Here is a 114,147-nt window from a genome sequence, read left to right as displayed (position 1 = left end):
TCCAGTCCTTGTCATTTTTCGGGTCGATGATGATCAGCACGTCACCCATATGGATAACCTGGGTCGACAGTACCTCGTAGGTGCGCGTCTTGCCCGAGCCCGTGGTGCCCCCAACGGCGGTATGGCCGCCCATCGCCTTGTAGTGGAAAGGCACGAACCGCTTGTCGGGCTCCATCCCGTGTATCCAGGAAGCGCCCTGCGGCATGCGGTCCCGGATGCTGTCGGCTGGCGCGAAAATCTTTTCGATCGCCTCTTCGATCTGGCGTCCGCGCCGCGTCTTGCCGAGCCACTTTGGCAAGCCTGGAATGTCAGTCGTAGGCATGCGCAGGATGTCGTGCGCGATCTGGCAGTGCTTCTGGGTCCACTCGAAGCCCATGCCGAGGTACATCGAATCACTCTCTTCACGCATGCGCTTCTGGATGCGCAACAGGCGGGACACGGGCAGTGTCGTGAGCCACTTGGTCGAGATGGCCATGCGAAAGCGCAGCGCCTTCAATACCTGACGGCTGCGAAGGAGCAAAGGCAGAAGCGCCGCGAGGCCAAACGCCCAGCTATATGGCATGCCAGTGAACGGGAGGACCACGAACGCGAAGCACCAGAAAATCGTGGCACGAAACTCGTAGATCGGCCGAAAATGGTTGATGTAGCCCGTTGTCGCGTTCATTGTGCAGCTCGCTCGACGATCAGTTCCCCCGCACGCGGCGCGAGCACAATTTCCGCCTGCACGTTCGAGACGAGCAGGCCGCGCTTGCGAAGATGCTCAACGAGCGTGTCGCTTGCCACGCCATAACTTCCGACCAGGCGTTTTGGCAGCGCGAGCCCGTTGTCTGTCCAGTTCACCTTCGCCTTGCCTCCGGCCACGTCTTCGGCGAGCGCGCGGAAGAACTCACGGATCATGTTCGGTTGTCCCTCCAGAACCTCGTCGAAACCTGACGATACGGCGGCGCGGGCCGGCCGTCCTGCGGGCCGCATGGCCGCCGGATCGACGGACGCCGGCGGCGGCCCCTCTCCTGAAAACGGTAGTCCGAGCTGCGAATCGTCTTTCGCGCGCAAGGGCGACGCGGTTTGGTCCTGTGGCGGTGTATCGGTAGGGCCGCTCGAGGACCAAGGCGGCGGCGCGGAAACGGCGACATCGGCCTCGCGCGCCGTTGCCGGCTTTGGATCGACGACCGGATCGCCGGCCTGCGCCGCGGGCGCGGCCTCTGCCGCGGCGCCTGACGCGGTTGATGCTGCTGGTCGGGGCGCAGGCGGCTCGGCGGGCGCGGCAGCGGGTGCTGGCGTCGCTGCGGGTGGCTGCGTCACGACTGGCTGAACGGCGGCCGCGACGTGAACGGCAAGCGGCACCGGGTACTGCACCGCCTCATAGACAGCGTGCTGCGCCTTGCGGTCAAAATCGGCCGCCACGGCCACAGCCTGACGTACGACCTTGTGCACAAGCGATTCGCCGCCCTGCGGTTGCGCCACTGGGTTGATCGCGCCGAAGAGCTGTGCGAGCACCTCGGCCTCGTAACCGGCCAGCAGATCGTGGCCAATCAGGTTCTGCGCGAACAGTGCCGTGCGCATGCGTTCGACCGGCAGCGGTGCCGGCCTGCGCTGCAGCGCGTAAGCGTCGCCGGCAAGCCACGGCCCAAGCGCGCCGTGCGCCGCCGGATTCCATTGCGCGCGGTCCCGGTCGCGAAGCACCACGAAGTGCCGGTACGGTTCGTCAAGGCCCGAACACACCGCCGCAAGGAACACGGCGTGGTTATATTGCGGTTCAACGTCGCGGCGTTTCTCCGACGGCAGGTTGGTGCCGAACTTCTGGCCGCCAGCGAGCCGCATCGCATAGAACGCGGTCTCGATCGTGCAGCGAAACGCGCCACCGGGTTCACGGTAAAGCTCAGGCGAATAAGGCAGGCTCGAAAACCACGCCGCACAGCGTGCGAGCAGATCGTTCCAGCGCAGGCGGTAATCGTCCTCGCTCGCCTCGTTGGCGGCCTGCCGGATAAGTGCCACCCGTCGGTCGTGCACGGTGAGAAGCGCTACGGCCTCCATCGGCTGATGCATGAGTGCGCCGCTCACAGGATCCCTCCCGTTGCGACGCTGGCTGCCTTCTTCATAAACGAGCCAGACGCGTTAGCGCCACCGCCAAACATTCCCGCCATCTTCGGAATCTCGAACGAGAGCAGGAAGACGAAGAGCGAGAGATCGAACACGTACGACGCACCTTCTGCAGTCGAGAGCCCCATCGACGTGGCATCGGCAATCGCAGTATTGAGGGACGCCGCAACGAGTTTCAGGAGGATTGCCGAGACAACGCAGTACATGCCCGCGCTGACCATATAGTCGAGCCACGACTTGAAATACCCTCGCGTGTAGGACGAAAACCCGAGTGCCACGGCAATCTGGCCCATCACGATGCCAGCGGCCGCCTGGATCAAGCCGAGGTTGTTCATGAAAGCAAAGACGATGCTGGTAATCACCAGAACGAGGTACGCGAGCAGCATCGGGACCATCGAGATCGTAAGCGCAACGTAGTTGGTCCACGACGTGCCCTCGTACGCCTTCACTACCGCCTCCATGACAGCGCCGCCGGCGGCCGCCATGGACGCTGAGACGCCCTGCCCCGCACCCGCCTGGATCAGGTTCGCGAGCGTCTGGAACCAGTTGTAAAAGCCGGGCGCGAAGGTCTGGTAACTGACGTAGACCGAGGCGAAGAGGCCAAGCATGCCGACCTCCTCGAACACCGTGACCCATGCTGACACGGGGTCGCGGGTGGCGGAGTAGCGTACATACGCCAGAATGAGCGTGATGACGCCGAGACCGGCGGCGAACTTGTCGGCCTCGCTCTTTATGCTCTGGCTGACGGTGACCGCTGCCGGGATAACCGACGCAAAAAGCGAGGATGCCTTGGCTGCTGCCCTGGAAGCACCCGCGGCAATTTCGCCCTGCTTCATCGTTGAGCCGAACGTGTCATTGCCCGACGACGGTTGCGTGACGACCGTACTGCTCGTTGACGGCGTGATCTGCTGCCCCCCGGCCTGTGTATCGTCAGCCGAGGCACAAGGTGCGAGGAAGCCAAACAACGCGAAGCCCAGCATCACGGCAGCGAGGAACTGTCGAAAGCGCATCTTGTTTCCTCAATTGCCGGTGGGCAGCGCATCGAATTTCGCGCGCTCGCTATCCTGCTGTGACGTGTAGGCCTGTGCAGCCGTCAACCGGTTCTTCGCCGATTCATTGGTGATCGCCTGGGTTTGCGCGTCACTCTGCGTTTTTGCCGACATCATCTGCAGGAGGTCATTGTTCTGACTGCTGACGATATCGAGATAGTGCGTCGTTAGGCTCGCGGTGGCCTGCTGGGTTGGCGACAGCGACAGCTGCGACTGCAGATCCGCGCGGCGTTGCGCGAGTGTCTGGATATGCTGGTTCACCGTATTGCCCGTCTGGAACAGGTTCGTCGCAATCGCGTCGCCCTGCTTGTAGAGCGAGTTCATGTCCGAAAGCCATTGTGTCGGCGACTTGCCGGAAGTGGCAATCAGGTTCTGGACGCGCGAGATGTACTGGCCGCCCTGCTGAAGGCTGCCATACAGGTTGGTTAGCGTGCCTGTGTACTGCGTGGCCGTCTTGATGTCGGACTGGATTTGGTCATACTGCGCCTTCATCGCCACCGGGTTGAGGCCAGTCGCCTGGAGCAGCTGATTTGCCATCATCTGGTACTGATAGACGATGTTCGTGTTCTGGTAGATCTCGCCCTGCACCGCTTTCGCCGCCGTGATGATGTTCTGGCCGAAGTTGGTCGGATCAAACACAATCCATTGGGCTCGAGCGGCCGGGGACATGCATAGCAGCGTCACCGCCGTGAGAGCAGCACGGAATACGGTCTTTTTCATGGTGTGTCACCTGTCAATCGAAGGTAAGCATTTCGCGCATGTAGTTTTCGCGCCAGTTCTCGCCGCCTGCTGTGTAATGCCGGTCCAGCACACTCTGAGCACGGCCATCGGCGCGCAGCGCCGCGAGCGTTTCCTTGTCGAAGCTCGCCTGCAACATGCGTGTCTGCGTGGGCGTGACCCACAGGTAGTCGCGATTCGGCACGGCGTCGACGATCATGTCGATCTGACCTTCGCTCAGTCCGAACACGTCGCCATAGAGCTTCATATTGCTGCGCGCGTCGGGATTGGCCAGATAGAAGATGTTCTGCAACTGCTCCTTGAGCACCTCGAAGTTCGCGACGCGCTCAAGCTGCTTGAGCGACTGGGTGGCGAGTGCGAGTGTCGCGTTCAGACGCCGGATCGTGACTGCCCACAGTTCCAGGCGTGCGTAGAAGCGCGGATACAGGAAGAAGAAGCCACATTCCTCAACCTCGATGACCGTGAAGCGCTTGCCATCCAGCCACTGCGAGATGCGATAGAAGGCGTAGTCGGTGAAAAGGAGCGCGGCTTCCGGGTTGTTCTGGAAGAGGTCGCCGCATTCGATCGAGAGGTTGTCCGACAGCGAGAACGCGTCGTCGACGTGGTCGAAGAATTTCCCGTTCTTCTCCCCCTTCGTCCAGATACGCAGACGCTCACGCAATTCTGCCGACAGTAGCGTGGTCAGGAACGAGAGGGTCCAGTACTCAGGCCCGTAGCCGGTTGCAAGCAACGTCACGCGCTCGAATATCTCGCGCTCCTGCGTCGGCGTGCACTGGAAGGCATCGTCCTCGATCGCCATCTGGACCCAGGTTGCGACATAGGCATAGTGCTGCTCGTCGGAGAGCAACGAGAGTGGGTTGATCGGCGTCGCCGCCTCGTAGCGCCCCGTGACGTCGATGAATCGGCCGCCCGAGAGAACCGTCGGGATGCGCGTGGAGCGCTCCTTGTCGAAGCGGATGCGCCGCGCGTCGTGCCGTCCCATCTGGGATAGCAGGAAGTTCAGCAGCATCGTCTTGCCCGCGCCGTTGGGGCCGACGACCAGCAGGTGCGAGCGCCCACCCGGATGGTGGAGCACGACGCGCTGCAGGGTCCGGTGACGTGTGGGCAGAATCGTGGTCGGGCCAGTCCTGCGACCGAATTGCTGCGTCAGCCACTCGTTGACCTCCTGCCCTTCTGGCACGCCGCGCACCGGCGCCACGTCCGATACGGCGGCGGTCTCCACGAACTGCAGGCGTTTTTGCTGGTCCCAGCGGCCGGGCAGCGTCGACGCCCAAGCGGCACCCAGGTTGTCATTTTCCAGCACGAGCCCAAAGCCCGCGTTGCTCAGCCGGCCGACCACGTCAGAGGTAGCCTGATCGCACTGCTCGGCGGTGTCGCCGTAGACAATCACCGAGATATTCGCGTAGCCGAACTGCGCGCCGTCGACAGTCAGCCTCGTGAGCGCGTCTTCAGCTTCGTCGGCGAGCGACTCGCGCCCCTTGTCGTTCTTCTGTTCCTCCTTGGCGACAACCTGTTTCAGGATCGACCAGGGGTTGAATGCCGCCGCCTTGAAGAACTTGCGCACCGACTTGATGAACGCTTCCGCGCGGCTCGTGCTCAGGAAGCGGAACATCACGCAGATGTCGAGTTCCGCATCCACGTCGCAAAGCACATCGAGCGCCGCCTCCTGGAATCCGAGCCATTCCTTGACGGCGATGATCTTCGCGAACCGCTTGCCGTGTGCTGACTCAAACAGCAGGTGCTCGGCGCCGTAGGTCACAATGGATTCGGTCAGGTGCGTGTCTAGCATCGTAACCGGATAACGGACGCGCCGCGGCGGCACGGAGGGGTTAGCGCTCTGGTGCAGATGGGCGAGCGCATGCTGCAGTTCCAGGCGCTTCATCTTCAGTCGCCCCATACCGCCCCGGAACGCGTCGAGCAGGCCTTCGAAGCGGCGGATATCAGCAGTGAGCTGATCGACGTCGAACGCGAACGCGTTGCGGGTCAACACCTGGTCGCGGATGGCCTCGAAGACGGCGAACGGCATGGACTTGCCGCCGACCTTCAGGTGATAGCCCACCTTCTCGAAGAACTTGTTGAAGCCCGTCTCGGGCGTAAACGCAAGCGACAACGAGTGGGAGTTGCGAAAGAATTTTCCGCTGCCGACGTGCTCGCGGTTGATCTCGTCCAGACGCGTGTCGAGCCGGGAAGCGAATTCGCCGTCGATCTCCCCCTTCACCCGGCGGTGCGAGAGCCGCCACCATGCGGTAACGCGATGGTCGAAGTTCTTGCAGGCGTTGTCGAGGTTGTTCCGCGCCGCGGCGATGTCGCTGGTGTTGGGCGTGTCGGCGTCAACGCCCTCGAACGTGAAGGAAGTGAGTAGCGACCCGTCCTTGTCGAGGACGAGGCCGGGCGTCACCATCGTCGCCCATGGGGCGATTTCCTGGACAGGGCGCCGCGCGAGCGCGCGCAGCTTTGCTGGCTTCAGCATGGCAGATCCTGATCGAAACCGTAGGGGCGCCGAAAGCGCGCGGACCACTTCCCGCCCGGCGTCGGCTCGTGAACGTCCGGGTAGCGGTTGTAGACGACCATGACGAAGCGCCACCACGGATCGCGTGAAGTCATCCACCTCAGAAAAAAGTGGATACCCATTCCGAGCGCGATGAAGCCGAGAGAGCTCACGAGGTCAAAACCACACGCATAACAGAGCAGCAGCGTGACGAACGAATTGGCCAACGCCAGCAGCCGGTCGGCCCCGCCGACCTGCCGGGGCAGCGACAGCCCCCGGCTGACCTTGACACGCTCACGTACAGACATAGCTGATCTTGAAGTGGTCCTTGAGCACCGGAATCGCGCAGGCGGCAAGACCGATACCGACGAACACGCTGCCGAGTACCTTGCCGATCGTGCTCTCGGAGTTCGCGATGGCGATAAAGGCCACGATCGAGACGACAAGACCGATACAGAAGAGCCAGGGGCCGCTGATGTAGTTCGAGATCAGGCAGATCGCATCCGTTGCGGGGCCCAGGTCGCTCAGGTCCGTCGAGGTTGCAGACGCCATGGGTGCGATCGCGCTGAGCGCGGCCGCAATCAGCGTGGTGCGCAACTCGCGCCGGCTGAACAGGCGCGCGCACGCCGCGCGCGCGGTGTGCGCGGCGCGTTGAAGGAAGGGTGCGAAGTACTGCTTCATCGTTGGTCGACTCCAGTGGTTTAGAAAACACGTTTGAGGATGTAATCGCCGTTGTCATAGCCCCGGATTTCGAGGATTTCGGAGAGATGGCGCATTTCGCCGGTGCGCTTCATGTGCACGACGTAGTGAAAGCAACTGGCGATGTTCTGGCGCAGGTCGGAGATGTCCCAGCGCGTGCCGGACGGGACGCCGAGCATGGCGAGGCTTTCGAGCCTGCGCAAGCCTCCGCGTGCGTCGCTTGAGTGGACGGAACCGAGGCCACCGTCGTGACCGGTGTTCAGCGCCTGGATGAAGTCATAGGCCTCGCCGCCGCGCACCTCGCCGACGATGATCCGGTCGGGACGAAAGCGCAGGCACAGCGCCACGAGCATCTGGGTCGTGACGCCAGTATCGGTGTTGGAGAGAAGCCGCAGCTTGTTGGGCACCGGCAGCTTCAACTCCATCGTGTCCTCGATGCTGATCACGCGGTCTTCGTCCGGGATCTCAGCGCCCACTGCATTGAGGAACGTCGTCTTGCCCGAGGAAGTCCCACCGGCAACGAGGATGTTCTTTTTGGCGCGCACGATTTCGCCCAGCGCCAGGCGCAGGTCGTGATCCTCGATACCCGGGCGAAAGAACTCGACATCGCGCTCTTCCCGTGCGCGAGCGCGCGAAAACGCACCGGCCTGCACATAGTCATTGAGCGACAGGTGCTTGTCCCGGTGTTTGCGGATGGCGAGTGCGTCGCCGTCAATCGCGGTAGGCCGCATGACCGCCGCGATACGCAGGTTGCCGTGACCCGCATTCAGGATGCCCTGGGCCGTGCCTGCCTTCGCCGACTTCTCGACCGACGAGGCCAGCGCGTGAATCGCGCCGGAGAGCGTGGACGGCTTCAGCTCGATCGGCACGCGGGTGAGCACCCCGCGACGCTCAATCCAGACGTCCCTGGGGTTGTTCACCATCACTTCCGCAATGTCCGGCGCGTCGAGGAATTCGCGCAGCGGCGCGAGCGACGCGAAGAACATGCGCACCGCACTCTCTTCGAGGCGGTTGAACTTCAGCAGCGGGTTTTCGGCGGCATCGGACATGCTGGTATTGTTCCGATCTGCCCCACCCGGCAACGGAGCAAAAGGGTGGCGATATTCGGCAGCTTTCAGCGAGTCGGTCGCCCGCGATACCAGCATGCACATCCGGCCAGCGCCCGTTTAGGCGCCTAAACGCTTAAAGGCGGAATGGTGCAGTTTTTGTGAAGCTTTTCACCGGCCGCGTCCGGTCCGGTCGTGCTGCTCAACATCGTCCGGACGAAAAAAAACCCGACTCAAATGAGTCGGGCTGGTTGCAGGAAATCGGGCAATCAGATGATCACCTCCACCATTTCGCCAAACGGCGCCTGACGCGCCCGGCGAAGGGGCGTCGTGGACGCCCACAGCACCGGGTACGACGGCGGCACTTCGGGGAAGCACCCATCCATGTCCGTGAGGTAGACGAGGAAGACCGGATTGATACCCTCCTTTTCAAGGCGGTGGAACGGATCGGTGAATGCCGTGCCGCCCCCGCCCTTCACCTGCGCAAGCTCGATCGGGTCGCCCCGCTCGAAGACCTGCACCTGCGTGACACGTGTGTCGCAGTCCATCACGATGAGCCGCGCAGGACGAACGACCTCGGCCACGTGGATGATCTCGGCCGCGAACTGCGCCTGTGTCTCGTCGAAGACCGAACCGCTGCTGTCGCGCACGAACACCGCGTCACCGACCGCCGGAGAATGCAGCGGCGGCAGGTAAAACCCGAGATGCAGATAACGGCGGTTGGGCATGGCGAAACTGTAGTCGTCGTTGGTCACCTGCTGCGCGAAGCGCATCAGGATCGAACGCCAGTCCACCGACGGGTCGGCCGCCACCTCCACCATCGACGCCATGCTGCCGGGAACCTTGCCGCGCATCTTCGCCGCTTTTGCGGCCTGAAGCGTGGCCACCTTCCACTCCGCTTCCTTGACGGGCTTGTCCGGTCCCGGATAGGGGCGGACCTCGCCGCAGGACGGCGGTGCATCGGGATCAGGAGCCGCTGACGGTGTGTTCGCGCCGTTCGCGTCGGGCTGGCCGCCAGACTTCTCCTTTTCCTTTTGCCTCGCCTCCTGCGTGAGGACCGCGTAGATCTCCTCGGCCGACTTGCCATGAAAGCGCGCGTCGTCGAGGCTCCCCTTCACGAGGACGAAGCCAGCCTGCTTCAGGATCGGATTGATCGCGTAGTCGCACGCTTCGTTCCATCGATCTGCGTCACGCGGGCCCTGCCGGAAGCAGTGGCCGTTGGCGACGTGCAGAATCTCGTGCGCGAGCACGCCGCGGCACTCAAGATCGTTCAGGGTACCGAGATACGCCGGGCTGTAGCCCAGCGTCTCCCCGTCCACCCAGAACGTCTTGCATGCCGGATCCTCAAGTACCTTCAGACGCAACGCCAGCGCGCCGAAAAACGGCTGGTCGAGCACGAGCGCCGAACGCTGCTTCGAGATGCGTGGATCCATGCTCACCTCACGCCGCGATGCGAAGTTGCGGTGCCGGGCCAGCCTTGGGCATCGCGGCCTGCGGCTTACCGCCCATGAAGGCTTCCATCAGTTCCTCGATCTCGGTTGCCTTGGCGGCGACCTGCGAACGAAGCACCTCGGATTCCTTCAGGTCGTTGCCGTTGTGCACGGCAAGATGGCGCTTCGCCTGCTCGAGGATGTGGTTCAACTGCGGATCGTTGCTGAAATTCAGCTTCGGCAGCAGTCCGCACAGTTCGCGCACGTTGTCGGCAACATCGATACGCACGCCACCGGCCGCATACAGCCGGTTGGCCATTGCGGAGACGGCATCGTAGAGACGGTGAACGATGTCCTGGTTCGCGTGCTCGATCGAGCGCATCACATGCTGGTCGATTTCCGAGCGCAGGCTCGTGAGCACGTCCTCGGGAAGATGCACGCCGAACTGGCTGGCGTCCGGGAACGGCAGGACCGCCATGCGCACGCCAAACTTCTCGCCAAGCTGCACGAGTGTCGGATAGTCCGCCTCGTTGAACAGGCCATTCATCTCCTGCCGGGCCTGTTCCTTGAGGTCCAGGTAGTCGGTGAGAAAGACCTGCACGGCTAGATCGAACTCGTCCTTCATCTTTCGCATCTGTGCCGAGAACTCCATGTAGATGTCGGTCGGCAGCAGACGCACAGAGAGCTGGTTGTACTCCAGCGTGTGGTCGTAGAAGTAGCGGCGAATGCGGCCGCCGAGCGACACGACCTCCTTGAAGCTGGGGGCGTTCTCGGGCAGCAGGCGCTTGTTGAAGCGACCGATGCCCTTGGTGTCGTGACGGCTCTCGACCTCCTCGGTGACCTTCAGGTCAAAGCGCCGTGCGACCCACGACGAGATGGTGACCGAGCAGAGCATGACGCGCGATTGAATGTCAGTGATGTTCATAGAGAGACCCCGGAAAAGATATGAAATGGAATGAAGCGGGAAAGGGAACAGCGATGGGGGCGCGTGCGATCCGGATGGAGTGAGCGGCCCGATACAACGAGGGAAGGCGGAACTACGAAGCGCCGAGCTCTGCGTAGAATCAGAGGACGGGTTAGAGCGCCGTTGGCCAGCGGGCTGCCGGGGACGCCCGCAAAGGCGTACGCGGACAGGCGTTGACGAACGGGAAAGTCAATCCCGGACGGCGGGCAGGCTCCCGGATGGAAAGCTCACCGGCGCGCGGCGGAAGTTGATGCGAATGCCGGCCGACCTGGAGGAGTTCCAGTATTCCGGCGGATGGAGCGTCTTGCGTCGCGAATGGAAGATCAGTGGCCTGACGGACCAGAAGTGGCGCCGCCTGCGGCTGGGTCGATGCGTCAGAAACGCGAGTTACAGGAGCATCGTAGCCTGCCGTGTGCCGGGAGTCAGCGGGAATCGTCGCCAGATAGGCGCGGCTTTCGTCGTGCGCGCCACAGACGAAAAAGGGGACGCCGGTTACCCGACGCCCCCTTTCCTCTTCATCGTCAGTTCGTCGCCGGCGCCACGGGCCGCGAAAGCAGCGTCGTGACGGCACCACGCACCGACCAGCCAACGAAACTGTCCTCGAAAGGCTCGTGAACGAGCCGGTCCAGGCAGATCGTTTCAACACCATCGCGCTCGATCCTGCCGAGTATGTGGGCCACTGTCGTCGCGCTCGAACCCTCGCGCTTGACGGACACCACACTGTCGCCGACCGAGACCATCACTGTGCCAGTAAGTTTCATGCCGCCTCCTTGAGCAGCTTTCGCATGTCAAATGTCGTGGAGCCCTGCAGGCGCGCCACGTCCTCAACGAACTGGTCGAGCAGCGTGTCCATGTGCAGGAACGCTTCGTCTTCCAGTTCGGGCGTCGCCCAGTCGAGCCCCGCCTGCATCGCATCGCGCTTGTGGGCCACCATCTGGTCCTGGTAGATGTCGATGCTCCCGGGCAGATGGAAATACTCAAGCTGCAGCGTCCCCTTTCGGTTCCACCTCAGCGCGCGACGCATCGCCTGATACTCGGCGCGCCACGTCCACGAGCGGTCATAGAACAGCACATGGTCGGCGTTGGGCAGGTTGTAACCTGCCCGGCCTGACTCCTTCGTGGAGAGCAGCCCCATCGCAATGCCCGTGAGAAAGCGCGAATCCTTCGCCTTCACCCGTTTCTGGATCGAGATGCCGCCGTGGAACAGAACTGTCTCCACGCCATTGGCGTCAAGCTCGCGGGCGATCAGGTTGAGCACGCCGGGATTCTCCGCGAAGAGAATCGCCTGCTTGCCCTCTGCCGCGATTTCACGCATGCGTCCGATCACCGCGCGTTGCTTGCTGGTAAGGCCACCGACCTTCCCGACGCCCTCCATCCCGTACTGCGGATAGTTGGCGGCAAAATGTACAGCACGAATACGCGCGAGCACGGTGACCAGATTGCACGGTCCTCCATCCTTGCGCCGGTCGCGGTACCAGTCGGCAAACTCATCGGCTGCACGCAGGTACACAGCGAGGTGACCGCTGTCCCACTCAACAGTATGTATTCGCGACTCGGGCGGATCGATCTGGATGTACTTCGCCACGTCGGGCTCGCACACCAGACGACGCTTCAAGTGCGGCGCGAGCATGGCGCGATAGCCCGGCAGGTTCCCGATCTTCGGCACTTCGCGCTTTGCTCCATCCTGCAGGCTCTCCGCGAATTGCCATGTCACCCACTCCGTCACCACGAAGTCATCGCGGAAGCGGTCGATACCGCGCACCGCGTAACCGACGGAAGCCAGCCAGTTCGCCTCAAGGAAGCCACGGCGATACCCATAGGGTTGCGCGGCCGTACCGTCACCACCCGTGAACGCGATGAGTCCGAACGCGTCGCGCGGGTAGTTGGGGATCGGGCTGCCCGTCAGGACATAGCGCCGACGAGCCGAGAGTCGCCAGAGCGCACGGCTCTGGTCGCTGCCCGGATTCGCCAGCCGCTCACCTTCGTCGGCCACCAGCAGACCGATGCGCCGGCGCAGCCGGTGCGCGTAGGTTGCCCTTCGCGAAGTCGATAGATCAACCACCATGCGCAACCGCTCGTAGGAGATGAGATTGAATCTCCGCAGATCGTCCAGGTCGGCGGGCGACTCAATCACCTTCACCTCCGACGTGTCGATCGGCGTAAGCGCCGCTTCGGCCAGCATCTCGGCGATGAGCCGAGCCTCGACAACGATGAGGCCATGTTTCGCGCCCGAAGCGAGAATCATGGCAAGCGCGAGGCGTGACTTGCCGCATCCCTGCTCCCATGCGATCACGGTCCCCGACGGCTTCATCAGCGTCTCGACCAGATCATCCACCTGGAAGTCCCAGTCCAGCCAAACTGGAATCCCGAGTGCCTCGACACGCCGCCGCAATCCAGCCGCGTGCTCCGGGAAACGATGCGCCAGTCCCTCGTGCACAACCTCCCAGCCTTCGGACACGTTCTCGACGGCAAAACGCGCATTGAGTTCATCGACCGCGAGCCAGTGGGTGACGCCGTGCAACGAATACCGGTAGCGTCCATCGTCCTCACGCTCGAACGCAACCGCGTCGCCAACCTTGATAAGCGGACTTGCCCACCGGCTACCGTCGACCTTGTGGGTCGCCTTCGCCGTGCCGGTCACCAACTTCGCGGAGCCCGCCCCAGTTGTGTACACAACATGCCGCAACGGGATCGCCTGACGCTGCGACCGGCGGATACGGGCGCGCAGATGCTCGCGAAGCCCTTCGGCCACAACCGGCTCGCCGCCCGCGTCACGAATGCACGCGAGAAGCTGGTCGAACGCCGTGAACGGGTCTTCCTGAACCAGATATGCCTCTAGGTCCAGCTTCCCTTGGCCGGCGTAACGGAACCCCTGCGGAAGCCGATGTCCGTCCCGCGAAAAAATCCGGTGATCGTAGACCGCGTTCAGGACCATGGCCTCAATGAAGCCACATGCGAACCCGAGGCGGATGCGGCGCCCGTCGTGCCCGACCCGCACGAGTCGATCGCCGGTCACCGCGCGGGTGATCGCAGGTACCGAGTCATCGAGTGTCTGCAGGTTCAGTCGAGGCTTGGCGACGTAGTGGTCTTCCCAGTGAAGAGCCAATGCTGGAATCGGCCCACTGAGATTCGCCAGCACGCGCACAAAATCGCCCGGCTTCATCCGGTAGCGATCGAACACGAGCACGGCGGTACGGACCTTCGCCCCTTCTGCATCAAACGCATCGTCAGGCAGCTCGAAGTAGCCCGCCAGACGCCTCGCCGCTTCGCAATAGTGCGCCGCCTTGCCGAAGACTGCACCCGCAATTGCCTCCGCCATCGTGGCCGGAAGCAACGCGACGACGATGTTCGCCGCCTTGAGGGCCTGCGCGAGCGCATAGTCGTGGGAGAGCGCGCTCGTATTGGGTCCATAGCGCCCGGCAGTCGTACATGCGAACGGCTGCAGGTGCGGTGATTCCAGGTGAAGCGAGAACGGGGGGTTGATGACCGCCACGTCGAAGTTCGATGGCCGGATATCCTCCATGCCTGCTCGCCGGATATTGACCTTGAATCCGGCCGCCTCGAATGCGGACTGGCATGCCGAGGCGACCGGCTCGTGAACATCGACTCCAGCGAGCGAGTGGCGCTCAGGGTCTGCGTACTGCAAAAGGCGCCCGGAACCAAGCGAATTGTCGAGCACGTAGACCTTGCGCTTGGGGCTGAAGCGCTCGACAAATCCCCACATGTACCGTGCCACTGCGTCAGGCGTGAAAAACTGTCCGAGGTGACGGCGGCGTGCGGCGGCCAGTTCGCCCTGGTGCGCAACGCCCTCGTCCTGGGAGCCTAGGCTCAGGATCCGGCGCAACGGCGCGTACCAGTCCCTAGCTTCGAAATCGAAACCGAGTTGCATGAAAAACTCCGTGGAAAAGGAAACGGCCCGCCGAAGCGGGGCGTGAATGAAGGAAAGACTGGGCTCAGTTGCCGCGGCTTGCGAGGTGCTGCGCGCCGAACTCGCTGATGAACAGCGAGAGCGCCTCCCCCACACCGAAGGCGAAGCGGCATTGCCACTTGTCGTTGTAGCGCGTGACGTCGAGTCCGCTGAAGGTCAGCTTGTCTCGCGACTTAAAGTCTTCGCGAAGATAGCGTCCATCCTGAAGCTCGTTCGCCAGCGCTGCGAAGCCGGACTTTCGGGCGAAAGTTGCAATTCCCCTGAAACATGCTCCGACCCGTTCCGTCGAATAAACGCCGATCGAGCGCTGACCGTTGCCACTCCAACGCGCTTCACTCTGCACCGACATGTCGATGACCACGCCGCTGCTGGTGCGCTTCATCTCCGAGGTCGGCTTCAGATAGAACCCGTCGATAATGGCGCGCGCCGCCTGTTCGTATGCGACGGCGGCGCCGCCCGCGAACTTGCGTTCGAGGTGCGCCCAGAACGCGTCTAGATCAGGGATTCTGCAGCCTTCGAGCGCCTTCCCGATGTCGACGTTGCACGCGTGCAGTTCGTCGCCGCGATTGATGCGGAGGCTCCCGCCAGGAGGCGCAAACGCGCGGCTCGCGCGATGAACAAGGGCGTCGGCCAGGTTCGAGCAGAACGCGCCCAACTCCCGTTCCGTCTTGTAGCTGTGACGGGACTTCGTCGCGCGCATATAGTCCTCAAGGCCCGGAAGGGCCTCTGCCTCAGCGCGGGCCACCGCGTCGTAGGCCTCGGCTGCGGACACCTGCGCTGCCTTGAACTGCTCGATAAGGGTATTGAACATGGGTTGCTCCATCAATCTGGTTGAACGGAGCGCGCCTCTCCCGGGGCGTGCCCCGGATGGGAAAAGGTCTGTCAGAATGAAAGCAGCCCGCCAAAGCGGGCCTTAGCGGTGAAACCGGAATCAAACGTCGTGGTGACGTCGCGCGAGGCGACGCGCATGGTGGAACGTGATGCTATCCTCCATCGTGCCGTTCAGCCATGAATCAGCTTGCCAACCGGGCCGCCCTGCGCCTTGATGAAGGCGTGCGTGTTCGCGATCGCAGGTGTTTTGCGCAGCGCATCCGTCACTAGCAACGCTGCAAACTCGCTCAGGCCTTCACCGATCAAACGCTCGGTGTAGATGATGACGCGTTCGAAATTGCTTTCGTTCGCGTACATCGCGAGCGCTGCGCTGATCGCGTAAAGTGCAGACGGCGCGTCCGGAATCGGCGCAACATCGGGCGTGGCGAGAATGGCCGCGGGCGATGGCAACTGCCGGTAGATCTGGATGAACGACAGCAACTCGGTCGCTGCACCCTCACCCACCGAACCGGCGTGGGAGATGAGTTCCAGATCCTTTGGCACAACGCCCATCGTTTTGGCAACGAAGCCCCAGCTGCGCGGGCTCGGCGTCGCCTCGATGTCACGCGAGGCTTTCTGGACCGACAGCAGGTCTGGCCTGAAGCGCAGGAAGGCAATGAGTTCCGGCGCGACGTCGTTGGCCACGGCCCACGCTGTCCACTCCTCGATCGTCGCCTCGAGCTCCACTACGGTGGCGAAGCGCGAGATCAACGGGTCGAGGAAGCCGCTCACACCCGCATTGTCGTTACGACGGTTGGTGGCCGCGAGAAACGTGACGTTGTCCGGCAGCTTGTGCTCGCCGATGCGACGCGCCAGCAACAACTGCATCTTCGCGGCCTGGACCGCCGGCGAGGCCTGCCCGAGATCGTCGAGGAACCAGATCAACGGGCGTTTGCGAGGTTGCAGCGCGCGCTCGAGATCGCCAAACGGCAGGAAGCGTGCGGACTGCCCGTCGGCCGCCGCGAACGGCAAGCCCTTCGAGTCGGTCGGATCTTCGACGACCGGATGGCTGATCATGAGATCGTGGTCGACCTGGTCCGCGACCTGGGCCACGATGTCGCTCTTGCCGATGCCCGGACGCCCCGTGATCAGCACCGGAAGGCGCTTCGGAACGTAGGCGGTGAGCAGTGCATTGAGCTGGGAAGCGTTAACTTGCATTTGAGTTTCCTTGAAAGAAGAAAACCCTGTGCAGACAACGTCCCCGGTCGGGAACGCTGTCCCGACAGGGTGATTTGGATTGCCGCGTGCGCGGCGGACGATGCGCCGAGAGCGCGAAAAAGCGGTTAGCGCAGCACGGCCGTGAGGGCGTCGCGCTGCACGCCGTTGAGCGTCGAATACTCGACGCTCGTCGCGCCGCTGAAAATGAGAAGGCCGTAGACATCAGCCAGCGCGCGAGCCTCCGCGCAAAGCATGGAATGCTCAGCGTCGGTGGTCGGACGGCGCTCGCGCCAGTGATTGATCGCGCCTTCGATCTGCGCGATCGTCACGGCAAGAGGTTGCTGATACATGGGCGGTTCCTTGTGCGGAAGGCCCGGTAGACGCCGCGCCCGAACCGGGACGGTATCCCTTCCAGGCGGGTTGTATTGCCGGCTGCGCCGGCGGATCGATGCGTCAGGGACGCGGGTGACAGGAGTCAGTGTAGGCGCGCGTGGCCCTTCCCAGCCGCGCAATGCTTGTCAATTCGAGGTAGCTTTCGCGCGTGGACGCGCAGTATGCGGGCAAAAAAAACCGGCGCCAAAAGGCGCCGGTCGATTCAAGGACTCAGGTGAGTTGCAGGGGTGACTGCGCGGTTTCACGCGCCCGGATCCGGGCGAGCATCGCGGCGTCACTTGCGCGTAGCCTGCGGGACCGCTCTTCGCCTACGCCGTTGTGTTTCTCGACAATGTAGGTGAAATACAGCGGCCGGAGAGGCCCACGCCACTGGTTCCACTCGGCGATGATGGCGGCACGCATGACGGGCTCGCACGCGAAATACTCGTGCCGCGACTGCCGCCAGAAGCGCGCCTGCAGGTCACGCCAGCGCTGGTCGCTTTCCGCCAGCATGCGCTCGCGACGTTTGCGCTCCTCATCGACTGGCAACGTCGGACATGGCTGGAACTCATCAATGAACAACGGATAGTCGCGCGCTATCTTCTCCGCCTCGCGGGCTCCACGACGCAGGTAAAGCGCTTCCTTGCGGGCCGTCCAGCAATAACCTTCCGGTCGCGGTTCACGTTCGAAACGCATGGTCGCCTCCTATGCTGCAAGGCGACCGAGGATCGCCCGCGCGTAAGCGAGCGTGCCGTCTTTCGCGCTCAGTCTTCGAGCGGTACGCTCGTTGCCACGCACCAGTGCATAAGTGAAGGAGGCGCCACGTCGAAACCGCTCGATCGTCGAGTACCCTTCGCGTATGGCCCGATCGACATGCTCGACGCCTGTGATCTGTACGTTTTCAGGACCCATGTAACGGGCCCGGGCTGCGACTTCGCGTGCATCCTGCAGATCACGTTCGGCATCGACCTCGACCTTCTGCTTCGCGGCCGCCGCCTCCCATTGCGCCTGCTGTGCCTCGTTGTAGCCGCACAGCAGGAATACCGCGCGACGACGGGCCTCCAGGCGCAGGCCCAGCAACTTCACGCCGAGCACATCCTGGAATGCCGTCTTGCTGGCCCGATTGTGCTCGTCCGAAGTATCGAGCACCTTGAGGAGCGCCTGCACATCGCGATTCGCAAGAGACCGGGACATCCGGTTGCCGTAGTCGAAGGTGTGGCGACCTTGCTCCAGAAGCGCGATGTTGCAGCGGTGGCGATGCATGCGCTGGCTGATGCGACCTGCCTTCAGTTCGTCGTCTGCGTAGCCGATCGAGCGTCTGCAGACGCTCGCCGCGACCAGTTCGCGCACGCGGTCGGCGAGCGGCGAGACCGGTTGCCCCACGTCCACCGCCTTGCTGAACGTCTCAGGAAGCGGCAGGTCATCGATGAGACCATGCGCGTGCAGGACGTCCTCGACTTGCGGATACGCCGGATCGTCGGGCAGCAGATGCGCGAGCATCGTGAGGATGTCCGCGTTCTGTGCGTCGACAGGCTTGCCGTTGTGGCGCATCACGGAAGCCATGGCGCGAAGCTTTGCACCGGGGATGGCTCCGCGCAGGCTGGGAACCTGCAGGAGCACTTCGGCCCACTCCGAGTAACGGAAGGCCTGGGGATCGCCGCGGTACGACGCCAGCACCGTCTCCGGCACCGGAAGGTTGGCGAGAAGCGCATACGCAACATGCAGCGAATGGCGGCTGTTCACCTCGCGCGAACCCGCAAGCTGTGGCCCGCAATAGCCGAAGCCAAAGAGCTGCTGCATCGTCCCGATGCACACATCTGAAAGCACGAAGTGCTTGCCAGCCGCGCGTGCCTCAACGGTTGCAACTTCGATCTGATCCGACGACAGCAGTAGATTGGCGTTGCGGCAAAGCTCCACAAAGTCGAACAGTCCATCCCAGTCGCGCGCCAGAATTTCCCACGGCTCGCGATGCGAGCCATCGGAGCGGACGAACGAACCGGCACGCCGGATCTCGTGAAGCATCTCGGTCACGATACTGCGCGCGGTGCCAGGCATGCGCAGCGCCAGCGCGCCGTTATAGCGCGTGATGCGCTCGCCCGCTTCGGCACCGGCCAGCCGGATAAAGCAGGTGCCGGTCTCGCGCACACGATCGTCCCTGAACAACGGAAAGAGACCGGCGAGCGTCGGCGACGTGAGAACTGCGTCGGGTACGGAAAGCGTATACATGGGTCAAGCTCCTGTGAGCAGGGGCCAGCACCCATCGGGGCGAAGGCCCCGCGAGGGAAAGGGAAAGTGGTGATGAACCGGTCAGTCGATATCAAGCAGTCGCGAAACGACTGCGGCAATGGCCCAGGCCTGCGACCGGCTCAGCACCTTGATGCGTACAAGCGGCTGACTCAGCCAGTGGCCACCGTCAGCTTCCTCAACGAAACGAACGTGGTCGATCTGGACGAGCCATCCTTCCGAATTGCCGATCGAAACAGAAAGGCTAAAGCGGTCCAGTCGATCCGCGATCTGCGGCCACGGCGAGTCAGGTTTCAGGCCGTACCGGGATTCGTTCGCGTCTTCGATGAAATTCGCCGCAACGACCCACTCCGGCTCCAGTTCGCTCTTCCGCAGCTTTCGGCAGATCTGGTCTACGACTTGCCCTACGGTCTTGCCGATGGTTTCAAACGGTTTGGCATCCAGCACGCCGGGCGCGTCCAGACGTTCAAGGGTTGATGGCATGGAAATGTGTCCAGAAAAACAAAAGGCCGCACCATTGGTGCGGCCCTTGATTGGGATTGCCAGCGAAAGCTGGCTTACAGTGACTATTCAGTGTGAATGCGAGCGGCGCTCACGATCCGCGGCGCGGCCCTTGTTCGTCATGTAGCCACCGTAAAAATAGATGGCCAACGTGACGACCAGAGTAAAAAGTGCGAAACCCATGCTCATTCTCCGTTCATGGAATCCATGCCTCTCAAAAAGAGTACCACAAAGGCGAAAACCAGAACCGCCTCGCTCAGCACGGCGGCCAGGGTCCAGTCCGTCGTTGAGTGCCAGTAACCTACAGCGCCCACGATCGAGGCGGCCGACAGCGTGTGAACGAACCGCCCGAACTGCTGACGCTGTTCCTTGTTCCACGCGTGCCCAAAGCGGCTGAATGGGATGGGCGTGCGCGCGGTGGCGTCGCCCCGCTTGAACTGCGCCCCCTCACGAATCAGCGTGAAGCTTGAATTGCCTGCGAGCAGGGTGAGTCGCGGCGGGGATTCTGTCACATCGCATTCGCGGATTAACTGCTGCAGCCGCTCGGACGTGTGCACGATTCCGCTCTCCGGATCAAACGACGCGCCCTCAGACATCTTCAGTCCGCCCGCATACTGGACGACCACGGTAACGATCTCCATGGGCGTCTCCTACCGGCGATCCGAGCCGAGCCCGTTGGTAAGACGTAACGCGCAGAGAAAAGCATCGTAGCCTGAGTGCGATTCGAGCTGCTCCTGGCTGACGGCATTATCCCCGCCGCCCGACAGGTCCTTGCGGCCTCGGCGGGTGCGAAACGAGACCGCCACGGTGCTGCGCTCGGGTGCATCGGCTACCTCGAGCATGAGCCGGTTGGTGCGGAGCGTGACACGGCAGCCGCGGCCGCGTTCGGCCCGCTCGGTCACGATTTCGTGTTCGCCAGTGCGCAGACGCAGGTCGCCTGCAACACGGCGCAGGAAGCGCTCGGCGTGATGCGTAATACCTGTCTCCCGCGCGGTACCCGCGCTACTGCGCGACGCATGGAAGACCTTGCTGGTGTGGTTCATAAACACCTCGGAAAAAGAAACGGCGAGGTGCTCCGTGTGGAGTCACCTCGCCTTGCAGGAAAGGAGCCTACTGCTGTCGGCAAATGGAGAGCGTCAGTGGGTGACGCGAATGCCCGAGCTCGTGTCCATGAGGAGCACGCGATCGCCGGGCGAAAACAACTGGTCGTCGGGTTGGCTGATGACGCGAAGCGAGCCATCCGCCTTACGCACGATGATCTCGAGACCTGCGGTGCGCGAGAGCGCATCGCTCACGCGCTGGGCCACGTAGCCCGTCACGGCCCCCGACATGGCAGCAGCGACGTAGCGGCCGCTGCCGTTACCGATGGTTTTGGAGCCGAGAAAGGCACCGAGGCTTGCGCTCACGAGGCCGGTGATACCCGAGTTGTTGCCCGGGACCTGGATCGTGATACGGCGAACGCGAACGACGGTGGCCTGTTCGAGCGTACCGGCGCGCTGGACATCCGAACGCTGATAGACATCGGGCGAGCCAAAGTCAGGGCTTGCGCAGGCGGAAAGCACGGAAAGAACAACGAGAGCGATGAGAATGCGGATCATGGTGGTTGCCTCAAGGTGATGAGGGCAACCGGAGCCCGTTCGGGCAGAAGTTGCCCGAACGGGTATGGGATTTGGCTTAGCGCGCCACTATGCTGACGGCAAGCGAGACAGCGGGCAGGAACGTGAAGAACGCAAGCGCCGTCACGGGGAGGTCGCCCTGCGAGACTTCACGAGCTTGCGAACGGATGCTGCGGATAGCGCGGTTAAGCATGTACGGCTCCAGGAAAGAAAAAGGGGAGCCGTTTCCCGAATGGGAGCGGGCTCCCAACGGGGGTAAGAAGTGGCGGCGGAACGAAAGTCCGGCCGGCGAGAAAGGGGAAAGCACAGCAGCAAGCCGCTGTGGTCAGGTCGATGCGCGGAAAGCGCAGGGGATAGGGACAGTCTACGGCGCGTGGGGTGCATGCCGGACCGGAATGCTCGCTGAAACAGCGTACGTTTTAGCGGGCGGCTCCGTGCGCCGCGCGCGCACGATGATCGGTGCACCGGATCCCCGTCTCGAGACATTTGCCAGCGCAACCTTCGCAGAAGTACCGGTCAGCGACTGACCTCGCGTCCCAGTTCGATCCGGTGGGCAGCTTCGTTCCGAATTCGATCTCGCGCTCACGCGCGTAGAAGACCGGCTCGCCCGCACGCCCTCGCCGCACGCTCGCGTTAATTTCGTCGGCGCCGAACGCGACACGCAGCGCGTCGACAAAGCGCGCGATCTCGTGCATCGGTCAGTCGGTTCGTTTAACCACGCTAAAGCTCCTGTTCGTATGCACAGCATAGCCGCAACTCTCGTCCCTCCTGGCGCTCCGCATGTCGGTACCCTCCTTCACGCCAATCCCGACGCCGTCCCGCTCGCAGGCGCGTTCGCCGTTGGCGCCATTATCGGGATGCTCCTGCCTGCCATTGCGGAGTCGGTCGCAATCGCCGTCCTGCGTTCGCTGGGTGAACACGCGCCCAGCGCGGTGGCACGCACCCGGTTCCATCTCCCAGTCATTGCCCTTGCGAGCGCCGTCCTCTGCGCGCTATGCGCCGCGACGTTCGGCATTTCGCCAGCAGGTCTCGCCGCCTGGTTTCTTTGCTGCTCGTTGCTCATTGCCGCCGACATCGACCGCCGGCACCACCTCCTGCCCGACGCCGTTACCGGGCCGTTGCTGTGGATCGGGTTACTGTCCAACGTCGCGCGCCTCTTCGCCGCGCTTCCGGACGCTGTTCTTGGCGCGGTGGTGGGCTATCTCGCACTGCGGGCCCTATCGTGGGCGGCAACCGCCGTCATCCACGCGGAAGGCATCGGGCACGGAGATTTCAAACTGTTCGCTGCGCTTGGCGGCTGGCTCGGCTGGCAGGCGCTGTTGCCGATCGCGATCGCGGCGGCCGCGACAGCCGTCACCATCGGCCTCCTCTCAATCGCATTCACCCGGCGCCATGCGCGTAAGCCCCTCGCCTTCGGGCCGTACCTCGCTCTGGCGGCGATAGCCGTCCTCTTTGTGAGCGGCTAACGCCCGCGCTGCGCGACATCGACGCGAAAAAAAGCGCCGCCCGCTTTCACGGGACGGCGCTCGCTTCAAAACTATCCGGCTGCTCAGCCGCGAAGGCCAGGCGTCGGGACGTACTGCAACGACGACGTGCGTCGCTCCGGCCAGATGCACCAGAGAAGCGCGAGTGCCAGGCCAGTCACGTCGGCCGCCATCTGCGCCGGCTGGTTGACGTCGCCGGTCGCAAGGTACTCGCGTCCGTCGTACATGCAGGTCGACGTCACGCCGTACAGCACCGCGAACACGAGCCCCAAAAGGGCCCGGTTGCGCGTGGCCGGCGACACAAAGCTCGACCACAGCATGACGAACAGCACGCATGCGGCGAACGCCGCCGCGAGATGTTCGATGCTGCTGAGCGCCCAGTGACCGAGCCACCACACCTCTTGCACGCGCAGCCACGCGTGGTGGGGCTGAGCAAAGCCCCACAGCCGATGAAGCCCGGTTGCGCCGAGCAACGCCACCGCGAACAGGATGGCCTGGATGCGTTGTGCCGCGATGCGGCCAGAACGCGCCTGAACAGTTGTTGAGAAAAACATCTTCATGCAAAGCTCCTCGTTGAAGAAGAGCAATGGTCGGCCCCCGGGATGAGGGCCGAAATCATTGCGATGGGATATGAGTCACACAGATGCGTATAGCGCTGCGCGAGCCTGATGGCCCGTGACCCGGAGAGGCAGGCCCTCAAGCCGCCTTACGGCGACGTGCGGGTTTCTTCGCGGGCGGCGCTTCGTAACCGAAGCGCGCCCACGCGGCGGGGTCAATCGGAATCGGGTTCGTGCGTCCCGTTGCGAGACTCACGAACACACCCGAGAACGACAGGCCACCATTCCGAAACAGCGACCAGAGCAGGTTGAACGCCTGCACCGAAATCGCCTGATTGATGACGAGCGACTGCTTGCGCAGCGCGTCCGCCATCGAGCACGACGGGGTATCGTCGCCCTTGTCATTCTTCGCGTTCAGCAGGTCCGGAAACAGGTCACCCACATGGGGCAACCGGTCGTGCCGGGGCTTGCCGAACTCGCCGAGAATGACCTGACCACGGTCCGTCTCATTGCCGCAATCGAGGTAGTAACGACACCCGCCCCGGTTCGCCGCCTGCACGATTGCGTGACGGGCTCGCCGCGAATCGACGCAGCCGATCACGATGTCGGTACGCAGATTCACCTTCGAATCAACGCGCCGTGGTTCAGCAAGCCAGTTCGTTCCCATCAGCAGGTTCAGGCGATTCACCAGCAACGTCGCCTTGTACTGGCCGACGTCATTCGGATAGAACCCCTGCCTGCCGACGTTGAACTCGCTTACCGTGTCATCGTCGTACACCGTGCACTCGATACCGCCGGGGTGTCCCAGCTCGATCATCGCGTGGTGCAGTCGCGCGAGCGACGGGAGCAGCGCGCTGCCTGTCCCGCCTGCGCCAACCACAACAACCTTCCACGGCCCGTTGAGCATGTGGGACGGCGTGGTGTGAAGGGTCGGTCCGTTCATGCGATCTCTCCTTCCAGCGCCGTCATCCACTTCTGCGGGACAGCCTGAGCGGGTTCGAACCGCCCTTTCGCGCAAAGACGCAGCGCGACGGACGGTCTGCGATGGCAATGCCCCAGCACGAGCGCAAACTTAACGTCGTGCTGATCGTCGCGATCGTCCGTCGTCGAGAAGTACGCATCTCCGCTGCCATGCGAATGGCAATCGACGACCAGCCATTCCCCACTGCGCAGTTCCGGACGTTCATAGCTCAGGTGAGCAGGGCTGTGAGACAACGAGGGAAGCGGTACGAGGCGAAAGCACCCGGAAGCCGCATCCCACACAATCCAGGCACCCACCTCGTTGGGCATAGCTGCACGCGCCATGCGTGCAAACTCCGCGACCAGTTCGGCCGGCACGGCGCCGCACGGCAACCCGGTCAACTCGGTTGCCTCACCATAAGGCACCGGCGTGCGCCATTCGAACGAGGCCAGCCGACGAACCAGACGGATCCACGGTCGATTGATCTCCAGGAACACGCCGTTTGATGCGATGAGCAGACGCTCGCCCGGGCCGGCCATCGGCGCCACCGGTTCACGCGTGGGCACCATCACGGAGGGAAACGAGCCTTGCAGAGCGAAATCGACGGGATTCATGCTGCACCTCCCCCGTTGATCAGCTTGAGCACGGTTCCTTTCGTCGGCACGAGAGTCTCGAGCGGAAATGAACTGAATTTCCCGTCGACCATGTCGCGCCAGAACGCAAATTCTCCGTTCTTGTATGCGACGCGCTTTCCGCCGTGGTTTGGGTGGGTAAATGCCGACTCGAAAAAGCCGGACTCCCACCCGGCTATCGCGTCAACCTCAATGCGCGTCGGCACACGTGCGGTCCCGACGCAGATCAGGCCATCGTCCCAGGTGTTGAAGTAAGGCGGCTCGAACAACGGCGTATCCGGACCCGGACGCTCCGCAGCCTTGACCGAGAACACGCGAAAGCCATCGTGCGAAGCCTGAAAGACCAGACCAGGGTGAGGCACGATCGCTGTGCGCTTGCCCAGTTCCTTGTTCTCGAAGAACACGCGGCGAGCCGCCGACGGGCACCACCAGGTGACCGAACGGTTCGACAAACCCAGCACCGTCGCGGGAAGAAACGCCGACTTCGATGCCCCGTTTTGCTCGAGCTCACGAAGTGACGTGACAAGCGCTTCGCGCGTTACGGGGCGCCCCGCACCGATCACGGCGCGTTCGCTACGTGGATCGCGATCGACAGCATGGGCCGTCGCGTAGCAGGCGCCATTGCTCCCTTCGTACAGCAGGATCGCGGATGTCAGGCGCACAGCACTGCCGACCTTGCCGGTAATGACATTGTTCATGGCAAAACTCCTAAGAGGTCACCAGCGACAGCAGCGTGTCGAGGTGATTCATGATCTGAAAGGCGAGCGACCAGTCCGCGTACTGCCTGCGGATATCGGCTGCCTTGATGGATAAAGGGGAAAGTGCGGCGAACTCGGTGTGGTCCCCGCTCTGGTACGCGGATTCCATCGTGCCGTCGATGATCTGGCCGATGCGCTCCTCGTCGCCTGACATGACGAACGAGCACGCCGAGAACATCGGCATGAGCGCCGGTTCGCCCCGAAGCAGATCGTTGGTGCGACTCTTGCGCATCAACGCGTTGAGCATCAGCAACTCGGTGCAAACCTTTCGCACCCTGCCGCGCAGACGTGGGCGGAGCGCCCGCAACTGCGTTGGCGAAAGTGTCTGCATGCGCCGCCACCGGTCCTTGCGCCAGCTGACCGTGAGTGCATCGTCGGGGCATAGCTGGGGCCTGGCGACAGAGGGCAAATACGCTGCCATGTCCTCCTCGTCGTCGCCGAAGCGCTCCTTGAGATGCTCCAGAGCATCCTCGTCGGAAGACTCGGGGTCACCATCCCAGAACCAGCTCGCGAACTCGTTGAGAAACCACTCGGGCGAACGGATCATTACCGTGCGGTACGAAGCCCGGTCGATCGTCCTGAGAAGCGTGCGCAGCAACAACGGGTGCGCCGTGCGTAGTGCCTCGACGTGATGCTTCAGTTCGAAGACGTTCTCATCCGGCAGATGAAAGCCCAGATACAACGGCGAAGCAGCGACGAAATCGCTGTCCAGGCACACGTGCTCAAGCGTGGTATCAACCGCGTGCGCGTCCAGAATCAATGGTCGGACGGTGAGGCGAGCGTACGGTTTCTTCTGCCGCCCCACCCAGGCAAAGAATGCCTGCGCGAACGCGTCGAGCTCGTCTCTCGGGTCGCGCACGTCAGAAGCGCGCAACGGACCGTAGCGAAAGTGCGCAAAGATCAGCGCAGATGATTCCTTGCCGGTCCGCCACTTCGTCGTGCCCGTAAGCGGCACCTGCGCACAAACCTGCGGCAGGCTCAGAAGATCATCGGCAGATCGACGTCGGGTAGCGGCAGCGCGTGGCGGTTGCCAGCACGCGGCCGAGCCTCCCGCGACGACTTGATCAGTTGTCGAAGGGTCGAAGAACATAGTGCTGTTTCCTCGTCGGAAAGAAAAACCGCCCTTTCGGGCGGTTCCTGTGCATTGGAAAGGCTCCCCTCGCGGAGAGCGCGTAATAACATGTCCTTACGCATGGGTGCCTTTGGCACCGGCTGCGCGGACGAACTTGTAGCTGGCGACCTCGCCCTTGACTTCCGGGCCGTCGACCGTGGCAGTCGTGAGCTCGGGGTACTGGGCCGCGTAGAGATCGCGAACCTGGTCGGGCGAAAACGCCGGACCCGGATCCACGAAATGCATGCCGTTGTAGATAAATTCGCGAACGAGCGTGGCGATGGTGATTGCCATGGTGGGAGCCCTCACAGAAGTCCGAAAAGATCGGTCTTGCCGTCAGCAGGTGCTGCCGGCGCCGACGTGGAGACGCCCGTGGACGGCTGCGCCGCAGCGGCGTTGTCGTCATCGGACAATGCGTCATCGTCGTTGCCGTCCTCCCCCGATGCGGGCGCGGGAAGCGCCGGCTTCGAGCCCTTCGACAACGCCTTCTGCGCCTTGCCTGCCTGCGACTTTTCGGCCGCCTGCAGGATCTCGTTCGTTGCGCTTACCTGCTCCGCGAGGGAACGGTGCACGCCGTGGAACGATTGCAGGGCCGCGACAAAACCCTCATCGAGATCTGCCGGCGACGCCGTGAGCACCAGGGGTTGCCGCAACGCCGACTCTTTCGAGTCGCCGCCCGGCATGACCACCACTGCCATCTGGTCGCCTGCCATCTTCATCGTGAGTGTGACCTTGCCGGTCTCGCGCACGAACGCTTCGAGTTGCTGGAACATGAAAAGCCTCTAGAAAAAAGAACGCCGCGGCAAGCGCGGCATGTAAAAGGGAATGCGCGGGGCAAGCCCGCGGGATTTTCAGAACTTGAGGACCGTCAGCACCTTGCCGTCGTAGTCGAAACCATCGACGCTCACCAGCGCCTCGATCACCTCGGGCTTCGATTTCGCGAAGACCTTTTTGAAGTGATCCGCACCCATCGCAGCACGGATGCCGAGTTCGTCGGCCACGACCTTCATCTCCGATTTGGTGATGAGTTCGAGGAACGCCTTGTCGAGCTTCCAGTACTTCGTCAGGTCCAGCTTGTGGTGCCTGCACATCTCGGTGAGATACGGGACGTCGACACCCTCGATCGCGGAAGCCAGAATCGCGACGATGAGATTCTCCTGCGCGAGCGGTGTTGCGGCCTTTGCAGCGTCCGCCGCCTTGCCGAAACCGGAAGCGGGCGCCTTGTCGTCAAGCAGTCGCTCCCACAACGCGCGAAAGGCCGTCTCGCTGATGCTGCGAGCCTGCCCCGTTGCGACGATCGCGATCAGATACTGGCGAACCAGTTCGTGATTCATGCCGATGTCGCGACGCAGCGCCTTGCGCCAGAGCGCGACGCGGTACGTCTTGACCCGGTCGGATTCGGCAACCGTTGTCGCCTCCGGTGTCAGCGCAGCGGGCTTGTCGCCCTTTGCGCCGCCCGTGGCCTTCGAGGCACCGGCTGCCGTCGCGGCTTTCGCCGTTGTCGTTGCCGATGCCGGCGCCGATGGCTTTTCGCTCTTGATGCGCGCTGCAACCTTCTTCATGTTGCAGACCGTATCGAAGCACTGGCCCTTGTAGACGTTGCCCAGCGAGTCGGGCAGACCGCTCACCGCCGCGCCAAAGTTCTGGCACGCGTAGCACGCCTTCGCCTGCTCGGCGCCAACGCCTTTCGGACCATCCGCCACGAGCTGGATGCGCGTGTGGTTATCGCCGGGACGCACGATGCGGACGGTCTGGTACTCGTCGCGCAGGCCGGCGGCCGTTGCGTCGAGCTGCTTTTCCGTCCTCTCGCTGTAGCAGGTTCGATTCGTACAGTTGCCGGTGGCGATCGACTCGCCGAACATCTCGGCCTGGGCGGCAGAGTTGTGCTGGCAACCCGCACAGTCCACCTTGTCGAAGATCGCAGCTGACAGCGAGCAGGATGCACGCTCCAGCACTTTCTTCAGGTCGGCAACGCTGTGCCCTTCTTTCACAACAACAGGCAGAAGCTTGTCCTGCTGCTCCTTTGTGAACGCAGCGAAAAGTTCAGCATGGCCGAGCTTGATGCTCCGGGTGTTGAGCGCTTCCAGAACGGACGCACTGCAGTTCATGAGCGCGAGGCGGCCGTTGAGGGTCTGGACGCTCCAGCCGAGACGGCGTGCCGCCTCCTCCCGATCACCCTGACAGCGACCGACGAGCTTCGCTGCGTCGACTGCCTCCTCGCCTGGCGACATATCAGAACGCTGGATGTTCTCGATGAGCGCCATTTCCTCGGCTTCGAACTCGTCGACGTATTTGACCGCGACGGGCATCTCGTAGCTCTCGCCACGTTCTTCCATTGCAGCCTTGTAACGACGCCCCCCAGCGATGAGTTCGTAGAACCCATCGTCGATCGGACGAACGAGAATCGGCGTGTCAACACCGCGAACACGCACAGACGCACGCATCTCGTGCATCTCGGCGTCGTCAAAGTACGTTCTCGGGTTACGACCCAGCTTGATGCGGGACAGCGGAAGTGTGGGTTGCTGAATGAGATCTTGCATGGCGGGTCTCCTGGGAGGGAACCCGCCCCTATCGGGAACAGGATTCCCGAAGGGTAAAAAAAGAAAGGCCGCAAGGGCCGGGGTCGATGCGCCTGAAGCGCAAGAGGTACTGAAACAATAGCCCGGCCAACTGCCGCGCGCAGCCGGAAAGCTCGCGGATACGTGATGGCTTTTATCGTTCGCGCGTTATCCACAGATTCCGTGGACAAGCCTGTGGAGAACGACCCGGGCAAACCCGCGACCAGCGGCTTTGAACGCTGTATCGACACACATTCGGCGAGATTCGCGCCGCGCGTGCGCCGGAGAATGAACAACCGCGGGCATGCATGACGTCGGTTCGTCGTGCAGGTCCGGATCAGATTCGCCCCGTCGCATCGCGGCGGCCGTTTAGGCGCCTAAACGCTTAAACCCGGAATGGTGCAGTTTTTGTGCAGCTTTCCAGCGATCGGCCGGTCGAAACCAGCCTCAGAATCATCAGGCTTTTACCCGTCCATCTCTCCCGCATCGCGCGAAGATGGACGCATGTCCCCCACTGCATCCCATTCCGGTGTCGTTTCGCTTCGCCTGCGCCGCGTCCGCTACCTGATGGACGCGACCAATCCGCGCGAAGGCGTTGTCACCCAGCACGACGCGAACAAACAGACGGTGACCGTGCTCAATACAGAGGATGGCTCTTTCTGGCACGGTCCCGAAGGGATCGTCGAAGTCATTGCCTGACTCGCACGCTGCTCCCCAACAGGAGATTCCTCTCATGAGCGAAGTTTCGTTCGACGGGGCACGCGTGCCTCTCACCGAAGTGCAGGAGTATCCAGCACGGTTTGCCCGCCGCCTCGAGCGCGCAAAGGTCACCCCCGGGTTCGCGCAATGCCACTGCCGTACTGACGCGCCCCGCAAGCTCGTGATCCGCCGTTACGGATCGCTCTTCCATCTCGCCGGCTGGCCGGATGACGGTATGTACCACGCCGAGGAATGCGACTTCCGCAAAAAGCCGGGGGCCGCTACAGGCACAGGCAGCGACAGCAGTGCGGCCATCGTTGCAGGTGCGGATGGTCTCGATGTCCGACTCGATGCGTCGATGGTCCAGCGAGAGGTCGCGCCCGACTCCCGAACCCGCTCCGACACGATCTCTGGCGGCACGTCGCGGCGCGCCGCTCCGCTGCTGGCATTCGTGCAGGCGCTCTGGTCGAACGCTGGCCTGACGTCGTGGTCCGGCGCGATCAGCACCCGAGGCTGGGGTGCGGTCAACTCGATGCTGCTAGGCGGCCTTGGCGAGAACGCGCGGATCAATGGAGCATCGGCTCAAGACGTCCTCCATGTCATGCGACGGTATGAGGAGAGCGAGCGCGACGCGATCAACGAAGAATTCGACAGGTTTCTCGCCGCGATCACCAACGACGGGAAACTATCGCGTCGCGCCCTGATCCTTGGCGAGATCGGTGAAATTGCCGACACGCAGTTCGGGAAATCGGTGACGCTTCGCCAACGCAAGCAAAAGTACTTCACCACGCTCACGCTCATCGATCAGGCCGCAAGGAAGTATGCGCACGCCTGGCGTGCAATCGGCGAGGGTGCCGCCCGCGTGGTCGCGCTCCTGCTGGTCGAACGCACGACAAAGGGGCATCTGCGAATCCTGGATCTCGCCGCGCTGCTGTGCTCGTCGGCCTTCCTGCCGTGCGACTCCATCCACGAGGTCGCTATGGCGAACCGTCTTGTAGCAGAGCGCCGCGTTTTCGAAAAGCCGATTCGCATGACCGAGGGCGATGAGATGCTGCCCGACTTCGTGCTCCTGGATACACGCCCGGCAACGCACGTCGAGGTCTACGGCATGAACGCGCTCGAAAGTTACGAACGACGCAAGGTGCAGAAGCAGACACTGCGGCATGCCCAGGGGATCCCTGCGATCGAATGGAATGTCGATCGCGAGAGCCTGAGCCAGATCTCCCTTCCGCTGCCGAGCCGGCGCACTTGATTCCGTACGTAGCGCGCGACGCCGGGAGTAACTTCCCACGAAGAACGGCGGCTTCTCCGGCGCCGGCGCTTCGCGGACAAGCCTGCTCCCCGGAGTAGCGGCCCTGGAACCGTGCTGCTTGCGGGTTTGGAAACAGGCGGTGCGTGGATAATGGCGACCTACCTTCTACTCACCCCTCGCCATGTACGAGCAGCTGATTCCCTGTGAGCACTGCGGCGGCCGACCCACTGTCGGTCGCTCGCAACGCTTGCTGTCCGAACGCCCTAACCCTCAATACGACTTCACCGAATGGGGCCGTATGGCTGGACCGCCCCGCATTGGTGATCGCCTGCCGAGGCCTCCTGAGGCACCAAAGACCGAACCCCTTGTCTGCATCTACTGCTCGGAATGCGGCATGTCCACGCCGTGGCAAGGGATCGGACGCGACGAGAAGGCGGCGCTCGATCAATGTGGCGCAATATGGAATCGCAGGCTCAGCCGTCCGGAGGCCAAAAAATCAGACATTCAACGTCTGGTCGAACGCGAGGTCGGCACGGCCGATATTCCTGCCGTTCTCGAACTGCTGTCGCGAACCGACGGTAACTGGGATGAGTTGGGCCCGATGTTCGCGATGATCGCCCGTCGCCTCGTCGATGCCACGATCGTGACTTTTGATTCATGGCCAATCGACCCTGTGCTGAATGACGCGGCACGCTGGCGAAAGCTGGTCCAGCTCGCAAAATGGGGCGAAATGGAGGGGGAGACCTACGTCCAGTTCCCGAAGATCTATTCACCCGCCGAACACGGCGAGATGCTTTTCGAAGATCGCATCGCGGCAGCCGTCGACTCCATGCCGGACCGGGATCGCTGGTAGCACACGCCGGAGACAAAAAAACCGGCCACGCGGGCCGGTCGAAGGGGTTCTGGGTGTTTGCTTCGGGGGCCCAAAACCTGAGAGACACGCCTTCATTGTGCCTCGCGGCCGTACCCTCTTTTGCCCCGTATCGTTCGTTCTTGAGTGCTCATTCGGCGCCCCCCGGATCGCGTCGAGGCTCTGCCATCATAGCCACGCCGTGTTGGCTATCCGTGCGCGGCCGGACGTTTCTCCAGACAAATAGCGTTCAAGCCGCTTCGAGTAGCCGGTACAGTGCCTGCCGCGAAATTCCGAGCGCGGCCGCCGCGTGCGTCTTGTTGCCTCCTGCCGCCTCCAGCGCCTTTGCCGCCTCATCGATCGTCGGGGACGGTTTCGCCAGCCGTTCCTGGCGCGCGAACGTCGAAAGATAGGCGTTGGCCTTCGTCACCCGGCTGTGGCCGGCCGCCTCCACCACCCGACGCATCGCCTCCTTATGCAATTCGGGATCGGGCCGCGTGTCGGCAAGCTTGATCGGTGCAGGAACACCGCTCACCTTCTCGTAGAGCTCCTGCAGATATTGATGCCGCAGTCCGTGGCTTGTGATGCCCAACCCTTTCTTGACGATGCCGTGCTTTCGAAGCACCGCCTTATACCGGTTCAGCCATTGCTTGAGCGTGCGGTCCGCCGGGATCGTCGAGCCGGTCAACGGATTTGCGAGCCTAGCGGCTTCCTCGAGCACCGCGATCTTTACCTCTATCGGCACCTCGCGCTTGCGCCCTCCCTTCGTGCCGCGCGTCACATCCAGCATGCCGGTATCCTTTACCGCCTCGAGCGGCCTGAGCAGGAAACTCTCCTCGATTCGCAAACCGAACGCCACCTGGAGCTTCAACTGGACGGCCACGCGCGGACACGTCACCGCAATCTCCGCGATCTTCTCCGCCGCGTTGATGCCGTTACCAGACCATGACCTGTCCACCTCAGCGACATACGAACGCACCAACCCGCTGGCCTCTCGGTCTACGTAGTCCGAGAGCGTGCCTACCATGTTGTCCTTTCCCATCCACCCGGCGAGTGCTCGCAGATACGTGAGCTTGTTCTCGATCGTGCCCCCGCTTTGCTTCGCGTCGACCCAGTGCCGCACCAGCCACTCGATGTGCTTGCGCCGCAGGTTCCACGGGCTCTCGAGTGCGAAGCCTCCCTGCCGCAGCTCGACGAGCGCACCGCATATCGCGCGCACCCTGTATTCCTGGGTCTTGATCGACAGGGCCTTACCGCTAATGCGCGTGCGGCTGTGTATCGACGCCACGTGATCGTCCAGCAGGCGGGTCAGCGCCTCCGCAACCGTGGGCGTCAGCCGGTAACCGCGCAACACCGCCCGCACGTTCAGTATCGCCGCCATCTTTTCTCCATAGCCGTTGCGCTCCGCGCGAAGCCGCACAGACCGTGTCTGCCAGCGCGCGATGCCCGATGTCCCTGCCTGACACCGTTGCGGCCGCACCCGCCGGTCCGTTGTTCCGTGCCGCCCGTGCGGCTTCGCCGATTCCCCCTGAGCGGGGTTCCTGCCTTCCTTGCCTTTAGCGATTCCATCCGATCAGCCCGACGCACGGAAGAGATGCGTTCCGACTGTCCACCTTCCTGCGGCACGGGCCGGATTGCGTTGCGCGCAAACCCGCTCCCGCAATTGACGCTGTGCTGCCTTGCCGCCTGGTGTAGCTACCCGACCGACCCCGGACGCTTTCGAGCGTCTGGACACCACACAGCACCTTGCGGCATGCGGGTGCCCGGGCCAACTGCCGGGTAATTCCTGTTGCGCATTTCTGGTGACGGCTGCGCGGACCGTTCTATCTTCCGTACAGGGAGGCGCGAAACACTGGCGTGGCCAGCGCGCAGGCTCTCCCCCGTTCCGAAGCACGTTCATCTCCGCCGCGGTGTGTCGGGCTTTGTGAACGCACCCAGCACTGTGGGCTGGAGGAACGTGTGTATGACGCATGACACCGGCTCGCGAACTGTCCAACTGTCCGCGTCACCTTTGTCTCATTGCGCCGCATTCCGGCGGACACCCGCCGATCGTATGGATATCGCACTGTCCAGTGGTCCTCAAAGGTGACCATTGGAGAGTTGATCTGATTGAAAAAAAAGCCGCGTCACAAGGGAGCTCGGACAGTCGGGGGAAGGTTGCCCTCGCGGGCGGGGGAATGTTGGGCGGTTCGGCCAGAAACAGGACGCACGAAGTGCCATGCACTTCAGGTCGATGCGCCATCGGCGCGACAGGTACTGACAAGAATAGACACTCGATGCAATAGCGCGCGAGCAAAAGATGACCTGTTCCCGCGCGCTTTCGGAAACTTGACTTCCCGCTGCGCTCGATAGACTGGACACAGCAATGCCGGAGTTCATCTCCGGGTTTGCAATGCATTGCGAAGCAATCCCCGAGATTAAACCGGGGTTCGCGTGAAGTGCAAAAGCAATCTCCGGGTTTATCTCCGGCTTTGTCCCGAACCTACCAATTTCACCCAGTCTGAGGGATCCACAGCATGAAAACTCCCGTCTTCGCCATCGACGTCGGCTACGGCAACACCAAGTACGCATACCGCGCGGCGAGCGGCACAGTCGCGACCGGCATGTTTCCTTCGCTGGCTCCCCTTGCCGCAAGCCGCTCGCTCTCAGGATACGGCGAGAGTGTGCTCGCCTCACGCAAGGTGGCGACCATTACGATCGACCGGATCGAATATGAAGTCGGTCCCGATGTCTCCCTCACGGCAGCCTACGGCAAAACGGGGCGTGCGCTTGCGGACGACTACGTGCTGACCGACAACTACGCCGCGCTGCTCTTCGGCGCACTCCACTTCTCCGGTGCGACGCACGTCGAACGCCTGGTTCTCGGGCTGCCCGTTCACAACATGAAGAAGTACTCGGCGACGCTGAAGGAGCGCTTCGCGGGCGAGATCGACTTCGGCCATGGTCGCATCACCGTCGACAAGGTCGTTGTGCTCCCGCAGCCCCTGGGCTCGCTCGTGCTTGCGGCCAACGCACGCAATGGCGGCTTCGCACGCGACGACGCGCATCTGGTTGTCGACGTCGGCTACTTCACGACCGATTGGGTGTACGCAAACGGCTTCACGATGGACGACAGCCGCAGTGGCGGCATGCCGGGCGGCGCATCGCAGATCTATCAGCGCATCGCCAGCCTCATCTCCAGGGATGAAGACGAGGAGGTGGAGGACATCGAACTCGTCGACAAGGCACTGCGCGAGCACACCCCGTTCTTCTTCTACAACAAGCAGATCGACCTCGCGCCCTACGTTGAGCAGGCTGATCCGATCATCAGTGGTGTCGTAAAGGAAATGCAGAACAACGTCGGCCGGTTGCCGAATGTGCGTTCGGTCATCCTGTCGGGGGGCGGCGCAGCGCTCTACGCTTCGGCAATCCGCCGCGCATTCCCCCGGGTCGTCATTGAACTGATCGACTCGCCTTGCCTCGCAAACGCACGCGGCTTTCTCATCGTTGGCGAAGCCGGACTGACGCGTGAGCGCCGCGCGGCATGAGTGACAAGTTCGAGATGGAGGTGACGATTAATCCCCTCCTTTTCCCGCTGTTGCACGAACGACTTCGACGCTGCGCATCGGCACGCGAGCGCGCGGCGGTACTGAAGTCGCTCGCGGAAGGGATGCTTCGTCAGGAGTCCATGCGGGACGCGGCTCCAGTACGCGTTGACGCGGGCGTTCCTTCGCCCGCGCCGCTAGCGGCGGCGGCGCGCACGCCGCCGCCCCAGCGTGCGCAAGGCGTAGGACCGGCAAGGAACGCGGCGAATGTCCCAGAAGGCATCCAGGCACTGCGTGTCGGCGAGGCAGCGGATGACGCTCCCTCGTTCGATGACGCGCTGGGTGGCGATCTCGCGAATCTCGTCGACTTTTCCTTCTGACTTGACTTTCGCCCGCTTCTGTCAAGATGAAATCAGGCATCCGGTGACACAGCGCGCCGCGCTGTGCACCGGTGCATAAACCTCAAAGGAGAACCCGACATGGAATACGAACGCCTCCTGGCCATCGTCCACGGTCAGCGTCTGGAGGAGCCGCTCACGTGGGTGTACCTCGCCGCGCTGGTTGCAGTTGCCATCGCCGGCTGGAAGTTCGGCGGCGTCCTGTTCGACGGTGCGCAAAATACAGGAGAAGAATAATGAGCAGGTTCGAAAGCGCCTGGGCGAAATTCACGCAGTGGCACTGGCTCGCGCGCCGCGCTGCTGTTGCACTCGCCTGCTATGTCGTCGCAATGCTCGGCGTGGCGCTGTACGCCAGGGGACTGCAGGACACCGGCAGGCTGTTCTTCACCGCGGGCAGCATTGGCGTCGGCTGGGCCGTTGGCTTCTTCTACGCCGCGCGCACGGCCATCTCCCTGATTTTTCGGTGCCGGCGCATGTTTCTCTAGTCATCACGGTGGTTCCTATGGACGAAAAAAAACGGCGGCTCCCGATTGGGGGCCGCCGTCGCTTCTAGGGTTGGAATCATTGCCTGGTATTCGCTGGCACGAGTGCGAGACGCCTCGTGCAGAAGTCGAATGCCGCGTCGAAGGGCTCATCGCGACGAACCGTTCTGCAACTACTGCGATCGAAAACATCGAAGCCTGTTGCGTCCGACTTGAGCACCGGCTGGTTGCCGTTCGCCGCGCCGTTGGTCGCGATGATCGTGAACTTGTTACCAACCTTCATCTGGAAGTAGCTCATCTTCTGCCTCAAAAAAAAGAGCCCGACGGTCCATCCCCGGCGGGGACGAATCCCCACCGGGCAGGTTCAAGAAAAAAGCCGGACGAACCGGCGTCAATCAGATAGCCTGCGGCACGCGCAATGCGTGAGACGCCGGACGCGCCAGAGGGGCAGTTGCATGCGCCGCGATCCACCGCGACTTCCATTGATCCGCGAAGTCCGTGCCGCGCAACTTCGGTCGATGCGGCACGACCGTATAGCCTTCGATCCGCAACCGTTTCGCGAGGACGATGCCCGCACTCACGCCCGGTGACTGCCGCGTCTTCGGATCCACGTCATCAAAGTCCATGAAGATATGGACGACCTTGATGCCGAGCCCTTCCGGGACGACGAACTTCGAAAGAAGGATCCGGTTCAGGCAATTCCAGACCGGTACGCCAAACTCCATATGCGCGCCATAGACCGTTTCCAGTCCCTCGCCCACACCGATCTCTCCGTCAACGGGAGCCATCAGACGCACCGCGCCACCCGCAAGTGGATTGAGCGTCATGTCGTTCAACTTCGAATCAAGGATTTCGCCATCCGGCGACACGATCACAGCCTTCGCAGGCTTGAGCGGATCGAGGAGGGTGCGATGCAGTGTGCCAAGGCGCCCATCGGGCAATTCGAAACGCGCCACGATCCCCGGCCACTCGCCGAGCACCTTCTTTTCATGCCGATACTCGAGCATGCCAAGACGCAGCACCGGCGACGGTCCGACCGTGAGGCCGGGCACGCGCTCCTGCAGATACCGCATCGACAGATCGCCCACCGCCTGCGGCCGCGCGCTTGCCCACATGCCATCCAGCCGTCGTGCCACAAATGCCGGATCGGCCTTGCGCTTCGGGGCCGGTGCTGATTGATTCAGTGACACGCGTGAAGACGGCGGTTTCCCGCCATCGAGCTCGCACATCAACCGATACAGCCCCATGCGATTCGCACGGGCGATCAACTGAAGACCATCGCCAGCCATCGGGTAGCCGTCGTTGCACTTGCGGCAAACCCAGTCACCGCGGCCGTTCTTGTTGTCATAGGTAAAGCGGTCATCGCCACCACATACCGGACAGGCACATGCGTTGCCCGTCAGGTAATCGGCGGATATGCCGTAGCTCATCAAGGTCGAAATCCACGCTTCCGGAGAGAGCGCGAATTCCTTCAGCTTGCGTTGCAGCCACTCGTACCTCTCGGGTGACAGCCCGCGTCCAGACGTACTCATTGATCACTCTCCTGTCGGAAGTGGGTTGGGTCGGTGCCTTAGACAGGCGCGAAAACGCTCGCTCAAAGGAGCAGCCTGCGCGACGCAAGCGACTCTTTTGAACACATTTCAGGTTTTCGACAGAACGGGTCCGCGAGGCGCGGACGATGCAAACGAGAGGTGTTATGCGGCGCACCCGAAGGTGCGCCACGAAACGTCAGGTGAGGATTTGCGGGATTCGCAACGACGTATGGTGAGCCCTTACGGGATCAGATAGCGGCCCAGGCCGCACGTGTGTACTGGCCGAGAAATGGGATATCGTCGTCGTCCGAATCGAAGCCACCGCCCGCCGGCGCGCGCATACCAGCACCGCCACCGGCCGAGGACTGCGGAGGCAGTGCCCGGGGTGGGACGCTGGAGGCCGCACGCGGCGAGCCGGAGCCAGAGCCGGCAGCACGTTGCGCTCGCGCCGCTTCACGCGATTCGAACCCTTCGTCATCGCCGACAGGCTCACGACGCCCGCCGCCACTGCGACCACCGAGCATCTGCATCTGGTCTGCAACGATCTCGGTCGAGTATCGATCTGTGCCGTCCTGCGCCTGCCACTTGCGTGTACGGATACGCCCTTCGATGTACACCGACGAGCCCTTCTTCAGATGCTCGCTGACGATCTCGGCAAGGCGCCCGAAGAACGAAACACGATGCCACTCAGTCGTCTCCTTGAACTCGCCCGATGCCTTGTCCTTGTAACGGTCGGTGGTTGCGAGACGGATGTTCGCCACAGTGTCGCCGCTGGGCAGATAACGCACCTCAGGATCCGCGCCGAGATTGCCAACGAGGATGGCCTTGTTTACTGATGCCATGGAGTAACGCTCCTATTTACGTGTGATTGACCAGAGCCACTTGTCCCAAAGGACCGGCTGGCCGTTTTTCATGATCGGGCGTCCACCATCGGTGAACGCCGGTACCTTGACCTTCTCGAGTCGACAAACCGAAACGCTGTCGCCTACGCGGCAGCCCCTTTCGGCGATCGCATCCTTCAGGCCTTCGCCCTGCACCGTGCGCTCGCCTCGTGCTGTTTCGATATGCATGGCAAACGACGTGTAGAACGGTTTGCCGCCTGGCTTGCGATTCGGAAACTTCTCCTCGCCCCAGCTAAGCACCTTGCCGACCGTTGCCGCGTAGTAATCGTCTGAGCGCGGCGCATGCTCGCGCGACGCGCGACGACGAGCTGGCATCGGCTGTGCCTCACCTTCGTCGTGTGCGTCCACAACAGCTGGCATCGAAGCATCGTGACCAGCTGGCTCGTGCTGTACCTGCACGTTCGCCGCCGGCGCGCCCGTTGAACGGATCGCAGCTTTGATTGCGTCCTTGAGCGGGACACGATGCTCACGCAGAAGTGACCAGTGAGGCACGAGCTCCGGCAGGATCTTCGTGCCGAACGGCGTGTCGCTCGGCGTCTCCTCGAACGCAGGACGAAACTGGGCGATGCAGTCGCCCTCGTCAACGAAGAGATGGAGCACTCCATTGATCGTGACGAACGTCTCGTTGGGTGCACCGTGGCCGATCTCGCGCGGCTGCGACGAAGATTGAGGCTCACCTCGCGTGGCCGGCGCAGGCGGTACGTGTGCTGTCTGCATGTCGCACGGCCGGCTGGGGAAGAGGTCCGCGAAGGCGCGGAACAGATAGTTTGCGACCATCAGTTCGCCTCTTCCATTGGTTTTCCAAAGTACTTGAGACGCACCTGCTTCAGATCGTGAGCGAGAAGCGGTCTCTCGAGGATCACATCCTGCAGCGTCTCGGGATCGATGCCGTTCACGCGGCAAACGTCCCTGTACGAGAGCGCACCGTCCCAGAAGCCCATGATCCAGCCGAGCGTCGCTTCGTAGTCGCCCACGTCGATTCGGACATTGCGCAGGCGCTCGCTCAGCAGCGTCGCACAGTCCATCAGCGACTCGGGCATGCGGTCACCGCGTCGGCTGTCGCGGGCAAGGGAGATCAGCGCATCGATCATCGCGGCGCGCACGGATGCGCTCCAGAGGCTCGGATGCGGAAGGGGGTCGGGTTTCGGGGGAACGACGAGTACCGGAGAGGCCTCGCCGAAGATGTCGAGCTGCCAGGCAGCGACTTCTGCTTTCATGGGATTGCTCCGGTGAAGCCGGGCAATCGCATACCCATGTCCGGGAATGGATTCCCGGCTTGGGCAAGGGGCCGTCGCGGCCAGGCCGCGACGGATGGACAGGACAGGAACCTAGTCGCGGGTTCCGGTCTTCTTCAGGGGGATAACGACAGCCGATTTGGCGTATTGCCGTTTCGGCGCCGTGTCGGCAGTGACGCCGGCGGACACAGGCGAAACCGTTGCAGCACTCTTCTGTGCTTCGGGCTGTGCCTGCTCGCGTGCCTTGTCGGCGCGCACGCTTGCAGCTTCACGCTCGGCCGCTTCGAGGGCCTTCGCCTTCTTGTACAGCCAGCGTGCGCCAAGGGCTCCGAGAAAGAGGCAGACAAAGAACGACAACGTCGCCAGATACACGACGAGGCACAAGGCGAGCACTTTGCCCGGGGACTTGAGCACATCCTTGATCAAAAGATCCAGCATCTTTCTCTCCAGAAAAATTAACGCACTAGGGAATGTCCAGGCAGTGCCTGAGATTTCGATGCTCGTGGTCGAGCAGGGAAAACCGACGCGTAGCGCGTTCGCCGTGACCCATGAACGGATCACCGCGAACGGACTCGCGAACCGGCAGGGAAGAGGTAGAGGCGGCACGAGGACCGTGCTGCGATTCGATGCGTGCGGGACGCGGGGATATGTTCAGGCTAGCGGATCAGCACCACGCTCGCACGCCCGAATGCTCGCAAATTCGTGCGGGCTTACGTTCGGGTGGCCCGTTCCTTTAGGCGCTTAAACGCTTAAACCCGGAATGGTGCAGTTTTTGTGGAGCTTTTCGGGCTTAAGTCGCCATGCGATTGCGGCCCGTCGCCGAAACTTGACTTCGCAGCGAGCTAGGCGGACTGGAACCGTCATCGTTCACTGGAGCCAACATGTCCGGCTTCTTCGCTTACCTCGCAATCGGCTATCTCGGCTGGCGACTCATCGGGCGAGCCTGTCATAACCGGCCGGTCCGCGGCACGCGCGGTTTCGCGCGACCCTCGGATCACGTCGAGCAAACACCCACGACTCGCGCCCATGCATGTGGGGAAGCCAGCGAAGTAGCCGTTCGCGCCGAGTTGCGCCGCGTGCTCACAGGCCTATGTGGCGACGACTTCTACCTGCACGATGGCGCGGTGCTTCTTCATCATGCCCCAGGCACGGCGCTTCCGACTGCGGAGATCGATCATCTTGCGGTGACCCCGTTCGGCCTTTTCGTCATCGAGACAAAGAACTGGGGGCGGTTCCATCGATCCCGGTGCGAATCGCAACGAACTGGTGCGCGTCAGCAGCAACGGCTCGCGCGAGACACGTCGCTCGCCCCTCGCACAAAACCACACGAAGGTTGCGTTTCTGATCGCGAAGCTGCCGCGTGTGTGGACCATCGAGGGACTGGGTGTGTTTGCCGCGCCCGATTACACTCTCCACCCCCATCTGCCGCCCGCGCTCATCAATATCAGCGAACTGGCTCACTGCCGGCGTCTGCGTGAGCACGCATTCAGGGTTTGCGGGCAGAAGCCGGTCAACGTAAGTACTGCCTGGAAAGCAATTATGCTCAATACATCAATTGCTAAAAACGAAATAGATTCTCACCGAAAACGTGCACGAGAAGGCCCTAAAGAAACAGCAAACGTTGCCGTTTGCATAACTTCGCGGATGTAATAACCGAAAGCTACATGTTTTTCATCACCTTTCGCGGAGTCACGTTCGGAAAGGGCGCGTACGCTAGGCCTGACACTCGTGACGGAAATGGAATGCGCCGACGCCGCGATTCCAGGGACGCGTAGTCAAACGCTCCCGCAAACAGACACTGGAAATAGAAGATGAGCAACAAGAAAAAGCCACTCGACGACGCCAATTTCGATCCGAGCATCCCGGAAGACGGCCTCGCACTGCCTGACGACGACGGCCAGATTCGCGACCTCTATAGCAGCCATCTGCCGTCAGCCGCCGACATCACGGTCACGGCGCGCGAAGCATTCGGCGACAAACTTCCCGAAGAGATGCTTCAGAACCTGATGCACTGCAGTACCGAGATTAACGAGTCGGTACGCCGCATCATGCACGCACACATGGAGCTCGGCTTTCAGTTCGGCGCCATTCTTCGCACCATCCACACGGCATATATCGGTGCTTTCGGTGACAGCAAGCAAACGCAGAAGCGCGCGACCGATGATATGTACGCGTACATCGAGAAGCTTCATCGCATCTCAAGTGCGAAAATCCGCCTCCACCTGAAGGCGTACGCGCGATTCAACGACAATTCTGACGCGGTCGAATTCCTGCGCCTCACCGATATGCAGTACCTGGTCGGCACGGACATCAGTGATGACATCGTCGAAGAGATCATCGCAAGGAAGAAGGATGACCCGGAGATGTCCACCCGGACCGTTCGCGAATTGATCTCTATCTTGCGCCAACAGAAGGATCACATCACCGCGGACAAGGAGCAACTGGACTCCGTAAATGCCGAGTACGCTGGCCTGCTGGAGCAATTCAACTCAGCCAGCAGCGAAGCCAACCGACTCCGGCAAGAGATCGAACAGCTGCGCGCGCAACAATCCGACGCACAGGAATCGACTGACCGGCTGCGTAACGAACTCGCGTTGAGCAGCCAGAGTTCGAGCGCCCTTCACCAGCAGCTTCACGACACGCAGCAAGCGCTCGCGACGGCCAGGCGCGAACTCAACGATGCGAATGCGCGGCCCCCAGCAAAAGAGGACCCGCAGGTGAAGGAAGAGATCAGGCGCCTTGAGGTCCAATACGACGAGCTGTACGCGAAATCGAAGAGCCTGAGAGAAGACATCGAGCAAAAAGAGCAGAAGCACGCCGAGATCGCGGCACAACTCGCAGAAGATGCCGCGGCGCTCGAAGCGGCTCGCCGTCTGGACGAAGAAATGAACGCGCTCGTGAAGGACTTCAGCGCTTTCGCACAGCGATACAACAGCGCTCAGCTGCTGTGCACCGCCGACGGCAACCCGGCACGCTTCGGGGCCGTCTTCCAGGCGCTTGGCGACCTGGTCGGAAAGTTCCATGTGGAAATCAACGCGGCATTGAAAAAGGCGGCGTAGACCGCTCAGGATTCCACAGGGGTGGCCGCGCCGCACGGCCACGCGAGAGACACCGCTAAAAGAATAGAAGTGAATAATGAACATTGAACCGAAGCACGTCAGATCCGCAGATGACTACAAGGCCATCGACCGCCTTCACCTTCCACGATGGATCGCCGAACGCATCCGCTTTATCAACTATGATCTGGTGAGCCATATCAAGCAGGTCCTGGTCGACAACCCGGCGTTCAACGCGATCTATCGGGTAGAGGTCAAGGAAATCGACCATCTCCGTCACAACGAAAATTCGCTTCGTAGCCTGCTCAACGCGCCCTTTCTCATGCTGTCGCCGTCCCTGCCGACCATCGAGGACTGGCGCTGCTTCATCGATGCGACGCCCACGACACGCGCCGTCGACGAACTGCGTCGCAAGATGCCGCGCGTTCGCAAGGGACTGACCACGCAGTCGATACAGCATCACAACAGGCAATTCCTCGACATCATCCAGTCGGTTGCAAACACGAGCATCCTGAGTGCGCCAGTGCTGGGCATGACGCCGGACCTCGCGCGTTACCTCGGCGAACTGCCAGGATACAAGCTGCTCACCGCGCTCGAACGTATCGGTGACCTCCCCCTCTTTCAGTGGCGCTTCGTAAGCCCCGCGTTCTGGTTCGAGTTCACTGCGAACGACCTCAATCTCGAGCAGATCACCCATCACATCATGTCGACGACGCCGTTCCGCGCAGGGGAACTGCCTCACACAGCAAACTGGGCTGAAATGCGCCTTGGACGCGAGACGCACGAGATGTACGCCGAGGCCCTGATGGCGCACGGGTGCCGCGCCAGTACGGCTGCGACGCTTTTCCGTTTGCCGCAGAGCAAGGCTCGCCAGATGTACATGGCAATCCATGGCAAGCGCTCACCGTGCGGCAACCTGCCGAACTCGCTTCAGTGGTTTGTCGAAAAGCCGCAACAGCGTCTGCATTCAACGGCCTTTATCTGGCTGTACCGCTCGGCCCTGAACATGGGTGCCAATACCCCGCAGGCGCTGATCGCCGCCGCCGACCTCTACAACCAGCTCTTCCGCAACGGGCAGCGGCTGCTCGCCACCGATCGCGGCTACAACCTGACGCGAGCGATGGCGGCGGACGCACGGCTGTCGATCGCACCGTGCCGGGAGTGCCATACGCACTACATCGTCTCAAACAACGAGTCAAAAATCGAAATGCGCAACAGCTTCACCTGCCCGGCTTGCAGCAACAGCCTCGTACCGCGCGAGCGAAGCGGCAAGGGAGCCAACTAATTGCAAACGAGCCAATCCGTCGAATTACGCCCCGGCCTCGTCGTGTTCAGCGCCGATGGCACGGCACAGTTTGGATGGCAAAACCCGGAAACCGGCGCGCTTTACGCCGAGGACGACGGCCACTGCATCGTTGGCGCCGTGGCTGGCGTGCCCTGGCACGCCGGGTCGATGCACTGATGAGTGAACCTGCACTCGCGATGAAAGATCTTGCCTGGATGGTTCGCGATAGCGCGTCGGCCTGGCTTCGCGGCTACGGCGACCTGCGTTTCGACGAGTACGAAAGCTTCTACCGCAAGGCGCGCGCAACGTCCGAATCTAATAGCGACCTTGAGCAGATCAACGAAGACTATGCCTTGTGGATAGCAGAACGCCCAGGCAAGTTAATCTCTCTGCTTAACCGGCCAGTCTTTGCACACGCACTGATCGCCTTCACCGCGGTCTGGATCGCTGGGCAAGCTGTTCCCCGCCTGGCAGGCATCGCGCCAAAGTCGACGGCTGGACTTCTGGTTGCAGCCTTAATTGGCCTGCGCATTTTCCATCGCAAGCGCCGGAAACACGCCTGAATCGATTCGTTTTGCATCAAAACCCCGTGCGCTCATGGGCCTTCTCAGCATTCGCTTAAAGATATTTCCAGATTTTTCCGTTAGCGATAGAGCACGCCCCCGTCTGGCGACGCAACTTGACTTCGTCACAGGCCCGGCAAAGTGATATCAGGCTGGTGCGATGGGCGCAGCTACAAACCAAATAGGAACTAAAAAATGAACCAGAAGAGAATCACCGCGCTCACCGCGATCTCGGTCGCCGTTGCACTCGCGCTTACCGCCTGTGGTGGCGGCGGCGGTGGAAGCGGCGGCTCCGGTAGCAACAATTCTGCGTCGAACTCCGGCAATGGCAATTCCGCCGGCGGTACGACGACTTCGCCGACCGTCACAGGCACCGTGACCACGCCCCAGTTCGCAGCAAACAGCGCTCAGATGGCCGCGTTCACCCTGCTGAACCAGTACCGACAGCAGTGCGGCTTTCCGGTGCTGCAAGAGAACACCGTTCTCGATGCGGCCGCGCAGAATCACTCGAAGTACATGGGCCTGAACAACGCTTTCACAGATGCGGAAGTATCGACAAACGCTGGCTATAGCGGCAGCAGCTACACGGATCGCGCGGTCTATGCGGGCTTTCCGCAGGGCGTTTCAGTTGGCGGTGCGAGCGGTGGCGGGAATGCCGTTTTCCCGCAAGACTTCTCGGCATCTGTAGCGGGGCAACAGTTCGTTTACGGGCTGGTCGGCGGGGTGTACCACTCTGTCATCGCGAACTTCCCGGCAAACATCGCGGGCCTTGGAGAGTACGAAACTCAAGCAACCGTGGGCTCATACACATACACGGATACGTTTGAATCATTGAGCATCACGAGCACGCAAGCGCAGACGCTTAGCAACGCCCCGCTGACCTTCCCCTGCCAAGGCGTAACGGGAGTGCCCTACAAGGAGGTCGCTGAAAGCCCGACCCCGCCGAACGTCTCGGCATCCGGATCGGGGACGCCTGTCGTCGTGATCGGAAACAGTACGGATTCGGTTTTTCTGCAATCGGCTACGATGACCGACACATCTGGCAACGTCATCACGCTGCAATTGCTGAATTCGACGAACGATCCGAACAAGCTCATCTCGGCTTCTGAGGCTGTGGCCTATCCGACGTCGCCGCTGTTGCCAAACGTGACGTACACAGTGTCGATTACCGGCATCGTCAACGGTGCTGCATTCAGCCGAAACTTCACTTTCACGACGGGCAACGTGACCGGCTAAAACTGTAGGGTCAACAAGGGAAAAGCCGTTCGGCCTCGAAACCGAACGGCTTTTTTCATTCCGTGTACTACCGGCATCCTATGCTTAGTCAGCCGTATGAAGCGATGACCGAAAAGAGCTTCAACCGTTCAACGCGCCTAGGGTTTTCCGCTTTCCTGCTCAGTTGGCGTCATCCACTTGCGGAAACATGGGCGATAACGCCACTCCTGCAAAATTTCCACTCGGGTCAATCGAACAAATCGCCATGTACCCGTTGTACATGGTTATACCATTCTGGCCAGGGTAAGACGGCCCTGTATAGGTCGCCCCATACCAAGTGTTCGTTGTCTGCGTCGACTGGGGCAATCCCATGAGGATCCGTCCGTTGGATATTTCGATCTGCGGAAAGGCGTCCCCCATGGTATAGGCTGGGAACTGCCACTGGACCGTATACGAGGCCCACGGCATCGAGAAAAAAGCCATATATTGCGTAAAGGAGTTGCTAGGGAGTCGCCGCGTACTCGTACCATTCCCACCAACAATTACGGTCGCTCCCATGACGGCATTCGTGCAAGCCTGCTGAGGCGCTTGTGTCGGTGGGGACGGCTGGGTAGGCGGCTGGCAAACCGGTGCACTCCAACTCGAACCGTTCCAAACGGGCGCACTTATCTGCGTGTACCCGACTTGGCATGGTGGCGGCGCATCGTAATGGCATTGCGGCGCAGAGAATTTCGACCCTTGCCACACGGCAACGGCGAGCGCTGTCCAACCCGGGTCCATCGAACACGTCGTCGGCAGCTGCTTAGCCCGATATACGGGCGTGACGCAGCTGGAGTCCTGCCAGCCGTAAGAACAGTGCGCGCGTTGCGCGTGTGCCTGACTTACCATCAAGGCCGCGGCCAGACCTGCGAGCGCGCGGAGTCTCCATCCCAATCGAGACCGCATCTTTTCCTTCCCTTATCAGTAGGCGCAGTACGTTTCAACGACTGCGGATGCACCAATGTCCGCTCCCAGGCCATCGGTCAGCGCTATCGACCAGGGACCGGCGCCAGAGGCAGTCATGTTCACCTGTGCGGATTCGTCGACATAGAAGGTCTGCGGCGCAAGCATGATCTGCGGCGAGCCCCCGTTAAAGCACGATGGAGCCGGAACGACCGAGCCGTTGCCGACCGTGTAGTAGTTGTATCGCGCCGCCGGGCCACCCACGGGCATCCAGACATTGTCCTGACACGACAGCCACTGGCCGCGACCGTCGCTGTTCGTCGCCGCCGCTCCGTTTGTCGGGCAGTACGTCCGCGGCGTCGCGATCGCGCCCGGGGTGATCGTCTGCGTGACGCTGAGCGTCCCATTCACCGTCGAATTGCCCGTGTTAATCGGAGCGGGCGCGGTGCCGGTCGCGTTATGCACATACAGCGTGTCAGGCGTACGAATGGCGTTTGTCACCGCCACGTTCGACGCGGAAACCAGCGGCCCGGCGACCGTGCCCGTCGCGTCGACGCTGTTGACGTTGTGCAGGCTCACGCCATTCACGTTCTGGTCGCCGGTCCAGGTCAGGCTACCATCACGCCGGATGTACACCGCGTTGCCATCGGAGTTAGCGCCATTGGTCGCCATAATGGCGGCCGCCGGTGCGCCCGACAGCGGGTTGCTCGCCGTCCACGCCGCGTTGATGCCGGTGATCGTTCCCGGGTTGGTCGAGTTTGAGTAGCCGAACTGTCCACCCTTGTTCGCTCCAAGCGCAATCTGGGCCGCGCCCGACACGTCCGCGATGCCATTGCGGGTGTACGACAGGGACGGAAAGAACTGGAACGCGACATGGCAGTTGCCAGCCGACGGAGAGCATCCCGCAGGCTGCATCGCGAGCTGGATCGTGTAAGCGCCGCCCCAGAACGGCCCAGCCCTGTGCACCTGTTTCAGGTTCCCCGCCGTGTGAAGCTGGGTGATCGTTGGCGCAGTGAGTGTGGCACTTCCAGACTGCGTGTACTGTGCGAGCAAGGTCTGATAGTTGTCGGTGATCCAGCTTCCGAGCGCATCGACAATCACCGCCTCGTTCTGACCTTCGGTCGCGAGCAGTGCCGAGCGGTGCTTCTCGATGTCCTCGCGGATCGACTGTACCGACAGCACCGCCATCGCCGCGAGGACGAGCACCAACTCAATGAAGCTGGTCATCTGCTTCCCCGTTTAGCTGCGCGTCGTGTACAACTGGATCGTGGCCACGGCACCGCTTGAGGTACACGCGGTTCCCGCCGCCGAGCTGCTGTAGGTGGTTGTCGGGCTGAAGATCGTGGTGCTATTCACAACGACCTGCGGGAAGGTGTTGACGAGCGCGCTGGTCGCCATCGAGCAGACGGCCGCAGGTACGGGATAGCTCACGACCATGGCATCGTTGGCATTCGTCACCTTGCCCACCGACGCCGTCACCGAACCGCCGAACATACCCGTCACCGACGAATAGTCGCTTGCCATGCGTGCGCCAGCCGCATCAAACGCATGGTTCTTCGCCAGCGTCGAAAGGCTCTCGGCAGAAAAATCCGCATCGTTGAGCGTGGCGTTCTGGATGCCCGTGTGGAACATCGACGCCTCACTCTTGAACTGGTGCGCGGCGACCATGTTGCGCACGAACGGCACAGCCATATAGACGACGAGTGCGACCAGCGCACCCGCCCCGAGCACCGCACCCGATTCGATCAGCGACAGTTCCCCTTTCTGCTTCTTCAGGCGAGCAACACGACGGAAGCGTTCGTTCTGAATTTCTTTGCGTTGTTCGATTTTCATTTCTTTTCCTGCCCTCAGTTGGTAGTGGTGTTTGCGCTAAAGGCGCTTTGCATGCTGACAATGCCCGTTGCAACGTAGGAGCCGACGCCCAGGGCGAGAAACAGGCCGGCGGCGAAACCAAGCAGCACGTAGTGCGTGATCCGCGCGTTGCGCCGGACCGCCTCAACCACGCGATCGAGCGAGCTCCGGCCGAGTGACTTGATGGCGTCGACGAAGTTGTCACGCCGCTCCGCGTCCGCGATCCTGTCTACGACCAGTTCCGAAAAGATCCCGGTCTCAAGCGCCCGCATCGGCTCTTCCGGCTTCGCTTCGAGGCGTCGCATCATCCGCGTGACGTGCCAGCGCAGCCAGGGGTCGGCGTGCTGCCGCACCCGCGCGAGCGCCCCGCTGAGCGTCAGGCCAGAATCGAAGAGACCTGACAACGAGACAATCAGGAGCGCTGCGCGCAGGTCCCGGCGGTTACGCCACATGAGAGGCGCTGCGTCGAGCCGGTTGCGCAACGTGCCGGTCCAACGCTTGAGCGTGTGGAAGTAGGCGACCACCGCGGCAACCACAACCGTTCCTGAAAGCCACCAGTAGTTGAAGCAGAACGTGTCGATCGCATAGAGCACGCGACCCACTGCCGTCCATTGTTCAAGCGGCCGCACTTCGAGCGCTTCCGGAAAGACCATGCCGCCAAAGAGCATGCAAAGGCCGTACATGTAGACGAGCAGGAATGCCGGATAGGCCATCTGCATCGACGTCGTCGACGAGAGGATCCGTTTCGCGGACGCCGCCATTTCGCAAAGCTCGAAGCCACGGCGCGCCGCATCCTCCTGGGTGGACGTGCTCGCCAGATCGAGCAGCGCGAATTCCTCCAGTGGGATGAACGCCTTCATTGCGACCGGCAAACCGTCGCCCTGCCCCATGCGCTCGCCGATCTCCCGATATGCCAGCCACACGATCTGTTTGCGCCTGCGCGCGCGCTCTTCGAGTACCGCAAGACGTTCCATGAGCGTTTCGCGGTTGCGCAGACTATGTGTGGCCTCAATGTCCAGGCGGGACTCGCGATAGAATGACTCGCGCACCTTCTGGAAGCGGCGCTTAGCGAGGGTCATGCGTTCCTTGCGGGGCAGACGCATCAGAAACGGGTAGAAGAGATGGCCGATCATGACGGCATCCTTCCGTCACGGTCCGGCATGACGCGATACACGTCGAACGGCCTCATGGAGAGATCGATGAAGCGCGGATCGATGAGTCCCTGGGATGCCTTGTAAAGTGCGTGCTCGTAGATCGTCTTGCCAGTCATATCCGCGTCGCCGAACCCGGTTGCGCGCTCGCTGCGCCACGCGGTCTCAGCGCCACGCCAGTCGCGCATCGCAATGCGATCGAGAAACGCCGGCGTTGGACGATACAGCTCCATCGCGAGCGTCTGCCCCTTCGTGCCTCCTGCGACCTTCCCGTCACGCGCTAACAGCCCTTTTTTGCGGCAATGTTCGCAGCCGTTGTCATCGCGACAGGCCATCTGCGATACGTCCATGCCGAATTTCGTGCGCAGCAGGTCGAGCTTCGCAGCAGGCATGACGTCGGCAGCCGGACGCTTGCAATGCGGGCAGAGCAACGGGATGAGCTTCTGGTTTCCCACTGCGTTGACGAACTTCTCCGATGCCACCTCGTCGGCAGTCAGTTGCAGGCGGTCGCCCATGAGACGCATGAACACACCGATGATGCTGTCCGCGTGAATTGTCGTGCGAACCGGGTGACCAGTCAGTGCGAGTTCAACGACCAGACCCGCAACAGCCGAGTCCAGAATTTCCGCCACGGTCAGATCGTCCGGGTCCATCCGCATGAGGGTGCGGATAACCGTAACGACCTTGCGCCGAAATTCCTCTTCTGTTTCGTCGAGGCCACGTGTGATCGACTGGTCCGAGAGCCACGGCATCGGATATTCGGACGGCAGACTCACCGCATACTGCTTCTTGAGTTCGCGCCCATCGACCATGTATGCAAGCGCGCGCAGCAACGTAGTCTTGGCCGAGCCGGTTTCACCCGAGAGCAGCACAGCCCCGCCACTCGCGTGACCAAGCGAATCGACAATGCGCAACTGGCTTGCCTCCAGCCCCATCGTCTGCGGCATGCGCACCGTATAGTTGCGGAAGTTGCCATCGAGCAGGCGCAGCGCGACATCAAACCCGTTGACCTGAGGCGCGCTTTGCCAGCGCAGATTCACCGTATCGGTGGCAAGCGCGAGCGGGATCATCGCTGACTGCGGTGCCGTCGGCTGGAACGCGTTGCCGCTGTTGGTATTACGCTGGACGAGATCCTGATAGGCAGCAGAGAGGGCGCGCAGCACCGTTTCCTTTCGCATGCGCCGGAAGGTATAGAGGTCGCCGTCGACGCGAAAGCGCAACTCTGCGTCGGACTGGTACTCGCGCGATTCCCAGTGCGCGTCGCTCGCGTCATAGCCCCGTGCGGCTTCCATGACATCGCGAAAGAGCGCGATGGCGCGGGAACCCTCGGACACGTTCTTCGACAGCCGGATGCGGGCGCGTTCGTAGATCCCTGCGATGACATCTTCGGCCGCGATCATCTCTTCGCGCACCGCAACGTGTGCGCGCTCGAGGTCCTGCAGATACGTCGAGTAGAGCGCGCTCTGATGGAACTCGCACGTGGCAATCACGACTGCCATACCGGCCTGCATGTCTACCGCGACAAATCTGAGACGCGCCTCCGCGCTGATGCGCAGGGTCACGTCCGGCGTCGTGTCGCACAAGATCCGCTTGAAATCGACCAAAGCCTCTGCCGACAACAGGCGAGGTATGCCAACCGGGGTGTATTCCACGTCGGAGACCGCGAGCGCTGTGCCTGCGCTATCGTCATCCTGTGTGCGACTCAGGTGCGGCGAGCTATCACCGACTTCGCGCGACGTTGCGGGGCCCGCATCCGGCTCGCAGTCACGGCGCGTACGTACATCGAAGGCCTCGCCGTTCGACGACACAACGAAGTCCGCATCGGCAGGCGACGCCTTCTCCCGCATGGCATCCGTATCGCGAGACGCAGGTACCTCATCGTCTAGCGGGCCAACATGTTCGGAAGGCGTAGCGGCAGCCGTCTCCGGCTCGGCCCTGTCAGCGCTCGCGAAATCCGGGCTGCCACCAACGGGCGTTTGAAGTTCGTCGCGCTCCACTTGCGACGTCCTAGGTGGAATCGCGTCCGGACTCTCACGCGCCTCGACATCCATCACCTCCGCATCCCGCAGACGTGCGCCCAGCGAACCCGGCGGCGCGCCCGGCCCTTTCTTCGCCTCGCGATGCCGCGTGAACGCCGGTTCGACCGGCGCACTATCGGACTCCTCGACGAAGCCACCACGCCAGCCACGCAGTCGGGCGAGTACACCGGCGCGCGGCTTTTCATTGCTATCAGCGCTTCCGAACAACGACATCATTACCTCCCCAGCGGTATGGTCTGAGCCCCAGGGGCGAATCCCGGCGGCAGTGGTGAAGCAAGATCTGCAAGCGGCCCGGCCATGGTGCTGCCCGTCGACTGGCTCTCCTGCGCACCCGGACTCATCGACTCAGTCCACGTCCGGCCTCCCTGCGAAACCGTGACAAAGAGTCGGTCCACCTTGCGCGCCACCGCACCGTTTAGAAGCTTTTCGCCGAGGCGCGCGGGATAGACCGCGCCCTTGTATTCGTAGAGGACGTGCTGCCCCATTGCGTCGCTAAAGCCGCCGACGAAGGTGACAGTCTGTATGTGGGCTCGCGGCTGGCTGAGCGTGGGCGTGAACGTCGCGGTCTGCCTGGCAACGGGGGCAGGCGTCGAGCGCGAAACACCGGCTTTCGGCGCAGATGCCGGTGCTTCGCTACCGCGCAAGTACTGGGCGACCTTGCCACGCGCCATCTGGTCGATGTCACGAAGGCTCAGGCTGGCGTCATCGTGCGCCGCGCTGGCTACAACGCCGCTCCCCGGTTCCGGTGCCGCCGGCGCCGCCGACGACGTCGCCCCGCTCGGGCCACTGGCGCCAGTCACATTCGCAACGGGGCCGGCTGCTGCAGCGTGACTCGCAGCGACACCAAGTCTGGCCGAAGTGCCTGCGAGGGCCGCAGTCATCGATGGCGTAGCGGCTTGCGCGACCTGTAGCACGCTGCCAGTCGAGATGCCGAAGGCGACGGCGAGGAAAAGAGATTTACTGCACGACATAGTATTTGCCCTTCGCAACGAATTGGATGCCGACCTTTCCGGCTTCCTCAGGCGCCGAGGTATTGAGCTTCACACTCAACGTCTCCAGCGTCATGTTTGACGGCAACCTGGCGAGCAGCGGTGCCTGCCACAGATAGCCATCGATCTCCCACGTGCCTTCGCGGATTAGCGGGCCGTGAGGTTCGTTCGCCGGCGGCGGTGTTGCGAGCAACGGCGCCGCTGGCTCGATATGCACCACGTACCCGAAGCTCTTCAGGTCGGTGGGCACCGTGGACAGGCGCTGCGGGGGGGTCTGCAGGAGCTTGACAAGCTGCTGCTCGCCTGGCCACACCCCCTGCCACGTTGGCGACACCGCGTCCACTTTCGGGACCGCCGGGCCGCCTGCGGTGAGCGACAGCCCGTTCGCAGCGAACGTGACCGGCTGCATCGCCGGTGTCGCCGCCCACGCAAAATCCTCGAAAGATCCGCCCATACGCGTGTAGGTGATCGCGCAGACGCCGTGCGCCTGGCACATGGCCTGATCAAACTGCCACCCGGCCCGGTTGGTCTGCACTGCGCTCACGCTTGAGAGCAGAAGCGGTGCAAGCGCCGAAGCGAGTGGCGGGTCGCCCGCGAAGGTCTGCCTGACGGCCTCGTTGTAGCTCTGGGTCCACGTAGGACCTTTCTGCACTTCAAGCTCCGGCGGATTGAAGGCGTTATATATCTGCTTGACTGCGAAACCACCGATGCCGATGAGCAGCGGCACCACGACTGCATTGGGCACGCCCATCGGCACGCGACGCAGTTTCCCCACTTTCTTCTGCTGCAGCAGCTCGGCGGGGCGGAATGGTTCATCACCTGCCTCGATCGATTCCCCGGAGGAAAGCAACGTCAGGTGCAGGCCTGCGCGCTGGCATTGCTGCGCGATGTCCGTCTGGCGCTTGCGGGCCTGCTCGAGCGTAACGACCTCATCGTTGCGCACCGCGCCTCGCACCACATGGACCAGATGCACACGCTGCCCGTCCTGCATCAGCACGAGCACCGCGGGCCTCGCCCGCACGCGCTCAAGCGATGCAATGCGTGCCGCGCCCGAATACAGCGACACGCGGCGCAACTCTGCCGGGTCCGGAGCGCAGAAGCCGCCGATCATCTCATCGCCGAGCTTCATTTCGACGTAGTGCGACGCGCCGAAATCGTCCGCATACCGGCTTCGGCCATCCTTCGCGCCCTTCGCAGGCCAGGCACGCCAGTCGAGGCCAAACACCAGCCTCGCGCGCTTCTCTCCCGGTAGCGGTTCTGTGATGTGCATGCCCATGCTTACATCGAGGGGACAACGGTTGCGGTCAGCATCACCACCTGGAACGTGCGTGACTTGTTCCAGGTACCGGTGATACCGGCAAGGCCACCGTTTGTCGTGCTGTCCGCGGTGTCGGTCACTGCGCCATAGAGCACGATGGTCTGTCCGTCAGAAAGCGCAATGGTCTCGTCGTCTTTGCTGCCGATCGTGTGTGCAAGCTGGATCGCCTGCTGTGTTTGACCGGAACCAGCGCCGGCCGACGTGAACGGTCCGTTCTGCTTCGAACTGTCACGCCAGTAAGCGAGCAGGATCTGGTTGTGGTCGTTGACCGCCGGCAAGATGTGCAGGAAGTCACCCGTCGTAAGCGTGCCGGGCGTCAGGCCCACCACGCCGCTCGAGGTCCCGGTAAGGCTTCCTGAAGAAGGCGTGGTCGTGCGCAGGTAGTCGTCCGACTGGAAGTTCGCCACCGACACAGGAAGGCCGTTCAGCGTGAGCTTCGAGATCGTGTTGTCGGAGATCGTGCGGCCGTACTGGTTCAGGCCGTTGATGACGGCGTTCGTGCCTGAGAAGGGCGCGTTCGCCTGCAGGACGGAGAGGCCAACCGTGCCCCCGCCCGATGAGAGCGACGTCGGCGAGGCAAAGCTGACCGCCCATTGCGCAAGACCGCCCTGGATCTTGTTGTAGACGACATCGGCATTTACACCCGCCTGACTGCCACGGTTCAGAGCAATCTGGATCGTGCGCACGCGCAGCATCACCTGGCGCGTGGAAATTGCATTCTCGCGCTTGAGCATGTCGCCCATGCGGTCAGCCGCTTCCTTCGTGTCGTACACGATCACCAGACGGCTTTGCGGATTCACGGTGATCCGGCCCATCGGCGACTTCAGCTTGTTCAGCGTGTCCTCAATCGCCGCAATCTGGTCGAAGTCCCCCTTGCGTCCGCTCGAAGTCATCGCCGAGAAAGAGCCAGTATCCGTGCTCGCACCACCCGTCGAACCGCTCGACTGGTTCCCCATCGATGTATCGGTACCCTTTGACATGCGCGATTCGATCGACACCTTGCCCGGGATCGCCGCGATCTGATACATGCGCGTGACAAACCGGCTGATATTGATGGTCGATCCGTCGAACGACCAGTCAAGTCCCAGGTTCTCTGTCACGTCGTGCAGATACCGGCCAATGCCACACGACTCGCACGGTTGATCGTAGAGCGGGTTGTCGGAGCCTTTCACGCCATTGAAGGTCTGCGTACTCTTGCCGTCGCTCGACGCACGGGGAATCAGGCTGTCACGCGGAACGAAGACATCGGGGCTGACGCGCACCGGATAACCCGAAGCGTTCGACACGAGTGTGGCGAGCGTCTTCATGTCGAGCTTCGGCGGGAAGGTGACTTTCTTGTCACGGAACACCGCGGGCAGCGTCGCCTCGTAGGCAAGCGGCACCGGACGATCACCGAGGAACGCGGTAGGCACATCCTCAACGAGCGGAATGCCATTGGCCGCACCATCGAGCGCTGCGCTCGCAGTGGCGTTTGCCTGGTCGTAGACGCCGTTGACGTCGCTTTGCATGACGGCGCAGCCTGCGAGTGATGCTGCCGTCGCGGCCGCGATCAGGGTGCGGATAGGATGGAGGCGCATTTCGGTCAGTCCTTGCAGTTGGCAGCGCGCGCAATGACGCGAATGACGTTGTTGGTGTGCTTGCAGACGCGCGCAGGCGTTCGCATGTGGTCGGTCGCCTGCATGACCTGCATGAGCACCGAGCGGAAATCGCCCGAGAACGTCGCGTTGAATTCAACCGGCAGGTCGTCGTCGATTTTCCAGGCGAGTTGCCAGCCCTGCGTCTGCAGCCAGCGATCAAGTGCGTTGCGAAGATTCGTGTCCTGCGGCGTGATCGAGAACGAGACCGTGCCCGTCGGGTCACCGGTTGCCGCACCAGGCAGCACGACAGACTTAACTTCCGTCGAAATCGCGACCGCGCCCGGCGGCGTGATCTGTGCGGCCGAGGCGAGAGGCGGCGGCGTGGACGGTGCCGCAGTTGCGGGAGCCAGTGCCGGTGTTAGCGCAGTCGCAGCAAGTTGCGCGGCCGGCGCGACCGCACCACCGAGCAGTTGCCATCCGTCGCCCGAGGGCGGGGGCACCTTCGACTGGTCAGGTTGCATCGCGGCGACCGCCATCGTAAGGGCGCTACCGAGCGCAAGTGCAAGCATGGCCTGCGCAATCTCCCGGACACGAAACCGGGAATCCTTCTGGAAGTGTTTGCTCATGCTTTTCAGTGACCCTGCAGGCGTCGGTAGATGGAATTGGCGTAGACGAGCTGGCGTGCGCTCGACGTCGCGTTGTACGCGCCGACGGCTTTCCAGGTTGGCCCGAACTGGCGGAAGTTCGAGGCAAGAATCCAGGTGCCCACGTACGCGTTCACACAGGCGTCAAAGAGGTGCTCCCGGCGAATGCCGAAACGCGAAAGCTTTGGCAGCCACGAGGAATTGATCTGCATGAGTCCGAGGTCTTCGCTGCCGTTCGCATTAACGTTGATCGCGTTCGCGCGAAAGCCGGACTCCTGCTGCGCGATCGCGCGCACAAGACGCGGGCTGATATGCTGGTACGCGGCAGCGTCGTCGATACAGTCGGCGCGCGTCGCCATCGGCGCGACAAGCAGCGCGAGCACAGGAAGGAACGCATGGCGCATCACGAGGTCGCCCCCGCGCGCTCGAAGTACTTCACATCATGGCGGCGCAGCACGCTTACCGTCTGGCCGTCGGCCGTCACGATGAACTGCTCGGACGTACCGTTGAACTTGTAGAAGCGACCCTTCTGTTCGCCCGAACCCAGGTGACGCACGTCTGCGACGGTGATGTTGATGACCGTGGGCGCAAACTTGAAGTAGGTCTGCCCAGCCTCATCGAAAACGGCTTCAAGGTGCGCGCCATTGCCGACCGGGAAGTCGTAGACGGTGCCCGCGCTGCGGGCGACCTCGACTCGGTTCGTGGCGTCCGACACCGTAAAGCGCTCGACGCGGTCGATCGTCATGACGCCGGTATCCGCGTTCCAATTTGGATGCAGCGATACCCCATCGCTCGACACGACTTTCAGGTCCTTAGGCCTCTCAGCGAAACGGATCTGCGTATGTGTGTCGTCGCCGTCCCGGATGGCGTTTGCACCAAAGAATTTTGCAAGCAGCGACCCCGGTGGCGGCACAGCCGCAGGCGTGTCCGACGCTGCGCCCACCGGGTCGGAATGCGTCACCCTTGCAACCGCGTAGGCGAGCGCGCCGGACTTCGCGACATCGCGACGCAGCCTCACATGGCGCGTCTCGAAATCGACATCTGCGTAGAGTCCGGTTTGCGTCATGAGGCGATCGAGCGCCTGCATCCAGTTCTCACCCGGGCGCGTTTCGAAGCTATCGGCATTCGTGAGATCCACGTCCTTTCGCGCGGACCCGCTCCATCCCTGCGGCACCAGCGCCTTGACGATGGAGGCAACCGGCATGGTGGCATTGAGGCTGCGCACCGGTTCGAGCGAGCCGCGCTCACCGATCAGCGAGAGGCGCCCGCTGAAGCCGGAGAACGAAACAGGCTGGTCATCGCCGACACCCGGCACGACGCCATGTCCACCAATGAACGTATTCGCGCGGTTCCAGGTTGCGACGGCCGTGTGCCCCGCAACGGTGAACTGGATCATTGCTGGTGTGCCGTCCACCACAACGTACGGTCCTTCCTGATGGCTGCCCACCACAGAGATCACCTGTCCGGCACGAGGCTGGATAAACGTCTTCGATCCGTCGTTGAAGACGAGCGCGGGGCGCTCGGCGATGCCACCCGCTATCTCGTAGTCGAAATCGAAGGGATCAGTGTTCGCCGCTGATGCAAGGTGCGCCACACTGAGGGCGCACAGGGTCGCAAGAGTAAGGAGCCTGCGCGTCATAGCCCTGCCTGAATCTGATTGAGGTTGCGCACGAAGCGCGCGAGATACGCGCCGCCGGGTACCGGGTTGGCGGTGTGGTAGTACGAGATCGCCTTCGCGATGGAATGCGTGCGGCTGTAGTTCTCGTTGAGGATCGCTTCGGCCACGCGAATGTTCGTTGCGGGCGCAAGCGCATCCCACGGCGACGCAAAGCGCTGCCGGTGGTAGCACCAGTTCACCTGCATAAGGCCTACGTCAAAGTCGCAACGGCCTGCCGAAATGAGCGCGCGGATAGCCCCATAGGCGTCCTCGCGCGAGCGAAAGAAGAAGCCCCGGCCTGCAACGTTCAGCGTCCACGGCCACGCACGCCCCTTGTAGGCCGATTCGTTCAGCGCGATACCCGCGAGAACCTTGGGATCCACGCTCGTATGCATGAGCGCGAACGGCGTCTCGGCCTTCGCACACGCCCATCCGCCGCGCCCCTCTGAGATCGCGGCTTGCGCGTCGTCATCGAGGTCGAGGGGTTGCAGCCAGCCGCTGCGGACCATGAGCCTGGTGAGCGATACATCGCGTGCATCGACAGTGACCGTCATGCCCTGCGACGGCGTGCTACGCACGGCCTGCCCAACGAGAGGCGAAGCCCATGCGTTGAACGGCGCGAGCCCGCAGTAAAGCACTGGCTTGCCGTCGAGTGATGCCAGCTCGCGCGTTCCCTGCGAGGCGAGCACAAGCGAACCCGGGCTGATGAACTGGGCGATCGAGGCCGCGTGCGCCGCTCCGGCGGCGAGTGCGGACACTGCGAGAAAAGTGAGCGCGCGCCTAGCCACGGTACGGCTCCAGATGGATATCGCGGTTCACCTTGATCATGAAACGCTGACCCGGCTTGATCGTGATCGTCGGCGGAATGTTCTGGTAGCGGTTCAGGATCGACTGCGACGTTTGCGCCGCGACCTGCCCCGCCGTGTTGCCTACCTGCGTGACGCCGAGCGGGCCGGTCGTTGTCGAAGTCGTGTCGCTGCTGCTGAAGTGGTTCAACAGAACGGCGGTCAGGAACGATGCACCGAAGATCTTCCAGAAGTGATTGTTGACGTCGACCGAGAAGCCCACGTAGCCGTTCTGGTCCGCGCCCTGCGCGCCATAGAGCGGCACCTGCTTGCCGTTGGGCAAACGCATCTCCGTCGCGGCGACGAGAATGCTTTCCTGACCCACCTTGATATCGCTCTGGTAGGGCGCGGTAATCATCGTGCCCTTCGGAATCATGAGACACGTGTCCGTCACGCTGTCATAGATGTCCTGTTCGACCACGAGGGCAGCCGTGCCCGGACGGTCCGAGTTCTCTCCCTCCATGACCAGCACGCCAATGTGATGCGGGGGCGAGAGCGTGCAGGTACCCGCCTGGCCCACAAAGCCAGTGCTCAGGAAGCCCTCACCCGATGCGGACTGGGCTTTCGCGTCCTTGATGAACTCAAGATCGCGCTCCGCCGACGACGAGCCACTGCCGCCGCTGCGGCCCATCGCGGCGGCAATCGCCTTGGCCTGTGCGTCCGCATTGCCCGCAGCGGCCTGCTGGGCGGCGAGCTGCTGCAATGCCATCTGCTGGGGCGTCACTACGCCGTTCATGCCACCGGCAGTCTGCGCGTCAGCCTGTTCCTTGACCTTGTGACCTGGAATGAAGATGGGCGAGGCGTAAGCATTGTCCTGGTTTGCACTCGTGGACAGGTCTGACCGGCGCGACTCACTCTCGAACTGGTCCAGCGACAAAGCCGGCTTCGATGTACCGGACTGCTGGTCGGGCGTCGCTGCGGCAGCCTTGCGCACCCGCTCTTCTTCGCGGCGGGCGGCGGCCTGCTGATCCTGGATGATCCGGTCGATGTCGTTTCCGCTGGGTGCACGGTCGACCGCGGCAGCTGTCTTGGCAGCCTTGTCCTCCTTTGCCTGCTGGTCAGCCCTGTCGCTCGCCTTCGACTGATAGTAGTAGCCCATCGCGCCGATGATGACGGCGAAAATCACGCCGACACCGACCAGCGCGTTGCGCGGGGACTTGCCCTTGACGACGCGGTCCTGGTCCGAGAGGGGTGCGGAGTTCTGGCTGGACATGTGCTCAGAACCCGAAGATGCCTGGGCGACGACGCGTGATCGTCACCTCGTCGCTAGCCGCGCGCAATACGATCTTGTCTGCCATCTGCTGGACAACGATGTACTGGCCGCGACGGACGAAGTTCGGGCTCACGTCATCGCCGTGATCCTTCACGATGGGCACTGCGAACGGCGCATCGGCCGGCAAACGCAGCCACACGGCCCTGCCGTCGTCGAACACGGTCTCAGGCTTGAACGGCGCCGATCCATCGACCTTGTAGTCGAAGTTGAGCTTGTCCGGCGAGACGCCGAGCGGGCCTGAGTCGTTCGGACCACCAGCACCACCCGCTGCGTTGGACCCATCCGCGTTGTCGCGGGCCCTGACCTTCGCCATGAGCGACGACGCATAGTGAAAACGCACGCTCTGATAGAACAAGCCACCCACCGGCGACGAGACGAGCGTCATGTCGTACTCACGCATGTTCGTCGTGAGGTGCAAGGTGTTCACCAGGCGCGGCTTCACTGGCTTGATGTATACGTGGTTTGCTCCGTCCGTATCGATGAGCCACGACACCGAATCGCCCATGGCCGGATCGGTGATGAGCTTCTCGCCCGGCGCGAACTCAACGGTCGTGAGCTTCAGCGGCGCAGCCATGACACGGAAGATCTGGTCACGGCTGTAGTTGAAGACGACGATGCGCGCGTCATTGGGCATCGTGATGGGATCGGTGCCGGTGTTGTACGGATTCACCGGACTCATGGGGTCACCGAGGATTGCGCCCACGTCAAGCGAACCAGTGACCGCTGCCGACTTTCGGGCGGCGAGCGCGGGGTGCAAGAGCGTCAGCGCGCAGACGAGCGCGGCAAGCGGCAGCACGGAACGGGATGCCAGGATCGTCATACGGTTTTCTGGAGCGTGAAGAACGGGAAGTAGATCCCGAAGGGGTTCGTACCGACCGCATCATCAGAACTGGCGGGGACGATCTGGTACCGCAGCGTGAGCGCGTAGCGTTGAACGACTGGCCTATCGGCGGGAAACTGCGTGGTCGAGGTTGTGAACTCGACCACGATGGTCGAATCGTCCAGCACGGAGACGTTGACGACCTGTACCTCGCGAACGAGCTTCGGGTTGCTGGTGATGGCCTGGAATGGCGCGTCATCCTTGAGCCACGACGCGAACTGGTTCTTGCCGTTATTGACCATCTGTGCCTTGACCGCATTGATGTTGCGGGCGAGGCGCGACGTTTCGATGGTCGGCGTGAGGACCGGTTCGATAATGAACCAGCGCTGCACTGACTCGGCGATAGACGAACGCAGCGCCTGGTCGTCCGGCTTGTACGCCGCGAGTTGCCGGATGAGCGGACGGCCGCCTGCATCTGCCGAGATGCCGTATGACTTCACGACTGACGGCGGCGGCTGGCGTGTCCACACCGCGCCGGCCGCGATGACGGCCAGAACGAAGCTGAACAGCTTCCAGTGATTGGCCTCGACGCGCAGGCGCGTGCCTCGATCAAAGACGATCTTTTCGGGATCTTCTTCGGAGTACCCTCCCGGTGCGGTGGAGAGGGCGACATCTTTTCGGGAACGGCGAAGGAAGGGCATGACGCGCGCAAACTGTGGGCTCGCGTCAATTGAATCAGTCTGGGGTAGGCGTCCTCAGGGCAAAAGAGAACCTATTTTGCATACGATTGCGGATGCAACGTTTTGGAAGATCTTCCGTTTAGGCGCCTAAACGCTTAATCCCGGAATGGTGCAGTTTTTGTACAGCTTTTGGTCGGAGCTCGGTTGCGCGGTGGTGGTAGCCTGCGGTTCAAACGGTTCACACTTTCGCACTCAGACAGAATCCTTTAAAAACATAGATCTAGCATCACAGACTGTGCGTTTTCGTTTAGGCGCCTAAATGATACTATTGCAAAGTGAGAATTAATTTTGCGATTCGTTAGTGAAAAATCTTCTATTGCTCGAATTTTCGCGGCCAATCCACCCCAGAAGGTAGCTTCCGGGCTACCGCACTTGACATCAACTCAGGGCAATTAGGCTTCAGAGGTACGGCAACATTGATGATCACGGATCCGAAAATCAATCCCAAACCGATCCCCAACAGAGTAACGGCCAAAGCTGTCCATGCACGAATGCGCGCTAACGGCACCTCGCATTACGAGCTTGGTTTGTTTTACCAAGCGATGCTTAAGCGACGCCTATGGTCTTCGCACCGTGACCTGGCCGAATCACTTGGCGTTTCTAGACCTAACATTTCGAAAGCGATCGCGGTTGCGCGCATTCCAATAGCAGTCGTCGAAGTTATCGGTGGTGCGGAACACATTAGCTTCCGCATTGGCGCGCTACTGTTGGACGCGATCGATAAGATTGGCGAAGCCCTGTTCATGCGAAGAGCGCGCGAGGCCGTACGCGTAGGTTATGTCACTGTGGATGACATCCTGGAGTTCGCCGTGTTCGATCGAATCCCGCAGCGCACGCCGAACAAGATTCAAGTTCGCCTGGCACGCGACAAAAAATCACTTCGTGTAGAGATTCCGGACCTCGACGATCTGCTACCGCATCTTCCAAAAGTGGAGAGGTTTATTTCAACGGCCTTCGTTATGTTCAAGGCGGCACTCGCAGAGGACATAACTGCTGCAGCCGAGAAAACTCAGCGACGGCTAAGAACGAAAGCGCCGGGCCTCGAAGACGGGACCGGAGGAGACGTCAAGCCGCGTCGCCAAGGTCAAGACGGCTCTGCGAATGCTGGACGAACTGAAAGTCCAGATAATTTACTGCATGGCCGAGCTTTACGGCTCTCCAACTGGCCACTGCCCCACCCATCGGTCCAACGAGGCGAGGCATAAAAGCGGAATGAGTAAAAAATATTACGCATTACGTAGCGCCCGTTACGATGATTGCTTAGTCGGCAGTCGGGCGGGAGATTGGCAGGTATCACTACGATTTATACGGCTGTGCAAATATTTATTCGTGAAACAATTACCCTCAATTCTTTCGAATATCCCGCTGCATAAGGATTTGATCCGATTCTGTTTTCTTTCATTGATGTTTCACGCGCGTGGCCAAGCGGGACGTATCATGCGGAGCGACCGCAACCTTCTCAAGTGCCTCAGTGCCTAAACCTTCGTCGCTTCTCAGTGCTCACTGGATGGCCATTGCGCTTGGATGCCGTCGATTTCTTTGTCGTTGATTCTTCAACGTGTCAGGGGAACCGCCGATGCTGGACTCGGACCGTTTGATCATGATCATCACGAGCCCAGTGAAGTTGGTTGCTTCATGCCCTATAATTAGGGGCATATCATCTGGGGGGGGGATGAATATGACGGCGATGCTCGGCTGGTCGCCGTTCCCGGTGTAGTCACAGTGCGAACGCAGCGGCACCTGTGGGGCGGGTGCCATAGAAAAGTGGCTGAAGGCCGATGCTGCGACACTCGGCCCGATCAAGCTCTAACCGGGAAACGCAGTGCGTATACCTAGCGCTCGTCGGCTCTGGTAAGCGAGATATCTGGGTGCCCTTTGAGACGGTTTCAAAGAGGCTGTTAAGTTCGCTGGCAAGTGTTCCAGTAGATCAAGCGACAGCCGAGTTTGGGGAAAGCTTCGTGAAGGTCCGCACGACGTTCAAAGCGAATGCGTAGACGGTGGAAGTTATGCGACCAGGCACGCGGACGTTTCTACGACCCAACGGACTTTTCCAAGGCCGCTCCCGGGCGGGTGACCACGCCGTGCAATGGCGGTGGGGATCGTGAAGAAGGTGTCGGTACTTGTCATGATCGTTACCACGGTCGGCGTAGACACAGCCGTAACGACTCAGCGTCCGGCGACGCGCGCCGGCAATCCTCACGATGCCCTCGATCACTGGATCAGTTGGGTGACATCTTGACGGTCGGCACCGGTCAGGATTCCCTCGATCGGCGTGCCATTTGCGTCGATGGCGACGTGGCGTTTGGAACCGGGGCGCACTCGATCGGGGGGTTGAGTCCAGTTACTCGCCCGCCCCAACCGCTGGAATCGACGATGAGTCGACACCGGCGCGGGAGGAGCTGATCTTCTCGGCCGCGCGTAGTTTCGCAAGCATCAGTGCCTGCAGTCGATCCCACACGCAGGCTTGCTGACAATCGAGTAGCCTGCGCCAGCAGCTGACGGCCAGATCCGCAGCCCATCTCCGCTGGCAGGTCTCGCCACCTGATGCGGGTCTTCAGCACGAACAAGATACCGGTCAGCTCAGCCGGATCCAGTACCAGCTTGAGGTCCGGAAACTTGAAACGGCGCGGCTCCACTGGTGGTAACAGCCGCCCGATCAGTGCCCACAGTTCGTCGTCGATGATAGGTTTGCCCGTCTCCTCGATCCTGTTGTCACAACGATCGCTGTCAACAGGTCGCGCTGCAGATGAACAGCTCCTACGAGCTCTTCTTGAAGCCATTTCTTAGTGCGCAGACGCGGTACCGTGAAAGCCTGAACGCCCGTGAGTGACTCAACCGCGCAAACTCCCTACTCATCGCGTTCTGGCATGACCTCATGCCATCCGGGCCGGCCTGCCTCGCTTTAGCGACTGCGAGCGGCCGAAGGCCGCTATTAGAGAGAACAGGAACTTCCTCACATGACACGGACGAGGTGCGAACGCAAAAAGGATTTTCTCCACACCCCGTAGTTGGACTGGGTGGGCATGCCCAAAGCGCGCCGGTTCTCCTCGCGCTAACGACCGTTTGCCGGCCTGCTTCCGCCTGACTCCCAACAAAATTTAGCTCGTTGGCTGAGCGCCACGGCTCGAAGCTGCGCGGGGGGCTGGCAGTCCTAGGCGAGGGGAATAAGTGGCGCAAAGTATTCTTTCCGGAGCGAGTGATTCGCGCCTTGCTCGGCCACTGGGCCGCCGACAAGAACAAGCATCTGGGCAACGGTGGCAACCGCACAAGCAATGGCTTCGCGCCCGAGGCCCTGCACCCGCCTCTGACGTCGACGCTGCTCAGTCTCGCCTAAGGCGAGAGCCTGCCACTCGATCAGGTTGATCAGGCACTGCTGAGTGAGGTGGCTCCGCACACCGTTTGCCCCACGTAGGCAAGGGACGCGGTCACGCGCAAAATGCCGTTCGACGGCGTCCAGCGCTCGCCGGGTCACGTGTCTCTCGATTCCACTGACATCTGCACTCGCGCCGAGCACACACGTGGCATCGAGGAAGTGGCAAAGCTCCTTGGCGACGCATCGTGATTCTCCCTTTGGTAGCGCCCCGAACCGTAGCCGTGCTGTCTTGCAGTCATGCAAGTCGGCCCTCGGACCGAGCTTTTACCTTGTCACGAAAAATCACGGCCAAAACAAACAAAAACGAGGCGAGCGCTCGCTTTAACAATGGAGCATGAGGTTCCCTCGAAGACGTTGAGGAACAATTGATGGAGCTGGCTGAAATGCTCGCTGCCTTAGGCTGTTCAATCGTTCTCTTCATCGTGATTGAGCGCATGCTTTAGAGCTTCAGCTCGCCAATGAATTCGTCCAGATCCATTGGCACTGGGTGGACGGCTACAAGCTTGAGGTACAGAACTTTCTCGAGAGCGTGGCACGCTCGAGTGATTGCGTCAGCTTCGGGCGTGTCGTGCGTGCCACCTAGGACATGAAATCAAACGCCGCCGCAGCAGGAAGCGGCAAGTCGGGAAGCTCGCTCAAGTGAGCAATCAGCGCATATGTTATGTTTGACAGGACTACTGGCGTCTATGGACCTTCTCTTTCGAGCAATTTCAGCGGTTCCGCTGGCGCAGTGTCCATCAACAGATGGAATGTCTCTCCCGAACAGTCAGACCTCCGGTCTGGTCGCTCTCTTTTTTGACAGGCGTGTTTGACTCCGAACACCTTGCCGCCCGGAAGCCCTCGCCCATTCAATGCGGAGCCCACCCCATGATGCTCGCCGTACAAAAGTGTCCGGATCCGAACACCTGCGTCAGGGCGAGGTCGATGAGTCTCAGCGGCCAAGAAGTGTTCGGATTCGAACACTTGTGGGATCACGTTGAAATCGGCGTCGCAATAAAAAAGCCTCGCAAATTGCGAGGCTTTTTCCTTCGTCTTACAAATCTACTCCGGTTGAACCGAGAACATCTTCGCGACTGTCTCTCTGAGCGCGCGCTCCTGCTCCTCGGAAATCACACCTGCCTTGAACCTGAAGGTCAGCCCCGAGACATCTTTGGTGATGCTCCCCGCCTGGACATTTCCAGAGAAGATCTTGAGGATGCTCCGGCCCGCAGCATCACGCGTCGACACTCCGCGGGTCGCTGCAGCGAGAATCGCTGGGGCGACCTTAGACTCAAGAAGGTCGCCCGCGACTACCTGCGGCCACAACTCAGTTAGCGCCTTCAGGCCCGCATCACTGGTCTTCTTCAATGCGCTCACAATCTCCTGTGCCTGATTTGATTGCAAGAGCGTTGGCCTCAGGTCCAGGTCACGCTTAACGAACGCAGGAAGCTCGTCGAACGCAAGGTATCGATAGAGTTCGTTTCTGGAAATCCCCATCGTCTTGGCAAGACGTGTCTTATTCGGAAACTCACTTTCCGCGCGACGGACCGATAGCGCAATCTCGTAATCAGATAGGTCGTCACGTGTCACATTCTCGACAAGCGCGAGCGCGGCCATGTCTTGGTCTGTGCAGTCAATGACGACACTCTTGATGGTCTCCCGATTCAGGAGCTTATGCGCGCGCCAACGCCTCTCACCGGCTACCAGTTGGTAGGAGTCATCGCTCACTCGACGCACTAACACCGATTGAAGTAGTCCGGTCTCTTCAATCGAGCGAGCCAATTCGTGCAGCTTCGTCTCGTTGAATTCGCGACGGGGTTGCCATGGGTTCGGCGAAATTTCGTTGACCGGCAAATCGGTCCCTACGCCCTTGTCTTCAAGCTCCTGGATTCGGATTTGCGCAGCGGTCAACGCGCTGGTAAGTCCCGGCATGGTTTGCGGGCCGCGAGTACCCTTATCAGCCTCTTTCCTTACTGGCGTCATCTCTGCTGGCGACGCCAGGCCTGCGGTCTTGGCCAACAGCTGCGCGCGAATATTGCTCATGCCTCCTCCTTCCAATTCTTGACGAACATGTCGTCAAGCCAACGCGCGTACTGCATCAACGGTTGCTTCACCCGTTGAAGCGACTTAGCGGTCGAATGCGTACTAGTGACATCCAGTGCCGTGGAGAATGAGAGGGCACCACCACTCATCACTGAGCTTGCTGGAATTTCGAACGGGTCCAACCATTTCCCGTAAGCTGTCTGAGCCCATTGCCGAACCACCGGAGCCGATGAAGTCTTGCCGTAATCCACCTTGGAAAGAAGGATGGAGATGAACTCGTAAGCCTTGTCTTCCTCGTACGTGAGAAAGTCGCCAGCGACTTCTGAAAAGAGACGCCAGAACGCCATCGAGCTGATGAAGTCCAGGTTCTCCGGGACCATCGGCATAACGAGTGCATCTGCGGCGAGCAATGCGTTGAGGTTCATGTACGACAGCGACGGCGAGGTATCCATCAGGATGTAGTCGTATTGCGAGCGCAGCGGCTCGAGGCCTTCACGAAGTACAGACCAGAACCGAAAACCCTTCATTGTCTTCTGCCGGGCTGGCAACAGAAACTCAGCGCCATACAAAAACGTGTGCCCTGGAATGATGTCGATGCCATCCCAATAGGTACTTTGCACCTTCGAACTTAGCCCGCCTTCGATAGACTGGTCATAGATGTAGGGGAGAACGGTGTCCTCCCCACTGATTTCCTTCTCTGCATACAGCCCGCACAATTCCGAAGCAGAAGCCTGTGGGTCCAGGTCAATGATGAGCACTTTGCGTCCGAGCAGCGACAAGGCTTGTCCAAGGCAGACGGTCGTAGTTGTTTTCGCAGAACCTCCCTTCAACTGAGCCGTAGTCAGTACCCGCCCTCGAAAATTACTGTCCGGCTCGGCAAGTCGAGTTTGATAGATGTCCGAGGCCATCTTCACCCACGTGCGCACTTCGGGAAGCGTGAACGTCCGGCTGCGACCGCTGCCGTTGAGCGTGCCCGATGGAAGTCCCTGGTCCGCCTTCGTCACGAGATATTGAATCTGCTGGCGCGACAGATTGCACATGTCGGCCAGTTCGCTGATAGTAAATATGGGGGCAGTCTTGCGCGGTCGCGGCGCGAGAATCTGCTCGCGCAGGTTGTCCGCGAATGGAGCGAGCTTATCGGCAAACTCTGCAACCTCGCGAAGCGTAGTGCGACGGCTTTCAATAGGGAGGGCGGTAGCCACTGCATCCATTCTGCACTTCTCCGTGTTTTTGACGATGAAGCGCAGAATACACCATTATGTGTAAACAGGGTTGTATTGAGCCCAATTTTCTAGCTAAAACATCACGATTCTGCGCCAGTCGATTGATTTCGCGTCTAAATCGCGTGCTCGCAATGAGACTTGCAGCGTGTCCGGGGAGGTAGACCCTTGGCGAACCCACTGGGCTCGGCGACCCATTCACGTTTCGCCGAGCCCGCGCGATAAAGCAGTGCGCACAAAAACCACCCCAGAGATGGTTTTTGTGCGCGGATCTCATCGGTCGAAATTATCGATTAAAATCAACTGGTTACGACCCATCAACAGGTCATTTCAGGGTACTTTCTCGCATTCACGTGAGCCTCTGTTTGTTTGCTTTTTGTAAACATAAACCAACAAGCTAACAAACAGGAACTCGAAAATCCTTTTTTATCAACGCAACCGCCTGTGGATAGAGACGGTTTTTGTGAACACCGGTACGCTTTTTGTGATGCAGTGGGCAGAAATTGGGTTTCAATGAATGGAAATTGTGAAGACGTGGGGCGGTTTTTGGGCGCGAGCTAGACGGAGAGGGGTGGTTTTTGTGCGGGAAAAGGGCCCAGTATCGGGGGTGGTTTTTGTGTTGACAGCCGCAGCTTGGCTGATAGAGTGCGGGCATTGAGCCAAAAGAACGAATGGAAAACCCACCGCTTCCCGCCACTCCGCATCAACTTGCCTTGGACATCTACGACGACATGTCCGGGAAAGACGCGCGGATAGACCAAGCAGACAGGGACATCGGGTATCTCCGGAACAATATCTTCACCCGTGTCGGCGGACTCGGAATTGCCGCGCGCCGCGTGCTCGACGCGGCTTACTTCATCGTTGCATCGAAGGCGCCTGACGAACTCATCGACGACAAGGTCTACACGTTTTCCGAGGACATCAATTACTTTAAGTGGTTGATGCGCTACGACAGTCGCAACCACAGCCATCTCGTCACCCAGATGCGGGCCGCCGCGAAGGCCCGGGTTGAAGTCATGACAGCGCCCTCAATCGAGGAGCTTACTGAGAAGGACTCGTGGGGCACGATAAGTCTGCTTGGCGATTGCTACATCGATAGAAACGTGGTGTGCATCCTGCTCTCAGGGCGGGTGATTCGATATCTCATCAGCCCGTATAAGGCCCATTGGCTCAGCCTTCGTGATGCCGCGAAGTTTACGCTATCGCTCGCACGCGCAGTCTATGACCGCCTCATCCCATGCGAGGGCCATGGTGTGACCGAGTGGTTCGCGTACGAGGACGTCCTCGAATGGCCAGGGAAGGTCGGCGTGTCGCGCAGGGTCTTCAAGGAGTTCCGCAAGCATTTCCTTGAGCCTGCTGTGCAGCAGCTCAACGAAGAGTCGGATTTTGAGGTCAGCTGGGAAGCGAACGCGGCGCGTGTGTCCGCGGACAAGATGAAACTGCGCTTCCGGTTCAAGAAGAAGCAGGGCGCGGATGCGGCGCGCGCAGGTATTCCGGATGAAATGTACCTCGTGCTTAATAACGAGTTCGCGTTCGATGAGCTGGATTTCCTGCGCCTCGCAAATAATCGGCACACCTGGACAGATGAACGCCTCGTGCAGGCCATCGAATACACGCAGACGAGGTTGACGCAGGGCAAGGTCACCATCAGCCCCAAGGGTTATCTCTTCAAGTCGCTCGAAGGGAACTACCGTATTGGTGGCGCCGAAAAGAAGATGCTGGCTGTTCAGTCGCAGCAGTCGCAACATTCGCAGGAGGAGGCACGCGCTCGTCAAAGCGCCGAGTCGCAGCGACGAGACGCCGAGAAAGCCCAAGCCGAAATTGCGGCCGCCAAGGTCCGTTCGGAGGCTGACGCTGGCAGGGAGTTCTATGAGGCGGCGGATGCCCATATCCGAAGAGAATTACTGCACACGTTTGTGACTGGGCTGCTACACCAGCGGCAAATGGCCAGGGTTGGCGTCTCGCGTGAGTCGCTCACTACCGAAAACATCCTCACGGCAAACCGGCAGCTCGCTGAGACTTTCTGCACCCACGTGTGTTCACGCATGAAGAAGGTAATCGAAGCGCGCCCGAAGTAAGCAAGCCTTCGACCGACCACCGGTTACGTCTTCACCTTGTAGAGCTGTTTTAGCATCCCCCGGCCAGCATTTGCCGTCGTCGCGGTAATCCAGACTGTCTCTTCAACAAGCATATCGTGGAGCCGGCGCGGGTTCCCACGTCGAAGGTGTACGTCCAGTGACTCGTGCGTGTCACCGCCATCGCCCAATGAGCGTTGGCCCAACTGGAGCAGGTTGAGTATCTTGTGGGGGTCGCGGCGGGCCTTGACGATGGAACAGTCCCCCCACGAAGCTGTCCTGCGGGGGCTTTGGGGTGGAACGTACCGACAGGGGAGGTTGCGGCTTCGCGGTGAACGCTGCATGTGCTTCTGGCTCGTTACCGGCTTAGTAGGGAGTCGCTGTCTTGACCTGCCTGAACCCCACGAGAACGTGGTAGGGGTCGACGACTGCGCTCGAAGTCATCGGTTAGCGGGTTTGTGACGCTCGCAATGATCTCACTGAGTGAGGACTCCTTAGGAATCCGACCTCGCGCTCGGTTAAACGTGCCTGCTTCGGACCACGCAGTCGGCATCTTGCGTCATCGACCGGCAGACGCAAAAGAGAGCCCATGATCGGGCGTGTTTTTTGACATTACCCGGCCAACTGTCAAACGGCCGTCCACTGCCGCATGCGGTGGCTATCGGGCCGGGAAACGCGACTAACTGTCTTCGGCAATTCCGCGCCCGGTGGATATCGCGCCCGTGGCGCACTGCTGGCGCAGCCGAAGTTGTATGGCTGCGACGTCTTGATTGAGCGCAGCGAGGATGAACCATTCGCAAGTCGGCTCGCCAGCCAGAACGTTCGTCGCGTGTCGATCCGGCGTCGGGATTGCGCATCACGCCTCGGGTAAAATGCCGGCACTGTGCGGTTGGCCGGGAATGCCTCCTGGAACCGCGGCGTTGCGCCGAACGTCGGCGGCAATGGCAGCGCGGGCGGACAGCCTCGCGGTTGCCGCATCCCGCATGGAAATACCATGAAATTCGATCATCCCGATCCCGAACTCAACGATCCGCTGACTGACGAAGAGCTGGATTTTCTCGAACGCTTTCTTTCGGGCAATGCCGTTTGCAGCGATGCGATGGATGCGGTCATGTTGCATGGTTTTCTGACTGCCGTCATTTCCGGACCGAACGTGATCTTGCCGGGCGCGATTCTTCCGTGGATCTGGGATGCCAGGCACGCAACCCGTCAACCCGGATTCCTGTCAGCAGGTCGCGCTCGCAAGGTCACCGGACTGATCTTTCAGTACTGGAACGACATCAACGACACCCTGAATCAATGCCCCGACCTGTTCGAACTCCCGCTGCACACGAGCGTATACAAGGGCGAAGAGGTTCCCGTCCTCGACGAATGGTGCGAAGGGTATTGCAAGGGCATCGACATCGACCGGGAGGCCTGGGAGCCGCTGATCGAACGACACCCCTGGTGGTTCAATATCATCCTGCTGTTCGGCACAGCCTCCGGATACCAGGAACTGGCGCGCCGTGACTACACGGTTGAGCAACGCCGGTCGTTCGTACTCCAGCTTGCGGCCTCGGCACTCAATATCCATCGCCACGGGTGTGAAGAACGTCGCAGATTGATGGAGCAGGGAGAGCACCCCGGCACGATCCCGGCGGGTTCATCGCTGAAAGCCAGGACGGCGACGCAAACCACGCCGGGGAATCTGGACGCCCGGAACGGGAGCGTGTGCAAAGATGTGTTCCTTGTCGATTCGCTTGGCCGGGTGACGGACGAAGCGTTTCATCCGCTGGCATTGTCCCCGCTGGCTACGCGCATCACGCGTGGTGGCACGTCTGTCGACGTGCACATCTATCGCGCCGACGATGATGGCCGCGACGGATGGATACTGGAAATCATCGACGCGTCTGGAACGTCCACGGTCTGGGACGAGCCGTTCCCGACCGATGGGGCTGCGCTGGCCGAAGCATGGAGCACGATCAGCACGCACGGCATTGCGCCGGTAACCGGAGACGGGCCGGCACCCGCGCCGAAACACTGAGCGCGCCCGGTGCCAGAATCCGCCCGGCGCTCCCGGAAGGGCCGGCCCTTGCGCGGCGTGGGCAGACTCCCCACGGCGCAGGCGATACGTGATCTCCTTGCGGGTCTGTCTCCCGCCTGCATTCGAACCCGCGACTTCCCCATCAACTGTCCATGTCCTTGACCGATACCGATCGCCTCTCGCCAAGAATCACACCGGCGGGCCACCTGCTTGCCGCGCCGGACGTCGAGGCGCCGGCCTTGCCCGATGACGTCGCGCTGGGCGCGGCCTTCACGCGCGGCCCAGGTCATGGGCTGCTCTATCTGGGCAGCGCGACCATCGGGCGAGCATTGCCGCCCGCCTGGGCGTGGTGGCGCGACCTGGGGGCCCGCTATGTCACGGCCCTGTGCACTACGGCGGAAGGCGGGGAAATTGCAGTCGTCCAGCCAGACCCGGCGGAGCTCGGCGCACTGATCGAAGACGCGCCGCCCATGACGGGCGCTGAATATCTCACGCCGGATGTTCTGGCGGCACTGTGGGGCGAAATCGATGGCGCCTTGCGTGACGAGCTGGCAGGTTCGGGAGCGTCGCTTCAGGCATTCCTGAGGTCGCGTCATCCTGCCTGGAATCTGGTGGGCCGTGTTCATTTCAACCTTGCCGAAAACCGCAAGGACCCCGAAGCACCATTCGCGTTCCTGGCTACGTACGCGGCGCGCCTGTCGGCCCATGGCAAGACACAGCATCAACCGCTTTCGCGGGCGCTCGAAGAGTTTTCCGGGGCGCGCAACAAGGCGCAGCTGCTCTCGCTCCTGATGCCGGTTCAGCGCGCCGCTGAACGCTGTGAGTGGCTGCGCGCGATGCTCGAGTCGCGCGAAATCTACCACCCGTTGCGCTGGATGCCGACTGACGCCTGGCGTCTTCTCTCCGATCTGCCGGCGCTGGAATCTGCCGGCATCAGGGTCCGGCTACCGGCGACCTGGGCGACGGGCCGTCCTGCGCGACCCGCGGTCAGGGCGAGTGTCGGGACACAGCCTCCGTCACTCCTTGGCAGGCAAGCGCTGCTCGACTTCAGGATGGAGGTGTCGCTCGATGGCGAAGCGCTCAGTCCCGCCGAGATCCGGAGTCTGCTCAAGGGCGCCGACGGTCTGCAGTGGATTCGCGGGCGCTGGATTGAGGTGGACACGAAAAAGCTCGGCCGCCTGCTCCAGCGTTTTGAAGGTCTCGAGCAGGCCGCGCAGGCGGGGCTGCCGTTGAACGATGCCCTGCGTCTGCTGGCAGGCGTGTCCGGCGATGAAACCGAAGGCTCCGACGAGCGCGACTGGGCACAGGTCGTGGCAGGCGACTGGCTGGCCGAGACGCTGCGGCAGTTGCGCCAGCCGGAAGGGCTGGCGCAGGTCGATCCCGGCGTCGACCTGAGAGCGCAGCTTCGACCTTACCAGCAGGCGGGGGTGCAGTGGCTCTACCTGCTCAGCCAGCTGGGGCTGGGAGCGTGTCTGGCCGACGACATGGGCCTCGGGAAGACGATGCAGGTGCTTTCCCTGCTGTTGATCCTGAAGCGCGACCCGGCCGGACCGCGCCCGAGCCTGCTGGTCGCACCGGCCTCACTGCTGGCCAACTGGGCTGCGGAAGCGGCACGTTTCGCGCCGGGCCTGCGCGTGCTGGTGGCGCACCCGTCTGTGACGCGAGCGGAAGAACTGCGCGTCCTGGACAGCACGAATCTCATGCAGACCGACCTCGTCATTACCAGTTTCGGGTCGCTGCTGCGTCAGCCGGTTCTGGAGTCGATGCAGTGGCGCGTCGCGATTGTCGACGAGGCCCAGGCGATCAAGAATCCCGGCGCCCGGCAGACGAAACAGGTCAAGAAGCTGCAGGCCCGCTCACGCATCGCCCTGACGGGCACCCCGGTGGAAAATCGCCTGTCGGACCTGTGGTCCATTTTCGACTTCACGCATCCCGGCCTGCTGGGCTCGGCGAAGGACTTTGCCGGGCTCACCCGGCGTCTGGCGAAAATGGAGCACTTCGGCCCGCTTCGAAACCTCGTGCGGCCCTACATTCTGCGTCGCCTGAAAACAGACCGGCGCGTGATCGCCGATCTCCCGGAAAAAACCGAACTCAAGGCATGGTGTCACCTGAGCCCCATCCAGGCCGCCCTGTATGAACGCGCGGTCAAGGACCTGGCGGCGGCGCTCGATGGCACCGACGGTATTGAACGCAAGGGGATCGTATTGAGCTACCTGATGCGCTTCAAGCAGATCTGCAACCATCCGTCCCAGTGGTTGGGCGATGCGGCGTGGAAGCCGGAAGCCAGCGGCAAATTTGCACGGCTGCGCGAGCTCGTCGACGTGATCGCGGCGAAACAGGAAAAGGTCCTGGTCTTTACGCAATTCCGGGAAACCACTGAGCCCCTTGCCGCATTCCTCGGATCGCTTTTCGGCCGCGAGGGCCTGATTCTCCATGGGGGCACACCCGTAGCCAAACGGCGCGAACTGGTCAGGCAATTCCAGGAGGACGAATCGGTGCCGTTTTTTGTGCTCTCGCTCAAGGCGGGCGGAGCGGGGCTGAATCTCACCGCCGCGTCCCACGTGATTCACTTCGATCGCTGGTGGAATCCGGCGGTCGAAAATCAGGCGACGGATCGGGCATTTCGTATCGGCCAGCGCAGGAATGTCCTCGTGCACAAGTTCGTTTGCCAGGGTACGGTCGAGGACCGGATTGATCAGCTGATCGAAACGAAGCAGCAACTGGTGAAGGATGTACTTGAAGGGGGCGCGGAACTGCTGCTGACCGAGATGGGTGACCGCGAGTTGCTCGATCTTGTCAGGCTCGATATTCACTCCGCGCAGGAAAACTGATCATGGGAAAGAACGCAGATGGCTAACTTCGGTGGATGGAAACCTTACGTCCCGGTGGCCGAACGCAGGAAAAAAGCCGGGCAGCTGGTCGCCAGGGCAGCCAAAGCTGGCAAGACGCTGTCACCCATTGCGCCGTATCGCGGGGCCATCGCGAAGACCTTCTGGGGCAAGGCGTGGTGCGATAACCTGGAGCACTACAGCGACTACGAAAGTCGCCTGCCACGCGGTCGCACGTACGTGCGCAATGGTTCGGTGATCGACCTGCAGATTACGACGGGCAGGATCCGTGCGCAGGTCATGGGGTCCAGCCTGTACGAGATCGAAATTGATGTCGCAGCCTGCCCGGAAAAACAGTGGCGCGACTTGAGTGCCGACTGTGTGTCCTCGATTGACTCCATGGTCGAATTGCTGCAGGGCAAGCTGTCGGCCGCGGTGATGGGGCGCATCTGCAAGCCGGGAACCGGGCTTTTTCCCGCGCCGAAAGACATCAAACTCGGTTGCAATTGTCTGGATTGGGCGGCGATGTGCAAGCACGTCGCCGCCGTACTCTATGGCATCGGCGCACGGCTCGACCAGCAGCCCGAATTGCTCTTTACGTTACGTGGCGTTGACCCCACCGAACTCGTCAATAGCACCGATGCGAATCTGCCCGGGGCAGGCGCCGTCCCGGCGTCCGGCAGGTTGCTTGACAATGCAGATCTGGGCGACGTGTTCGGTATCGATATCGACATGGAACCCCTTGCTGATCCGCCCAGGGTGCGGGGCAAGCGCACGCGCAAAGCAGTCAGCTCGCAGACAGTCGAAGTCATAACACCAAAGTCGACGACACCGAAGTCGACAGCACCGAAGTCGACGCCACCGAAGTCGACGCCACCGAAGTCGACGACACCAAAGTCGACAGCACCGAAGTCGACGACACCGAAGTCGACAGCACCGAAGTCGACGACACCGAAGTCGACAGCACCGAAGTCGACGACACCGAAGTCGACGACACCGAAGTCGACGACACCGAAGTCGACGACACCGAAGTCGATGACACCAAAGTCGTCCGCGACTGCGAAATCGGCACCCAAGGGTAAGGTCGAGAGCAAAGCCAAAGTCGCGCCGCTGGACGTAGAGCGCCGTCCTGCCGCCCGGAAAAATGCGAAAGCAAAAACCGGCTCCGGCGCAACGCAGGCGAGCCGTCCGGCTGCATCTAAAAAGCCCACTGCACGTGCTGCGCCTGCCACGGCGAAATCCGCGAAACGCCGCGGGTGAATTTGGGCGCCGTGCCGCACCGCCTGATCCGACGGCTGATTTCGCTTTCAATGTGCGCAGCGGGATCGGGATGGGGCGGGTTGACGAATCCCGGCTGAACTTCAGGCTGGAGGCGCCTGACGCCAGCGAGGGCCCCGATCAGAATGCGACGAAATGGAAAATCAGGGAGTACATGTTGGGCAGGAAAAAGAGCGCAGAAAAATTGAAGGTGGTGGTCGCATCGAGCCAGTCATCGAGCGCAGGCTGCGGTTTCTGGCCGAGACGGCCGGGGTATGTCGACAGGGCGAGTACAGAGGAAATCTGTTCGATCGTAGCGTGACTGTTGTACAGGCATCGCAGCCGGCAAAACACCTGAAGAACCAGAGCCGTGCACCTTGTCCGTCTCACCGGCCGCTCGTATTCCCTGTGGGTGGTCAATGTCATCTGGCGGCCGCCTTCCGCAACGTTTGCGGGGATTCGACCCGCAATGGAAGCCGGTTGCAGCGCCGCGCGTTTGCGGCCCAGTCGAGGAATGCGGCCCGGCTTCCGTAGCCGAACGGATCCGTAACCCGACACGGCATGGCCCACCTTCGAACTGGTTGCCCTCGCGCTGTCCACCGGGTAGGTGCCAGGATCGCTCCTGGCGTTCGCGACTCTGATAGACTTTTCGCAACTCCAGTTCGCGCGTGGCAGGCGTCTGATGCGTGCGATCGCGGAATCGAGGACAGGAGGGTTCATCCATGCTGCGATGGCTTGCAAACCTGATTGCACACAATGCCGCAACGCCGGAGAAGCAGGCTGAGCGCGCGCTCGGAGAATTGCGCATGGCGCTGTTCCAGGCCGAACAGCGGGTCATGGATGCGCAATTGCAGGCTGACTATTACCGCTCACGCATAGCGTTCTGCGAGGAGGTTCGGAAGGCCGGCATCGAAGAGGTGTCCGATCAACGCAAGGGACAACGTGAAACGGTGACGCACGAGGTGCGACCGAACTTGAAGCTGACGACCTCCCCATAGCCTTCCACAGCCTGCGCCGCACGCTCTTTGCCGCGCAGGGCGGGAGCGACCGATGTGGGGTACGGATGAGACGCCCAAAAGGCGTGCTCGCAGCAAAACCGCTATCGTTCCAGCATTGGAAAACGACTGGTGCTCCCGCTTCATAATGCCTGGTCGCACACACAACGACGCGCGCAATGCGCGGCGGCGGGTAGAACGGCTCCGTCGTGCCCTGAATGGTGTCGTCACATTTGATCGGCTGTGACCCTGACGACGACGGGCACCTGCTACCTTGTCCTTTCGAGGACTGAATCCACGCCGGCGCGTCTCATCCGGTTAACACGTTTACAGGATCACGAATAACCGGCGACCTATTGCGACGCTTGAGACCATAACCGGGTGGGTGAATGATATTCGGAATAGCGAGGTTGCCGTGGGCTCGTCGAACAGGAGATGCGGCGACAGATACGGTTAGGTATCCTGTCGACAGGACAAGAAACGTTTCTTGATAACACCGTACAGCTTCCGTTTCTGATGGAAGCGTTCCTTCGAAGCGCTCGCATGGGCCGTTCAGCGAACGCTACTTCGACCGTATTACCCGGCAAACAGGCACCTGTTCGAATTCCGCAATCGTTGCGGTGACCAGTCCCCTGGCCTGCAGATGACCGACCTGACCGAAGAGGAAGTGGCGCAACGCCAGGAGAGCGATGGGGGCGCCAGTGGTGTGGCGCGAGACTCGAAGTGGTATTTCGGGCTCGACAGCGAGGAGCCCGTGGAGGAAAGATCAGGCCAAAGGTACCTGGGGCGCTGGCGCGTCCTGAGAAAAAAGAAACCGCAGACAGAGGTCGGCGGTTCATGAAACACCGTGCGGCTCGGGTCTACGTGCCGCTCAGCCAGTTCAGGCAATGGCGCTGCGAATTCATCCAGGGAATGTCCTGGAGTTGCACACGCCGCGAGCGCTCCAGATGTGCTTCTCCTTCGGCGATCATCTCGGCGGCCCTGTCCAGCACCTCCTGCAGGCGCGCCAGTATTTCGCTGTGCCATTGCTCCGTGTCGTCGGCGAAGGCAGGAGGTCTGGCGCGGCTTTCAGGCAGGGAGTGGGCAGTTTCGACGAAAGGCCGCGCACCGTGGTCGTCCTTGACGGCAGGCATCGCCTCGCCGGTTGCCTCTTTCAGCACCCGCAGATGCACTGCTGACGCTTCGTCACCAGCCGGCGACGACTGCATCGCAGCGGATAAATGACCAGCACGCGACGGGCCGAGCGCATCAAGAAGCAGCGAGCGCTGCTGGAGGTTTGCATACTGCTCGCGCAATCCGGTTTCACTGGGCATGCGGATATCCATCTGGCATAAACCCTTGTTCTACGACCGGCATTCTCGTGGACGCCCGGGAGAAGAGGAGCATAGGTCGTCACTTCGCGGTCGATGTGGCGCGGGCTTCCTGACGTGCGGCCACGAACGCCTTCGGGTGGCACGGTTCCGCGTGATTCAGCGCAGCGCGCCAGATCGCGTGCAGTGCGTGAGCCGCCTCTTCCCGATCGCATCGCCGTGGTCCAGCTGGGCCAGGCAGGAGCGCATCGTCGTGCTGCATACCATCGCCGATGCGGCCCGCATGGAGGCGCCTGGTGAGCGCCAGATGAGGCTGTGGGTGATGACGCGGGAAAGCGTTAAATCATCAGGATTGCAAAAAGCGTCGACAGCTGCCTCCAGTGGGCAAGGCGCCGCACGCGAACCCCCGGACGTTGTGTGCCGCGAGGAACTGGCCGGCTGTTTCAATGCAATGGCGTCCTGCACCGAAAAAGCCACGCACTCAGGCGTCCACGGACTGCGGGTACGCAAGGTTCGGGCAGGATCTTCAGCTGATCGCGCTCTCAGCCCCCTCCATGCCGGCACGCGCTGGCCTTGCCCCGGCGGATCAACGTCTGCGATCCGTCGCGATCGAACGGCTCAGCTGTTTTCGAAACGCCCCCGATGTGTCCGGCAGGCGGGAGTGGTGCGAGCGGCTTCTGACGGCCGCGCACCAGTTCGGGCTGTCCGGCGTAATCGTCAGGGCGGCCGCATCAGCAACGCGAGCCGGCGCGGGTCGGAATGAAGCCAGGTGGACGCAAGCAATGACCAGCCGGGGATGAAACCTGGAAGGCCGCCTGGTGGAGCAGGGGGGGCTGGCGCCGTCCCGGCCGTGCAGGCCCGCAGTTCAACCTGTGCGTATGCCGCGGCGCGCTGGCGGCCCCCGGGGATGCGTGGAATGCACCGCCCTGGTGAGTGCTCACCAACGTTAAAGGGCGGTTGCACGAACGAATGCCCAGGATATGCGGGCCCAGGCGCGCCCCGAGTCAGGTGCGTGCGTCCGCGCCCGACGAAAAAACGCCCGCACAGGGGCGCGGGCTTGGAGCGTGTGCGTGGGTCGGGGGCCGCACGCACGCCTGAATATTAGGCGAAACCTGAGAGGTCACATTAAAAAATGACGTAACCTGTTGATTTATATTATCAATATGGATGGGTGCGGGTTGGGATTCACTGGCGGCCGGACCCGGGGCCGGTCCGGCGCCCGGGCGTCCGGTTCACGATGCGGAAACGTTGATAATGCGCGATTCTGTCAGATGGCGGGCGGGCATACCATAGGACGCAACTAACGGTCGATAGTCAACCCGTATCCGTCAGCAAATCCCGTCTTGAATGCACATAAGCTCGATGCGAAGGTATTGCCATCGTAACGGCGGAGTAATGCGATGGACAACGCGAAGGGCGGGACAGCTGGACCGACGGGCACACGACGCCCCCGGCAAGGCGAGGCATTCTGGCGCGAGATGGTCATGACATGGGAAGCGAGCGGCCTCGGTGTGCGACGTTTCTGTCGACAGCAGGGGCTCGCCGTCAGCACTTTCGGCCTGTGGCGCAAGAAACTCGCTGGCGAGATATCCGTCGAGGTGAACCCGCTTGGTGACGCCGGATGCAGTGTTTGTCGCGGCGCGTCCAGATAGTGGGCCGCTCGCGCCGGCACCTTCAGTGACGACCGATCCGCCGTCGTCTTCACGTGACCGCGTGACGCTGTCGCTTGCCGGGGTCCGCATCGAACTGACCGGCACCCATGCCGAGCGTATCGTGCGCTTCGTTCTGGGCCAGCTCGGAGGTGGCCGGTGCTGATCGCAGCCGACGTCCGTGCCTATATCTGCCGTGAACCGGTCGACATGCGCAAGTCGATTGACGGGCTGTCGTATCTGGTCGAGCCACTGCTTGCGCAGAACGCCGCCTCGGGCAACCTGTTCGTGTTCGTGGGCCGGGACCGCACAAAGGTCAAGTGCCTGTACTGGGATCGCACCGGCTTCGCGCTCTGGTACAAGCGGCTTGAACGCGGGCATTTCCCGTCACCATCGTCACTCGCGCAGCGTGGCTTCACGCTCGCCGAACTCAACGCGTGGCTCGAAGGTATCGAGATTCCGGCGCGTGAACCCCATCGTGCCGTGGCAGTTGCACGCGTGAGCTGACCGTTGCCGCCCTGCACAGGTTCGGCCTTGTAAACGCCGCGCGGGTTGGGCATCATGGCAGGTATGCCACCCACTGCCGTCACTGCCGCGCAATTGCCAGTCGAGCCCGGGGCGCTGCAGGCCTTCGCGCTCGAACAGAACCGGCTTGCGTGCGTGCTGTGGGAGCAGCTGGAAGCGCTTCAGCACCAGATTGCCCAGGCGAACCGCGCCCGCTTCGGTGTCAGTTCCGAGCGGATCGCGGGTCAGGCCGAACTGTTTGACGCCGCCGCGAATTTACCGGTTCCACCCGAGCCTGCCAGGGTACCGGTCACGGGCCATAGCCGCAAGGGCCGTCCCGCCTTGTCGAAGGACCTGCCACGCACGCGCATCGAATACGATCTGGATGACGAACAGAAGGCCGTATTCGATACGCTTGAGCGCATCGGCGAAGAGCGCAGCGAGACGCTCCATTACGAGCCAGCGCGGCTTACGGTTATCGAGCACATCCGCTTCAAGTATGCGGCGAAGAAGGATGGCGAGTCGACCATCGTAAGCGCGAGCGCCCAGCCTTCGCCGCTGCCGAAGAGCAATGCGAGCGCAGGTCTTCTGGCCAATATCCTGGTCAATACCTATGTCGATCACCTCCCCCTGAACCGGCAGGAGATGCGCTACGCACGCCATGGTGTGTATCTTCCTCGTGCAACGCTGTGCGAATGGAAGCTGGCTGCCGCCGAGTTGCTGGAAGTGCTGCTGCCACCGCTGCGAGCCCATCAACTGCAGGCGCCGCGCATGCACGTGGACGACACCACGCTGCCACTGCTCGAGAAGGGGCGTACATCGACACGCATCGCGCGATTATGGGGTTATCTCGGTGCGGGCCAACGCGAGGAAAGCGGCGCCTGGGTCGACCACCCTCCGGCGGTCGTGTTCGAGTTCGCCGAGTCGCGCTCCGGATCGCATCCGCTACGTTATCTGCAGAAATACAAGGGCTATTTGCAGGCCGACGCATACAGCGGGCATCAGGCGCTCTATGAAACCGGCGACATCGTCGAGGTTGGATGCTGGGCGCATTGCCGCCGACGCTTCTTCGAAATTGCCAAGGCGCAAGGCAAGCCGGGACTCGCGGCGCAGGCGCTGCAATGGATCGCCCGGCTGTATGCGATCGAGTCGCGCATCAGGGAGCACACGCCTGACATCAGGTACGCTTCGCGGCAGACCGAGGCACTGCCGGTGCTTGCCGAGTTCCGGCAATGGCTTGAAGGCCATGCCGTCGGACTACTACCCCAGTCGCCACTCGCAAAGGCCTTCGGCTACGCCTTGCGTCACTGGCAGGCCCTCGTGCGGTACACGGATAACGGCATCCTGCTGCCAGACAACAACGCCCTTGAGCGCGAGATTCGCCCGATTGCGTTGGGAAGGGCGAACTGGTTATTTGCGGCTTCGCCGCGCGGAGCCAAAGCGGCCGCCACGATGTACTCACTGCTCGGAACCGCCCGCCTGAACCATATCGAGCCCTACGCGTGGCTCAAGAACACGCTCGACAAATTGCCGTCATATCCAGCTAGTCGCGTACACGAACTGCTGCCGCTTGCCCGTTAAACGCCCTCGATTCATGGACATTCTCGATACACTTCGACAGGCGCCCAGCGCCGAACTCTACCGCCTGTATCTCGCGATCGGGAAAATGCTTGACGACCCCAGACGGATTCTGGAAGTGCGACAGCGGCTGCACCTCGGGATGAGCGTCGACTACGTCGGCGACAATCCACTGGAACCTCTGTCGCAAGGCACCATCGTCGAGCTTCGGCACACGCAGGCGGTTGTTCAGGACAGCCGCAGTCGGCGCCACTGGGCGATTCCCTACGCGGCGATCGTTCCCGGCAGTACTGCCCCAGTTGTTCATCCTGAGCCGCCACCACCATCGCCGCGCGCAAAACGCGAAGAGTTCTTCATCGGCGATACGGTCGGATTCACCGACAAGCACCTGAACGAGTGCATAGGCACCATCGTCAGACTGAACGCGAAAACCGCGTCAATCGCCGTGACAGGCTCGGAGGGGCACTGGCGTGTTTCCTACGGTCTGCTGCGGCATATCGTCGATCTGTAACCCGAGTCAATACCGAATACCGCACAACATCATGGCCAGGACCAGACTCAACGCGGAACGTGAACATCGCATCGAGATGGAAGTCGTCGTCGACGCGTATACCGAGGAAGAGCGTGCGCTGTCGTGGTACTACTATCTGGAAGAACAGCTCTCGTTTCCATTCCAGGCCAACGTTCGCAAGGCGATGGCCTCTTCGCCGCTGCCCGCAGGTGAACAGGTATCGGTCACCGCGCTCGCTCATGAAGACCTGTGCCGGGTTGGCATCTTCGTCTGGGCCCGGTGGGGTGAACGAGACGTGGTGGCACCGCTGGCCCAGCTTGTTTCGCTGAACAGCGATAAGTCAACACGGGTGGCAGTCATGGACTGGCATTACTGGCACGATCAAGGTTACGTATTCTGAGGTTCAGACTTCTGGCGGGTTGCGCTGACGGATACGTCAACCCCACAAAATTATTGCGGCCTGACCGCTTTTCATGAGCGATGCGTGCTGAAGTTGCTCCGCCGCGGCTCGCTGCGCTCCGCGGCGGCCTGGTGGCCACCAAAGCGCTTGCCCGCAAACTGGCCGGCTGGTTCTGGCGCGTGATGGTCAAGGGCGATGACTATGTCGAGCAGGGACTCGCGCGCTATCACTACGCCTGAACAGGTTCTCAACGCGCGCAGGTATCTCGGGACACCAAAAGACCTGATCGTGCAGAAGACCGTCCCGGGCGCGCACGTCGGACTGTTCATGGGGGCGAGAACGTTATCCGGGCAATGGCCGTCGATAGCTGCATGGATCGCCGGGCAGTGAGATGGGTGATCAACAAGACCGCGTTGATCACCCGTAACATATTGTGCGTCAGCATGAGGCGCTGGACGGGAGAAGCAGGATGAAAATCCATGCCGATGAATTCAGGGTGCACGAAGGCGCGGCGGTTGAACTTGGGACGCGGCCCACGCGCGTGCCCCAGGTCTACAAATCAAAAGACCAGTATCGCGCCATCCTCTCCGATCACATCCAGCGCTTGAGTGCGCAACAAAGTCTGCTCTATGCCGACAATCGTTACGCAGTGCTATTCATCTTTCAGGCGATGGATGCTGCGGGCAAGGACGGAATGATCAAGCACGTCATGTCCGGTGTCAATCCGCAAGGCTGTCAGGTATTCAGCTTCAAGCACCCGAGCGCGCATGAGCTTCAGCACGATTTCCTATGGCGCACCACACGCGATTTGCCCGAACGCGGTCACATCGGTATCTTCAACCGGTCGTATTACGAGGAGGTGCTGATTCTTCGTGTGCACCCGGAGATTCTAGGCGGCGAGGGCCTGACCACCGATGCCGATGCGGGCGAGAGCCTGTGGCACGGTCGATATCGTTCGATCAACGACCTCGAGCATCATCTGCATCGCAATGGCACGCGTATCGTGAAGTTCTTTCTGCACCTCTCGAAGGAGGAGCAGCGCAAGCGCTTTCTTGCGCGTATCGACGAACCCGACAAGAACTGGAAATTCAGTATGGCGGACGTCGAAGAACGGGAGTTCTGGTTGCAGCACATGAGCGCCTACGAGCAGTGCCTGGGTGCGACGAGCACTGATGCCGCCCCATGGTATATCGTGCCTGCCGACGACAAGGAGAATGCGCGGCTCGTCGTGTCACAGATCGTTCTGGATACGCTTGAGGGCCTGAAGCTGCACTATCCCGAAACAACGGACGCTCGGCATAGGGAACTGGCCGGGATTCGCAGCAAACTCGCAGGAGAGGACGTCCGCTCAGGGCCGCCGGACAAGGGGAATCACTGAATGCCAGGCTGGCCGGGCGGTACACGGATGTCTTTGTCAGCGCATTGATGCGCTGCGCCCTGCATCAAGCGAAAGGCTGAGAAAGCAGGCCGCAGGCGTCCAGACCGTAGCGCTTTTCCTGCAGCTTCCGCTCTGTCCGTGCGTATCGGTATCGGATCGCTCAAGCCTTTCCGGCGTCAGTGATGCTCGTACGTCGACGTCGCTCCGGGGATGCGCTTAAGAGTCCTGAACATGGTGTTCATGCATGTACCTCCTTGATGTGCCTGATCGCATGATGCTGAGGCTTGGCTCCTCCATAGATAAAGAATGCCTCAATGACCTTAAGGCTCGGTTAGCTGGGCCTGCAGTCCATTTTCCTGCTTCCTGAAATCTTTACAGGTATTTGACCGGGTACAGTGGCGTTGTGGCGCAGGTGTTCGGCTGTGGCCGCGCGTTGATGCCGCCGGGACGAGCCAAACGTTCCGGCGTCGTGTAGCGCGCGTGCGAGGTTCGATCTGGCTGAGACCTGCGCGACAAGCGGTTGCGCGGCTATTAGTGGTGTTTGTAAAACGTCGAACTGTCGTAGTGTGCACTGTGGGATTCACCTGATTGCGAACTGCTCCCGGTGCCGCTGCCCATGCCCGATACAGCTATTGCGCCCGCCGATTCTTGAGTTGCGATTCGGGCCTCGGCTGCCTGAATATCGTCTGGATAGTTGTTGTCACGCCGGGCCGGGTTGTAGCCTGCCTTTTCAATTTGTACAAGCTGGGCGCGTACCTGCGCGCGAGTCAGTGGGGTGGTCGTTTGGGCAAACGAAGCCAGGGGGGTGAGCAGAACGCCGATAATGGCGATCCTGATGATTGTCGCGTTCATATAAGCCTCCCGACCTTCAGGTCGTACCAAGAGAATCTAAATTCCATCTTAGGAAGGGATACTTATGCCAAAGTTAACGGCACGTTGCGTGCTGGCAAGCATGCGTAAGAAAAATCATGTCGAAACGGAGCTCTATCCCGTTACGGGGCGTTTTCGAGGTCCGTCGCAACGCAGACGTGCGGTGCGCGCAGGCAGACACTGGCCAGTGCCGCAGTTGTCCGGCGCCAGTTTTTTGTGACGTCGTCAGTGGCGGACGACGGTTCTCCGAACGCAGCATATTGCCGGCGTCGGAACTGGCTGCTGTCCCTGGAGGAAAAGTAAGAGCGATTTCAGGTTCATGAAAATGTCACATGCCGGGGCTATCTTCCGTCGCCACTTACCTGGTTGTGCAAATGAGGAGCATAAATGAAACTGAAAGCGATTCCCCTGGTGATGCTTGCGTTGGCGTCGGCAACCGCAGTCCAGGCTGCAGATATCACTGGCGCAGGGAGTACCTTCGCGCTACCGATCTACGCGAAATGGGCGGACGCCTATGAGAAGTCGGGCGGCGGCAAGATCAACTACCAGGGCATTGGCTCGTCGGGCGGCATCAAGCAGATTCAGGCGAAGACCGTCGACTTCGCGGGCTCGGACGCTCCGTTGAAGGACGATCAACTGGCCAAGGACGGTCTGTTCCAGTTCCCGACGGTAGTCGGCGGCGTCGTGCCGGCGATCAATGTGCCTGGCATCAAGGCCGGCGAAATCACGCTGTCGGGCCCGGTGCTCGGCGACATCTACCTCGGCAAGATCAAGAAATGGAACGATCCGGCCATCGCCGCGCTGAACCCGAAGGTCAAGCTGCCTGATCTGGACATCGCCGTGGTTCGCCGCGCCGACGGCTCGGGTACCACCTTCATCTGGACCGACTACCTCTCGAAGGTCAATCCCGAGTGGAAGAGCAAAATCGGCGAAGGCACGACCGTTGCATGGCCGACGGGCACGGGCGGCAAGGGCAACGACGGCGTTGCGGCCTTCGTGCAGCGTCTGCCGGGCGCGATCGGCTACGTCGAATGGGCGTACGCCAAGCAAAATCACATGGTCTACACGGCCATGAAGAACGAGTCGGGCGCAGTCGTCCAGCCGACCACCGAAACGTTCAAGGCCGCAGCGGCAGGCGCGGACTGGAAGCAGTCGTTCTACCAGATTCTCACGAACGAGCCGGGCAAGGATTCCTGGCCGGTCGTGGGCGCGACCTTCGTGCTGCTGCACACGGCGCAGGACAAGCCGGAGCAGGGCAAGGAAACGCTCAAGTTCTTCCAGTGGGCGTTCAAGAACGGCACGCCGGCTGCCGACAGCCTCGACTACATCTCGCTGCCGCAGTCGGTCGTTGGCGAAATTGAGTCGCAATGGAAGGCAAAGATCAAGGATTCCAGCGGCAAGGAAATCAGCCAGTAAGTGTCATGTGGGCAGGTACGGGTTTGCGCGATCCGTGCCTGCCTGATGCGTTGTAGACCAACCTGAATGGACGCTCGATGTCCAGTCACCCTCCGGCCGCAGGATCGCGCGGAGCATATGTGTCATGGTGTGGGCCCTGTCTGAATGGTTTGCGCCGTCGCGGGCGCGACATTGCGGTGTACCAATCCCTGCCTGGCGCTGCAGGGAACACTGAATCCATTTCAGCCTGGATCGACATGGTACTTCAGACATATGTGTTTGCACGGGTTAAGCTGAGCTTAAGTACCGTACAGTGACAATCCCGTCAAGGTGACTGGGGGATCGCGTGAGGCTGCTACTGGTTGTAGACGACGATGAAGGTGCGCTTCCGGTCATGGAATGGGCGCATCGCTCGGGGTATGAACTTGACTGGGCGAGCAGCGCCTACGAGGCGGAGCTTGGCCTGCAGTATCGATCCCACGAACTCGTACTTCTCGATTTTGGGAGCCCGGGGCTGGATCCGATCCGCCTTCTGCGAGGCTACCGAAGAATCGGGGGCCGTGCAGCCGTCATCGCCATGCTTCCCCACCGTCTTTTTGATAGCCCGGCAGTAGCGCTCGACGCCGGCGCCGACGACTATCTTATGAAGCCGTTTGAGTCGGAGGATCTTAGCGCGAGGGTTCGCCTGTTGCTTCGCCGATCGCCCCACGATAAGGAGCCGGTCACGATCGGCAATATGGTTTTAAACCCGCTCGATTGTTCGGTATTGCTCGACGGACTACCCGTAGCATTAAGGTCCAGCGAATACCGGCTGCTGGCTGCGCTCATGAATGAGCCCACGCGCGTATTTACCCGTGCTGAACTGGCGACGCAAATCTATGGGCGTCCCAGGGGCGTCGCGGGCAATGCGGTCGACGTTCTGATACACCGTTTGCGGCACAAGCTTGGTGGGGAGAAGATCGTGACGGTCCGGGGCGTCGGTTACCGGATGCGCCCAGCGTCGCGCCCATATCATTTCGCCCAGTAGGCTGGCGCCACGAGTTATCGTCGGAAGTAATGTATGCGGCGTAGGGAGGAGGCAAGAGAAGGCGGTGGCGATTGAAGGAGAATGTTGCCTTCCACGGTAGGGGAGTAGGGAGGAAAATACTGGACGCGCTGCGCGCGTTCATCGGTACTGCGGTCGATCGGGGCGTGGCGCTGTCCGCAGATACCTCTGGGAATTGCGAATGCCCTGGTGGCACGTGCGCGGATGCGGTTCGCAAGCGACGGAGCCGCATGTCGCGCGGCAGTCAAATTTCATTCGGGACGCTCCGGATAGTGGCGTATCCCCGTGGGAAGGCAAACATGAGAGCCCGGCGAGCAACTTCGGCCGGCCGTGTGCCGGAAGGCCACGAACGAGCGGAGCGAACCGCCCTGATTTCGTGCACAAAGCGAGGAAAGCCGCGTAGCCGTTTCAGGCCGAGGTTACTGCAAATGCTTCGCTGCTCCGATGCTGACAGGCAGTACAGTGCTTTCCACAAGCGGCGCCTCTACCCGGTGACGTCGCTTTGGTTACTTTCCAGGATAGCCATACATTGCACGCCAGTTGTCCGTCGAAACGCGCTGACCGGACTGTGACACGCCGACAGCCATTCCGCCATAACCTGAATTTGCGCTACCTCCGTGGGCGTCCCTGGCGCTCACGCGGGCCTCGGCGGCTTGCACATCCGCTGGATAATGGACCTTGCCCGGCTTGTAACCGGCATGCTCGAACTGGACAAGTTCTGCCCGGACCTGTGCCCGGGTAACCGGACCGCCCGTCGGCTGCGCGAACGATATCGCTGGAGTAGCGATTGCGAGTAATATCGCGAGCGTCCTTGTGGTGGCGTTCATGAGCAGTACCTCCGTGGTTGTGCCTGCTTGCAGTGCGCTGGCCTCATGTGTGCCAGCAAGTGCAGTTTCTCCCCTTGAACTTAAGGGCAGGTTAACGCCCATTTTCAGATCTTTTCCCAGTCCTCAAATGTTCGTTCCACCTTGTGTTCAAGCACCGCGCATGTACATGCATCCACGCCAACCTCCTGGGTTCCCTTCTGCGTTGAGATGTCAAACGAATAGCGCAAGCCACTGCCGCCCGGCTCCTTTTCAAGCTTCTCAGCCGTGATCTTTCCAGGCTGAGCGTTCAGGACTACCGCGCGTGCCCTCGCAAGGCTTACTTGTGCTTCCTTCACACATCCATCGACGGACATTGAATGCACAGTAACGCTCGTTGCAAGTGGGCTGACTGCCAGCGCGATCATGTTCGGCCACTTCGTCATCTGGCATTTCCACAGTGATCGTCAACATGGCCACCATAGCGATGAAATGTTAAGGCAAGCAGATGCAGGCCACGATCGGAACGCCTGTACAGCTTATTGCGGTTCGCTGAAGCGGACGGCATCAGTTCGGGTGCGGCAGCAGCTGTTTTGCTCCGATTGCTCATTCCTTGCACGTGAGTCGCGCGAGGAATCTGGTGGAACAGTCGCGTGCCTGCTATTCGGCAACGGCAGGGCCGTTTTCAATCACCTCGATACCCGGACGACCACCCACGCGCGCGAGGACAAGAACGATCGTGCCGCCGCGCGGCGTAAAGCGGATCGCCTTGCCCAGCAGGTCGTTCATGAGCATGACGAGTCCCCGTGGGTCGGCTGCCAGGTCGCAGCTGTCGTCCTCAGTTACGGGCGGGCGCACTGTGAGCCCCAGATCTATGTCCCTCTCCTCGGCCAGCGGCAAGAAGTCGCTGATGACCTGCTCACTCAGGCGCCGCAGGCTCACAGTAGTTCCCGGCCGCGGCGCGTAGGCGTCTTCGCAGACGAGTCGGAGCAACTCCTGCGCGAGGTGGAGGAGTCGCTTCGGCCGCGTCTTTCCGCGTCCAATAGTCGGCGAACCGGCGCTCAGCATGTCGTTGTGCACGTGCCCTGCAGGGGTAATGCGAGCTCAGTGAGCGTCATCCGCAGTTGGGGCGCGAACTCGTCAGGGAGGGGGCGACGTGCGTGCGAAGGCGCGCCTGGACGCTGGTATAGGGGGGCGAGCCGCTCGGATGGTGTTCGCAACTTGGTGGTCATCGAACTATCAGGGTTGGTCGGCGCGAGCGCGTTGTGCGTGCGGGTGCCCAACCGCGGAGGAAGGGTGCCGCCAGACGCAAGGTCGCGCGCCCTCGCACGCAAAACAATAATCACGGAGGCGATGGCTGTCGTTAAGAACAAGATGAGCAGGCACGAGGCTCGCACCACGAGCCGCAGCATCAATTCTTCAAGCGCGGAGGTGGGCCGTGCGACCCGCACGCAATGGTTGGCCGGCCGCAGGCCGTCGGCACGCCAGTGCGATCCTGCATGTTCTATCGTACTGAAGTCTGCGGGGTCGCGCGGTGAAGGCGCGTTGTGCGACGAACAATGAATTGGTGCACCGTTGGTGTCTCCAATCCCGACGAGGAAATAACCGTCAGCGAAGCCTTGCGTATTTCGGTACCCGCGTTTTGCGAGGTTGCGCCAGGTTCGGCTGCAGCGACAGCACGGCGGCGCGCCGGCCACAGTCGAACACCTTGCCAGCTTCGTTAAGCGCCAGGTCAATGGTGCAGAAGCCAGCCGCCGCAGATCCGGCGCGATCCTGCAAACGTGCCAGCCTGGAACCTGGACGCGGATCGATTCCATTCGTCCGTCTTCAGCCGATACCCGCGTCGCTCACCGTGACGGCACCGATTGTGCCGGTCTTCTACTTGTATGCATTTCAACCCTAAAGCATTCAATCCTTTCAGCAGAAGGGAATGTGCGTCATGATGGATTCTGTGCGCACAGGATTCTGTGGTGGCCAGGACCCGGATGGTGAACGATTGCATGGGTGCTCGATGACGTGTTTCCGTCAGGCTGGGACATTGCTCGACTTCCGGTAGGAAGTACGTTACGAATTTGCGGCGCGACGCCGTTCTGGAAGAGTCGGCAATTTGGAGCCGTTGGGCACGCGGGAAATACATGCCTTTCAGATCAATTGAGCGTATCCGCCAAGAGATTCGTCGCGGTCATGCTGCGCAGCTCTCCATGCGGGTCGCCCCCGCCGGATAGTTGCGCGAATGTGGGCTCTGAACGCTTTAGCAGTGGGCGCGCTGCGCGCGCAGGACAGTCCCTGTCGTCCATCCAGCCGGGCGAGACATTGACAGTGTATGAAGCTAAAGATGCCGATTGCTGTGTCACCGTACCATTCTGGGATTGGGATGCGTTGCTTGCGCTGCCCGCTTCGGTTGCCTTCTGGGATTGGCGACCTGCATGTGTCGTGGCTGCGCTAGTGGGCTGCGCGGAAGCCGCTTGAATTGCCATGAAAAAATTCCCGAAAATGTTTGCCGAAACACGGCATATAGCCTGACGGCATCGGTGTTGCGATCCTTGGATATTATTTTTTCGTTAAATTCGGCTTAAGGATTGCGTAAGGTTTAGCATGAATCCCGTTTCCCTTAGATCTTTTTATCATGCATTCCAACATCGAATTACGATTCGCGCAATTGCCAACATCGGCTCACTGACGGGGCAGAGATGGACATTGGAACCGAAGTGACTTTTGTTCAATGTCGAGACAGTGGGGCTGGTTGGTCAATCAGACGGTGTGCATGCCGTGCTCGCTTTCGCTGGTGGCGGCACAGTTCGTATGGTTTGCCTGCTCAGTTTGATGGGGAATGCTAATGACTGAAGGTGGTGTATCAAGCGGGGAATTCACCCGTCCCTGAAAAAGCGGCCCCGGCCTGCTGGCCGGGGCTCCTGAAAGGCGATGTCAGCCGCAGCACCGGATTCCGCTGCATATTGGCCTATCAATCACCTGCGTGAAGCGGGCAGGATCGGCGTCAAGATGACGTTCGTCATCAACTTCGCGCTAACTGTAGGGTGACAATACTTAAGTTAGCCTTAATTCATCCCTGCATTCATGCGCTCGGGTTGGTGACGTTTCTCAGCAAGAACACCGGAGGCACTGGTTGCCGCGCGTTTGAGCGCGCGATGAGCTTCCCCAGGGCGTGAACCCGGCATCGGTAGAAGATGTCGTCTGGAGAGTGATAGTGGTCCTGTAGCCAGCAGCACGAGGATGAAGTCGCGCTCATGAAAAGGATTAAGAGTCGCTAACACAAGTCGTCCACGAAGCGTGAACAGATAACGGCAGCAGCAAGGGACAGCAACGCAACATGAATGTCGAGACGGCGCTCAAAGCGAATACGCAGTTTGCCGAAGCCGGCGAACCATGCATGCGTGCGCTCGACCACCCAGCGATACCGTCCGAGCCGCTCCTTGCTTTCCACTCCGCGACGGGCGATACGGGCTGTGATGCCGCGCTGCTTCAGGTAACGCCGACAGCGTGCGAAGTCATAGCCCTTGTCTGCATGCAACTTGCCCGGTCGTTTGCGCGGCTGACCATTCAGGCCCGACACCGCGGGAATGGCACCGAGCGTGGACTCGAATGCCATCGAATCGTGCCGGTTGGCGCCCGTGACTGTGATGGCCAGCGGAATGCCGCGCGCATCTACGACGATGTGCCGTTTCGAGCCGAGCTTGCCCCGGTCTGTCGGGTTGGGGCCGGTTTCCTGGCCCCCCGGGGGCTGGCAACACTGGCGGCATCAAGACTTGCCCGTTCCCAATCAATCTGGTCGTGCTCACGCAACCGGCGAAGCATCGCCAGATGCAATTGCTCCCACACACCTGCGGCCTGCCAGTCTCGTAGCCGTCGCCAGCACGTCATGCCGCTGCCGAAACCCAGTTCCTTCGGCAGGTATTCCCACGGAATGCCAGTCTGCAGGACGTACAGGATGCCATTCAAGGCTGCTCGGTCATCTACCGTTCGGCGTCGGCCGCCTTTGGGCGACGGTGCGAACACTGGAATCAGCGGCTCCAACGCCGCCCATAACTCGTTACTGATTTTGCGTCTGGACATGCTGCCAGGATATGGCCTTCATGGCCTCATGTCCAGGTTGTGTTAGCCACTCTAAGTAAGGCGGGAGCCCGGGCGTTATACGGAATTTCGATGCGTCTGGATGACATGGTGTCCGTGGTCGTGCCTTGTGATGAGCTGGTAATGCGTCGCTTCCCGCGTGAACAGCTGGCCACTGCCTGTGGGTCTAGACGGTTGCCGTACGGCTGGTTTCTTCCTTTTCCACGCCAACAAGATGGGGTTCGCCACGCGGAAAGCGCAAAGTTACCGCCAAACCGCAATTACCTTCACCGCTGCCAAGCGAAATGGGCGCGTGATGCTGTTCGGCGATGCGCCTGACAATTGACAGCCCCAGCCCGCCGCCCGACGCACTGTGCCCCTCGCCGCGGTAAAAACGCTCCCATACCCGCGTGCGGTCTTCCTCCGGAATACCGGGACCGGTGTCGCGGACCTCAAGCGCGGCGCAGCCGTCCTCGCGGCGCACGATGACATCAACGCGTGCCTCGGCTCCTGCGTAGCGGATGGCATTGTCGACGAGGTTGTTGAGCAGGATGCGAAGGCCATCGGCATTGCCCATCGTGGTGACAACGCCCGTAGCAATCAGGCCCAGGTCGATTTCACTGGCTTCTGCGTGGCGTACCCTGTCGCCGACTACGGCCCGTGCGAGCGCGCTCAGGTCTACCTCGCTAAAGACCGGGGCCGGCGACTCGGGCCCCAGTCTCGCGAGTGTCAGCAACTGCTCAGCGAGATGAGCGAGGCGTGCGGTGCCGGTGCGAATCTGCGCCGTGACCGCTTCGCGTTCACGTGGGCCTGACGCCTTTTGCAGCAGATCAGCCTGAAGTCCGAGCCCCATGATCGGCGTGCGCAGCTCGTGCGCGGCGTCGGCGATGAACTGACGCTGGGCGGTGAACGCGTGATCGAGTCGGGACAAGAGATCGTTGATGGCATCGACCAGCGGTTTGACTTCCGCCGGCATGGCCGTCGTGTCGATTGCCTGCATGTTGTCCATGTCGCGCCGTTTCAGGTTGACCGCGATCTGGCGCAGCGGCCTCAAACCGTAGCCGATACCAAACCAGACAAAGAGGGCGAGCACCGGTACCAGCGATAGCACAGGCCAGAGCAGGGCCGTGGCGATCTCCGCCACCGCTTCCCAGCGCGCGCGGCGCGCCTGGGCAATACGGACGAGCAGGTCGCCGTTGCGCTCGACATACGTATGCCAGAGCTGCCCGTTGACTTCGATGTCCGAAAACCCCGCGTTCTGTGGCGGCGGCAAAGACGAGTCACGGTCGGTGCTGAACACGCGCGTTGAGCCCCGCCAGACCTGAAGCAGCACGGTGTGCGATTGCTCGCCCGAGAGGCGGTCCTCGTTTGCGCCCTGCATGTCCCGCAGTGCGAGGTGACCGTCGGGTTCGACCACGACGTGCTGTGCGATGCCCTTGAGCTGGTCGTTGAGTACCTCGTTCAGTTCAGATAGCGCCCCCCGGTAGGTCGCCGCGCTCGCCAGCAACCCGGTGAGCAACGCGGCAGGCAGCAACCAGATCAGCAAACGCCGGCGCAGGGATCTCAAACAATCTCTCCGATCTGGTAACCCACGCCCCGAACATTGCGAATCGCCTTTGTGCCCAGCTTGCGGCGCAAGTTGTGGATATGCACCTGGATCGTGTTGCTCTCGACTTCTTCATTCCAGCCGTAGAGACGCTCTTCGAGCTGCTCCCGGGAAACGATCGTGTCCGGTTTGTGCATCAACTCGTGAAGCAGCGCGAACTCACGCGTGGTGAGTGATATCTCTTCATCGTTCAGCCAGACCCGACGCTGGGCGGGGTCGAGCCGCAGCGGGCCCGCCTGCAGCGCCGTGCGCGCGCGGCCGGCCTGGCGACGATGCACGACACGCATGCGCGCGAGCAGTTCATCGAGTGCAAATGGCTTGACGATATAGTCGTCGGCCCCGCCGTCGAGTCCCGCTACCCGATCGGGAACGGCATCGCGTGCCGTGACGATAATGACGGAAGTGGCGTCGTCGCGCTGGCGTAACCGGGCGAGCAAAGTCAGCCCGTCCTGTTTCGGCAGACCGAGATCAAGTAGCAGGAGCCCGTATGAGGTCGTGCGCAAGGCGAGGGCGGCCTCGTTGCCATCCCGGGCCCAATCCACCGCGAAGCCCTCGCCCTGCAGTCCCTGCTGCAAGCCGCTGCCAATCAGTTCATCGTCTTCTACCAGAAGTATCCGCATGCTGTCGTTCTGTTCTGCTTGTCGTCAATGGTGGCCGTATTCCGAATTCCACCTGTGATGCGAGATGGTGTTACCGGACTGCGAAGTACCGGTTGCCGTGCCACCGTAACCTGTGCCTGATTGTGCCGCCACTCGAGCCTCGGCCGCTTGAACGTCGGCAGGATATTGTGTTCTGCTCGGCTTGTAGCCGGCGTGCTCGAGCTGGATCAGTTGCCCTTCGACCTGCGCGCGGGTCAATGAATCGTTTGCGTCTTGTGCAAACGCCATGATCGGCGTGGCGACGGCAAGCAACAGGGCAAGCGCCTTGATGATGGTGTTCATGACAAGTACCTCCGTGGTTAGCCCGTCGGGGCATGCTGGCCTTCGTGTTCCAGCAATTGCAGTTTGAAACGCCAGACTTAAGACACGGTTAACGGGATGCTTGTCGTGAATTCATGAATATTGGAAGGCTGGACCCGAAAGCCTGCGGGCTTGGCAATAAATGTGCCCCGATCACGAACTGGACGATAGGGGCTTTGGTCCCGTGTGCAGAGGAACGCCTGCGCGATCTCAGGCGAATCCTTAAGTTGATCTTAAGGCAACGGGCATTACATTGGGCGTCGAATCCCCGAGGCGGTTGCAGCACCTTTACATAGAAGGGGTTTGCGTCCCAGCAGCGGGTGACGGCGTGGATGATTCCTGTCGCACGGGAGGGTAGTCATGAAGGCGAATGCATTGCAGGCTGCGATGACAGCAGGCCTATTCGCGGTCTCGACAGGAGCCCTATCCGCTGAGCCGTCCACCGTCGCGGTTCGTCTTTCAGACGGGGGAAGCACAGGGATGTCATTGACTCTCGCGCCGTCAACGATACGGGCTGGGCCGGTCGAGTTTACGATTACGAATGAGTCTCGCGCGCTGAAGCACGATTTCATGATTTTGCCGTGGTCCGGTGCCAGCACCGCGCTCCCTTACGATCAGAAAACACAACAGGTAAAGGAAGCGCGCCTGGGTGATCTTCAAGGCGTCGAGGATCTCAATCCTCGTGAGACGGTCACTGCACGGCTCGTACTCAAACCGGACCGTTATATTGCCTTCTGTAACGAGCCACGACACTACCGTGACGCCATGCGAGCCACGCTGGTAGTCGACGATGCGAAATGATGGCATCCGCGGCGGCGAAATGGCGGTTGCGTTACCAGCTTGCGCTTACCTTGCAATAGGAAACCATCGCATTTTCGTGTTGACAGGTCATGCCGCTCATCTTCGCTGATCAGTTTCAAATTGTCCCAGCGATCCAGCGACTTGTTGAGTCTGCCTGCGAGATCAGACTTGCGCGACAGCGTTAGCCGTTGGGCATGATCGTAACTCGAATGCGATGGGCGGTGACCTGCTGTTCGTTTGCAATGCTCGCAGCCGGTCGATGACTGGATTGTCGTCGATAGCAGTCGCGACACAGTACAACCTGGCGATCATATCGGGAGTTGCTGCGTGTCGTCGGTCACGCGCTTGCGCGAATCTTTTCGGACCAGTTGCTGCCGGACTCGAAAGCCGCCAGTGACCTGGTCCTCGACAAGTGTCAAGGTCTTTGGTCTTAAAGCAACAGTCGCCTTGTTCGCGCTTTTGCCACGGTACGATGCAGTCTTATAAAAATTCAGTCCTTCGTTAGCGATAGAATGCAAAAAGAGCTCAGCGATGACCACTTGATACAGTAAGGATTCCAAAGGGAAATGAGTAAGGTGAAACGTGCGAATTCCATGTTCTATCCAGTACAGCTGCAGCCCAGCGGTTCGGGCCCGGGATCGTATGAACCGAATCGGGAACGCACACATGCCACAAACGTCCTCTGAGTTCGCCGAAGTGCTACCCACCGATTACTGGATGCGAGCGATGTGCAACCCTTCTTTTGGCGCGTAGCGACGCGCGCGGAGTTTCGCGTTGAGCTCGATCAGAAAATGTTCTGCAAAACGACAAATTGCATGGACGGCACAACGCGGTACAGCTGATTCAGGACGGCTTGAGTGCGCCGCTTGTGCGGCTCGAGGTTCATGCAGATCTGCCTCGTGTGTTTGCTAGCCCCGCACCCGGTCGTCTCTTTACCAGCAGATATTCAAGTTTCGAATTCCAACAACAGGAGATCGGCAATGAAAAAGACGATTCTGGCCATGACAGCCATGGGTGCAATGGGATTCACGTTGACGAGTCACGCCCAGAGTTCCGTAACACTGTATGGCCTGATTGACGAGGGTTTTAACTTCACGACGAATGCGGCGGGCGACAGGGGCTATCAGATGGTGAGCGGCGATACGGCTGGCAGCCGCTGGGGCTTGAAAGGTGCGGAGGATCTCGGCGGCGGGATGAAGGCGATCTTCCAGCTCGAGAACGGTTTCGACACGAATACTGGCAGGCTGGGGCAGGGATCTCGCATGTTCGGCCGCCAGGCATATGTGGGTCTCGCTTCCGATTACTACGGCACACTGACGATGGGGCGCCAGTATGACCCCACGATCGACATGTGGAGCGGATTCACGGCGGCGGGAAATTGGGAAGGAGATCTTGGCGCCCACCCGTACGACACCGATAACGCAGATTACGACTTCCGGATCCAGAACAGCGTCAAATACGTGACGCCGACCTACGCGGGCCTGACGGGCGAACTGCTCTACGGCTTCAGCAATCAGGCCGGAGGGTTTGCGCAGAATCGTGTCTATAGCGCAGCTGTCCAGTACCAGATGGGACCGCTCGCGGCAGCGGTTGCCTACATGAAGACGAACAACGGGGGCTCGACCTTTGGCGGTGCGATGTCGAGCAACGAAGCCGTGTTCACGGGCAGCTCGCAGCAGAACATTGATGCCGGCGTCTCGTACAAGTTTGGTGACAAGGCGACAGTCGCCTTTGCTTACTCGCACGTTGACGTGTACAACCCGACGTCGAACGCCTACTTCGTCAATCAGCCGGCAGCGGGAACCCAGAATTCCTGGAAGTTCGACAACTTCGAAGTCAACGGCCAGTACTTCTTCCAGCCCAACTTCTGGCTCGGCGCTGCGTACACATTCACGCACGCGCATATCTCGACGACCACAGGCAGTGCATCGCCGAACTGGCACCAGGTCTCGCTGATGCTCGACTACGACCTGAGCAAGCGGACGTCCCTCTATGTCCAGGGAGCGTACCAGCACGCGACGGGGAAGACCGGAACCGACTTCGACAACGCGTACATCTTCGGTTCGGCAGCGCCATCGTCAAGCTGCAATCAGATGGTCTATCGCGTTGCGATGATGCATCGTTTCTGACGCGGGCCCCCGGACGCGGACGGGAAAGACGGCCGGCACGCGGTGCCGGCGGACTTCGATGGTTGTCTGCGACCGGCTCCTGGCGTCCACGAGCGAGCGGCGTGTCGTAGCCGACGACGTCGGCGCGCCTCTTTCTTGCGGTTCTTGTTCCCCGGGGTTGCCGCGGAAAGTGTCGGATTGCGATCTGCGCAATTGGCAGGTCGGCTCACCGACCGAACGGAGACGGAATATGGAGCCGACGTGACACGTGTTCAATCTCGAGACGGACGGCACAGCCCTCAGACGTTGCGCCGTCCGGTCGCTTGCCCTGCTGGACCTTGCGGACTAACAGGCTTGGATGCTGCTGGTTGTGACTTGCGTGCTGCAGATCTTCGTGGCTGTCTGATCGATCAGCGCTACGACGAAAAGCTGCTGCTCTGTTTGCTCGATACCGTCTCGTATCCGATCGCGTTCTGGTTGATCAACATGGTGACCACGGTTGTCGCGCTGCCGTCCGACGCCTTGAGACGCCGCGGCAAGCGCCCAGTCTGGACGAGTCCAGACCGTGGTATTCAGCACGAACAGAGCGCTGGTCATTGATATTTTTCGATGTGCTCAGCTTTCTTCGTGCTCGTCGCGTCCGATGACAACGTTCGTGGGTGAGACGAACATGAAGCGTGGCTCGTCGAGATTCTGTGGCGCGGGCTTGCCCTTGAAGACGCGTCTGGCGAGGTCGTACGTGGAGCCATGGCAAGGGCAGAGAAAGCCGCCAGGCCAATCATCTGGAAGATTCGCTTGCGCGCCGGCCTGGAAGCGGGGAATTGGCGTGCAGCCCAGATGCGTGCACACGCCGACCGCCACGAGAAAATTAAGGTGTTCCGGGCGCGAGCGGTACTGGTTGCGGCAATAGGCTGGCAGCGGCATGGAGAACGGATGCTCAGTGTATGGATCGGCAACCATCGGATTCGCTTTCACCACGGCGGCAAGCATTTCCGGCGTGCGATTGACGATGAAGACCGGCTTACCGCGCCACGCGACGGTCATCATCGAGCCGGGCATGAGGTTCGTGAGGTCCGCATGCACGGGTGCGCCGGCGGCCCTGGCGCTCGCGGGCGGCGCAAAGGAGTCGATGAAGGAAATGAGCGTCGCGACGCCGGCGATGCCGCCCGCAGTCGAGGTTGCGATCAGCCAGATGCGACGTTGAGGGTCAACAGGTTCATCGAGAACGGCTTTCATCATAAGCTCCGCACTTCGACTGTCGATATCGGATTCACGATGTGCAGGCTGGTTCTCGCGAGAGGTCAATTGATTTCAGACGCTGAACAATCGTACGAGCAGGCCAAAAATTTCGAGACCGATGACCAGCGCGATGATCAGCGTGGGAAGCGTGAGAACGAGCACCCAGAGGCGCCGATGGGATCCGTGCCGCTTGTCAGGCGGCGTTGGACAATCATGGCCTTTTTCTTCAGTGAAGCCAGATCGCGGCGTTGCTGCAAGTTTCATTTCGGTTTCCTTGATTGATCATGCGATGGCCTGCGTGCGCACCCATTTAGGCTACACCACGTCGATGGTCACGAACATCTGTTCACCGTTGCGCTCGACGAGTAGTGCAAGCGAATGCCCGCTGCTCTCGACCTTGTCGCGGAACTGCATTGGGCTTGATATGGGCGTGTTATTGACCATCAGGATAATATCACCGGGTTCGATGCCGGCGAATGCGGCGGGACCGACGCTCTTCTCGACGCGGACGCCGCTTTTGACTCCTGCGTCATGTTGCTCTTCGGCCATCAGACCACGCACGGTGAGTCCATCTGTTGCGATGGCATGAGCGGAAGCGGTGGATTCCTGTGCACCGCTGCCGCGCTTGCCCAGTATGATCGACGCATTGTGCGCCGCGTTGTCGCGCCAGGACACGAGCTGGACGCTCGTGCCGGGTTTGAGATCCGCCACGGTTACGGGCAATCGCGCGGAATCAGTAGCGGCACCGTCGATCTGAAGGATGACGTCACCCGAGCGTAGACCCGCCTTTGCCGCCGGGCCGCCCGGGTTGACGAAGCTGACAAGCGCGCCTTGTGCCTTGGTCAGGCCGAACGCCTGTGCGAGCGGCCCACTCACGTCCTGGACAGTGATGCCAAGCCGTCCGTGCTGGACCTCATGATGTCGCTGCAACTGCTGTTCAATCTTCATGGCCTCGTCAATCGGAATCGCGAATGCCAGCCCGTCTACGCCGCCAAGGGTGCTGATGACCGGCGTCTCAATCCCGATAACGTCACCGCCAGGATCGAGGACAGGGCTGCCGGCGTCGCCCGCGCTCTCCGTCATATCGGTTTGAATCAGGGGGATATATGAACTGCGGGGGCAGTTCCCTCGCCATGTTGCTGATGATGCCAGCGGTTACGGTGTTGCTCAAACCATATGGATTGCCGATCGATGCAATCCAGTTGCCGGCCTTTTCTTCGGCCACCGTTCCAATCCTGAGTGTGGGCAGCTTCGTTGCCGGAATCTTCAGCAGTGCGATGCCACTTGCAGGATCATTCCCGACGACCGTGGCTTTGAATTCACGTCCATCTGCGAGGGTGACCTTGATCTTCGTCGCGCCGGTGATGACCTGGGAAGCCGTGAGAACGTAGCCGCTGGAATTCACGACAAAGCCTGACCCAAGGTCCTGCGAAGGGCCTCCCGTGATGCTGGGGAAGGCGGACGAAAACTGTTCAAAGAAGCGAGAGAACGGATCGTGGTCGCTGCCCGCAGGGGGCCAGAGGCGACGCATTTCGGGGGTGGGTTTCGGGGTCGTCGTGCTGATATTGACCACCGCCGGCCCGTTCCTGCGAACGAGTGTAGAGAAGTCCGTCATGATGACCGGTGCACGACCATGCGACTCAGATTTGCCGTTGCCGCCCGACGCGCCGAAATAGGCTTGCGTTGACGATGGTTGTGCCACGCAGCCTGAAGAAAGCGCCGTGAGTAAGAGGGTCGCCAGCCCCCTGGGATGGGCGTATTCCATCACACCACTCCGATCCTCGGAGCTGCAGCGCGCTTTGGGCCGCTAGAAAGGGCCGGCAGGCACCATGCTCAAAATGACAGCATTTGCAATATAGGCGAATATCGTTAAAAGAAACTTAAAATCACATTTGCTTCGCCGTTTCGCCGGGACTGAGAATTGAGAATCTGGCAAATGTCGAAAAACTCGCGCCGCCAGTCGGGACCGCCAAGCTTCGCACCTGTGTCACGCATTCGCGCGGCCAAAGCGACGCTCCCGCGTCCGATAGGATGCCAGAGCGGCCTCGAGCGTCGCATCATCAAAGTCCGGCCAGAAGGTATCGGTGAAGTACAGTTCGGTGTAGGCCAGTTGCCACAGCAGAAAGTTGCTGATGCGCCGCTCGCGGCCGGTACGGATGAAGAGATCGGGTTCCGGCGCGTAAGCCAGTGCGAGATGTTGCGCAAAGCTGGCGTCGTCGATCAGAGCTGACCGCTCGTCGGCCGCAGTCTGCTCTAGAAGCCGCCGGATGGCCCGGAGGATGTCCCCGCGTCCCCCCGAGTTCGCCGCAATCGTCAGCGTCATATGGGAGTTGTGGGCGGTTTTCGCTTCAGCGCGCTGAATGAGGGCCCGGAGGCCCGCGCCAAACATCGACAGATCACCCACGATTCGCAACCGGATGCCGTAGTCGTCGAGCCGCGCCGTCTCACGTATGAGCACCGAGGCGAAGAGGCGCATCAGAAACGATACTTCTGCGCGGCGGCGACGCCAGTTCTCCGAGCTGGATGCGAACAGCGTCAGGTAGCCAATGCCACTGTTTGAGTAGCTTTCGACAGTCGTGCGTACCGCGTCGACACCTTTCGTGTGGCCCGCCATCCGAGGCAGTTTGCGTTGCGTCGCCCACCGCCCGTTTCCATCCATGATGATGGCGATGTGCCGGGGCACGGCCCCCACATCAGGTACATGAACAGTTGAACTGACGCAGTGCATGCCAGCCCCCCAGGCGCGAACGAGCGAGTTCGTCCGCAGCCGACGAAACAAGCTCGGGATCCTTAAGATTTGCTTAACGGCTCGGAGGGGAGCCACCTCAAGGGCTTGAGCGCGTAGCGCCCATCCGACCGCCCACAAACTTGGTTTGCGGCCGCGGCGACGCATCAGGGGATCACTGGCTGGGTTTTTACGCCGTAAAGGGACTACACTGGAAGTGGCAGCAAACCGGGCACCGGTTCGCCGCGTCACCAGAGTGCACGCGCGGGCCGGCGTCAATCCGCCATGAGCACGAAATCCAGCCTGCAGCTACGACCGCCGCGCGAGCGCGGCATGGGGCGTGCGTTTGGGCTCGCGGTGTCCCTGCACGTCGTGCTGCTGGCGCTTTTGTTTGCCGGCACGAGGGGCCAGCAGACTGCATCCGCCGGGCCGCACACGGCTGTCTCCGGGTTGGTGACGCCTTTGCCGCTTGCTGTCCCGGTCCCGCGCATGGTCAAGCGGGACTGGGCATCACGGTTGACAGTGCCAGCCCGGCTCGTTGCTGCGAACAACCAGACGCCGCTTACGCGGCATAGCAACGAGACGGTCAAGCCCAAGCAACGACGTGGACTCGACTCGCAGATCGCGCGCGCTGGTGCGACACTCCGGGCGCCACTGACGGAGGAACTGAGCGTCGCGCAGCAGCGAAATCGGTCGGTGGACCGGGAGCGCGCAGCACGGCTCGCCGCACTCCAGGCAATCGCTGGCAGGCCGCTACCGGATAGTGGGGAGGTGGCGTCGGCGGCGTATGCTTCGCGAGTGGCACGTCGGGTGCGCGCCAACGTTCTCGCACCTTTCGATATCGAGGGCAATCCGTCAGCGGTAATCGCGGTCACGTGCACCCCCAGCGGGGCGCTGCTTAGTGTCACGGTCCAACGTTCGAGTGGAGATCCGCGGTGGGATCGCGCTGTGGTCGCCGCCGTCGAGAACTCTGATCCGATGCCGGCGGATCTCAATGGCAACACGCCGACGAGCTTTGTCATGACCTTTCGACCGAAGGGATGACCAGAGAATCAGCGACGCGCTCGAATACCTGACGCAGGTACGGCTCGGGATCGGGACCGTCGAGACGTGCTGGGCCGATCAGGCTATACATCGCGGCGGTGCGCCCGAGCGTATTGGATGAGTGGATGATACCGGAACAGATCGGTGAGCCTTTTCGGGAGATCCTGCGCGTGTTGTGACCGCGGTGGCCGCCGCGCTTTCGCGTTACCGTGGACCTGGCATCGGTGGATAGGTCAGCGTGCGGACGAGCTGGTGCAGGCGGCGCACAGGCCACAGATGTGCGGTGAAACCTCACGTGCGTCGCCTCCCGGGCGCCAGGCCGCCTGGCTTTTGGTGGGAACGCTCTGGCGAACTCAGCCTTCCGAGATCGGGCATGACATCATCAAGCCCTGGTCGTACCTGCCCGGTGGACCGGTTGGTCATAGCCATGCGACTGACGCCGCCATCGTGCGACATGGTCACACATGAATCAACCAGCAAGTTAGACTATCTGGGAGGTGTATTCGTCGATCTGACGCGACGTCCAGGAGAACAATCATGAATCGCCCGTCGGTCCGTTCTCCTCTTCCTGCCACCCATGCCGGTTCAGTCTGGCGGTGGATCAAGTGGGCTTTGGTCGTCGCGATGCTGGCTGCCATCGCCATCGTGGTGCGCATTGTCCAGATCGAAATCGACACCTCTAGACTGCAGGCGCACTACCTCTCAGAACTCACACGCGACATCGGCTTCGCGGTCGAGCCGGGGCAGAGCCACAGCATCCGCTTTCCCACAACGAATGGTCCGTACGATGTGCGGCTTGGCTATGCGGAGCTGCCAGCGTTCACCGACCGGCTCGAAAAGCGCGGCTTCACCGTCGCGGCGCAGGCGCGCGATTCGGCACGCATGATTTCGCTCGCCGACGAGGGCCTCTTCCTCCCCTATGAGGAAAAGGACCAGGCGGGAATTGTGCTGCGCGACGCGAACGGCTCGCTGCTGTTCCGTACACGCTATCCGCAGCGCGTCTACGAAAGCTTCGAGGCTGTGCCGCCGCTGGTGCGCGATTCGCTGCTCTTCATCGAGGACAAATATCTGCTTGCCGCCGACCAGCCGAACCGCAATCCGGCCATCGACTGGGGGCGCTTTTCGCGCGCGCTCGTCGATCAGGGTGTGCGGCTCGTGAACAGGCATCAGCACACACCGGGCGGCAGCACGCTCGCCACGCAGATCGAAAAGTTTCGCCACTCCACGGGCGGGCGCACCGCCACGCCGCCGGAAAAGCTGCGCCAGATCGCGTCGGCCTCGGTGCGCGCCTATCTGGACGGCCCGCAGACGATGCCCGCGCGCCAGCAGATCCTCGTGCACTACCTGAATTCCGTGCCGCTCTCGGCGAGGCCGGGCGTAGGCGAGATCAACGGCATCGGCGACGGCCTCGCGGCCTGGTACGGGCGCGACTTCGGCGACGTCAATCGCATCCTGCGCGAGCCCATTTCGAACTCGACGCTCGATGAGCAGGCGCTCGCGTTCCGCCAGGTGCTGTCGCTGCTGATCGCCCAGCGTGCGCCCTCGTATTTCCTGCAAAAGAACAACGACGCGCTGGCGAAGCTCACCGACAGCTATCTGCGTCTGCTCGCAAACGGCGGCGTGATCTCGCCCACGCTGCGCGACGCCGCGCTCGAGACGCAGCTCACGCTCAGTCGCTCGAAGCCCGCGCCGCGCCCGGCCGTCCCTTACGTGGAGCGCAAGGCGGTGCTCACGATGCGCACGCAGTTGATGCAGGCGCTGGGTCTCAAGACGATCTACGATATCGACCGCCTCGATCTTTCGGCGGCGTCCACCCTCGACGACGCCGTGCAGCAGGCCGTAAGCGACCGGCTCACCGATGCCGCGACCAGGGACGGCGCGCGCGCAGCAGGCCTCGTGGGCTTCGAGATGCTGAAGCCTGCCGACGATCCCTCGAAGATCGCATACAGCTTCACGCTGTTCGAGCGCCGCGGAGGCGAGAATCTCATGCGCGTGCAGACCGACAGCGTGAACGAGCCGTTCGACATCAATTCCGGTGCGCGCCTGAATCTCGGCTCGACGGCCAAGCTGCGCACGCTCATTACGTATCTGCAGATCGTGAGCGTGCTGCACGCGAAGTACGCGAATGACGATGCGAAGACGCTGCGCGCGATGATTCCGCAGGTCGACCCGGGCGATGCGCTCACGCGCTGGGCGCTCGACTATCTCTCGACGACGCCCGACCGGTCGCTGCCTGCCATGCTCGAAGCGGCCGTGCAGCGCAAGTATTCGGCGAATCCGGGCGAGGTCTTCTACACGGGCGGCGGCGCGCAGACCTTCAATAATTTCGAATCGAGCGACAACGCGCAGATCCTCACCGTGCAGCGCGCGTTCCAGCATTCGGTGAATCTTGTGTTCGTGCGGCTCATGCGCGACATCGTCCACTACGAGATGATCCAGGTCGCGGGGCCGCCCGCGAAATACCTCGACGATCCGGCGGTGCGCAACCACTATCTCACGCAGTTCGCCGACGCCGAAAGCCAGGTTTATATGAAGCGTTTCTACACGCGCTACCAGGGCATGAACAGCGACGAGTCGCTGCAAGTCCTGCTGCAGCATACGCGCAAGGGCCCGGCGCGGATCGCGACGGTGTTGCGCAGCGTGAACCCGAACGGCGACCAGGCGTGGTTCAACGCGCAGATGCGCGCGCAGCTCAAGAACACCCGGTTCCAGGGGCTCGACGACGAAGACCTCGCGAAGTACTACAGCAAGTACGCGATCGACAAGTTCAACCTCAACGACCGCGGCTATATCGCGGGTATCCATCCGCTCGAACTGTGGCTGCTGAACGATCGGCGCGCCCATCCCAATGCGACGCTCGATCAGGTCCAGCAGCAAAGCCGCGACGCACGCCTCTATACCTACAGGTGGCTCTTCAAGACGCGCTATCACGCCACCCAGGACCGGCGCATCCGCCACATGATCGAGCTGAAGGCCTATGCCGTGATCGGCAGGTCGTGGCGCGCGCTTGGCTATCCCTTTGACAACATCACGCCTTCGTATGCCTCGGCGATCGGCGCGGCGGGCGACCGGCCGTCGGCGCTCGCGTATCTGATCGGCCTCGTTTCCGACAACGGCGCAAAGCTGCCGACGCATAGCTTCGAATCGCTTGACTTCGCGCGCGGCACGCCTTACGAAACGCGCTTCCTGCATGCGACTACGCCACCGCAGCCGCTCATCTCGCCGGCGATCTCGCAGGTGGTGCGCGAGCTGCTGACGTCGGTGGTGCAGGGTGGCACGGGCAAGCGGCTCGCCGACGGTATGACGTTCGCCGACGGCAAGACGCTGCAGGTCTATGGCAAGACCGGCACGGGCGACCAGCGCTTCAACGTCTACGCAAAGGCCGCACGCCTGATTGAGTCGCGCAAGGTGAACCGCTGTGCGACCTTCGTGTTTGTGATCGGCGACCGCTTCTATGGGGCGATCACCGCGTGGGTGCACGAGCCGTATGCGGCACGCTACACGTTCACGAGTGCGATGGCGGTACAGTTGCTCAGGTCGATGACTCCGGTGCTGCAGTCGCTGCTCGAGAATAAGGACGTGCCGGAGAGCAAGCTCAAGGCTGGAACCGGCGAGCAGGACCTCACACGCTGAACGATCAGCGGATGGGGGCGATGCAGCGCATCAGGCTGCCCATTACATAATTTGCGCGGCCCCATGTGGGGGCAAGCTGGTCGAGTGCAGCGTACGCGGGATCTCGTAAGGAGATTGCCGTAAGCGTCGCAGGTGCATTCAGGATGTCTTACCTCCAGGGATAAAAATTCCGTCCTCTTTCACACACTCATGCCTCCAATAAGCAGCTACAGTTGAGTTGTTGGGGATCGTCCTGAACGTTGGACCCTCCATCGCCTGATTGCTGTCCCAAGGTGTGAGCGCCATGAAAAACTTCCTCAGTGCGCTACTGCTCGCCACTGCGCCGTTCGTCGCGTGGGCCCAACCGCCATTCCTCTATTCACATAGCGCGATCGTCTACGACGTCGGGCGCGGTGAAGTCCTGCTGGAAAAGAACGCCGACGACGCTCAGCCGATCGCGTCGCTCACCAAGCTGATGACGGCGATAGTCGTGCTGGACAGCGCCCAGCGGCTGGGAGACACGGTGACCGTCGACAATGACGACATCGACCGGCTCAAGCACTCGGGCTCCCGCATCCCGATCGGTACGTCGCTCGAACGGGGCGAGATGCTGCGCCTTGCGCTCATGGCGTCCGAGAATCGCGCGGCGTCCGCGCTATCGCGTGCGTTCCCCGGCGGCCAGCCAGCGTTCATCCAGAAGATGAACGAAAAGGCGCGCGCGCTGCATATGGCCGATACGCACTTCGACGATCCAAGCGGGCTCTCGCCGGACAATCTCTCGACGGCACGCGACGTCGTGAAGATGGCCGCCGCTGCGGCGCGCTATCCATTGATCAGCGAATACACGACGCTTCCCCAGTACGAAGAGGAAATCGGCTCGAGGACGAGGTTCTATCACAACACCGACCCGATCGTCCGCTCATCCGGTTGGGACGTTCTGGTCGCAAAGACCGGCTATATTCGCGAGGCGGGACGCTGCATCGTGGTCGATGCCAACCTGCCGAATGGCCAGATAATGATTGCGCTGCTCGGCTCGCAGACATCGTGGGGACGCTCTGCGGATCTCGTCACGATACGCCGGTGGTTGAACGGCGACGAAACGCCGGTCGCCCCGCCGCACTGGTACGCAGATGCGCGGCTGCATCATCGCCATTTGATGCTCGCGCGTTCGCATGGCGTCAAGGTCCGGTTCGCATCGTACCGGACCGCTTCGGCGTCTGGCGTGCACCGGCAGACGTTCAGGCACCATGCGGGCAAGCATGAACACCACGCGCTTGTTGCCTCTTCGGCTCCATGACGCCTTGCGCCGGGCGCGTGCAATATTCCGATGAATTTGGCGAAGAGGCGGCGCGGCCGGCCGGTCAGGGAAACAGCGGGGCACAAAGGGGGAGGCTGCGTCTGCGGTGCCAGCCGGACCAGCGCCCATGCCGCCGGTATTCGCCAACCCGCCTTGGCGCATTCCGCCACTCGCGACGATGTGCTCTCCTGTCAACGATCCAGCATCGTCAGATGCAAGTAAACCGACGGCCGATGCTATATCATCCGGCTACCCAACTTGACCGGGCGGCGTCTGGCTGACCGTAAGGGTTTCGAAATCTGATTCGATGCCCCCCGCGCCGTGCGCACCCTCGGTCACTACCATGCCGGGATTGATCGCGTACACGCGGATCTTCTTCGGTACCAGCTCGCGTGCGAGCACCGGTAATCGCATCTACCGCGCCCTTCGTGCCGCTATAGACGGAGGTGGCCGGTGGCGTAATGGCCGTCACGACCCACTGACGTTGGGAAACTGACGCGCGTGCCTGTATGTGGACTATCGTGTCGCAGCTCGACGATGCCGCGATCGCGTCTCTGGCGGACTATTACTCACGTCAGGAGCCGGTACACGGGGCGCCGGGTGATGAGGCGTTGAAGGCGAAGGGGCCGGACATCTTCGAGCACGGAGTGCCCGATCGGGGTACGTTGGCTTGCGCGTCGTGCCACGGCGCACAGGGACAGGGCGCCGGTGTGTTTCCGCGCCTTGCCGGTCAGCATGAGGAGTATCTGCCGCGCCAGATTGAAGTGTTCAAGAACGAGACACGCACCAGCGCGCCCGTCATGACCGCCGTCGTCCACACGCTGGATTCCGACGAAGCGAAAGCTGTTGTTGAATGGCTTGAATCACGTAGCGACCGTTGCCTGGATTTCGCACCTCGCCCTCACTTTGACCCAAATCAACGTGTCGGCGCCCCAACAGGAACATGGTGTATTCAAAGCTGACTCGCATTGGAGTCGGCGAATTGCGGATTTGCACCGTTCCCGAAAGTAGCCGGGACGGTATTGTGACCGCGAGACGTGTAGGGGAATGACCATGCAAGCCACCCATCATTTCAATATCGAGTTGCGGCATGCAACGGTGCCGACCTACGTTGTCAGCTACCTGTTCCCCAGCCTCCTGTTGCTGTATGAGATTCATCGAGTGGGCAGGTGGATCTACGACTATGGAATGCATTTTACGAATTTCAGGTACATGGGTTATGAGTTCCTGCTTATGCTCGTGTTCGTTGGCGTCCAGGCCGTCGTCGAGGTGATGTTCCTGCTTGGAGCGTGGATCGGCCGACATCACGACTTCAAGCACCGTGTTTCGAATCTTCTGGCTGGCCTCAGTTGTTCGATGGTTGTGATCGCGTTTGATTTTGCGCTGCAGTATGCCCTGTAGTGCTGGTCGCAAAAATCAACGCACTCGCATGCAGATAGTTTCACGAACGGCTTCCGATCCACTGAAAGCCCGAAGACTGCCGATTGCAGCATCGTTTGCGTCAGCCCCTCCTCGGGGCAGCGCCAACGGTATTTGAATTTCACGGATCGCCGTGGGCGCTGCAGACCAGGCCGCACACGAGCAATTGGGTTCTGTCGCGGTAAGGCGATGTGGGCGAACAATAGAGATTTGATGAGGATTGCGTATATAGCCAGCGAATAGAATTGACGGGCGACCGGTGGCGTGAGTTTGCCCGCGTCTTTCATCTGGCCCTTGGCGATCATATGCATGAGTTCGATGCCGCTCAGCAAGATTCGGGCACAGCGAAAATCCGTGAATCCCAGCATGGGTCGGGTACGACGCTTGATCGCCCGATGGTATTGTTCCACGAGGGTCGTAGCATCCATCGCCTGAAAGATGAATAGCACCGCGTAACGATTGTCGGCATAAAGCAGGCTTTGTTGCGCACTCAAGCGCTGGATGTGATCGGCGAGCATGACGCGATACTGGTCTTTTGATTTGTACACCGGGGGCACGCGCGTGGGCCACATCCCCAGTTCAACCGCCGCGCCCTCGTGGACCCTAAATTCATCGGCATGGATTTTCGTCCTGCTTCTCCCTTGCAGTACGTCGCTTCAGCAGGCGTCTTCCGGCCGAGCGTTTTCCGAGGCCTGGTGTTCAGCGTATGCCACTATCCCAGGTCAATGGCCGCCACAACTGGGCAGGCATGTCAGTCACGGTTTTCTTGAGCGCATCGGCCATCGTGACTGCTCAGTAGCCAGCCAGCGCGGGGCCATTCTTCGTTCCGGGCATCCTGGCATTCAGGGTCTTCACGTCTACCGGTGGCTCGCTCGACACCGGGCCGGACGCACCAAACACGTCGTCCGCACGCTCCTTCAACTGCCGTTTCTATTCCGTAATCTGGTTCGGATGCACGTCGAACTGCTGCACCAGTTCAGCGAGCGTGCGCTCACCCTTGACAGCCGCCAGGGCTACCTTTGCTCTGAACGCCGCTGAGTGCGTGCGTCGGGCTCACTTCGTCATTTCCTCGGTTCCATTGCCTGCATTATCGCTGGCTCAGGCTCCGGCCGCTCCACTTATCTCGCTGTCCGTTTTCGCGTGGCCACCTCTCGTCGCGGTTGCCTTTACCCTCAAGTCACACCGTACGGGGCGAAGGGTTCGACGTTGATTTGAATCAACATCCCATCGGAATCAACGCGCTAGCCTGCTTACGGATCCGGCGGTCAAAGGACGCGGAACATACGTCCGCAACTTGAGAGTAAGCCCAGCATCCGGCATCTTGCATCTCAGTATCATGAACAGGCCCCGCACCCTGCTGGCCCCTCGTCCCGATACTGCGTCGCTCGGCATGTTAGCGCGTCCATGGTTTGCCGTCTTGCTCAAAAACTTACGGCTGGTGGCTAACGACTATGAAGGAAAGACAGGAAGGACCACCGGCGTCAAATGCACCTTTCGCCTCCTGTGATGTGTGCAAGGTCGATCGGGGCAGCTTGCGATGCCGGCTAGCGGCCCCAACGGTAGCTCTGGTTCCACCGCTGCTGCTCGCCTGGCCGGCGTTTCCCGTGGAGGTGTCGTGGTGGCGCGGCGTAGCCATAGTCTGTGGCTGGCTGGGCGCCGGGCTGCTCGTCACCAGCACGGCCCTGGTGATGCGCGAGCCGCACTTCGTCCGCGCCATGGGCGGCCTCGAGGCCGCCTACCGCTGGCATCACCGGGCGGGTGTTCTGGCCTACCTTGCGCTCCTTGCGCATCCGATCGCCCTGGCGCTGGATGGTCGGACAGAATCGAGCCGCGCCGCCTGGCAGGCGCTCACCCCGTGGACGCAGGCATGGCCGGTATGGTTGGGCTGGTTCGCACTCTTGCTGGTTATGATCGGGCTCGCCACTACGTTTTCCGTGCTCCTGCCCTATCGCTACTGGCGAAAGCTCCATCTGTTGCTCGGCCTCAGTGTACTCCTCAGCCTTGCTCACGTCTGGGCGCTGTCGGGCGATCATCTGCGCTCCATCGGGCTTGTGGCAACCGGCCTACTGGCTCTCAGCTGGCGCCTCATTGTCAGCGACCGCGGTCTCACGGACTACCCATATCGCGTGGTAGCGGTAACAAGACCGGCGGCAGGGATGATCGAGGCCTCGCTCGCTCCTTGTGCCGGCACGCTCGCGCTCGAACCCGGTCAGTTCGTGCTGGCGGCCTTTGGTCACGGTCCCCGATACGAGGGCTGCGGCGAGTACCACCCGTTTACAGTGAGCGGCATCGATGCCGGGCAACGCCTTCGACTTACCGTAAAGGCGCTCGGGTCGTGCTCGCAACGATTGCAGGCGCTTGAGCCTGGTGTGTTGGTGCGCCTGCAGGGCCCGTTTGGCAATTTCCTCAGCGGTACCCCAGGCAGTCCCGAACTGTGGATCGCCGGCGGCATCGGGATTACCCCTTTCATGGCAGCGCTGCGCGCGCAGCCACGTACACAGTCGACCATGTTGATCTACCTGTACCGCAGCATCGCCGATGCCGCCTTCCTCAACGAGCTCGATGATCTGGCTGCGGCAGATCCGCTGCTTGAACTCGTCACCGTTGCCACAGGTGATCGCCTGCCGAACGTTGACACGCTGATTTCAGCGGTGCACCGGCTTTCCGAGCGCCGTGTCTATCTTTGCGGCCCACGAGCAATGGTCGAGGCGCTAGTTCCACAGCTCGTCGAACTGGGTGTTTCACGCCGATCTATCCGGTTCGAGCTTTTCGACTTTCGTGAACGATGAGCAGACTCTTCATTTTGGCTACCGTGCTGTTCTGGATCGCTGTCGCCGTATTCTGGACTGCGGATATTGAGCCCCACGACGATATGGCCCGTCCCGGTGCGGTCGCGCCGGAGACGATGTGGACGCTCGCCGAAGTCGCCCGCCACAACAAAATCAACGACTGCTGGATGGCCATTGACGGCACTGTTTACGATCTCACCGCCTACCTACCCCAGCACCCATCAAACCCTGCGGTAATTCTGCGTTGGTGTGGCAAGGAGGCGACTGAGGCCTACCATACCAAGACCAGGGGCCGACCGCATTCTGCCTACGCCAATGAGATGTTGTTGAAGTACCGTATTGGAGCGTCGAAATAAGGAATATCGGCGGCCGTTGCGCAGCAGCCAGCCGCGAAATGAAGGAACGAACGCGACGATTGCGTGCGGCCAGCGACGGATCGAGAGTATCAAGTCCCGCTTCTCGCCCGGCACGACATCTACACTGACGTACTCGAACCTCGACCGATCTCACAGCCACCTTGCTGTGTCCCAGATGGTCGCAGGCTACAAGCCCGTTGCCGTTCATTGTTGAGCGATTTACTCGACCTTGCGCCGCCGTCTAGTGCCGGATTTACGCAGCCGTCAACACCACCTACGACGAAGGCATGCAGGCTCTGCGGCGCGAACTTGTCGAGATCGATCAGGCCATTCGCCCAAACGACATGACCACTGCCAAGAACGCTCTGCGCAGGATCGACTGGACCAGAAAGCACTACCACGACCTGCCGGGATAAGCGGCACGCCAATTCGATCCGGATCACGTTTGATGGAACCCTCTTCGCGCTACCCCATTTCAGTCAGTCTTCTGCACTGTTTGCTGGCCATCGCGCGGTCGGCAATCTCGTCATCGGCTGGATGCTCGACGACAGGGAGGACCTCCTTGCCCTGCACAAATCGATTGGCTTGCCATCCTCGTCCTCGCACTCATCCGCCTCGCGAACCGGCTACGCGTGCGGAACCAGTTGCCGCCTTCCGTGAACAAAACCGGTACGGCGACATACTTCGTAGAAAGCACAGCCCATTGCCTGCTCTATGTGTTGATGCTCGCGGCTCCTCTGCTCGGGTGGCTAAAAACCAATGCGGCAGGACACGCAGCCAGCTTC

109 protein-coding genes and 6 pseudogenes (1 of these 115 cut by a window edge) are annotated in these 114,147 nt (G+C 61.4%); 42 read left to right on the top strand and 73 right to left on the bottom strand.

The window, feature by feature from the left end; translation table 11 throughout:
- The 23 genes from traD to P5W99_RS36150 all read right to left on the bottom strand — a co-directional run.
- Positions 1-664 carry the 5' portion of a conjugative transfer system coupling protein TraD gene (gene traD, locus P5W99_RS36260; protein ID WP_434667826.1) on the bottom strand. 1,217 nt of this gene lie to the left of the window's left edge, so 664 of the gene's 1,881 nt are visible here — the first part of the coding sequence; its start codon is at positions 662-664; the stop codon falls past the left edge of the window.
- Positions 661-2,061, bottom strand: coding sequence for a TraI domain-containing protein (locus tag P5W99_RS36255; protein WP_434667823.1), 1,401 nt, complete (start codon positions 2,059-2,061; stop codon positions 661-663). Before P5W99_RS36255 ends, traD begins: the two co-directional genes overlap by 4 nt.
- Entirely contained in the window at positions 2,058-3,080 is a 1,023-nt protein-coding gene (locus tag P5W99_RS36250) for a type IV secretion system protein (RefSeq protein ID WP_434667820.1), read from the bottom strand. The genes P5W99_RS36255 and P5W99_RS36250 overlap by 4 nt, the downstream gene beginning before the upstream one ends.
- A gap of 39 nt (positions 3,081-3,119) precedes the next feature.
- Positions 3,120-3,869: a DUF4141 domain-containing protein gene (locus tag P5W99_RS36245; protein WP_434667818.1), complete on the bottom strand. Its 750-nt coding sequence runs from the start codon at positions 3,867-3,869 to the stop codon at positions 3,120-3,122.
- Positions 3,870-3,882: 13 nt separating this feature from the next.
- Positions 3,883-6,357 carry a VirB4 family type IV secretion system protein gene (locus tag P5W99_RS36240; RefSeq protein WP_434667815.1) on the bottom strand — a complete coding sequence of 825 codons (2,475 nt, stop codon included), beginning with the start codon at positions 6,355-6,357 and terminating at the stop codon, positions 3,883-3,885.
- Positions 6,351-6,683 carry a VirB3 family type IV secretion system protein gene (locus tag P5W99_RS36235; protein ID WP_434667812.1) on the bottom strand — a complete coding sequence of 111 codons (333 nt, stop codon included), beginning with the start codon at positions 6,681-6,683 and terminating at the stop codon, positions 6,351-6,353. The genes P5W99_RS36240 and P5W99_RS36235 overlap by 7 nt, the downstream gene beginning before the upstream one ends.
- Positions 6,670-7,056 carry a TrbC/VirB2 family protein gene (locus P5W99_RS36230; RefSeq protein WP_434667809.1) on the bottom strand — a complete coding sequence of 129 codons (387 nt, stop codon included), beginning with the start codon at positions 7,054-7,056 and terminating at the stop codon, positions 6,670-6,672. Before P5W99_RS36230 ends, P5W99_RS36235 begins: the two co-directional genes overlap by 14 nt.
- A gap of 20 nt (positions 7,057-7,076) precedes the next feature.
- Positions 7,077-8,123, bottom strand: coding sequence for a CpaF family protein (locus tag P5W99_RS36225; protein ID WP_434667806.1), 1,047 nt, complete (start codon positions 8,121-8,123; stop codon positions 7,077-7,079).
- A gap of 266 nt (positions 8,124-8,389) precedes the next feature.
- The gene (locus P5W99_RS36220) at positions 8,390-9,553 is read right to left on the bottom strand and encodes a vWA domain-containing protein (RefSeq protein ID WP_434667803.1); all 1,164 of its coding nucleotides are present in this window, start codon (positions 9,551-9,553) and stop codon (positions 8,390-8,392) included.
- 7 nt (positions 9,554-9,560) lie between these two features.
- Positions 9,561-10,475 (bottom strand): hypothetical protein, encoded by a 915-nt coding sequence (locus tag P5W99_RS36215; protein WP_434667801.1) that lies wholly within the window; start codon positions 10,473-10,475, stop codon positions 9,561-9,563.
- Positions 10,476-11,035: 560 nt separating this feature from the next.
- Complete coding sequence (locus P5W99_RS36210; protein ID WP_434667799.1) at positions 11,036-11,275, bottom strand: hypothetical protein; 240 nt, start codon at positions 11,273-11,275, stop codon at positions 11,036-11,038.
- Positions 11,272-14,403, bottom strand: a complete 3,132-nt coding sequence (locus P5W99_RS36205; RefSeq protein ID WP_434667797.1) for an SNF2-related protein — start codon at positions 14,401-14,403, stop codon at positions 11,272-11,274. Before P5W99_RS36205 ends, P5W99_RS36210 begins: the two co-directional genes overlap by 4 nt.
- 64 nt (positions 14,404-14,467) lie before the next feature.
- Positions 14,468-15,253 (bottom strand): hypothetical protein, encoded by a 786-nt coding sequence (locus P5W99_RS36200; protein ID WP_434667795.1) that lies wholly within the window; start codon positions 15,251-15,253, stop codon positions 14,468-14,470.
- Between the two features lie 191 nt (positions 15,254-15,444).
- Positions 15,445-16,470, bottom strand: coding sequence for an ATP-binding protein (locus tag P5W99_RS36195; RefSeq protein ID WP_434667793.1), 1,026 nt, complete (start codon positions 16,468-16,470; stop codon positions 15,445-15,447).
- 125 nt (positions 16,471-16,595) lie between these two features.
- Positions 16,596-16,820: a DUF3717 domain-containing protein gene (locus P5W99_RS36190; protein WP_434667791.1), complete on the bottom strand. Its 225-nt coding sequence runs from the start codon at positions 16,818-16,820 to the stop codon at positions 16,596-16,598.
- 253 nt (positions 16,821-17,073) lie between these two features.
- Positions 17,074-17,538: a hypothetical protein gene (locus tag P5W99_RS36185; RefSeq protein WP_434667789.1), complete on the bottom strand. Its 465-nt coding sequence runs from the start codon at positions 17,536-17,538 to the stop codon at positions 17,074-17,076.
- Positions 17,539-17,547: 9 nt separating this feature from the next.
- A complete protein-coding gene (locus tag P5W99_RS36180) occupies positions 17,548-19,068 on the bottom strand; it encodes a hypothetical protein (protein ID WP_434667786.1) in 1,521 nt (506 codons plus the stop codon).
- A gap of 81 nt (positions 19,069-19,149) precedes the next feature.
- The gene (locus P5W99_RS36175) at positions 19,150-19,569 is read right to left on the bottom strand and encodes a hypothetical protein (RefSeq protein ID WP_434667783.1); all 420 of its coding nucleotides are present in this window, start codon (positions 19,567-19,569) and stop codon (positions 19,150-19,152) included.
- A 203-nt stretch (positions 19,570-19,772) separates the two neighbouring features.
- Positions 19,773-20,228, bottom strand: coding sequence for a hypothetical protein (locus tag P5W99_RS36170; RefSeq protein WP_434667780.1), 456 nt, complete (start codon positions 20,226-20,228; stop codon positions 19,773-19,775).
- Positions 20,229-20,237: 9 nt separating this feature from the next.
- Complete coding sequence (locus tag P5W99_RS36165; protein WP_434667777.1) at positions 20,238-20,630, bottom strand: hypothetical protein; 393 nt, start codon at positions 20,628-20,630, stop codon at positions 20,238-20,240.
- Positions 20,631-20,723: 93 nt separating this feature from the next.
- Positions 20,724-21,185 carry a hypothetical protein gene (locus tag P5W99_RS36160; RefSeq protein WP_434667774.1) on the bottom strand — a complete coding sequence of 154 codons (462 nt, stop codon included), beginning with the start codon at positions 21,183-21,185 and terminating at the stop codon, positions 20,724-20,726.
- A gap of 76 nt (positions 21,186-21,261) precedes the next feature.
- Positions 21,262-21,396 (bottom strand): hypothetical protein, encoded by a 135-nt coding sequence (locus tag P5W99_RS36155; protein WP_434667771.1) that lies wholly within the window; start codon positions 21,394-21,396, stop codon positions 21,262-21,264.
- 226 nt (positions 21,397-21,622) lie between these two features.
- Positions 21,623-21,898, bottom strand: a complete 276-nt coding sequence (locus tag P5W99_RS36150) for a hypothetical protein (RefSeq protein WP_434667768.1) — start codon at positions 21,896-21,898, stop codon at positions 21,623-21,625.
- A 162-nt stretch (positions 21,899-22,060) separates the two neighbouring features.
- Between P5W99_RS36150 and P5W99_RS36145 the strand changes: the two genes are divergently transcribed.
- Positions 22,061-22,669 carry a prepilin peptidase gene (locus P5W99_RS36145; RefSeq protein WP_434667765.1) on the top strand — a complete coding sequence of 203 codons (609 nt, stop codon included), beginning with the start codon at positions 22,061-22,063 and terminating at the stop codon, positions 22,667-22,669.
- 83 nt (positions 22,670-22,752) lie between these two features.
- On the opposite strand, the gene P5W99_RS36140 is transcribed toward P5W99_RS36145, so the two are convergent.
- From P5W99_RS36140 to P5W99_RS36105, 8 genes are all read right to left on the bottom strand, one after another.
- Positions 22,753-23,247 carry a hypothetical protein gene (locus P5W99_RS36140; RefSeq protein WP_434667762.1) on the bottom strand — a complete coding sequence of 165 codons (495 nt, stop codon included), beginning with the start codon at positions 23,245-23,247 and terminating at the stop codon, positions 22,753-22,755.
- Positions 23,248-23,383: 136 nt separating this feature from the next.
- Positions 23,384-24,187, bottom strand: a complete 804-nt coding sequence (locus P5W99_RS36135) for a PRTRC system ThiF family protein (protein ID WP_434667759.1) — start codon at positions 24,185-24,187, stop codon at positions 23,384-23,386.
- Positions 24,184-24,819 carry a PRTRC system protein A gene (locus P5W99_RS36130; RefSeq protein WP_434667756.1) on the bottom strand — a complete coding sequence of 212 codons (636 nt, stop codon included), beginning with the start codon at positions 24,817-24,819 and terminating at the stop codon, positions 24,184-24,186. Before P5W99_RS36130 ends, P5W99_RS36135 begins: the two co-directional genes overlap by 4 nt.
- The gene (locus P5W99_RS36125) at positions 24,816-25,535 is read right to left on the bottom strand and encodes a PRTRC system protein B (protein WP_434667753.1); all 720 of its coding nucleotides are present in this window, start codon (positions 25,533-25,535) and stop codon (positions 24,816-24,818) included. The genes P5W99_RS36130 and P5W99_RS36125 overlap by 4 nt, the downstream gene beginning before the upstream one ends.
- 10 nt (positions 25,536-25,545) lie before the next feature.
- Positions 25,546-26,685 carry a PRTRC system protein F gene (locus P5W99_RS36120; protein ID WP_434667751.1) on the bottom strand — a complete coding sequence of 380 codons (1,140 nt, stop codon included), beginning with the start codon at positions 26,683-26,685 and terminating at the stop codon, positions 25,546-25,548.
- 96 nt (positions 26,686-26,781) lie between these two features.
- Entirely contained in the window at positions 26,782-27,000 is a 219-nt protein-coding gene (locus P5W99_RS36115) for a PRTRC system protein C (RefSeq protein ID WP_434667748.1), read from the bottom strand.
- An 11-nt stretch (positions 27,001-27,011) separates the two neighbouring features.
- Positions 27,012-27,479, bottom strand: a complete 468-nt coding sequence (locus P5W99_RS36110; protein WP_434667745.1) for a PRTRC system protein E — start codon at positions 27,477-27,479, stop codon at positions 27,012-27,014.
- Between the two features lie 78 nt (positions 27,480-27,557).
- Entirely contained in the window at positions 27,558-29,246 is a 1,689-nt protein-coding gene (locus P5W99_RS36105) for a PRTRC system ParB family protein (RefSeq protein WP_434667742.1), read from the bottom strand.
- A gap of 522 nt (positions 29,247-29,768) precedes the next feature.
- Here P5W99_RS36105 and P5W99_RS36100 point away from each other — a divergent pair.
- The 3 genes from P5W99_RS36100 (at position 29,769) to P5W99_RS36090 (ending at position 32,068) form a co-directional block, all read left to right on the top strand.
- On the top strand, positions 29,769-29,963 hold the full coding sequence (locus P5W99_RS36100; RefSeq protein ID WP_434667739.1) for a hypothetical protein: 195 nt from the start codon (positions 29,769-29,771) through the stop codon (positions 29,961-29,963).
- Between the two features lie 34 nt (positions 29,964-29,997).
- Positions 29,998-31,215, top strand: a complete 1,218-nt coding sequence (locus tag P5W99_RS36095) for a DUF1173 family protein (RefSeq protein ID WP_434667736.1) — start codon at positions 29,998-30,000, stop codon at positions 31,213-31,215.
- A gap of 181 nt (positions 31,216-31,396) precedes the next feature.
- Positions 31,397-32,068 carry a Lar family restriction alleviation protein gene (locus tag P5W99_RS36090; RefSeq protein ID WP_434667733.1) on the top strand — a complete coding sequence of 224 codons (672 nt, stop codon included), beginning with the start codon at positions 31,397-31,399 and terminating at the stop codon, positions 32,066-32,068.
- Positions 32,069-32,315: 247 nt separating this feature from the next.
- Here the strand turns inward: P5W99_RS36090 and P5W99_RS36085 are convergent, their stop codons facing one another.
- Positions 32,316-33,446: an integrase domain-containing protein gene (locus tag P5W99_RS36085; protein ID WP_434667730.1), complete on the bottom strand. Its 1,131-nt coding sequence runs from the start codon at positions 33,444-33,446 to the stop codon at positions 32,316-32,318.
- A gap of 1,135 nt (positions 33,447-34,581) precedes the next feature.
- On the opposite strand from P5W99_RS36085, the gene P5W99_RS36080 reads away from it, so the two are divergent.
- The 4 genes from P5W99_RS36080 to P5W99_RS36065 all read left to right on the top strand — a co-directional run bounded on the left by P5W99_RS36080 (position 34,582) and on the right by P5W99_RS36065 (position 36,472).
- A complete protein-coding gene (locus P5W99_RS36080; RefSeq protein WP_434667727.1) occupies positions 34,582-35,592 on the top strand; it encodes a PRTRC system protein D in 1,011 nt (336 codons plus the stop codon).
- The gene (locus P5W99_RS36075; RefSeq protein ID WP_434667724.1) at positions 35,589-35,969 is read left to right on the top strand and encodes a hypothetical protein; all 381 of its coding nucleotides are present in this window, start codon (positions 35,589-35,591) and stop codon (positions 35,967-35,969) included. The genes P5W99_RS36080 and P5W99_RS36075 overlap by 4 nt, the downstream gene beginning before the upstream one ends.
- A gap of 99 nt (positions 35,970-36,068) precedes the next feature.
- Positions 36,069-36,224, top strand: a complete 156-nt coding sequence (locus P5W99_RS36070) for a hypothetical protein (RefSeq protein WP_434667722.1) — start codon at positions 36,069-36,071, stop codon at positions 36,222-36,224.
- Complete coding sequence (locus P5W99_RS36065) at positions 36,224-36,472, top strand: hypothetical protein (RefSeq protein WP_434667719.1); 249 nt, start codon at positions 36,224-36,226, stop codon at positions 36,470-36,472. The genes P5W99_RS36070 and P5W99_RS36065 overlap by 1 nt, the downstream gene beginning before the upstream one ends.
- A 76-nt stretch (positions 36,473-36,548) precedes the next feature.
- Here P5W99_RS36065 and P5W99_RS36060 read toward each other — a convergent pair whose 3' ends face one another.
- From P5W99_RS36060 to P5W99_RS36035, 6 genes are all read right to left on the bottom strand, one after another.
- Positions 36,549-36,767: a hypothetical protein gene (locus P5W99_RS36060; protein WP_434667716.1), complete on the bottom strand. Its 219-nt coding sequence runs from the start codon at positions 36,765-36,767 to the stop codon at positions 36,549-36,551.
- A 97-nt stretch (positions 36,768-36,864) separates the two neighbouring features.
- A complete protein-coding gene (locus P5W99_RS36055; protein ID WP_434668357.1) occupies positions 36,865-37,899 on the bottom strand; it encodes a primase-helicase zinc-binding domain-containing protein in 1,035 nt (344 codons plus the stop codon).
- Positions 37,900-38,249: 350 nt separating this feature from the next.
- Entirely contained in the window at positions 38,250-38,843 is a 594-nt protein-coding gene (ssb, locus tag P5W99_RS36050) for a single-stranded DNA-binding protein (protein WP_434667713.1), read from the bottom strand.
- 12 nt (positions 38,844-38,855) lie between these two features.
- Positions 38,856-39,503, bottom strand: coding sequence for a hypothetical protein (locus P5W99_RS36045; protein ID WP_434667710.1), 648 nt, complete (start codon positions 39,501-39,503; stop codon positions 38,856-38,858).
- Between the two features lie 176 nt (positions 39,504-39,679).
- The gene (locus tag P5W99_RS36040; protein ID WP_434667707.1) at positions 39,680-40,120 is read right to left on the bottom strand and encodes a hypothetical protein; all 441 of its coding nucleotides are present in this window, start codon (positions 40,118-40,120) and stop codon (positions 39,680-39,682) included.
- 111 nt (positions 40,121-40,231) lie between these two features.
- Positions 40,232-40,576 carry a hypothetical protein gene (locus P5W99_RS36035; RefSeq protein ID WP_434667705.1) on the bottom strand — a complete coding sequence of 115 codons (345 nt, stop codon included), beginning with the start codon at positions 40,574-40,576 and terminating at the stop codon, positions 40,232-40,234.
- A gap of 443 nt (positions 40,577-41,019) precedes the next feature.
- On the opposite strand from P5W99_RS36035, the gene P5W99_RS36030 reads away from it, so the two are divergent.
- From P5W99_RS36030 to P5W99_RS36005, 6 genes are all read left to right on the top strand, one after another.
- Positions 41,020-41,616 carry a nuclease-related domain-containing protein gene (locus P5W99_RS36030; RefSeq protein ID WP_434667702.1) on the top strand — a complete coding sequence of 199 codons (597 nt, stop codon included), beginning with the start codon at positions 41,020-41,022 and terminating at the stop codon, positions 41,614-41,616.
- 333 nt (positions 41,617-41,949) lie between these two features.
- On the top strand, positions 41,950-43,197 hold the full coding sequence (locus tag P5W99_RS36025; RefSeq protein ID WP_434667699.1) for a hypothetical protein: 1,248 nt from the start codon (positions 41,950-41,952) through the stop codon (positions 43,195-43,197).
- Between the two features lie 76 nt (positions 43,198-43,273).
- Positions 43,274-44,479: a FlhC family transcriptional regulator gene (locus P5W99_RS36020; RefSeq protein WP_434667696.1), complete on the top strand. Its 1,206-nt coding sequence runs from the start codon at positions 43,274-43,276 to the stop codon at positions 44,477-44,479.
- Positions 44,480-44,656 carry a hypothetical protein gene (locus P5W99_RS36015; RefSeq protein WP_434667693.1) on the top strand — a complete coding sequence of 59 codons (177 nt, stop codon included), beginning with the start codon at positions 44,480-44,482 and terminating at the stop codon, positions 44,654-44,656.
- Positions 44,656-45,042 (top strand): hypothetical protein, encoded by a 387-nt coding sequence (locus P5W99_RS36010; protein WP_434667690.1) that lies wholly within the window; start codon positions 44,656-44,658, stop codon positions 45,040-45,042. The genes P5W99_RS36015 and P5W99_RS36010 overlap by 1 nt, the downstream gene beginning before the upstream one ends.
- A gap of 195 nt (positions 45,043-45,237) precedes the next feature.
- The gene (locus tag P5W99_RS36005; RefSeq protein ID WP_434667687.1) at positions 45,238-46,278 is read left to right on the top strand and encodes a CAP domain-containing protein; all 1,041 of its coding nucleotides are present in this window, start codon (positions 45,238-45,240) and stop codon (positions 46,276-46,278) included.
- Between the two features lie 939 nt (positions 46,279-47,217).
- Here the strand turns inward: P5W99_RS36005 and P5W99_RS36000 are convergent.
- From P5W99_RS36000 to P5W99_RS35935, 14 genes are read right to left on the bottom strand one after another with little or no spacing between them, the layout of a single operon-like run.
- Entirely contained in the window at positions 47,218-48,426 is a 1,209-nt protein-coding gene (locus P5W99_RS36000) for a hypothetical protein (RefSeq protein ID WP_434667684.1), read from the bottom strand.
- A gap of 12 nt (positions 48,427-48,438) precedes the next feature.
- A complete protein-coding gene (locus tag P5W99_RS35995; protein ID WP_434667681.1) occupies positions 48,439-49,032 on the bottom strand; it encodes a hypothetical protein in 594 nt (197 codons plus the stop codon).
- Positions 49,033-49,046: 14 nt separating this feature from the next.
- A complete protein-coding gene (locus tag P5W99_RS35990) occupies positions 49,047-50,183 on the bottom strand; it encodes a type II secretion system protein (protein WP_434667678.1) in 1,137 nt (378 codons plus the stop codon).
- Positions 50,180-52,453, bottom strand: coding sequence for an ATPase, T2SS/T4P/T4SS family (locus P5W99_RS35985; protein ID WP_434667675.1), 2,274 nt, complete (start codon positions 52,451-52,453; stop codon positions 50,180-50,182). The genes P5W99_RS35990 and P5W99_RS35985 overlap by 4 nt, the downstream gene beginning before the upstream one ends.
- A gap of 2 nt (positions 52,454-52,455) precedes the next feature.
- Positions 52,456-53,211, bottom strand: coding sequence for a hypothetical protein (locus tag P5W99_RS35980; protein WP_434667673.1), 756 nt, complete (start codon positions 53,209-53,211; stop codon positions 52,456-52,458).
- Positions 53,198-54,499, bottom strand: a complete 1,302-nt coding sequence (locus tag P5W99_RS35975) for a hypothetical protein (RefSeq protein WP_434667670.1) — start codon at positions 54,497-54,499, stop codon at positions 53,198-53,200. The genes P5W99_RS35980 and P5W99_RS35975 overlap by 14 nt, the downstream gene beginning before the upstream one ends.
- Before the next feature lie 8 nt (positions 54,500-54,507).
- Positions 54,508-56,124 carry a type II secretory pathway protein gene (locus tag P5W99_RS35970; RefSeq protein ID WP_434667667.1) on the bottom strand — a complete coding sequence of 539 codons (1,617 nt, stop codon included), beginning with the start codon at positions 56,122-56,124 and terminating at the stop codon, positions 54,508-54,510.
- A gap of 5 nt (positions 56,125-56,129) precedes the next feature.
- Entirely contained in the window at positions 56,130-56,750 is a 621-nt protein-coding gene (locus P5W99_RS35965) for a toxin co-regulated pilus biosynthesis Q family protein (RefSeq protein WP_434667665.1), read from the bottom strand.
- A 5-nt stretch (positions 56,751-56,755) separates the two neighbouring features.
- The gene (locus P5W99_RS35960) at positions 56,756-57,172 is read right to left on the bottom strand and encodes a lytic transglycosylase domain-containing protein (protein ID WP_434668354.1); all 417 of its coding nucleotides are present in this window, start codon (positions 57,170-57,172) and stop codon (positions 56,756-56,758) included.
- Positions 57,172-58,407 carry a TrbG/VirB9 family P-type conjugative transfer protein gene (locus P5W99_RS35955; RefSeq protein ID WP_434667663.1) on the bottom strand — a complete coding sequence of 412 codons (1,236 nt, stop codon included), beginning with the start codon at positions 58,405-58,407 and terminating at the stop codon, positions 57,172-57,174. Before P5W99_RS35955 ends, P5W99_RS35960 begins: the two co-directional genes overlap by 1 nt.
- Positions 58,404-59,213 carry a transglycosylase SLT domain-containing protein gene (locus tag P5W99_RS35950; protein WP_434667661.1) on the bottom strand — a complete coding sequence of 270 codons (810 nt, stop codon included), beginning with the start codon at positions 59,211-59,213 and terminating at the stop codon, positions 58,404-58,406. The genes P5W99_RS35955 and P5W99_RS35950 overlap by 4 nt, the downstream gene beginning before the upstream one ends.
- Positions 59,206-60,483: a TrbI/VirB10 family protein gene (locus tag P5W99_RS35945; RefSeq protein ID WP_434667659.1), complete on the bottom strand. Its 1,278-nt coding sequence runs from the start codon at positions 60,481-60,483 to the stop codon at positions 59,206-59,208. The genes P5W99_RS35950 and P5W99_RS35945 overlap by 8 nt, the downstream gene beginning before the upstream one ends.
- 4 nt (positions 60,484-60,487) lie before the next feature.
- Positions 60,488-61,363, bottom strand: a complete 876-nt coding sequence (locus tag P5W99_RS35940; RefSeq protein WP_434667657.1) for a TrbG/VirB9 family P-type conjugative transfer protein — start codon at positions 61,361-61,363, stop codon at positions 60,488-60,490.
- Entirely contained in the window at positions 61,360-62,064 is a 705-nt protein-coding gene (locus P5W99_RS35935) for a type IV secretion system protein (RefSeq protein ID WP_434667654.1), read from the bottom strand. The genes P5W99_RS35940 and P5W99_RS35935 overlap by 4 nt, the downstream gene beginning before the upstream one ends.
- Positions 62,065-62,522: 458 nt before the next feature.
- On the opposite strand from P5W99_RS35935, the gene P5W99_RS35930 reads away from it, so the two are divergent.
- On the top strand, positions 62,523-63,308 hold the full coding sequence (locus P5W99_RS35930) for a hypothetical protein (protein WP_434667652.1): 786 nt from the start codon (positions 62,523-62,525) through the stop codon (positions 63,306-63,308).
- 693 nt (positions 63,309-64,001) lie between these two features.
- Here the strand turns inward: P5W99_RS35930 and P5W99_RS35925 are convergent.
- A pseudogene (locus P5W99_RS35925) lies at positions 64,002-64,808 on the bottom strand (IS5 family transposase).
- 491 nt (positions 64,809-65,299) lie between these two features.
- Here P5W99_RS35925 and P5W99_RS35920 point away from each other — a divergent pair.
- Entirely contained in the window at positions 65,300-65,437 is a 138-nt protein-coding gene (locus P5W99_RS35920; protein WP_434667650.1) for a hypothetical protein, read from the top strand.
- Positions 65,438-66,517: 1,080 nt separating this feature from the next.
- On the opposite strand, the gene P5W99_RS35915 is transcribed toward P5W99_RS35920, so the two are convergent.
- Positions 66,518-67,498 (bottom strand): ParB/RepB/Spo0J family partition protein, encoded by a 981-nt coding sequence (locus tag P5W99_RS35915; protein ID WP_434667648.1) that lies wholly within the window; start codon positions 67,496-67,498, stop codon positions 66,518-66,520.
- On the bottom strand, positions 67,495-68,709 hold the full coding sequence (locus P5W99_RS35910) for a ParA family protein (protein WP_434667646.1): 1,215 nt from the start codon (positions 68,707-68,709) through the stop codon (positions 67,495-67,497). The genes P5W99_RS35915 and P5W99_RS35910 overlap by 4 nt, the downstream gene beginning before the upstream one ends.
- A gap of 680 nt (positions 68,710-69,389) precedes the next feature.
- On the opposite strand from P5W99_RS35910, the gene P5W99_RS35905 reads away from it, so the two are divergent.
- The 4 genes from P5W99_RS35905 to P5W99_RS35890 all read left to right on the top strand — a co-directional run bounded on the left by P5W99_RS35905 (position 69,390) and on the right by P5W99_RS35890 (position 76,904).
- Complete coding sequence (locus P5W99_RS35905; RefSeq protein ID WP_434667643.1) at positions 69,390-70,796, top strand: replication initiation protein; 1,407 nt, start codon at positions 69,390-69,392, stop codon at positions 70,794-70,796.
- 991 nt (positions 70,797-71,787) lie between these two features.
- Positions 71,788-72,816: a UPF0149 family protein gene (locus tag P5W99_RS35900; protein WP_434667641.1), complete on the top strand. Its 1,029-nt coding sequence runs from the start codon at positions 71,788-71,790 to the stop codon at positions 72,814-72,816.
- 152 nt (positions 72,817-72,968) lie between these two features.
- A complete protein-coding gene (locus P5W99_RS35895; RefSeq protein WP_434667638.1) occupies positions 72,969-75,647 on the top strand; it encodes a DEAD/DEAH box helicase in 2,679 nt (892 codons plus the stop codon).
- A gap of 18 nt (positions 75,648-75,665) precedes the next feature.
- Positions 75,666-76,904: a hypothetical protein gene (locus P5W99_RS35890; protein WP_434667635.1), complete on the top strand. Its 1,239-nt coding sequence runs from the start codon at positions 75,666-75,668 to the stop codon at positions 76,902-76,904.
- 138 nt (positions 76,905-77,042) lie between these two features.
- Here the strand turns inward: P5W99_RS35890 and P5W99_RS35885 are convergent, their stop codons facing one another.
- Complete coding sequence (locus P5W99_RS35885; protein WP_434667633.1) at positions 77,043-77,621, bottom strand: hypothetical protein; 579 nt, start codon at positions 77,619-77,621, stop codon at positions 77,043-77,045.
- Positions 77,622-77,623: 2 nt separating this feature from the next.
- On the opposite strand from P5W99_RS35885, the gene P5W99_RS35880 reads away from it, so the two are divergent.
- Complete coding sequence (locus tag P5W99_RS35880) at positions 77,624-77,899, top strand: hypothetical protein (protein WP_434667631.1); 276 nt, start codon at positions 77,624-77,626, stop codon at positions 77,897-77,899.
- A 640-nt stretch (positions 77,900-78,539) separates the two neighbouring features.
- A complete protein-coding gene (locus P5W99_RS35875) occupies positions 78,540-78,737 on the top strand; it encodes a hypothetical protein (RefSeq protein ID WP_434667629.1) in 198 nt (65 codons plus the stop codon).
- Between the two features lie 19 nt (positions 78,738-78,756).
- Here the strand turns inward: P5W99_RS35875 and P5W99_RS35870 are convergent, their stop codons facing one another.
- Positions 78,757-79,221 (bottom strand): hypothetical protein, encoded by a 465-nt coding sequence (locus P5W99_RS35870; RefSeq protein ID WP_434667627.1) that lies wholly within the window; start codon positions 79,219-79,221, stop codon positions 78,757-78,759.
- Positions 79,222-80,606: 1,385 nt separating this feature from the next.
- Here P5W99_RS35870 and tnpA point away from each other — a divergent pair.
- The 7 genes from tnpA (at position 80,607) to P5W99_RS35835 (ending at position 85,226) form a co-directional block, all read left to right on the top strand.
- Entirely contained in the window at positions 80,607-80,858 is a 252-nt protein-coding gene (tnpA, locus tag P5W99_RS35865; protein ID WP_434667624.1) for an IS66 family insertion sequence element accessory protein TnpA, read from the top strand.
- Positions 80,859-80,883: 25 nt separating this feature from the next.
- Positions 80,884-81,021, top strand: a complete 138-nt coding sequence (locus P5W99_RS35860; RefSeq protein WP_434667621.1) for a hypothetical protein — start codon at positions 80,884-80,886, stop codon at positions 81,019-81,021.
- Entirely contained in the window at positions 81,015-81,362 is a 348-nt protein-coding gene (gene tnpB, locus P5W99_RS35855; protein WP_434667619.1) for an IS66 family insertion sequence element accessory protein TnpB, read from the top strand. Before P5W99_RS35860 ends, tnpB begins: the two co-directional genes overlap by 7 nt.
- Positions 81,363-81,425: 63 nt before the next feature.
- A complete protein-coding gene (tnpC, locus tag P5W99_RS35850; RefSeq protein WP_434667616.1) occupies positions 81,426-82,940 on the top strand; it encodes an IS66 family transposase in 1,515 nt (504 codons plus the stop codon).
- A gap of 13 nt (positions 82,941-82,953) precedes the next feature.
- Positions 82,954-83,448, top strand: a complete 495-nt coding sequence (locus P5W99_RS35845) for a hypothetical protein (RefSeq protein WP_434667614.1) — start codon at positions 82,954-82,956, stop codon at positions 83,446-83,448.
- Positions 83,449-83,479: 31 nt separating this feature from the next.
- The gene (locus tag P5W99_RS35840) at positions 83,480-83,848 is read left to right on the top strand and encodes a calcium-binding protein (RefSeq protein ID WP_434667612.1); all 369 of its coding nucleotides are present in this window, start codon (positions 83,480-83,482) and stop codon (positions 83,846-83,848) included.
- Positions 83,849-84,317: 469 nt separating this feature from the next.
- On the top strand, positions 84,318-85,226 hold the full coding sequence (locus P5W99_RS35835; RefSeq protein ID WP_434667609.1) for an ADP-polyphosphate phosphotransferase: 909 nt from the start codon (positions 84,318-84,320) through the stop codon (positions 85,224-85,226).
- Between the two features lie 531 nt (positions 85,227-85,757).
- Here P5W99_RS35835 and P5W99_RS35830 read toward each other — a convergent pair.
- Positions 85,758-86,078 (bottom strand): DUF4148 domain-containing protein, encoded by a 321-nt coding sequence (locus P5W99_RS35830; RefSeq protein ID WP_421029020.1) that lies wholly within the window; start codon positions 86,076-86,078, stop codon positions 85,758-85,760.
- A gap of 405 nt (positions 86,079-86,483) precedes the next feature.
- On the opposite strand from P5W99_RS35830, the gene pstS reads away from it, so the two are divergent.
- Positions 86,484-87,512, top strand: coding sequence for a phosphate ABC transporter substrate-binding protein PstS (pstS, locus tag P5W99_RS35825; RefSeq protein ID WP_421029021.1), 1,029 nt, complete (start codon positions 86,484-86,486; stop codon positions 87,510-87,512).
- A gap of 325 nt (positions 87,513-87,837) precedes the next feature.
- Complete coding sequence (locus P5W99_RS35820; protein ID WP_434667606.1) at positions 87,838-88,518, top strand: response regulator transcription factor; 681 nt, start codon at positions 87,838-87,840, stop codon at positions 88,516-88,518.
- Between the two features lie 524 nt (positions 88,519-89,042).
- Here P5W99_RS35820 and P5W99_RS35815 read toward each other — a convergent pair.
- The 7 genes from P5W99_RS35815 to P5W99_RS35785 all read right to left on the bottom strand — a co-directional run bounded on the left by P5W99_RS35815 (position 89,043) and on the right by P5W99_RS35785 (position 95,954).
- Entirely contained in the window at positions 89,043-89,363 is a 321-nt protein-coding gene (locus P5W99_RS35815) for a DUF4148 domain-containing protein (RefSeq protein WP_421029038.1), read from the bottom strand.
- 104 nt (positions 89,364-89,467) lie between these two features.
- Positions 89,468-89,785 (bottom strand): PepSY domain-containing protein, encoded by a 318-nt coding sequence (locus tag P5W99_RS35810; protein WP_434667603.1) that lies wholly within the window; start codon positions 89,783-89,785, stop codon positions 89,468-89,470.
- A gap of 214 nt (positions 89,786-89,999) precedes the next feature.
- The gene (locus P5W99_RS35805) at positions 90,000-90,419 is read right to left on the bottom strand and encodes a sensor histidine kinase (protein WP_434667601.1); all 420 of its coding nucleotides are present in this window, start codon (positions 90,417-90,419) and stop codon (positions 90,000-90,002) included.
- Positions 90,420-92,604: 2,185 nt separating this feature from the next.
- Positions 92,605-93,410 (bottom strand): IS5 family transposase gene (locus tag P5W99_RS35800; RefSeq protein WP_434667598.1). Its coding sequence is split into 2 segments (ribosomal slippage): positions 92,605-93,080 and positions 93,080-93,410, totalling 807 coding nucleotides; the frame shifts between segments, so codons are not numbered across the junction.
- A 184-nt stretch (positions 93,411-93,594) separates the two neighbouring features.
- Positions 93,595-94,974: an ATP-binding protein gene (locus P5W99_RS35795; RefSeq protein ID WP_434667595.1), complete on the bottom strand. Its 1,380-nt coding sequence runs from the start codon at positions 94,972-94,974 to the stop codon at positions 93,595-93,597.
- A complete protein-coding gene (locus P5W99_RS35790; RefSeq protein WP_434667592.1) occupies positions 94,971-95,633 on the bottom strand; it encodes a response regulator in 663 nt (220 codons plus the stop codon). The genes P5W99_RS35795 and P5W99_RS35790 overlap by 4 nt, the downstream gene beginning before the upstream one ends.
- A gap of 24 nt (positions 95,634-95,657) precedes the next feature.
- Complete coding sequence (locus tag P5W99_RS35785) at positions 95,658-95,954, bottom strand: DUF4148 domain-containing protein (RefSeq protein ID WP_434667589.1); 297 nt, start codon at positions 95,952-95,954, stop codon at positions 95,658-95,660.
- A gap of 378 nt (positions 95,955-96,332) precedes the next feature.
- On the opposite strand from P5W99_RS35785, the gene P5W99_RS35780 reads away from it, so the two are divergent.
- The 3 genes and pseudogenes from P5W99_RS35780 to P5W99_RS35770 form a co-directional block, all read left to right on the top strand.
- Positions 96,333-96,773, top strand: coding sequence for a hypothetical protein (locus P5W99_RS35780; protein WP_434667586.1), 441 nt, complete (start codon positions 96,333-96,335; stop codon positions 96,771-96,773).
- Positions 96,774-97,753: 980 nt separating this feature from the next.
- Positions 97,754-98,902: a porin gene (locus P5W99_RS35775; protein ID WP_434667584.1), complete on the top strand. Its 1,149-nt coding sequence runs from the start codon at positions 97,754-97,756 to the stop codon at positions 98,900-98,902.
- Positions 98,903-99,239: 337 nt separating this feature from the next.
- A pseudogene (locus P5W99_RS35770) lies at positions 99,240-99,481 on the top strand (poly-beta-1,6 N-acetyl-D-glucosamine synthase); the annotation flags it as partial.
- A 15-nt stretch (positions 99,482-99,496) separates the two neighbouring features.
- Here the strand turns inward: P5W99_RS35770 and petA are convergent.
- The 5 genes from petA to uppS all read right to left on the bottom strand — a co-directional run bounded on the left by petA (position 99,497) and on the right by uppS (position 102,848).
- Positions 99,497-100,117 carry a ubiquinol-cytochrome c reductase iron-sulfur subunit gene (petA, locus tag P5W99_RS35765; RefSeq protein ID WP_434668351.1) on the bottom strand — a complete coding sequence of 207 codons (621 nt, stop codon included), beginning with the start codon at positions 100,115-100,117 and terminating at the stop codon, positions 99,497-99,499.
- Between the two features lie 75 nt (positions 100,118-100,192).
- Positions 100,193-100,384, bottom strand: a complete 192-nt coding sequence (locus tag P5W99_RS35760) for a hypothetical protein (protein WP_421029047.1) — start codon at positions 100,382-100,384, stop codon at positions 100,193-100,195.
- A gap of 51 nt (positions 100,385-100,435) precedes the next feature.
- Complete coding sequence (locus P5W99_RS35755; protein WP_434667580.1) at positions 100,436-101,203, bottom strand: PDZ domain-containing protein; 768 nt, start codon at positions 101,201-101,203, stop codon at positions 100,436-100,438.
- Entirely contained in the window at positions 101,151-101,885 is a 735-nt protein-coding gene (locus P5W99_RS35750; RefSeq protein WP_434667577.1) for a trypsin-like peptidase domain-containing protein, read from the bottom strand. The genes P5W99_RS35755 and P5W99_RS35750 overlap by 53 nt, the downstream gene beginning before the upstream one ends.
- A gap of 222 nt (positions 101,886-102,107) precedes the next feature.
- On the bottom strand, positions 102,108-102,848 hold the full coding sequence (uppS, locus tag P5W99_RS35745; RefSeq protein WP_434668349.1) for a polyprenyl diphosphate synthase: 741 nt from the start codon (positions 102,846-102,848) through the stop codon (positions 102,108-102,110).
- 282 nt (positions 102,849-103,130) lie between these two features.
- Here uppS and P5W99_RS35740 point away from each other — a divergent pair, with 282 nt between their 5' ends.
- The 3 genes from P5W99_RS35740 (at position 103,131) to P5W99_RS35730 (ending at position 108,798) form a co-directional block, all read left to right on the top strand.
- Positions 103,131-103,889, top strand: coding sequence for an energy transducer TonB (locus P5W99_RS35740; RefSeq protein WP_434667574.1), 759 nt, complete (start codon positions 103,131-103,133; stop codon positions 103,887-103,889).
- A 537-nt stretch (positions 103,890-104,426) separates the two neighbouring features.
- Entirely contained in the window at positions 104,427-107,522 is a 3,096-nt protein-coding gene (locus P5W99_RS35735) for a transglycosylase domain-containing protein (protein ID WP_434667571.1), read from the top strand.
- 283 nt (positions 107,523-107,805) lie between these two features.
- Positions 107,806-108,798, top strand: coding sequence for a D-alanyl-D-alanine carboxypeptidase family protein (locus tag P5W99_RS35730; protein ID WP_434667568.1), 993 nt, complete (start codon positions 107,806-107,808; stop codon positions 108,796-108,798).
- 156 nt (positions 108,799-108,954) lie between these two features.
- Here P5W99_RS35730 and P5W99_RS35725 read toward each other — a convergent pair.
- Positions 108,955-109,276 (bottom strand): annotated as a pseudogene (locus tag P5W99_RS35725) (SDR family NAD(P)-dependent oxidoreductase); the annotation flags it as partial.
- 4 nt (positions 109,277-109,280) lie between these two features.
- On the opposite strand from P5W99_RS35725, the pseudogene P5W99_RS35720 reads away from it, so the two are divergent.
- Positions 109,281-109,667, top strand: a pseudogene (locus P5W99_RS35720) (c-type cytochrome); the annotation flags it as partial.
- 184 nt (positions 109,668-109,851) lie between these two features.
- Entirely contained in the window at positions 109,852-110,199 is a 348-nt protein-coding gene (locus tag P5W99_RS35715; RefSeq protein WP_434667565.1) for a hypothetical protein, read from the top strand.
- A 251-nt stretch (positions 110,200-110,450) separates the two neighbouring features.
- On the opposite strand, the pseudogene P5W99_RS35710 reads toward P5W99_RS35715, so the two are convergent.
- Positions 110,451-110,630: pseudogene (locus tag P5W99_RS35710) on the bottom strand (IS6 family transposase); the annotation flags it as partial.
- A 418-nt stretch (positions 110,631-111,048) separates the two neighbouring features.
- Positions 111,049-111,228, bottom strand: a pseudogene (locus P5W99_RS35705) (IS3 family transposase); the annotation flags it as partial.
- Between the two features lie 593 nt (positions 111,229-111,821).
- On the opposite strand from P5W99_RS35705, the gene P5W99_RS35700 reads away from it, so the two are divergent.
- The 3 genes from P5W99_RS35700 (at position 111,822) to P5W99_RS35690 (ending at position 113,778) form a co-directional block, all read left to right on the top strand.
- Complete coding sequence (locus P5W99_RS35700; RefSeq protein WP_434667562.1) at positions 111,822-113,006, top strand: ferric reductase-like transmembrane domain-containing protein; 1,185 nt, start codon at positions 111,822-111,824, stop codon at positions 113,004-113,006.
- A complete protein-coding gene (locus P5W99_RS35695) occupies positions 113,003-113,362 on the top strand; it encodes a cytochrome b5 domain-containing protein (protein WP_434667559.1) in 360 nt (119 codons plus the stop codon). The genes P5W99_RS35700 and P5W99_RS35695 overlap by 4 nt, the downstream gene beginning before the upstream one ends.
- Positions 113,363-113,649: 287 nt before the next feature.
- Positions 113,650-113,778, top strand: a complete 129-nt coding sequence (locus P5W99_RS35690) for a hypothetical protein (RefSeq protein WP_434667557.1) — start codon at positions 113,650-113,652, stop codon at positions 113,776-113,778.
- Positions 113,779-114,147 lie beyond the last annotated feature (369 nt).

It is taken from the genome of Paraburkholderia sp. A3BS-1L, from assembly GCF_051125215.1.
In the GTDB taxonomy this organism is placed as follows: Bacteria; Pseudomonadota; Gammaproteobacteria; order Burkholderiales; family Burkholderiaceae; genus Paraburkholderia.
The sequence above is the reverse complement of the archived record's forward strand: the minus strand, read 5'-3'. Positions and strand labels throughout refer to the sequence as shown.

Bases quoted from the DNA above. Each gene is read 5' to 3' on its own strand.
- P5W99_RS36250 (WP_434667820.1), bottom strand. From the start codon at position 3,080: ATGCTGGGCTTCGCGTTGTTTGGCTTCCTCGCACCTTGTGCCTCGGCT.
- P5W99_RS36245 (WP_434667818.1), bottom strand. From the start codon at position 3,869: ATGAAAAAGACCGTATTCCGTGCTGCTCTCACGGCGGTGACGCTGCTA.
- P5W99_RS36240 (WP_434667815.1), bottom strand. From the start codon at position 6,357: ATGCTGAAGCCAGCAAAGCTGCGCGCGCTCGCGCGGCGCCCTGTCCAG.
- P5W99_RS36235 (WP_434667812.1), bottom strand. From the start codon at position 6,683: ATGTCTGTACGTGAGCGTGTCAAGGTCAGCCGGGGGCTGTCGCTGCCC.
- P5W99_RS36230 (WP_434667809.1), bottom strand. From the start codon at position 7,056: ATGAAGCAGTACTTCGCACCCTTCCTTCAACGCGCCGCGCACACCGCG.
- P5W99_RS36225 (WP_434667806.1), bottom strand. From the start codon at position 8,123: ATGTCCGATGCCGCCGAAAACCCGCTGCTGAAGTTCAACCGCCTCGAA.
- P5W99_RS36220 (WP_434667803.1), bottom strand. From the start codon at position 9,553: ATGGATCCACGCATCTCGAAGCAGCGTTCGGCGCTCGTGCTCGACCAG.
- P5W99_RS36215 (WP_434667801.1), bottom strand. From the start codon at position 10,475: ATGAACATCACTGACATTCAATCGCGCGTCATGCTCTGCTCGGTCACC.
- P5W99_RS36210 (WP_434667799.1), bottom strand. From the start codon at position 11,275: ATGAAACTTACTGGCACAGTGATGGTCTCGGTCGGCGACAGTGTGGTG.
- P5W99_RS36205 (WP_434667797.1), bottom strand. From the start codon at position 14,403: ATGCAACTCGGTTTCGATTTCGAAGCTAGGGACTGGTACGCGCCGTTG.
- P5W99_RS36200 (WP_434667795.1), bottom strand. From the start codon at position 15,253: ATGTTCAATACCCTTATCGAGCAGTTCAAGGCAGCGCAGGTGTCCGCA.
- P5W99_RS36195 (WP_434667793.1), bottom strand. From the start codon at position 16,470: ATGCAAGTTAACGCTTCCCAGCTCAATGCACTGCTCACCGCCTACGTT.
- P5W99_RS36190 (WP_434667791.1), bottom strand. From the start codon at position 16,820: ATGTATCAGCAACCTCTTGCCGTGACGATCGCGCAGATCGAAGGCGCG.
- P5W99_RS36185 (WP_434667789.1), bottom strand. From the start codon at position 17,538: ATGCGTTTCGAACGTGAACCGCGACCGGAAGGTTATTGCTGGACGGCC.
- P5W99_RS36180 (WP_434667786.1), bottom strand. From the start codon at position 19,068: ATGTATACGCTTTCCGTACCCGACGCAGTTCTCACGTCGCCGACGCTC.
- P5W99_RS36175 (WP_434667783.1), bottom strand. From the start codon at position 19,569: ATGCCATCAACCCTTGAACGTCTGGACGCGCCCGGCGTGCTGGATGCC.
- P5W99_RS36170 (WP_434667780.1), bottom strand. From the start codon at position 20,228: ATGGAGATCGTTACCGTGGTCGTCCAGTATGCGGGCGGACTGAAGATG.
- P5W99_RS36165 (WP_434667777.1), bottom strand. From the start codon at position 20,630: ATGAACCACACCAGCAAGGTCTTCCATGCGTCGCGCAGTAGCGCGGGT.
- P5W99_RS36160 (WP_434667774.1), bottom strand. From the start codon at position 21,185: ATGATCCGCATTCTCATCGCTCTCGTTGTTCTTTCCGTGCTTTCCGCC.
- P5W99_RS36155 (WP_434667771.1), bottom strand. From the start codon at position 21,396: ATGCTTAACCGCGCTATCCGCAGCATCCGTTCGCAAGCTCGTGAAGTC.
- P5W99_RS36150 (WP_434667768.1), bottom strand. From the start codon at position 21,898: ATGCACGAGATCGCGCGCTTTGTCGACGCGCTGCGTGTCGCGTTCGGC.
- P5W99_RS36145 (WP_434667765.1), top strand. From the start codon at position 22,061: ATGCTCCTGCCTGCCATTGCGGAGTCGGTCGCAATCGCCGTCCTGCGT.
- P5W99_RS36140 (WP_434667762.1), bottom strand. From the start codon at position 23,247: ATGAAGATGTTTTTCTCAACAACTGTTCAGGCGCGTTCTGGCCGCATC.
- P5W99_RS36135 (WP_434667759.1), bottom strand. From the start codon at position 24,187: ATGAACGGACCGACCCTTCACACCACGCCGTCCCACATGCTCAACGGG.
- P5W99_RS36130 (WP_434667756.1), bottom strand. From the start codon at position 24,819: ATGAATCCCGTCGATTTCGCTCTGCAAGGCTCGTTTCCCTCCGTGATG.
- P5W99_RS36125 (WP_434667753.1), bottom strand. From the start codon at position 25,535: ATGAACAATGTCATTACCGGCAAGGTCGGCAGTGCTGTGCGCCTGACA.
- P5W99_RS36120 (WP_434667751.1), bottom strand. From the start codon at position 26,685: ATGTTCTTCGACCCTTCGACAACTGATCAAGTCGTCGCGGGAGGCTCG.
- P5W99_RS36115 (WP_434667748.1), bottom strand. From the start codon at position 27,000: ATGGCAATCACCATCGCCACGCTCGTTCGCGAATTTATCTACAACGGC.
- P5W99_RS36110 (WP_434667745.1), bottom strand. From the start codon at position 27,479: ATGTTCCAGCAACTCGAAGCGTTCGTGCGCGAGACCGGCAAGGTCACA.
- P5W99_RS36105 (WP_434667742.1), bottom strand. From the start codon at position 29,246: ATGCAAGATCTCATTCAGCAACCCACACTTCCGCTGTCCCGCATCAAG.
- P5W99_RS36100 (WP_434667739.1), top strand. From the start codon at position 29,769: ATGTCCCCCACTGCATCCCATTCCGGTGTCGTTTCGCTTCGCCTGCGC.
- P5W99_RS36095 (WP_434667736.1), top strand. From the start codon at position 29,998: ATGAGCGAAGTTTCGTTCGACGGGGCACGCGTGCCTCTCACCGAAGTG.
- P5W99_RS36090 (WP_434667733.1), top strand. From the start codon at position 31,397: ATGTACGAGCAGCTGATTCCCTGTGAGCACTGCGGCGGCCGACCCACT.
- P5W99_RS36085 (WP_434667730.1), bottom strand. From the start codon at position 33,446: ATGGCGGCGATACTGAACGTGCGGGCGGTGTTGCGCGGTTACCGGCTG.
- P5W99_RS36080 (WP_434667727.1), top strand. From the start codon at position 34,582: ATGAAAACTCCCGTCTTCGCCATCGACGTCGGCTACGGCAACACCAAG.
- P5W99_RS36075 (WP_434667724.1), top strand. From the start codon at position 35,589: ATGAGTGACAAGTTCGAGATGGAGGTGACGATTAATCCCCTCCTTTTC.
- P5W99_RS36070 (WP_434667722.1), top strand. From the start codon at position 36,069: ATGGAATACGAACGCCTCCTGGCCATCGTCCACGGTCAGCGTCTGGAG.
- P5W99_RS36065 (WP_434667719.1), top strand. From the start codon at position 36,224: ATGAGCAGGTTCGAAAGCGCCTGGGCGAAATTCACGCAGTGGCACTGG.
- P5W99_RS36060 (WP_434667716.1), bottom strand. From the start codon at position 36,767: ATGAGCTACTTCCAGATGAAGGTTGGTAACAAGTTCACGATCATCGCG.
- P5W99_RS36055 (WP_434668357.1), bottom strand. From the start codon at position 37,899: ATGAGCTACGGCATATCCGCCGATTACCTGACGGGCAACGCATGTGCC.
- ssb (WP_434667713.1), bottom strand. From the start codon at position 38,843: ATGGCATCAGTAAACAAGGCCATCCTCGTTGGCAATCTCGGCGCGGAT.
- P5W99_RS36040 (WP_434667707.1), bottom strand. From the start codon at position 40,120: ATGAAAGCAGAAGTCGCTGCCTGGCAGCTCGACATCTTCGGCGAGGCC.
- P5W99_RS36035 (WP_434667705.1), bottom strand. From the start codon at position 40,576: ATGCTGGATCTTTTGATCAAGGATGTGCTCAAGTCCCCGGGCAAAGTG.
- P5W99_RS36030 (WP_434667702.1), top strand. From the start codon at position 41,020: ATGTCCGGCTTCTTCGCTTACCTCGCAATCGGCTATCTCGGCTGGCGA.
- P5W99_RS36025 (WP_434667699.1), top strand. From the start codon at position 41,950: ATGAGCAACAAGAAAAAGCCACTCGACGACGCCAATTTCGATCCGAGC.
- P5W99_RS36020 (WP_434667696.1), top strand. From the start codon at position 43,274: ATGAACATTGAACCGAAGCACGTCAGATCCGCAGATGACTACAAGGCC.
- P5W99_RS36010 (WP_434667690.1), top strand. From the start codon at position 44,656: ATGAGTGAACCTGCACTCGCGATGAAAGATCTTGCCTGGATGGTTCGC.
- P5W99_RS36005 (WP_434667687.1), top strand. From the start codon at position 45,238: ATGAACCAGAAGAGAATCACCGCGCTCACCGCGATCTCGGTCGCCGTT.
- P5W99_RS36000 (WP_434667684.1), bottom strand. From the start codon at position 48,426: ATGACCAGCTTCATTGAGTTGGTGCTCGTCCTCGCGGCGATGGCGGTG.
- P5W99_RS35995 (WP_434667681.1), bottom strand. From the start codon at position 49,032: ATGAAAATCGAACAACGCAAAGAAATTCAGAACGAACGCTTCCGTCGT.
- P5W99_RS35990 (WP_434667678.1), bottom strand. From the start codon at position 50,183: ATGATCGGCCATCTCTTCTACCCGTTTCTGATGCGTCTGCCCCGCAAG.
- P5W99_RS35985 (WP_434667675.1), bottom strand. From the start codon at position 52,453: ATGTCGTTGTTCGGAAGCGCTGATAGCAATGAAAAGCCGCGCGCCGGT.
- P5W99_RS35980 (WP_434667673.1), bottom strand. From the start codon at position 53,211: ATGTCGTGCAGTAAATCTCTTTTCCTCGCCGTCGCCTTCGGCATCTCG.
- P5W99_RS35975 (WP_434667670.1), bottom strand. From the start codon at position 54,499: ATGCACATCACAGAACCGCTACCGGGAGAGAAGCGCGCGAGGCTGGTG.
- P5W99_RS35970 (WP_434667667.1), bottom strand. From the start codon at position 56,124: ATGCGCCTCCATCCTATCCGCACCCTGATCGCGGCCGCGACGGCAGCA.
- P5W99_RS35965 (WP_434667665.1), bottom strand. From the start codon at position 56,750: ATGAGCAAACACTTCCAGAAGGATTCCCGGTTTCGTGTCCGGGAGATT.
- P5W99_RS35960 (WP_434668354.1), bottom strand. From the start codon at position 57,172: ATGCGCCATGCGTTCCTTCCTGTGCTCGCGCTGCTTGTCGCGCCGATG.
- P5W99_RS35955 (WP_434667663.1), bottom strand. From the start codon at position 58,407: ATGACGCGCAGGCTCCTTACTCTTGCGACCCTGTGCGCCCTCAGTGTG.
- P5W99_RS35945 (WP_434667659.1), bottom strand. From the start codon at position 60,483: ATGTCCAGCCAGAACTCCGCACCCCTCTCGGACCAGGACCGCGTCGTC.
- P5W99_RS35940 (WP_434667657.1), bottom strand. From the start codon at position 61,363: ATGACGATCCTGGCATCCCGTTCCGTGCTGCCGCTTGCCGCGCTCGTC.
- P5W99_RS35935 (WP_434667654.1), bottom strand. From the start codon at position 62,064: ATGCCCTTCCTTCGCCGTTCCCGAAAAGATGTCGCCCTCTCCACCGCA.
- P5W99_RS35930 (WP_434667652.1), top strand. From the start codon at position 62,523: ATGATCACGGATCCGAAAATCAATCCCAAACCGATCCCCAACAGAGTA.
- P5W99_RS35915 (WP_434667648.1), bottom strand. From the start codon at position 67,498: ATGAGCAATATTCGCGCGCAGCTGTTGGCCAAGACCGCAGGCCTGGCG.
- P5W99_RS35910 (WP_434667646.1), bottom strand. From the start codon at position 68,709: ATGGATGCAGTGGCTACCGCCCTCCCTATTGAAAGCCGTCGCACTACG.
- P5W99_RS35905 (WP_434667643.1), top strand. From the start codon at position 69,390: ATGGAAAACCCACCGCTTCCCGCCACTCCGCATCAACTTGCCTTGGAC.
- P5W99_RS35900 (WP_434667641.1), top strand. From the start codon at position 71,788: ATGAAATTCGATCATCCCGATCCCGAACTCAACGATCCGCTGACTGAC.
- P5W99_RS35895 (WP_434667638.1), top strand. From the start codon at position 72,969: ATGTCCTTGACCGATACCGATCGCCTCTCGCCAAGAATCACACCGGCG.
- P5W99_RS35890 (WP_434667635.1), top strand. From the start codon at position 75,666: ATGGCTAACTTCGGTGGATGGAAACCTTACGTCCCGGTGGCCGAACGC.
- P5W99_RS35885 (WP_434667633.1), bottom strand. From the start codon at position 77,621: ATGAACCCTCCTGTCCTCGATTCCGCGATCGCACGCATCAGACGCCTG.
- P5W99_RS35880 (WP_434667631.1), top strand. From the start codon at position 77,624: ATGCTGCGATGGCTTGCAAACCTGATTGCACACAATGCCGCAACGCCG.
- P5W99_RS35875 (WP_434667629.1), top strand. From the start codon at position 78,540: ATGACCGACCTGACCGAAGAGGAAGTGGCGCAACGCCAGGAGAGCGAT.
- P5W99_RS35870 (WP_434667627.1), bottom strand. From the start codon at position 79,221: ATGGATATCCGCATGCCCAGTGAAACCGGATTGCGCGAGCAGTATGCA.
- tnpA (WP_434667624.1), top strand. From the start codon at position 80,607: ATGGACAACGCGAAGGGCGGGACAGCTGGACCGACGGGCACACGACGC.
- tnpC (WP_434667616.1), top strand. From the start codon at position 81,426: ATGCCACCCACTGCCGTCACTGCCGCGCAATTGCCAGTCGAGCCCGGG.
- P5W99_RS35845 (WP_434667614.1), top strand. From the start codon at position 82,954: ATGGACATTCTCGATACACTTCGACAGGCGCCCAGCGCCGAACTCTAC.
- P5W99_RS35840 (WP_434667612.1), top strand. From the start codon at position 83,480: ATGGCCAGGACCAGACTCAACGCGGAACGTGAACATCGCATCGAGATG.
- P5W99_RS35835 (WP_434667609.1), top strand. From the start codon at position 84,318: ATGAAAATCCATGCCGATGAATTCAGGGTGCACGAAGGCGCGGCGGTT.
- P5W99_RS35830 (WP_421029020.1), bottom strand. From the start codon at position 86,078: ATGAACGCGACAATCATCAGGATCGCCATTATCGGCGTTCTGCTCACC.
- pstS (WP_421029021.1), top strand. From the start codon at position 86,484: ATGAAACTGAAAGCGATTCCCCTGGTGATGCTTGCGTTGGCGTCGGCA.
- P5W99_RS35815 (WP_421029038.1), bottom strand. From the start codon at position 89,363: ATGAACGCCACCACAAGGACGCTCGCGATATTACTCGCAATCGCTACT.
- P5W99_RS35810 (WP_434667603.1), bottom strand. From the start codon at position 89,785: ATGACGAAGTGGCCGAACATGATCGCGCTGGCAGTCAGCCCACTTGCA.
- P5W99_RS35790 (WP_434667592.1), bottom strand. From the start codon at position 95,633: ATGCGGATACTTCTGGTAGAAGACGATGAACTGATTGGCAGCGGCTTG.
- P5W99_RS35785 (WP_434667589.1), bottom strand. From the start codon at position 95,954: ATGAACACCATCATCAAGGCGCTTGCCCTGTTGCTTGCCGTCGCCACG.
- P5W99_RS35780 (WP_434667586.1), top strand. From the start codon at position 96,333: ATGAAGGCGAATGCATTGCAGGCTGCGATGACAGCAGGCCTATTCGCG.
- P5W99_RS35775 (WP_434667584.1), top strand. From the start codon at position 97,754: ATGAAAAAGACGATTCTGGCCATGACAGCCATGGGTGCAATGGGATTC.
- petA (WP_434668351.1), bottom strand. From the start codon at position 100,117: ATGAAAGCCGTTCTCGATGAACCTGTTGACCCTCAACGTCGCATCTGG.
- P5W99_RS35760 (WP_421029047.1), bottom strand. From the start codon at position 100,384: ATGAAACTTGCAGCAACGCCGCGATCTGGCTTCACTGAAGAAAAAGGC.
- P5W99_RS35755 (WP_434667580.1), bottom strand. From the start codon at position 101,203: ATGACGGAGAGCGCGGGCGACGCCGGCAGCCCTGTCCTCGATCCTGGC.
- P5W99_RS35750 (WP_434667577.1), bottom strand. From the start codon at position 101,885: ATGGAATACGCCCATCCCAGGGGGCTGGCGACCCTCTTACTCACGGCG.
- uppS (WP_434668349.1), bottom strand. From the start codon at position 102,848: ATGCACTGCGTCAGTTCAACTGTTCATGTACCTGATGTGGGGGCCGTG.
- P5W99_RS35740 (WP_434667574.1), top strand. From the start codon at position 103,131: ATGAGCACGAAATCCAGCCTGCAGCTACGACCGCCGCGCGAGCGCGGC.
- P5W99_RS35735 (WP_434667571.1), top strand. From the start codon at position 104,427: ATGAATCGCCCGTCGGTCCGTTCTCCTCTTCCTGCCACCCATGCCGGT.
- P5W99_RS35730 (WP_434667568.1), top strand. From the start codon at position 107,806: ATGAAAAACTTCCTCAGTGCGCTACTGCTCGCCACTGCGCCGTTCGTC.
- P5W99_RS35715 (WP_434667565.1), top strand. From the start codon at position 109,852: ATGCAAGCCACCCATCATTTCAATATCGAGTTGCGGCATGCAACGGTG.
- P5W99_RS35695 (WP_434667559.1), top strand. From the start codon at position 113,003: ATGAGCAGACTCTTCATTTTGGCTACCGTGCTGTTCTGGATCGCTGTC.
- P5W99_RS35690 (WP_434667557.1), top strand. From the start codon at position 113,650: ATGCAGGCTCTGCGGCGCGAACTTGTCGAGATCGATCAGGCCATTCGC.